This is a genomic window from Erwinia psidii, assembly GCF_003846135.1.
In the GTDB taxonomy this organism is placed as follows: Bacteria; Pseudomonadota; Gammaproteobacteria; order Enterobacterales; family Enterobacteriaceae; genus Erwinia; species Erwinia psidii.
Window position 1 is genome coordinate 1 of sequence record NZ_RHHM01000016.1, and the last position, 103,231, is coordinate 103,231.

113 protein-coding genes, 4 tRNA genes and 3 pseudogenes are annotated in these 103,231 nt (G+C 52.1%); 96 read left to right on the forward strand and 24 right to left on the reverse strand.

Going from position 1 to position 103,231, the window contains the following annotated elements; translation table 11 throughout:
* The first annotated feature begins 725 nt into the window (after positions 1–725).
* Together EB241_RS17345 and EB241_RS17350 are read left to right on the forward strand one after the other, a co-directional pair.
* Positions 726–1,619, forward strand: a complete 894-nt coding sequence (locus tag EB241_RS17345; protein ID WP_124234356.1) for a YPO3983 family protein — start codon at positions 726–728, stop codon at positions 1,617–1,619.
* On the forward strand, positions 1,609–2,073 hold the full coding sequence (locus tag EB241_RS17350) for a DUF943 family protein (protein WP_124234357.1): 465 nt from the start codon (positions 1,609–1,611) through the stop codon (positions 2,071–2,073). The genes EB241_RS17345 and EB241_RS17350 overlap by 11 nt, the downstream gene beginning before the upstream one ends.
* Before the next feature lie 824 nt (positions 2,074–2,897).
* On the opposite strand, the gene EB241_RS17355 is transcribed toward EB241_RS17350, so the two are convergent.
* From EB241_RS17355 to EB241_RS17370, 4 genes are read right to left on the reverse strand one after another with little or no spacing between them, the layout of a single operon-like run.
* Positions 2,898–3,650, reverse strand: coding sequence for a hypothetical protein (locus EB241_RS17355; RefSeq protein ID WP_124234358.1), 753 nt, complete (start codon positions 3,648–3,650; stop codon positions 2,898–2,900).
* A gap of 4 nt (positions 3,651–3,654) precedes the next feature.
* Positions 3,655–4,674 carry a phage integrase gene (locus EB241_RS17360; RefSeq protein WP_124234359.1) on the reverse strand — a complete coding sequence of 340 codons (1,020 nt, stop codon included), beginning with the start codon at positions 4,672–4,674 and terminating at the stop codon, positions 3,655–3,657.
* 2 nt (positions 4,675–4,676) lie between these two features.
* The gene (locus EB241_RS17365; protein ID WP_124234360.1) at positions 4,677–5,228 is read right to left on the reverse strand and encodes a PH domain-containing protein; all 552 of its coding nucleotides are present in this window, start codon (positions 5,226–5,228) and stop codon (positions 4,677–4,679) included.
* 14 nt (positions 5,229–5,242) lie between these two features.
* A complete protein-coding gene (locus EB241_RS17370) occupies positions 5,243–5,827 on the reverse strand; it encodes a phage repressor protein CI (protein WP_124234361.1) in 585 nt (194 codons plus the stop codon).
* A 120-nt stretch (positions 5,828–5,947) separates the two neighbouring features.
* On the opposite strand from EB241_RS17370, the gene EB241_RS17375 reads away from it, so the two are divergent.
* The 12 genes from EB241_RS17375 to EB241_RS17430 all read left to right on the forward strand — a co-directional run bounded on the left by EB241_RS17375 (position 5,948) and on the right by EB241_RS17430 (position 14,090).
* Entirely contained in the window at positions 5,948–6,169 is a 222-nt protein-coding gene (locus EB241_RS17375; RefSeq protein ID WP_124234362.1) for a regulator, read from the forward strand.
* 31 nt (positions 6,170–6,200) lie between these two features.
* Positions 6,201–6,710 (forward strand): phage regulatory CII family protein, encoded by a 510-nt coding sequence (locus EB241_RS17380; RefSeq protein WP_124234363.1) that lies wholly within the window; start codon positions 6,201–6,203, stop codon positions 6,708–6,710.
* Positions 6,711–6,712: 2 nt separating this feature from the next.
* Positions 6,713–6,907, forward strand: coding sequence for a phage filamentation protein Fil family protein (locus tag EB241_RS17385; RefSeq protein ID WP_124234364.1), 195 nt, complete (start codon positions 6,713–6,715; stop codon positions 6,905–6,907).
* A complete protein-coding gene (locus EB241_RS17390; RefSeq protein ID WP_124234365.1) occupies positions 6,871–7,212 on the forward strand; it encodes a DUF5347 domain-containing protein in 342 nt (113 codons plus the stop codon). The genes EB241_RS17385 and EB241_RS17390 overlap by 37 nt, the downstream gene beginning before the upstream one ends.
* Positions 7,213–7,280: 68 nt before the next feature.
* Entirely contained in the window at positions 7,281–7,505 is a 225-nt protein-coding gene (locus tag EB241_RS17395; RefSeq protein WP_124234366.1) for a DUF2732 family protein, read from the forward strand.
* Complete coding sequence (locus tag EB241_RS17400) at positions 7,505–7,714, forward strand: TraR/DksA C4-type zinc finger protein (protein WP_124234367.1); 210 nt, start codon at positions 7,505–7,507, stop codon at positions 7,712–7,714. Before EB241_RS17395 ends, EB241_RS17400 begins: the two co-directional genes overlap by 1 nt.
* Before the next feature lie 47 nt (positions 7,715–7,761).
* Positions 7,762–8,022 carry a DUF3850 domain-containing protein gene (locus EB241_RS17405; RefSeq protein ID WP_267900674.1) on the forward strand — a complete coding sequence of 87 codons (261 nt, stop codon included), beginning with the start codon at positions 7,762–7,764 and terminating at the stop codon, positions 8,020–8,022.
* On the forward strand, positions 8,019–8,876 hold the full coding sequence (locus tag EB241_RS17410) for a DNA adenine methylase (protein ID WP_124234368.1): 858 nt from the start codon (positions 8,019–8,021) through the stop codon (positions 8,874–8,876). Before EB241_RS17405 ends, EB241_RS17410 begins: the two co-directional genes overlap by 4 nt.
* On the forward strand, positions 8,873–11,125 hold the full coding sequence (locus tag EB241_RS17415) for a replication endonuclease (RefSeq protein ID WP_233592638.1): 2,253 nt from the start codon (positions 8,873–8,875) through the stop codon (positions 11,123–11,125). Before EB241_RS17410 ends, EB241_RS17415 begins: the two co-directional genes overlap by 4 nt.
* 75 nt (positions 11,126–11,200) lie before the next feature.
* Positions 11,201–11,392 carry a hypothetical protein gene (locus tag EB241_RS17420; RefSeq protein WP_124234369.1) on the forward strand — a complete coding sequence of 64 codons (192 nt, stop codon included), beginning with the start codon at positions 11,201–11,203 and terminating at the stop codon, positions 11,390–11,392.
* A gap of 566 nt (positions 11,393–11,958) precedes the next feature.
* Complete coding sequence (locus EB241_RS17425; RefSeq protein ID WP_124234370.1) at positions 11,959–13,131, forward strand: ParB N-terminal domain-containing protein; 1,173 nt, start codon at positions 11,959–11,961, stop codon at positions 13,129–13,131.
* A gap of 2 nt (positions 13,132–13,133) precedes the next feature.
* A complete protein-coding gene (locus EB241_RS17430) occupies positions 13,134–14,090 on the forward strand; it encodes a hypothetical protein (RefSeq protein ID WP_124234371.1) in 957 nt (318 codons plus the stop codon).
* Positions 14,091–14,093: 3 nt separating this feature from the next.
* Here EB241_RS17430 and EB241_RS17435 read toward each other — a convergent pair whose 3' ends face one another.
* The gene (locus tag EB241_RS17435; RefSeq protein ID WP_124234372.1) at positions 14,094–15,086 is read right to left on the reverse strand and encodes a DNA cytosine methyltransferase; all 993 of its coding nucleotides are present in this window, start codon (positions 15,084–15,086) and stop codon (positions 14,094–14,096) included.
* 195 nt (positions 15,087–15,281) lie between these two features.
* Between EB241_RS17435 and EB241_RS21815 the strand changes: the two genes are divergently transcribed.
* The 3 genes from EB241_RS21815 to EB241_RS17445 all read left to right on the forward strand — a co-directional run bounded on the left by EB241_RS21815 (position 15,282) and on the right by EB241_RS17445 (position 16,293).
* The gene (locus EB241_RS21815) at positions 15,282–15,404 is read left to right on the forward strand and encodes a hypothetical protein (protein WP_267900673.1); all 123 of its coding nucleotides are present in this window, start codon (positions 15,282–15,284) and stop codon (positions 15,402–15,404) included.
* 101 nt (positions 15,405–15,505) lie between these two features.
* Entirely contained in the window at positions 15,506–15,952 is a 447-nt protein-coding gene (locus tag EB241_RS17440; RefSeq protein ID WP_124234373.1) for an STM2901 family protein, read from the forward strand.
* Positions 15,943–16,293 (forward strand): DUF1493 family protein, encoded by a 351-nt coding sequence (locus EB241_RS17445; RefSeq protein WP_124234374.1) that lies wholly within the window; start codon positions 15,943–15,945, stop codon positions 16,291–16,293. The genes EB241_RS17440 and EB241_RS17445 overlap by 10 nt, the downstream gene beginning before the upstream one ends.
* A gap of 35 nt (positions 16,294–16,328) precedes the next feature.
* Here the strand turns inward: EB241_RS17445 and EB241_RS17450 are convergent, their stop codons facing one another.
* Together EB241_RS17450 and EB241_RS17455 are read right to left on the reverse strand one after the other, a co-directional pair.
* Positions 16,329–17,354, reverse strand: a complete 1,026-nt coding sequence (locus EB241_RS17450) for a phage portal protein (RefSeq protein WP_233592639.1) — start codon at positions 17,352–17,354, stop codon at positions 16,329–16,331.
* Positions 17,354–19,114: a terminase ATPase subunit family protein gene (locus tag EB241_RS17455; protein ID WP_124234375.1), complete on the reverse strand. Its 1,761-nt coding sequence runs from the start codon at positions 19,112–19,114 to the stop codon at positions 17,354–17,356. Before EB241_RS17455 ends, EB241_RS17450 begins: the two co-directional genes overlap by 1 nt.
* A 143-nt stretch (positions 19,115–19,257) precedes the next feature.
* On the opposite strand from EB241_RS17455, the gene EB241_RS17460 reads away from it, so the two are divergent.
* From EB241_RS17460 to EB241_RS17505, 11 genes and pseudogenes are all read left to right on the forward strand, one after another.
* Positions 19,258–20,103 carry a GPO family capsid scaffolding protein gene (locus EB241_RS17460; protein ID WP_124234376.1) on the forward strand — a complete coding sequence of 282 codons (846 nt, stop codon included), beginning with the start codon at positions 19,258–19,260 and terminating at the stop codon, positions 20,101–20,103.
* Positions 20,104–20,133: 30 nt separating this feature from the next.
* Positions 20,134–21,303, forward strand: a complete 1,170-nt coding sequence (locus EB241_RS17465; protein ID WP_124234377.1) for a phage major capsid protein, P2 family — start codon at positions 20,134–20,136, stop codon at positions 21,301–21,303.
* 3 nt (positions 21,304–21,306) lie between these two features.
* The gene (locus EB241_RS17470) at positions 21,307–21,975 is read left to right on the forward strand and encodes a phage terminase small subunit (protein WP_124234378.1); all 669 of its coding nucleotides are present in this window, start codon (positions 21,307–21,309) and stop codon (positions 21,973–21,975) included.
* A 90-nt stretch (positions 21,976–22,065) separates the two neighbouring features.
* The gene (locus EB241_RS17475) at positions 22,066–22,530 is read left to right on the forward strand and encodes a head completion/stabilization protein (RefSeq protein ID WP_124234379.1); all 465 of its coding nucleotides are present in this window, start codon (positions 22,066–22,068) and stop codon (positions 22,528–22,530) included.
* A complete protein-coding gene (locus tag EB241_RS17480) occupies positions 22,527–22,730 on the forward strand; it encodes a tail protein X (protein WP_124234380.1) in 204 nt (67 codons plus the stop codon). The genes EB241_RS17475 and EB241_RS17480 overlap by 4 nt, the downstream gene beginning before the upstream one ends.
* Before the next feature lie 5 nt (positions 22,731–22,735).
* Positions 22,736–22,948, forward strand: coding sequence for an HP1 family phage holin (locus tag EB241_RS17485; RefSeq protein WP_124234381.1), 213 nt, complete (start codon positions 22,736–22,738; stop codon positions 22,946–22,948).
* The gene (locus tag EB241_RS17490) at positions 22,935–23,438 is read left to right on the forward strand and encodes a lysozyme (RefSeq protein ID WP_124234382.1); all 504 of its coding nucleotides are present in this window, start codon (positions 22,935–22,937) and stop codon (positions 23,436–23,438) included. Before EB241_RS17485 ends, EB241_RS17490 begins: the two co-directional genes overlap by 14 nt.
* Positions 23,435–23,785: pseudogene (locus EB241_RS17495) on the forward strand (Rz-like lysis system protein LysB); the annotation flags it as partial. The gene EB241_RS17490 and the pseudogene EB241_RS17495, both read left to right, overlap by 4 nt.
* Positions 23,706–24,047 carry an Rz1-like lysis system protein LysC gene (gene lysC / locus EB241_RS21645; protein ID WP_233592640.1) on the forward strand — a complete coding sequence of 114 codons (342 nt, stop codon included), beginning with the start codon at positions 23,706–23,708 and terminating at the stop codon, positions 24,045–24,047. The pseudogene EB241_RS17495 and the gene lysC, both read left to right, overlap by 80 nt.
* Positions 23,959–24,426 carry a phage tail protein gene (locus EB241_RS17500; RefSeq protein ID WP_124234384.1) on the forward strand — a complete coding sequence of 156 codons (468 nt, stop codon included), beginning with the start codon at positions 23,959–23,961 and terminating at the stop codon, positions 24,424–24,426. The genes lysC and EB241_RS17500 overlap by 89 nt, the downstream gene beginning before the upstream one ends.
* Positions 24,423–24,866 (forward strand): phage virion morphogenesis protein, encoded by a 444-nt coding sequence (locus EB241_RS17505; RefSeq protein ID WP_124234459.1) that lies wholly within the window; start codon positions 24,423–24,425, stop codon positions 24,864–24,866. Before EB241_RS17500 ends, EB241_RS17505 begins: the two co-directional genes overlap by 4 nt.
* Before the next feature lie 25 nt (positions 24,867–24,891).
* Here the strand turns inward: EB241_RS17505 and EB241_RS17510 are convergent, their stop codons facing one another.
* Entirely contained in the window at positions 24,892–25,908 is a 1,017-nt protein-coding gene (locus EB241_RS17510; RefSeq protein WP_124234385.1) for a DUF4917 family protein, read from the reverse strand.
* A 63-nt stretch (positions 25,909–25,971) separates the two neighbouring features.
* On the reverse strand, positions 25,972–26,346 hold the full coding sequence (locus EB241_RS17515) for a DUF6232 family protein (protein WP_124234386.1): 375 nt from the start codon (positions 26,344–26,346) through the stop codon (positions 25,972–25,974).
* Between the two features lie 172 nt (positions 26,347–26,518).
* Between EB241_RS17515 and EB241_RS17520 the strand changes: the two are divergent.
* From EB241_RS17520 to EB241_RS17605, 18 genes and pseudogenes are all read left to right on the forward strand, one after another.
* Positions 26,519–27,102: pseudogene (locus EB241_RS17520) on the forward strand (phage baseplate assembly protein V).
* Positions 27,099–27,449: a GPW/gp25 family protein gene (locus tag EB241_RS17525; RefSeq protein WP_124234387.1), complete on the forward strand. Its 351-nt coding sequence runs from the start codon at positions 27,099–27,101 to the stop codon at positions 27,447–27,449. The pseudogene EB241_RS17520 and the gene EB241_RS17525 overlap by 4 nt, the downstream one beginning before the upstream one ends.
* A gap of 1 nt (position 27,450) precedes the next feature.
* Positions 27,451–28,599 carry a phage tail protein I gene (locus tag EB241_RS21820; protein WP_124234388.1) on the forward strand — a complete coding sequence of 383 codons (1,149 nt, stop codon included), beginning with the start codon at positions 27,451–27,453 and terminating at the stop codon, positions 28,597–28,599.
* The gene (locus EB241_RS17535; protein WP_124234389.1) at positions 28,596–29,621 is read left to right on the forward strand and encodes a phage tail protein; all 1,026 of its coding nucleotides are present in this window, start codon (positions 28,596–28,598) and stop codon (positions 29,619–29,621) included. Before EB241_RS21820 ends, EB241_RS17535 begins: the two co-directional genes overlap by 4 nt.
* Before the next feature lies 1 nt (position 29,622).
* Entirely contained in the window at positions 29,623–30,051 is a 429-nt protein-coding gene (locus EB241_RS17540) for a tail fiber assembly protein (RefSeq protein WP_124234390.1), read from the forward strand.
* 172 nt (positions 30,052–30,223) lie between these two features.
* Positions 30,224–30,940, forward strand: a complete 717-nt coding sequence (locus EB241_RS17545; RefSeq protein WP_124234391.1) for a hypothetical protein — start codon at positions 30,224–30,226, stop codon at positions 30,938–30,940.
* 277 nt (positions 30,941–31,217) lie between these two features.
* The gene (locus tag EB241_RS17550; protein WP_124234392.1) at positions 31,218–31,538 is read left to right on the forward strand and encodes a DUF1493 family protein; all 321 of its coding nucleotides are present in this window, start codon (positions 31,218–31,220) and stop codon (positions 31,536–31,538) included.
* Positions 31,539–31,658: 120 nt separating this feature from the next.
* Positions 31,659–32,828, forward strand: coding sequence for a phage tail sheath protein (locus EB241_RS17555; RefSeq protein ID WP_124234393.1), 1,170 nt, complete (start codon positions 31,659–31,661; stop codon positions 32,826–32,828).
* 11 nt (positions 32,829–32,839) lie between these two features.
* On the forward strand, positions 32,840–33,349 hold the full coding sequence (locus EB241_RS17560) for a phage major tail tube protein (protein ID WP_124234394.1): 510 nt from the start codon (positions 32,840–32,842) through the stop codon (positions 33,347–33,349).
* Between the two features lie 56 nt (positions 33,350–33,405).
* Positions 33,406–33,684 carry a phage tail assembly protein gene (locus EB241_RS17565; protein WP_124234395.1) on the forward strand — a complete coding sequence of 93 codons (279 nt, stop codon included), beginning with the start codon at positions 33,406–33,408 and terminating at the stop codon, positions 33,682–33,684.
* Positions 33,685–33,698: 14 nt separating this feature from the next.
* Positions 33,699–33,839 carry a GpE family phage tail protein gene (locus tag EB241_RS17570; protein WP_124234396.1) on the forward strand — a complete coding sequence of 47 codons (141 nt, stop codon included), beginning with the start codon at positions 33,699–33,701 and terminating at the stop codon, positions 33,837–33,839.
* On the forward strand, positions 33,832–36,288 hold the full coding sequence (locus EB241_RS17575) for a phage tail tape measure protein (RefSeq protein WP_124234397.1): 2,457 nt from the start codon (positions 33,832–33,834) through the stop codon (positions 36,286–36,288). Before EB241_RS17570 ends, EB241_RS17575 begins: the two co-directional genes overlap by 8 nt.
* A 1-nt stretch (position 36,289) precedes the next feature.
* The gene (locus EB241_RS17580; RefSeq protein ID WP_124234398.1) at positions 36,290–36,805 is read left to right on the forward strand and encodes a phage tail protein; all 516 of its coding nucleotides are present in this window, start codon (positions 36,290–36,292) and stop codon (positions 36,803–36,805) included.
* A complete protein-coding gene (locus EB241_RS17585) occupies positions 36,802–37,971 on the forward strand; it encodes a phage late control D family protein (RefSeq protein WP_124234399.1) in 1,170 nt (389 codons plus the stop codon). The genes EB241_RS17580 and EB241_RS17585 overlap by 4 nt, the downstream gene beginning before the upstream one ends.
* A gap of 66 nt (positions 37,972–38,037) precedes the next feature.
* Entirely contained in the window at positions 38,038–38,256 is a 219-nt protein-coding gene (locus tag EB241_RS17590) for an ogr/Delta-like zinc finger family protein (RefSeq protein ID WP_124234400.1), read from the forward strand.
* A gap of 367 nt (positions 38,257–38,623) precedes the next feature.
* Positions 38,624–40,048: a tyrosine-type recombinase/integrase gene (locus EB241_RS17595; RefSeq protein ID WP_124234401.1), complete on the forward strand. Its 1,425-nt coding sequence runs from the start codon at positions 38,624–38,626 to the stop codon at positions 40,046–40,048.
* Positions 40,045–40,683: a hypothetical protein gene (locus EB241_RS17600; RefSeq protein WP_124234402.1), complete on the forward strand. Its 639-nt coding sequence runs from the start codon at positions 40,045–40,047 to the stop codon at positions 40,681–40,683. The genes EB241_RS17595 and EB241_RS17600 overlap by 4 nt, the downstream gene beginning before the upstream one ends.
* Positions 40,684–40,855: 172 nt before the next feature.
* A complete protein-coding gene (locus EB241_RS17605; RefSeq protein ID WP_233592642.1) occupies positions 40,856–41,065 on the forward strand; it encodes a helix-turn-helix domain-containing protein in 210 nt (69 codons plus the stop codon).
* A 148-nt stretch (positions 41,066–41,213) separates the two neighbouring features.
* On the opposite strand, the gene EB241_RS17610 is transcribed toward EB241_RS17605, so the two are convergent.
* Positions 41,214–41,405 (reverse strand): toxin-antitoxin system HicB family antitoxin, encoded by a 192-nt coding sequence (locus tag EB241_RS17610; protein WP_124234404.1) that lies wholly within the window; start codon positions 41,403–41,405, stop codon positions 41,214–41,216.
* A 133-nt stretch (positions 41,406–41,538) separates the two neighbouring features.
* On the opposite strand from EB241_RS17610, the gene EB241_RS17615 reads away from it, so the two are divergent.
* The 4 genes from EB241_RS17615 to EB241_RS17630 are packed head-to-tail and all read left to right on the forward strand — an operon-like array spanning position 41,539 to position 44,309.
* Positions 41,539–41,991: a host cell division inhibitor Icd-like protein gene (locus EB241_RS17615; protein WP_124234405.1), complete on the forward strand. Its 453-nt coding sequence runs from the start codon at positions 41,539–41,541 to the stop codon at positions 41,989–41,991.
* Positions 41,984–42,202, forward strand: a complete 219-nt coding sequence (locus EB241_RS17620; protein WP_124234406.1) for a hypothetical protein — start codon at positions 41,984–41,986, stop codon at positions 42,200–42,202. The genes EB241_RS17615 and EB241_RS17620 overlap by 8 nt, the downstream gene beginning before the upstream one ends.
* The gene (locus EB241_RS17625; RefSeq protein ID WP_124234407.1) at positions 42,199–42,567 is read left to right on the forward strand and encodes a hypothetical protein; all 369 of its coding nucleotides are present in this window, start codon (positions 42,199–42,201) and stop codon (positions 42,565–42,567) included. Before EB241_RS17620 ends, EB241_RS17625 begins: the two co-directional genes overlap by 4 nt.
* Positions 42,564–44,309, forward strand: coding sequence for a DNA primase family protein (locus tag EB241_RS17630; RefSeq protein ID WP_407644284.1), 1,746 nt, complete (start codon positions 42,564–42,566; stop codon positions 44,307–44,309). The genes EB241_RS17625 and EB241_RS17630 overlap by 4 nt, the downstream gene beginning before the upstream one ends.
* A gap of 276 nt (positions 44,310–44,585) precedes the next feature.
* Here the strand turns inward: EB241_RS17630 and EB241_RS17635 are convergent, their stop codons facing one another.
* Together EB241_RS17635 and EB241_RS17640 are read right to left on the reverse strand one after the other, a co-directional pair.
* A complete protein-coding gene (locus EB241_RS17635; protein ID WP_124234408.1) occupies positions 44,586–45,005 on the reverse strand; it encodes a hypothetical protein in 420 nt (139 codons plus the stop codon).
* The gene (locus tag EB241_RS17640) at positions 45,002–45,694 is read right to left on the reverse strand and encodes a hypothetical protein (protein WP_124234409.1); all 693 of its coding nucleotides are present in this window, start codon (positions 45,692–45,694) and stop codon (positions 45,002–45,004) included. The genes EB241_RS17635 and EB241_RS17640 overlap by 4 nt, the downstream gene beginning before the upstream one ends.
* A gap of 315 nt (positions 45,695–46,009) precedes the next feature.
* On the opposite strand from EB241_RS17640, the gene EB241_RS17645 reads away from it, so the two are divergent.
* The 9 genes from EB241_RS17645 (at position 46,010) to EB241_RS17680 (ending at position 52,626) form a co-directional block, all read left to right on the forward strand.
* Positions 46,010–47,191, forward strand: a complete 1,182-nt coding sequence (locus EB241_RS17645) for a phage major capsid protein (RefSeq protein WP_124234410.1) — start codon at positions 46,010–46,012, stop codon at positions 47,189–47,191.
* A 42-nt stretch (positions 47,192–47,233) separates the two neighbouring features.
* Entirely contained in the window at positions 47,234–47,797 is a 564-nt protein-coding gene (locus EB241_RS17650; protein WP_124234411.1) for an HK97 family phage prohead protease, read from the forward strand.
* A gap of 1 nt (position 47,798) precedes the next feature.
* Positions 47,799–49,022, forward strand: coding sequence for a phage portal protein (locus tag EB241_RS17655; RefSeq protein ID WP_124234412.1), 1,224 nt, complete (start codon positions 47,799–47,801; stop codon positions 49,020–49,022).
* Positions 49,012–49,314: a head-tail connector protein gene (locus EB241_RS17660; protein WP_124234413.1), complete on the forward strand. Its 303-nt coding sequence runs from the start codon at positions 49,012–49,014 to the stop codon at positions 49,312–49,314. Before EB241_RS17655 ends, EB241_RS17660 begins: the two co-directional genes overlap by 11 nt.
* Positions 49,314–49,757: an HNH endonuclease gene (locus EB241_RS17665; RefSeq protein ID WP_124234414.1), complete on the forward strand. Its 444-nt coding sequence runs from the start codon at positions 49,314–49,316 to the stop codon at positions 49,755–49,757. Before EB241_RS17660 ends, EB241_RS17665 begins: the two co-directional genes overlap by 1 nt.
* Positions 49,744–49,902 carry a hypothetical protein gene (locus tag EB241_RS21175; RefSeq protein WP_199737388.1) on the forward strand — a complete coding sequence of 53 codons (159 nt, stop codon included), beginning with the start codon at positions 49,744–49,746 and terminating at the stop codon, positions 49,900–49,902. Before EB241_RS17665 ends, EB241_RS21175 begins: the two co-directional genes overlap by 14 nt.
* Before the next feature lie 129 nt (positions 49,903–50,031).
* Complete coding sequence (locus EB241_RS17670; protein WP_124234415.1) at positions 50,032–50,388, forward strand: phage terminase small subunit P27 family; 357 nt, start codon at positions 50,032–50,034, stop codon at positions 50,386–50,388.
* A complete protein-coding gene (locus EB241_RS17675; RefSeq protein ID WP_124234416.1) occupies positions 50,366–52,033 on the forward strand; it encodes a terminase large subunit in 1,668 nt (555 codons plus the stop codon). Before EB241_RS17670 ends, EB241_RS17675 begins: the two co-directional genes overlap by 23 nt.
* A 371-nt stretch (positions 52,034–52,404) precedes the next feature.
* Positions 52,405–52,626, forward strand: coding sequence for a hypothetical protein (locus EB241_RS17680; protein WP_124234417.1), 222 nt, complete (start codon positions 52,405–52,407; stop codon positions 52,624–52,626).
* 228 nt (positions 52,627–52,854) lie between these two features.
* Here the strand turns inward: EB241_RS17680 and EB241_RS17685 are convergent.
* The 4 genes from EB241_RS17685 to EB241_RS17700 form a co-directional block, all read right to left on the reverse strand.
* A tRNA-Ile gene (locus EB241_RS17685) sits at positions 52,855–52,931 on the reverse strand.
* Between the two features lie 233 nt (positions 52,932–53,164).
* Positions 53,165–53,722 carry a histidine phosphatase family protein gene (locus tag EB241_RS17690; RefSeq protein WP_124234418.1) on the reverse strand — a complete coding sequence of 186 codons (558 nt, stop codon included), beginning with the start codon at positions 53,720–53,722 and terminating at the stop codon, positions 53,165–53,167.
* Between the two features lie 434 nt (positions 53,723–54,156).
* Positions 54,157–55,629, reverse strand: coding sequence for a PepSY-associated TM helix domain-containing protein (locus tag EB241_RS17695; RefSeq protein WP_124234419.1), 1,473 nt, complete (start codon positions 55,627–55,629; stop codon positions 54,157–54,159).
* Positions 55,630–55,692: 63 nt separating this feature from the next.
* Complete coding sequence (locus EB241_RS17700; RefSeq protein ID WP_233592643.1) at positions 55,693–56,115, reverse strand: DUF2946 family protein; 423 nt, start codon at positions 56,113–56,115, stop codon at positions 55,693–55,695.
* Positions 56,116–56,328: 213 nt separating this feature from the next.
* Here EB241_RS17700 and EB241_RS17705 point away from each other — a divergent pair, with 213 nt between their 5' ends.
* Entirely contained in the window at positions 56,329–57,555 is a 1,227-nt protein-coding gene (locus EB241_RS17705; protein ID WP_124234420.1) for an MFS transporter, read from the forward strand.
* A gap of 42 nt (positions 57,556–57,597) precedes the next feature.
* On the opposite strand, the gene EB241_RS17710 is transcribed toward EB241_RS17705, so the two are convergent.
* From EB241_RS17710 to EB241_RS17720, 3 genes are all read right to left on the reverse strand, one after another.
* Entirely contained in the window at positions 57,598–58,065 is a 468-nt protein-coding gene (locus EB241_RS17710) for a YbaK/EbsC family protein (RefSeq protein WP_124234421.1), read from the reverse strand.
* Positions 58,066–58,135: 70 nt separating this feature from the next.
* Complete coding sequence (fhuF, locus tag EB241_RS17715) at positions 58,136–58,930, reverse strand: siderophore-iron reductase FhuF (RefSeq protein WP_124234422.1); 795 nt, start codon at positions 58,928–58,930, stop codon at positions 58,136–58,138.
* A 540-nt stretch (positions 58,931–59,470) separates the two neighbouring features.
* On the reverse strand, positions 59,471–60,562 hold the full coding sequence (locus EB241_RS17720) for a GGDEF domain-containing protein (protein ID WP_124234423.1): 1,092 nt from the start codon (positions 60,560–60,562) through the stop codon (positions 59,471–59,473).
* A gap of 263 nt (positions 60,563–60,825) precedes the next feature.
* Between EB241_RS17720 and EB241_RS17725 the strand changes: the two genes are divergently transcribed.
* On the forward strand, positions 60,826–61,101 hold the full coding sequence (locus EB241_RS17725) for a DUF1435 domain-containing protein (protein ID WP_124234424.1): 276 nt from the start codon (positions 60,826–60,828) through the stop codon (positions 61,099–61,101).
* Positions 61,102–61,209: 108 nt separating this feature from the next.
* On the opposite strand, the gene EB241_RS17730 is transcribed toward EB241_RS17725, so the two are convergent.
* The 4 genes from EB241_RS17730 to rsmC all read right to left on the reverse strand — a co-directional run bounded on the left by EB241_RS17730 (position 61,210) and on the right by rsmC (position 64,150).
* Positions 61,210–61,296, reverse strand: a tRNA-Leu gene (locus EB241_RS17730).
* A gap of 29 nt (positions 61,297–61,325) precedes the next feature.
* Positions 61,326–61,412, reverse strand: a tRNA-Leu gene (locus EB241_RS17735).
* Between the two features lie 32 nt (positions 61,413–61,444).
* Positions 61,445–61,531 (reverse strand) — tRNA-Leu (locus EB241_RS17740).
* Positions 61,532–63,121: 1,590 nt separating this feature from the next.
* Entirely contained in the window at positions 63,122–64,150 is a 1,029-nt protein-coding gene (gene rsmC, locus EB241_RS17745) for a 16S rRNA (guanine(1207)-N(2))-methyltransferase RsmC (protein ID WP_124234425.1), read from the reverse strand.
* A gap of 147 nt (positions 64,151–64,297) precedes the next feature.
* On the opposite strand from rsmC, the gene EB241_RS17750 reads away from it, so the two are divergent.
* The 16 genes from EB241_RS17750 (at position 64,298) to EB241_RS17825 (ending at position 81,186) form a co-directional block, all read left to right on the forward strand.
* Positions 64,298–64,711, forward strand: coding sequence for a DNA polymerase III subunit psi (locus EB241_RS17750; RefSeq protein WP_124234462.1), 414 nt, complete (start codon positions 64,298–64,300; stop codon positions 64,709–64,711).
* Positions 64,680–65,120: a ribosomal protein S18-alanine N-acetyltransferase gene (gene rimI / locus EB241_RS17755; protein ID WP_124234426.1), complete on the forward strand. Its 441-nt coding sequence runs from the start codon at positions 64,680–64,682 to the stop codon at positions 65,118–65,120. The genes EB241_RS17750 and rimI overlap by 32 nt, the downstream gene beginning before the upstream one ends.
* A 51-nt stretch (positions 65,121–65,171) precedes the next feature.
* Positions 65,172–65,852 (forward strand): pyrimidine 5'-nucleotidase, encoded by a 681-nt coding sequence (gene yjjG, locus EB241_RS17760; protein ID WP_124234427.1) that lies wholly within the window; start codon positions 65,172–65,174, stop codon positions 65,850–65,852.
* Between the two features lie 949 nt (positions 65,853–66,801).
* Positions 66,802–67,302 carry an SH3 domain-containing protein gene (locus EB241_RS17765; protein ID WP_124234428.1) on the forward strand — a complete coding sequence of 167 codons (501 nt, stop codon included), beginning with the start codon at positions 66,802–66,804 and terminating at the stop codon, positions 67,300–67,302.
* 24 nt (positions 67,303–67,326) lie between these two features.
* Entirely contained in the window at positions 67,327–67,833 is a 507-nt protein-coding gene (gene tssJ / locus EB241_RS17770; RefSeq protein ID WP_124234429.1) for a type VI secretion system lipoprotein TssJ, read from the forward strand.
* A 25-nt stretch (positions 67,834–67,858) separates the two neighbouring features.
* Complete coding sequence (tssK, locus tag EB241_RS17775) at positions 67,859–69,202, forward strand: type VI secretion system baseplate subunit TssK (protein WP_124234430.1); 1,344 nt, start codon at positions 67,859–67,861, stop codon at positions 69,200–69,202.
* A gap of 17 nt (positions 69,203–69,219) precedes the next feature.
* Positions 69,220–70,455, forward strand: a complete 1,236-nt coding sequence (locus EB241_RS17780) for a DotU family type VI secretion system protein (protein ID WP_199737384.1) — start codon at positions 69,220–69,222, stop codon at positions 70,453–70,455.
* 3 nt (positions 70,456–70,458) lie between these two features.
* Positions 70,459–74,082, forward strand: coding sequence for a type VI secretion system membrane subunit TssM (gene tssM / locus EB241_RS17785; RefSeq protein ID WP_124234432.1), 3,624 nt, complete (start codon positions 70,459–70,461; stop codon positions 74,080–74,082).
* A 16-nt stretch (positions 74,083–74,098) separates the two neighbouring features.
* Positions 74,099–74,803 carry a type VI secretion system-associated protein TagF gene (gene tagF / locus EB241_RS17790; RefSeq protein WP_199737385.1) on the forward strand — a complete coding sequence of 235 codons (705 nt, stop codon included), beginning with the start codon at positions 74,099–74,101 and terminating at the stop codon, positions 74,801–74,803.
* 15 nt (positions 74,804–74,818) lie between these two features.
* Positions 74,819–75,835 carry a type VI secretion system protein TssA gene (gene tssA / locus EB241_RS17795; RefSeq protein ID WP_124234434.1) on the forward strand — a complete coding sequence of 339 codons (1,017 nt, stop codon included), beginning with the start codon at positions 74,819–74,821 and terminating at the stop codon, positions 75,833–75,835.
* Between the two features lie 47 nt (positions 75,836–75,882).
* The gene (gene tssB, locus EB241_RS17800; protein WP_124234435.1) at positions 75,883–76,407 is read left to right on the forward strand and encodes a type VI secretion system contractile sheath small subunit; all 525 of its coding nucleotides are present in this window, start codon (positions 75,883–75,885) and stop codon (positions 76,405–76,407) included.
* 3 nt (positions 76,408–76,410) lie between these two features.
* The gene (gene tssC / locus EB241_RS17805; RefSeq protein ID WP_124234436.1) at positions 76,411–77,916 is read left to right on the forward strand and encodes a type VI secretion system contractile sheath large subunit; all 1,506 of its coding nucleotides are present in this window, start codon (positions 76,411–76,413) and stop codon (positions 77,914–77,916) included.
* Positions 77,917–78,609: 693 nt separating this feature from the next.
* Entirely contained in the window at positions 78,610–79,092 is a 483-nt protein-coding gene (locus EB241_RS17810; protein WP_124234437.1) for an Hcp family type VI secretion system effector, read from the forward strand.
* On the forward strand, positions 79,043–80,044 hold the full coding sequence (locus EB241_RS17815; RefSeq protein ID WP_233592644.1) for an N-acetylmuramidase domain-containing protein: 1,002 nt from the start codon (positions 79,043–79,045) through the stop codon (positions 80,042–80,044). The genes EB241_RS17810 and EB241_RS17815 overlap by 50 nt, the downstream gene beginning before the upstream one ends.
* A gap of 12 nt (positions 80,045–80,056) precedes the next feature.
* On the forward strand, positions 80,057–80,614 hold the full coding sequence (locus EB241_RS17820; protein ID WP_124234439.1) for a hypothetical protein: 558 nt from the start codon (positions 80,057–80,059) through the stop codon (positions 80,612–80,614).
* Positions 80,615–80,844: 230 nt separating this feature from the next.
* Complete coding sequence (locus EB241_RS17825; RefSeq protein WP_124234440.1) at positions 80,845–81,186, forward strand: hypothetical protein; 342 nt, start codon at positions 80,845–80,847, stop codon at positions 81,184–81,186.
* On the opposite strand, the pseudogene EB241_RS22015 reads toward EB241_RS17825, so the two are convergent.
* A pseudogene (locus EB241_RS22015) lies at positions 81,108–81,338 on the reverse strand (hypothetical protein); the annotation flags it as partial. The gene EB241_RS17825 and the pseudogene EB241_RS22015 overlap by 79 nt on opposite strands.
* 1,701 nt (positions 81,339–83,039) lie before the next feature.
* On the opposite strand from EB241_RS22015, the gene EB241_RS17835 reads away from it, so the two are divergent.
* From EB241_RS17835 to EB241_RS17925, 19 genes are all read left to right on the forward strand, one after another.
* Positions 83,040–83,522, forward strand: a complete 483-nt coding sequence (locus EB241_RS17835; RefSeq protein WP_124234441.1) for an Hcp family type VI secretion system effector — start codon at positions 83,040–83,042, stop codon at positions 83,520–83,522.
* A gap of 83 nt (positions 83,523–83,605) precedes the next feature.
* Entirely contained in the window at positions 83,606–84,451 is an 846-nt protein-coding gene (locus EB241_RS17840; RefSeq protein ID WP_124234442.1) for an N-acetylmuramidase domain-containing protein, read from the forward strand.
* Between the two features lie 8 nt (positions 84,452–84,459).
* On the forward strand, positions 84,460–85,014 hold the full coding sequence (locus EB241_RS17845; protein WP_124234443.1) for a hypothetical protein: 555 nt from the start codon (positions 84,460–84,462) through the stop codon (positions 85,012–85,014).
* A 217-nt stretch (positions 85,015–85,231) separates the two neighbouring features.
* Positions 85,232–85,633, forward strand: coding sequence for a lysozyme inhibitor LprI family protein (locus EB241_RS17850; protein ID WP_124234444.1), 402 nt, complete (start codon positions 85,232–85,234; stop codon positions 85,631–85,633).
* A 503-nt stretch (positions 85,634–86,136) separates the two neighbouring features.
* Entirely contained in the window at positions 86,137–88,008 is a 1,872-nt protein-coding gene (gene tagH / locus EB241_RS17855; RefSeq protein WP_124234445.1) for a type VI secretion system-associated FHA domain protein TagH, read from the forward strand.
* Complete coding sequence (locus EB241_RS17860) at positions 88,008–88,802, forward strand: PP2C family protein-serine/threonine phosphatase (RefSeq protein WP_124234464.1); 795 nt, start codon at positions 88,008–88,010, stop codon at positions 88,800–88,802. The genes tagH and EB241_RS17860 overlap by 1 nt, the downstream gene beginning before the upstream one ends.
* A gap of 18 nt (positions 88,803–88,820) precedes the next feature.
* Positions 88,821–89,873, forward strand: coding sequence for a hypothetical protein (locus EB241_RS17865; protein ID WP_124234446.1), 1,053 nt, complete (start codon positions 88,821–88,823; stop codon positions 89,871–89,873).
* Between the two features lie 26 nt (positions 89,874–89,899).
* Positions 89,900–90,724 (forward strand): type VI secretion system accessory protein TagJ, encoded by an 825-nt coding sequence (locus EB241_RS17870; RefSeq protein ID WP_124234447.1) that lies wholly within the window; start codon positions 89,900–89,902, stop codon positions 90,722–90,724.
* Complete coding sequence (gene tssE, locus EB241_RS17875; RefSeq protein WP_124234448.1) at positions 90,717–91,292, forward strand: type VI secretion system baseplate subunit TssE; 576 nt, start codon at positions 90,717–90,719, stop codon at positions 91,290–91,292. The genes EB241_RS17870 and tssE overlap by 8 nt, the downstream gene beginning before the upstream one ends.
* A gap of 2 nt (positions 91,293–91,294) precedes the next feature.
* A complete protein-coding gene (tssF, locus tag EB241_RS17880; RefSeq protein WP_124234449.1) occupies positions 91,295–93,172 on the forward strand; it encodes a type VI secretion system baseplate subunit TssF in 1,878 nt (625 codons plus the stop codon).
* Entirely contained in the window at positions 93,169–94,230 is a 1,062-nt protein-coding gene (gene tssG / locus EB241_RS17885) for a type VI secretion system baseplate subunit TssG (protein ID WP_124234450.1), read from the forward strand. Before tssF ends, tssG begins: the two co-directional genes overlap by 4 nt.
* A 197-nt stretch (positions 94,231–94,427) precedes the next feature.
* Positions 94,428–95,183, forward strand: coding sequence for a DUF4225 domain-containing protein (locus EB241_RS17890; protein WP_124234451.1), 756 nt, complete (start codon positions 94,428–94,430; stop codon positions 95,181–95,183).
* Between the two features lies 1 nt (position 95,184).
* A complete protein-coding gene (locus EB241_RS17895; RefSeq protein ID WP_124234452.1) occupies positions 95,185–95,541 on the forward strand; it encodes a hypothetical protein in 357 nt (118 codons plus the stop codon).
* A 139-nt stretch (positions 95,542–95,680) separates the two neighbouring features.
* A complete protein-coding gene (tssH, locus tag EB241_RS17900; protein ID WP_124234453.1) occupies positions 95,681–98,296 on the forward strand; it encodes a type VI secretion system ATPase TssH in 2,616 nt (871 codons plus the stop codon).
* 29 nt (positions 98,297–98,325) lie between these two features.
* Positions 98,326–99,816 (forward strand): serine/threonine protein kinase, encoded by a 1,491-nt coding sequence (locus EB241_RS17905; protein WP_124234454.1) that lies wholly within the window; start codon positions 98,326–98,328, stop codon positions 99,814–99,816.
* Between the two features lie 557 nt (positions 99,817–100,373).
* The gene (gene tri1 / locus EB241_RS17910) at positions 100,374–101,468 is read left to right on the forward strand and encodes an ADP-ribosylarginine hydrolase Tri1 (protein WP_124234455.1); all 1,095 of its coding nucleotides are present in this window, start codon (positions 100,374–100,376) and stop codon (positions 101,466–101,468) included.
* A gap of 84 nt (positions 101,469–101,552) precedes the next feature.
* Positions 101,553–101,954, forward strand: a complete 402-nt coding sequence (locus tag EB241_RS17915) for a hypothetical protein (RefSeq protein ID WP_233592645.1) — start codon at positions 101,553–101,555, stop codon at positions 101,952–101,954.
* A gap of 26 nt (positions 101,955–101,980) precedes the next feature.
* On the forward strand, positions 101,981–102,457 hold the full coding sequence (locus tag EB241_RS17920) for a hypothetical protein (protein ID WP_124234457.1): 477 nt from the start codon (positions 101,981–101,983) through the stop codon (positions 102,455–102,457).
* Positions 102,458–102,904: 447 nt separating this feature from the next.
* Positions 102,905–103,231, forward strand: a 327-nt coding sequence (locus EB241_RS17925; RefSeq protein ID WP_233592646.1) for a contractile injection system protein, VgrG/Pvc8 family, incomplete at its 3' end; no start/stop codon positions are given.

Genomic DNA, 103,231 nt, shown 5'->3' on the forward strand with positions numbered 1-103,231 from the left:
TGGTACGTTTGCCCCTCCTGCCAGACACGGCGCACGACCCTTTATTTAAATGACAATGCGCTGGTGTGCCGCCAGTGTGCCGGGATTCACTATGCCAGCCAGAGCACGGGGAAAATTCGTGTTGCTGACAGGTCATAATATGGGGGGCCAGTCTGACAAAAGCGCAGAAAATACTCCCCCTGACAGCAGGGCGGAACAGGGGAAAAATATGATAGCCCTGGAAATCTCATGCTGTGGTGTCTGCTGAACGCCTGCGGGCCGGGGTGGAGAAAAACTTCAGCAGCACACTACCTGTGGACCGCCCGTCCCGGTTTCCGTGCTGAATCGCGAAATGAAAAGTTTTTTCCTGAGGATGGGGAGATCTGATTTCTACAGTTCAATGTTCCCCGGCCTGCCCGCCCCGTCGAATTTTTATACCCGCCAAATTAGAAATTTAATTCCGATAATACTCATCATTTGAAGCTGTGGCAGGAACGGCGACCGGGTGTGGCCTAAAGCCTGGCGCACATACAGAACTGACTGAGTGGTACTAAAAACTGGAAATACCACAACATAGCCAGGGTTTCAGGTGTGAGCCTTTTGCTATCTGCCTCTTCTAAAATTGGGCGAAATTCTTAATTCCCTCGCCCAACATGATACCGGACATTTACAGACAGTTTAAGCAGGGTATGATTTGTCACTCTGTAAACAACTTCATGGACCAATACACACAAGGACGCGATTTCATGTCAGCTTTGCAATTTCCCTGCACTATTTTTAAAACTCAGAAATGGATGGATGACTACGGCGCTAAAGATATGCGTTATGGCGACTTAACGGAGACACAACTGAAAACGGATTATCATCTGGTGGACGTTTCCACCAGGGCAAATCCTTACACACTGACAAAAATCACCCCGTTCAGCCAGCCGCAGTCGATGTTTCATGGCTCCCGTGGTACAGGAGAGAAAATCACCCGCCAGAAGTGCGCCAGTATTCTGTTTGATGAATTCCGCCACCTGTCCCGAGCATTTGCTACTTACGGACCATACAGACACCTGATTGAAAGAATGATTACCCATATGCAAAATGGTAACGGCACACCTTTTCGGGATATGTCTTTGGACAGGGCATTGAGGGAACAGATCATAAATGACAGATCGAGTGAAAACAGTACTCGATTGTTATTACAAAAGGCTTTTAAAGGCAATATAGACTGGACTACCAAAAGCTACCCTGAAAACAAAAAAGAAAAATTAAGAGAGGCAGTACTTGATGGGAGACTTCCTAAATTTGATAGATTACAGGATAATTTTAATGGCATGGGTATTACCGTTCACGATACCTGGGCAACTCAAATCACTATAAAATCACTTCATATCGGGAATGACCACTACCAGGCAGTTGTGCATTACAAAATCCAGGATCATTTTGGGCTGGATGATGATGATGATGATGATGATGATGATGATGATGATGATGATGATGATGATGATGATGTTTTGAAGTTTAAGTTCAACCAGTTCCGTTTTTTTCGAATTTGGTTTGTGCTCCAACGTTATAATCAATTTGGCTTTAAACCTTTCATGACGAATATGGAAGCCACAATTGAAATTTTCGGAGAACGTAATGAAATTTAAAAATAAGAAAATGCTCTACAGCCTTCTTTTGATCGGTTTCGCTCTGCTATCTTACATTATCTGGATGTCAGTGCGTCCGGTGGAAATCGTTGCAGTTCATGTTGATGGCAGTCATAGTTCAGTTTTAGTAAAAAATTTTCCTTATAGTGACAAAGGGAAAATAAACTGGTGGATAAAAAACAAGGAGATAATAAAAGAAAAATACAACATTCCAAGCCCTGAAAAAGACGGTGATTTTACTATTATTTTCTGGTTATTTGGTGACGGTTATAAACAAGAAGAAAAATATGACCGTCGTTGTTTCGGGGATATGAAACCACCTGAAAACTGCATTGATAAAAATAGAATTTTTTCAGTAGATAAAAGTCGGAATATGGGAATTTCGTTTACCACTGACAGCGAAATCTATCAGCTAAAAGGAAATGGAGAAGTTGTAAAAGTGAAACTCGAATGAAACCGCTTATCTTATTTAGGCTAACCCGGTAGAAGTAGCCTCCCCGGCATCCAGAGTAGATACAAAGCCAGGATATACAGGTCGTCAGTACAACGAGATACCACTCTGTCTACCCTCCTTCAAGATTTTCCAGGCATCACTACGCGCGCGTTGAAGGTTTTCTTTACATCACTACGCGCACGTGAACCGCAGCAGGACCGTGAGGGTAGAGTGAGGTTTACCCGTATCGCTACGTGAGCGAAACATAACTGACTCATGCACAACATGAGGTTTTTATCGTGCCCGTATGCTGTATTTTGAAAACACCCCATGCAATATACATTCAGGCAAACAATCTGACCCAGGAGAACGGATCATGAGAGGCATCATGTGCAAGATTCTGAGAGAAGGGATCAGGATGAAGTATCCGCGTGTTTCTGAGGACATGTTGGATAAACTGGCTAGGCACTATCAGCGCCAATGCGGCAGGCTACCATCCAGAAGGGCGGCGTCTCACCGGTTGGCTTCGTCCAGAGGGGGATGGTAAGTCAAACCGGCAAGGCCAATAAACGACCATAATGCACCATGCTTACCGTTTCAAAATATCCCCGGCATATCCCCGAAAAAACAAAAGGGCCAGCATTTTCATGCAAGCCCTTGATAAATCTGGTGGCCCCTGCTGGACTTGAACCAGCGACCAAGCGATTATGAGAGCCATTATACGCCATATAAAAACAATGACTTACCTTAAAATCAATAAGTTATGAAGTTAATATAAGGCAATATAGGGCAATAAACCTAATCTTCAGCGACACTTTTGTGACACATTACACTTGGATTCGTAGCTAGCTACCAGGTTGAAAACCGTTAAATTTTTTAGTAAGGCAATCATCACCAAAGAGATTTAAAATTTTACTATGTAAATCTTTATCACAAAAAATCCCATGAAAAAAATACTCTTGGTAAATACACGCATGAATAATAACCAGGTCACCTTCATAAATTACACTATGTTGAAATATGTAATCGCCGCTCATCTCGCACTTATTGTTTTTTACTTTATCTTCAAATTCATCTATGCCTAAAATGGACTTTATATTATCAAAGTCTGCGTCAAAACCTATGAATGCCCTTGGTATTATATAAATTTCTTTTGAAAAAGGCATGTTAAATGTATGATAATATAGTCCCCTTAATATACTTTCTTGATAATTTTTATGATCATTGTAATCTACTAGAGCCTCAATATTTTCCATGCCAGGAGTTAATAAATCTAACCCACCTAGCTTTCTTTTCACAACCCTGGCATCACTTGTAATTTTATTGAAGAGAGTTATATCTCTCTTCATGGCTCTAATTGTTTTATCTCTGAGCGATCTCAACTCCTTTTTTTTGTTTACATTGTTACTAGTGCCTACAAGGAAAGTAAACATTCTATTATCAAGGCTAGACTTTTTCCCATTGTGTTCATCACACGAGGGAACCTTTTTTAGGGAATGACGGAATTTATCATCGTTAGGATACAAAGAACGCGGAGGTACATGCTCTTTACTAACGGCTGCTTTTCCGCAAAAATAACAAATGCCTTTTTCTTTCATATGATTATTTCGTATTAAGAGGGTTGTATTTAAGAATATCTTCAAAATGGTCAGGTGCAAAATGCGCATATCGCATTGTCATTTTGATATCGGTATGTCCGAGTATCCGCTGTAACACCAGAATGTTGCCGCCATTCATCATAAAATGACTGGCGAAGGTATGCCGCAATACGTGCGTCATTTGACCGTCAGGAAGCTCAATTCCAGCTCGTTCAAGAGCTGAACGGAATGCGTAGTAACAGGGCGTGAAAAGTGCGCCGTTCTTTTTCGGTAGTTCGTCAGACAGCGCCTGTGAAATTGGAATAGTGCGGTTCTTCTTACCTTTAGTTTTAACAAAAGTAATGCGCTGCCCTGAAACTTGCGAACGCTTTAAGCCTTCTGCCTCGCTCCAGCGTGCGCCGGTTGCCAGGCAAAGTTTAACGATCATCAACAGGTCTTTCGCCGAGCTGGCCGTACATGCTTCTAGGAGGATATTTATTTGCTCTGCTGTCAGGTAAGCCATTTCGCTTTCATCAACGCGGAAATGGCGAACGTTTTCAAGAGGATTTGCTAATGTCCATTCGCCTAATCTTTTCAGCTCGTTAAAGACGGCAAGAAAATAAGCCAGCTCAAGATTTAGAGTGCGCGGCGCAACCTTACTGATCCGCTTGGTTCGGGCAAAATGTCCTGCAAGACGTTTAGAACGATAGGCAGTAAAAAGCTGGGCATTGAATTCTGAGGCAAGCGGGAAGCCCATACATTCACACGCCCAGGTCATTGTGCTCCGGCGTTTTTCTCCGTCCTTAAGCGTGATGCCGTGGCGGCTGAACCATAATTCAACGAGATCGGTTAACCGACGTGTTTCCTTCGCTTCGCCCAGCAAGGGGGCAGCTTCAATTTTCTCAAGCGTATAGTTCTCAAACGCCAAAGCTTCGCCTTTGGTTGAGAACTTTTTACGGACGCGCTTACCATCTTTTCCGCTACTACGATCAACAGTATAAAAATCAGCGATCCATTGACCGTTAGGGAGTTTCCTGACTGGCATAATTAGCTGTTTAAAATCCTTTGTTTTTGTTGCTGGAACTCTTCATCGCTCAAAATACCTTTCTCTTTTAGCGCGGCAAGGCGTTCTAGCTGTGAGACAACATCAGTTGAGACGCTGATTTCTGCGGATCGCGGCTTTTCGTCAAGGGCATTACGGGTGGCATTGATGAGATTAGTGAAGGGGACAACAGTACCTTTTTGTACGTTCTTAATGGTGTAATTTTGTCCGCTTGTGCTGATAGAAATTTCGCCAAGTAGTACGCCGGTTTTACCTCCGACACTGACGACGTTTTTGAGATTTACATCAACCTGCTTAACGCCAAATATCATCCCTTTGTCCAGGAAGATAATGCGGTGATTAGTCAAAGTAATTAGCCAGGTATTTCCGTCCATCATGCCGCTGGCAATGGCTAAAGGTTGCTCCGACGCATTCAGGATTTTAGGCAGGTGAAAAAATTCTTTCTTTGTTCCAAAAGGAATATCGCCGACGACCTGCGCAAGCCTTTTAAATTCTTCTTTTAATTGTGTTTCAGTCGCTTTTGCATAGTCTAACATAATCAATCCTTTAGCTAATTTATTGTCAAAGCAACGCGGCCAATCATATTGATTTCATCAAGTGAGCAGTCGAAAGATGATCCTGCACCAACACCGGACACGCGTACTTTTTTAACAGGAATACGTGTAAGTACTCTTACGCTGGTTTTGCCTTCAATCTCAATCAACCAACTGTTATCGTAAATTTCGCCAAAATCTTTATCGATAATGTATTGAGTCGTACCTTCCACTACGCATACAGGGCTTTTCGGTATGTCTTTGCCAGGCAGAAACACATTCTTATCAAGTGTAAAAGTACCGTTATCAAGAAGCTGTCCATCAACGATTCTATAGCGCGGGATAGTCATTAAGTCTGACTCACCGTCATTGTGCCTTAGCCCATTACCTGTAGCCAGCCATTCCAGTGTCGCACCGGTTTCAGCCATACATCTCACTACAACATCAGCAGGGAAAAAATCACGCTTGTAACGATTGGCGAGACTACTACTTGCAATCCCCAGATGGTCGGCAAGAGCGAGTTTCGTGCTAAATCCATACGCTTCGATAACCCGGTCCAGAACTGCGGATCCGCCTTGAGTGAAGTTTATTTGTAGGTTCACGAAATTTTAACCTTGCATGTTTTCACGAAGTGAGTTTAAACTTCATTTTGTAGGTTTAAGGAAACATTGACACATATTGCCCGATATTGACCTATCGGATTAACTAACGGAGTTTGCCCCATGCGTCCCAACATTACAATTGTGATACCTGAGCCCTATTTGCCATTAGACGAGTATTGCCGCCGGACCGGGACCCAAAAGGAAACGGCTAAGAACATGATCGAATACGGAAAGTTGCCCATTAAGCCAAAAGGAAAACAGAAAAAGAGCCTGGTCGAAGTCAATATGGCAGCACTTACCATTCAGGCATTAAGTGAATGCAATATTTCACTTCAGGCTTGAAAAAATCGTATCAGCTAGGATGACGTGAATCATGTTTGATTATCAGGTTTCCAAACAACCGCACTTTGATACTGCCTGTAAGAACTTTGCCAGTCGCCATAACCTCCGTGAGCTGGCCGACAAGCTGGGAATGAACCATCAGACCCTGCGTAACAAGCTGAACCCGGATCAGGTCCATCAGCTTACCGCAATGGAAATAGCCGCAATCACCGATATTACTGAAGACGCCACTTTGATCGACGGCCTGCTGGCGCAAATGAAATGTATGCCGGCTGTGCCGTTAAACGAAGTCAAAGCCGAACGCATGACACATTACGTTTTGCAGGCAACATCAGAAATAGGGAAGGTTGCCGCTGCCGCTGTATCGGGCCAGAAGCTGACCGCATCCGGCAAAAGCGCCTTTATGGAAAATATTAACGCGGGTATCCGCTGCCTGTCGTTAGTCGGTTTGAGTGTTCAGACCCGCGTACATTCCAGCCCTGCATTGGCTAACACCGTGGATGTCATCAGCGGCCTGAGTGCCTCAATCGGGTTGAGCTGAACATGACGACAATCTCAATGGCTTCCCTGTTGAAGCGTCAAAGCCCGTCAGTATCCTACGGCCACGGCTGGATTATGGGTGAAGACGGTAAACGCTGGCATCCGGTTTTGAGTGAAAAGAAATCAGCTGTTAATAAGAAAACAAAGAAAAGAGGTCAGTTATGGCTATCGAAGCTGAATCCGCACTGGTTGCAATAACCACGGGTAAAAGGGCCGCTGGCCTGAATCACGTTGCTGAATTGCGTACAAGATTATTTGGCGATAATAGCGAAAAAGATATTTCCCGATTTATGGATGATATGCGTGATGTCAGGGACAGTAATTATCAGGAAAATAAACGGGCATTAAGCGCCATTTTTTATCTGGCAAATATTAAGACCGACCGCCATGAGCTTGATTTTAATGATCTGACCACTGATGAAAGAAATTCGCTTATCCGTGCGATGAATCATTTCCGTGCAGTCGTGAGTTTATTTCCCAAAAGATTAACGCTGCCTAATTAATCACCCTTATTTAAATAAATGACGTCAACCCGTCGGGCATTGCTTTGCCCAAAATCAGGAGTAACACGATGAATAAAGAACAGGTTTACCCATCAGCCAATGATATTTACCTCAGTCAGCTGCTTTTGGACGCCCGCAATCAGGAGCGCAAAGATAAAGCGCTGGCGGTTTCAATTCGTCTTGAGGCACTGGCAATTACCATTTGCCGGAAAGAGCTGAACCATAAAGAAGTTGCAGAGTTGCTGCGTCATGAGGCGTTACGTTTTGAGCATGAATCACAGGAGCTGCATTAATGGCTGACATGATGGATTTGGTACAGCAACGTACCGAAGAAATGCTGGCGCGCAATATTGCGCTGGTCACTCACCGCCCGGTGACGGTTAGCGCCTCTTTCTGTGAAGACTGCGATTCAGCAATCCCTGAAGCGCGACGCCGTGCAATGCAGGGTGTTACCCGCTGCGTTGCCTGTCAGGAATTTACTGAGATGAAAGTTAAACAATAACAATGAGGTGTGATATGAGCGTAATTCATAGTTAAAAAATAGATCCGATTTATTTTAATGCGGTTGTCAGCGGAGACAAAAAGGCAGAGTTGAGAGTAAATGATCGCGATTTCAAATGCGGTGACTTCCTGTTACTCCGTGAATGGGATGGGGTATATAAAGGTTCTAAATTATTAGTGAAAGTTACGCATATTTTACCGTTGGGGATTTTTTCTATTACCAGTGGCTGGGTAGTGTTGTCGATTAGCCCGATTAATGAAAATGATACTCAGTTGATAATTAACTCTCATATTGAGGGCGAGCAATGAGCACTATCCTTAAATGGGCGGGCAACAAAACCGCCATCATGCCCGAACTGAAAAAGCATCTGCCTGCTGGCCCGCGACTGGTTGAACCGTTCGCGGGTTCCTGTGCCGTGATGATGGCGACGGACTATCCGCAATATCTTATTGCCGATATTAATCCCGACTTGATTAATATGTACCGGGTTATTGCTAAAAACCTCTTTGGATTTCTTGCTCAAACCCGCGAGTATTTTCGAGATTTCAATAACGCCGAAGGCTATTACTTAATTAGAGAGCGTTTTAACTCCAGCACGGAACTGAGTGATATTCAGCGTGCAGCCTGTTTTTTTTATTTAAACCGCCATTGTTATCGCGGGCTTTGTCGGTATAACAAACAGGGAAAATTTAATACGCCGTATGGCAATTATAAACAGCCCTACAATCCCGTTGATGAAGTCTTTGCTTTTGCTGAGAAAGCGAAACGTGCCACCTTTATTTGTGCCAGCTATGACGAGACGCTGGCGATGTTGCAGACGGGCGACGTTGTTTACTGCGACCCACCCTACGATGGCACATTCAGCGGTTATCACACTGCCGGTTTTACAGAGAGCGATCAGTATCATCTGGCCTCTGTTCTTGTGCGCCGGTCATCAGAAGGCCATCCGGTTATCGTGTCCAACAGCGACACTCTGCTGGCCCGTTCCCTTTATCGTGATTTCACCTGCTACCGTATCACCGCAAAGCGTAGCATGGGCGTGGCTGCGGGTGACGGTAAGTCGGCAGTGGAAATTATCGCTGTTTCTCAACCCCCTTACTGGATTGGTCTTGATCCTGCCGGTGCTCCTGACCGCTGTGCTTTTCATGAGGTGCGGGTATGAATGCAATCGAGCAGGGACACGCTTACCCGTGGAACGCACCACGGGAAGCCATCGCCAGCCCTTATCTGACTTACGAAGAGATTCGCCGCCGTGATCGACTGATCGCGGCTGTTTCACATGCGCGTGAGTTACTGGAGGCACAGCCCGCGATTGTGCGTCTTGATATCAATCGCCGCCTCACTGAGCTGGAAAAAGAACATGGGGTTCAGCGGGCCAATGCCTACTTAACGAAAACGTTCGTTGAGCGGACATTGCCACGCCTTGAGCAGGTCAATGCACAGTATCGCCTGGATGAAATGGACGTCAGCACATTCAGACTGCTGTCGGATAATGCTGAAGATAGCGGGCGTGCGGTCGGGACGCTGTGGGAGCTGATGCGGCGCTTTAACCGGTTGCCGGAAATGGCGCGGGCAGATGTCGATCTGCTGGCCGGGGATATCGCGCATTTTATGCTGGCCGAAATGGTTCAGGCCCACGGGCAGGCGGGCGACCAGTCAGATTATCAGTACACGCACCGCCTTTATATGACCGCCGCCGCCATCACCCGCGAACTGAAACAAACCCCGCCGCTGTGGGAAAAAGTGACCTCCCGCCTGTTTGACCCGGAAGAAGTGACACCGGCGATCATGCGTATGCAGATTGAAAAATGGTGGAAAGGACGCCTGCGTCGCGTCGCGGCATCGTGGCGTGAACATCTTCAGATTGCGCTGGCGAACGTCAGCAAAAAAAAGACGCCTTACGCCAGCAGCATGACCGTTATCGAATGGCGGGAACAGAAGCGGCGCACCCGCGAATTTCTCAAAGGAATGGAGCTGGAAGACGAGGAAGGCAACCGCATCAGCCTGATTGAAAAATACGACGGCAGCGTGGCAAATCCGGCCATACGTCGCTGTGAGCTGATGACCCGCATCCGTGGCTTTGAAAATATCTGCAATCAGATGGGATATGTTGGCGAGTTTTACACCCTGACCGCTCCATCTCGTTATCATGCCACCATTAAAACCGGCCACCGCAACCGTAAATGGAATGGTGCCAGCCCGGCAGACACACAGCGCTATCTTTGCAGCGTCTGGCAGAAAGTCCGCGCAAAGCTGCACCGTGAAGATATCCGCATTTTCGGTATCCGCGTGGCCGAACCGCATCACGACGCAACGCCGCACTGGCATATGCTGATGTTCATGCTGCCTGAAAACGTTGAGCGGGTTCGCCAGATCCTGCGTGATTATGCGTATCAGGAGAACAGCGGCGAGCTGACCACGGATAAAGCCCGTAAGGCACGCTTTCACGCTGAAGCCATTGACCCGGAAAAAGGCAGCGCAACCGGCTACGTGGCGAAGTACATCTCCAAGAACATCGACGGTTATGCGCTCGACGGCGAGCTGGACGACGAAAGCGGGAAAGCACTGAAGGAAACCGCGCCCGCCGTTTCTGCATGGGCAGCGCGCTGGCGTATCCGTCAGTTTCAGTTTATCGGTGGTGCTCCGGTGACGGTTTATCGGGAACTGCGGCGCATGGATGACAGCAAAGCCGCGCAGGGCTTAAGCGTGGAGTTTGCTGCGGCGCATGATGCGGCTGACGCCGGTGACTGGGCGGAATATGTCAATGTACAGGGTGGCCCGTTTGTTCGCCGTGACGATCTGGCCGTGCGTACCTGGTATCAGGCGAGCGAAGATTACAACGAATACGGCGAGGAAACGCTGCGTATTAAAGGTGTCTACGCCACATCCGTTGGAGACGATACCCCGATTTTAACCCGCCTGACACAGTGGAAGATTGTCGCCAGGCGGGCCGTTGATTTGGCCGTTGACCTTCAGGGCGCGAACGCGCCCTCTCGGAGTTCTGTCAATAACTGTACGGGGAGATCGGGATCTGAGGATCTGACGAGGCCGGACAGATTGCCGGTTGTGGACTTTGAAGGTATGAGCAGGAAAGAACGGCGTAAATATCTGACGAGGATTCGTGCAGAGCAACCCACCGCCGCGCCTCAAGTGTTCAGGCGTTCAGATAAAGAGGAAGCGGCCTGTGCCCGTGTTACAGGGCAAATCCGCGATATCTGCGGTGAAACCATCAGCCGGGGGCTGGCATCCCGCCTTACAGGTGGCACCGATACAAAGATTGCCGGTCAGTGGTTCAGTGCGACCGCACTGGGGGAACTACTGCGACCACGGAGCAGAGGCAGGGCAGAAGCGGTAATGGCGAGATTTAACAATCTGGCGAATCGGGTAAAAACCAGGAGTAATCTGCTTTAACAGTAAAAAAGGATTTCACAATCTTACAAAATTCTTATACTGTATTTATGTACAGTATTGTGTATTGAGGGGAAAATGGACGAAGAGTTAAAAGAACAGGTCCGGCTGGAACGTGTTGAATTGATTGCAAGACTTGCATCAGAAGGTGTTTGTCGGGAGAGAGACAGGGAAATCGCATTGAATCTCATTGCGGAGATTGCAGCGGACAGCATATTAAAAAACAGACAGTTTTCAGTCATCTTTTCAGCAACTCCCTTTAGTAATTAAAGGTACTGCTTATGCATGCTGCTGAAAGTAATAACGAAGCATAAAGTGGGCAGAAGCGAGGCTGAGCAATTCGCATGGCCCCTAAGCGCAGTAGGGAAATAGCATTGTCTTTATTGCTGAATATATATTAAGAAATACAAAAACAGAATTTCTTCATCAATGTTATTTGTGGGAGTAATCTCTAACATCAATATTATGAACGGCTCATTTAAGATGACTATTGATTTTCCGATATTAAAATTTATAAGGATTTCATATCCTTTACAGAAAAACGATAAAATCATACCTTTTATAAATTCAAAAAAAATTCTGTAAACTTGATGTAATTTGCAATTTAAAGTTGCATGAGGGATTTCAAAAAAGATTAATAGGAAAAATATGCATTAACGTGCGTTTTTGATAGGTATATTCTATCATTATTGGTTTGTTTTAACTTTACTGTAGCGAATCAAGTAGTATTTGAAGGGATTTCATTGTAATGTAACAACTAAAATTATTAAGTAATATATTATTAATATTTGTTAGGAATAGCTAATTATTCTTAATGGTTAAATTAAGAGGTCCTGATGAAAAAAATTGAAGATGTGAAAGAGAGTTTGAGACATAAAGAAGTAGAATATCTTGAACTTGCCAAACTTGAGTTAGATGTTGAAAACCCGAGGTTTGGAGAGGATATATCTTCTTCTAATACACAAATAGATGTATTGAATAATATAGTAAAGAATTATGGCGTAACTGATGTTATTAGTTCCATAGCGGTAAATGGTTATTTTTCAGCAGAACCAATGGTGGTAAAAAAACTTGCCAATGGTAACTTTACTGTAATGGAAGGTAATAGACGACTTGCTGCTTGTCTAATACTAATGTCAGATGATCGCGCGAGAGACCAGATTAATCTACATCAGCAATATATAAATCAGTATATTAATCATGGATCTCCGGCTATTTCTCCTATCCCGTCAATTGTCTTTGAAGATGGAGACCTTGTCGATAAAAAGTCTTTAATTTCATATCTTGGTGTCCGACACATAGTATCGACTAAAGATTGGGATTCTTATGCTAAAGCAGCATGGATAGCTCGGACAATAAATGAAGGGGATATGTCTGTATCCGATATCTCAACAATGATAGGGGATCGTCATAGCACTATTAAAAGACTACTTACAGGATATCATTTTATCAAACAGATGGAAGATACAGGTAAATATGATAAAGCGGATAGTGTAAAAAAGGGAAGGGGAAGTAATACTAGTTATCCGTTTTCATGGGTATACACGCTTTTAGGATATAAAAGTATTCAAGATTTTGTAGGCTTATCAGATGATCCTACTTCTGCAAATCCTATACAAGACAGCAAGATTGAGAACGCTAAATTGCTAATGACAGCAATGTTTGGTAATAAAAGAAAAGGTTTAAATTCACAAGTAAAAGATTCAAGAAATTTAGGTGTTCTCGCTGAAGTAGTTACATCGCCTGAGAAAATAGCTCTCTTAAAACAAGGCAAGGATGTTGAAGAAATTGCAGATCTAACTCAGCCTATAGGTGAGCGGCTTACAAACCTGATGTTAGATGTTAGAACAAATCTTGACGAATGCGTTAGCAGGATTGGAAGAGAGGATTTACCCCGAGATGTTGCTATAGACATTTTAGGGTATATAGATCAAGTTGGTAAGCAATTCAGGACGTTTCGTACCTCAGTACAAGATACAATTAATGGCAAAGAGAATGAGGATTTTTAATTGTGAATTATGGACAACGCAATAGAATCCAGATGTATTCAACTGATGCTGATCAGGCAGAATTTAATGCATTATTAGATTATAATGCCTCTATTGATTCTGGAATAGAAGATGATAGGATTGCTGGTTCCATTCAAGACGAAATTGATGATTTAGATGGCCCGCAAGATGAAGAGTGGATGATCAAAGATCATGGTAAAGATATTATTGTAGGAAAAATTGCCGAACATATCGAATGGCGATCATTACTCTTAGAAGACTATTATCCTTTTGAATATAAAGATAATCACTTAACGCTCAAAGATGATCCTTCTATTGTTTATTTATTCTGTCTTTGTATATCGGTATTCGGTGATTTAACTAAAGGAGATAATGTAAAATTACCAAGAAAGTTCGAATTAATAGCAGGGGAACTATTCACAAAATTTTTTAGCCCTAATGCTAAGCATATGCATACAGGTTGGCCTCGTTCTGATGGAAATCCCACAAGCTACATTGAGTTAGCGCAGAAGCTTAATAAAAGCATTTCGGAGAGCACTTTCGAATGGAAATGGAGAACAGAGCATGGTTTAACTGATAATGATGCTGTAAAAATTAAGGATAGTGGCGTTGATTTTGTCTCATGGATAGATTTCCTTGATAGAAGAGATGGACGTCTATTTGCACTTGGGCAATGCGCATGTGGTAATGATTGGCCGACAAAGTTTAATGATATTAAATTAAAGGCTTTGCAACAATGGTTTCATCCTCTAACCTATATTGATTGTGTAAAAGTATTCTCAACTCCATACATCTTAGTCGATGAGATGGTTAAGCTGGCTAGTACTGAAGCAGGTATCGTTTTTGATAGAATAAGAATGACCATTGCATATGAAAAATACAAGAATGACTTTCTGACTCTGCAAGATGATATTATGGAGCTTATTGAATACTGTAAGGCAAAAAAAATGAACCCATAGGGCTCATTTTTCTGACCAGATATCCGGCATAGATTTTACTACAGCTTCAAACAACGGTGGTGGTACTGCATTACCCACAACTTTATACCTTTCTTTCATCAAGGTATTGGGACCATAGTAATCAACATCAGGAAAAATAAGATCTGCACCATGTTTAGTATATTCTTTGCTGAAGCCTTGTAATATTGCAGCTTCTCTGAAAGAAAAACGCCGCGCGGGTTTTTCATTTACAAAAGACCATTTGTCAGTCTCTATTTTTTTTAGTTCGGGACTGACAGGATGCAATGGTATATGTCTAAGGTTGCTAACTATCGTTTTACTAACTTCATTCCAATCACGACGGCGATTTCGGGACAGATAATACCAATGAAACACATCGTCGCAGTATTCGCCTACAGGCCATTCAGGTAAACCCTTTAACGCCTCTCCAATTGTTACGAACGGCTCTGGTGCACCGTCACCATGAGTTGGTTCGGGGAATTGATATTTTTCGCCCAGATCGTTTCTAATTCCGACTATAATTAATCTTTTTCTTTCTTGCGGTACGCCATAATGATGGGCATGTATTACTTTCCAATCGACATCATAGCCTACGTCTGTTGCACTTGAAAATCGTTCAAGTTGATCTTTTAATAGATGCTGGAATGTAATGTTACGCATTCCTGATACATTTTCTACAATAAAAGCCTTAGGCTTAATCAAGGACAGAGCACGAGCAAACTCTTTATAAAGAAAATTTATTGAACGATCGGCTTGTCTGACACCACCTTGGCTAAATCCTTGGCATGGGTAACATCCCACTAACAATTCTGCGTCAGGGAAACTTGTAACTTTTCTAATGTCGCCCAGCAAATAATCTGTTTCAGGCTGATTGGCTAAATAAACCTCTTTTGCATATGGCAGAATGTCATTAGCCATGACCACGTCGAAACCGGCTTTAACCAAGCCTGCATCAGAGCCACCACACCCCGAAAATAATGAAACAGCTTTAGGCATACTTCCTCCCCGATAGAGAAGACATTATAACTTTTTAGACGTCAAGCTTACAGTGATAGTTTGCTTCCAAACAAACCGCATAAAACTGCATCTTTATGCATGAAATTGCATGCTTTTTCGTCACTTCAGATGCTTGCTCAGGGTCAGTTACAGCACGGCATCAATGTCGTAATGCCATTGCATTAAAAACGCCCTATGAAGCGGGCAGGCGTGGCGGGGATAGCATTGCGCGCTGAGGGGGTAAACATGTATGCAGCAGGCGGCGTCAGCGGCACCCTGGCGGGCGCGATGATGAAGGGTGAAACCATTCGTTGTTGAAGCTGACAGACTGCATCAGGGCTGTCTGTATGCGTCTGGTATCATGAAGGGATGCTGTGATAGGGTATTGTTGAATACTGTTAATATTTCTGAGGGGTAGAATGGACACTACAGAGCAACTAAACGGAACTTATTTTTATAAAGGTATGCATAACCTCAAAGCAGGTGAGCTTTTTTTCTGGATTTTTCTGGAGGAAGCTCAAAAACAGCTTGGTGTTGAAGACATTGCCACACTGGCCCTTGTCATAATTGGTCAGCCTAATCTTGCCACCAGAAGAAAGCCGGGTGGCACAACTGGCGGTACATCCATATTAAGTAGTAATCTGAGGCACTGGCTTAATTTTCGTGTTCACCGCTGGCCTACGCTAACAAACGAAAGTATTAAAAACCTACGTTTCAGTTACGTTAATAATCTGGGGGCTTTCGTCGGTCGATGGGTGCCAATACTGGGCATTGCATACCTCATGAATGATGTTACACGGATAGCCTGGAGGGCAACTCACACTTATAACTCTATTGCCAGAGGTGGCGATAAGCTATGGAACTGAAAGAAGATATTGCTGCCAGCGTGATAAGCTGGTACGAAGAAAACTATAATTTGAAGCCATTATTTGCTAAAAAAAAACCGGTCCTTACGTCTGAAACCAGCCTTTCCACCGGAGATTACCCGTGGGCCAGAGAAACCGGCGACGATATAATGAAAGACTACTTCAAACGCTTCAATATAGACGAGTCTGGCTTCGACTTTTTCAAGTATTGGCCGCCAAGTAAAGGCCTGATCCCTAACTTTTTGCGGCCCAGAGAGTTTAAGGTTGAAAGCAGGAGAGCGGAGCCATTAACCATCGCTATGTTGATTGAATCTGCTAAAGCAGGCCGCTGGCTTTACTGAATGGCAAAACGCCTGCAAAAGCAGGCGCTGTGTATTCAGTTTATTAACGTCGTTTCCAGCGAATACCCCCGGAATGCGATCACCTCTTCCCCCATCCAGTCGTTAATCTCCTTGAACCTTTCCTGTAACGGCGTCAGTTCATTTCTGACAAACACCTGCGACGCCTTCACCGCATCCCCGAACCCGCCGGAGTTATCCGGGATAATCCCCATCATCTGCGGCGGCACGCGGTGCGCGCTTAACAGGTCGTCGCGGCTGGCCTTCTTGATGTTAAAAAAATCATCCTTTGTCGCCACTTCACTGAGCGGCAGAATTTTAATACCGTCCGGCTTGCCGTTGGGCGCGTACATAAACAGGTTGCGGAAGTTCCCCAACCCTTTGGTGTCGCGCATCGCCTGACGCATCCGATCGACATCGCTGGAGCTTTGCGCCGCGTCGGTCATATACAGGATGTAACCGGCGTGTGCGCCGTTCTGGTAATACTTGCGGCGAAACAGCGTGGCCGCTTCATTGAGCCAGGCAGAGTTAAGCGCGCTGAGGTATTCCGGCAGGCCGTACAGCTCCTGATTAATGTCCGGCTCTATCAGGTGAAACACGCTACTGGTGGCGAACTGGTACGGCTCCTTCCAGTCATTGATAAACCAGTAATCACCTTCCTTAACCCCCTTACGGGTGAATTTGGCCGGTGAGGTTTCCAGTCGCCACGGTTCGCCCAGCCCGTTGCGCCTGAGTTCGGTAAAGGCATTGCCGAACACCAGATAATCCAGCGCAAAGCGGCTGAAATCCTGCTGGCTCATCATCGGATGCGGGATAAAGGTTGAGGCCAGAATGTTACGCTTCACGTAAATCGGCGAGCTGTGATGCACCGCCGAACGCAGGCTTTTTGCCAGCCCGTGGAAGCTGACCGGCGGCTCATACCAGCGCCCGTTACCGATGCACTCCGCGTAATCCAGAATATCGCGCTTATCCATCACCGGCGTCGGCTCGCCAAAGGTGAACGCCTCAACCGGCTGCGGCGCGGCCTGTTTTGCCCTGAATGTCTTACGGCTGCGTTTGTTCATCAGTAAAATTCCAGAATTGAAGGGTTAGCGCCGCCGCTGGCGGCGGTCAGCGGTTCGTTTAACAGCGCGTGCATAATGGCCCAGGCGACGTCGGCATGGCTGGCGTCCTCGCTGCGGCTGGCTTCGTAGGTGGAGCGGTTGCCGCTGGCGGTCATGGTCTTACGGATAGCCATAAAAGACTGCGTGATATCTGTGCTGCCCGCGTCGTACTCCAGCCGTCCGCTGCTGATGGTGTCCTTTGCCTTAAGCACCATTGCGGTTTTCACCTCCGGCGAGTAGCGGATCTCCCTTGCCGCCGGGTAAAACTGGCGGACCAGCTGAAAAACCCCCTGGCCGATGCCGGTGGCGTCCACGCCGATATACTCCACGGTGTATTTTCGGGTTAAGTCCTCAATGGATTTCGCCTGGGCGGCAAAGTCCATGCCGCGCCACTGGTGACGCTCCAGCACGCGGAACTTGCCGCCCGCAACCAGCGGCGGCGCAATCACCGCACAGCCCGCGCTGTCGCCGGTGTGCGAGGGATCGTAACCAATCCACACCGGGCGATAATCGAACGGACGCAGGGCGTAAGGGTTAAAGTCGGTCCATTCCTCCAGGCTGTCGATCATGCAGGTCTGCAACTCGGCAAACGGGAATACGCTCGCCTCATCGTCCACAAACTCACACATTAAGAGGTTCTGATATTCAGACGGGCTGTACTCCAGCGACAGCTGGTCGAGGTCAAACAGGTTACAGCCGCCGGTCAGCGCGTCCTCAACGGTAACAATCTGCCGCCACTGGCCGTCACCGCACAGCGCGCCTTTCGCCAGATGCGAATGCGACAGGTCCAGCTCTATACGGTCGTCCTTACTGCGCCGCCCTTTGTTAAACAGCTCCCCCGACCAGAACGGATAGGCACTGTGCGACAGGCTCGACGGGGTGGAAAAGTAGGTGGTGCGCCATTTTTTATGCAGCGACATGCCGCTGGCGACCTTACGCAGTTCCTGAAATTTCGGTATCCAGAAATATTCATCCAGATAGAGGTTGCCGGTATAGCTCTGCGCGGTGCGCACGTTGGTCCCCAGGAAAATCAGCCGTGCGCCGTTTGGCAGCACAACCGGATCACCCTTCAGGTCAACGTCAACCTGTCGGGCAAAGTCAATGATGTAGTTTTTAAAAACGTGCGCCTGCGCCTTGCTGGCCGATAAAAATATCTGGTTGCGCCCGGTGGTCAGCGCATCAATCAGCGCCTCGCGGGCAAAGTAGAAGGTGGCCCCAATCTGGCGGGATTTGAGAATGTTACGGATACGGTGCGCCAGCCCGGCCCGGTGCCAGTTGAGCTGGTACTCAAAGCAGTTATCCATAAACAGGCCGGTGAGTCTGTCGGTCTGTTCCTCGCTGAAGACGTTTTTAATCACCGGCTGGCGCTCGCCCTTATTGCGGTTGCGCACGTTGGGATTAAGGTCGGCCTCGTTGCCCGAGCTGCGGTAGCGCTCCACGCGGGCCAGCCGCTCAATCTGACGGCCCAGCGCGTCGATCTCCTTGTAATCCCCGTTGCCTTTAACCTCCTTCATGACGAGCTGGATTAACCGCGCCTCCATGCTGGCTTCCACGCGGCTGATGGGGGCGATGTCTTCCCATGCGTCGCGCTGTTTCCAGCTCTGCACGGTCGGCGTTTTCTGTTGCAGCGTCTCCGCAATCTGGCGCACGGAATACCCCTGCCAGTAAAGCAGTGCCGCCTGACGGCGCGGATCGCTGAGGGTGGTTGCTGGTCTTTTCATGCTGATAAGGCTACCGGGGCGCAAAAAGACGCGCCTGCTGTCGCTGTTTGCTGGCGGCTGAACGGGCTGGCTTTCGTTGAGCGAATGGACCATGACGGGGAAACTGGCCCGACCCGAACCCATCCACAACCGGAGCCTGATAAATGGCAACAAAAGCAAAGCGTTTTCGGATTGCAGTCGAAGGCGCAACCACCGACGGTCGCCAGATTTCCCGCGACTGGATTTCGCAGATGGCGAAAAGCTACGACCCGGCGATGTACGGTGCGCGCGTCAACATGGAGCACATCCGGGGCTACGCCGCCGACAGCACCTTTCGTCGTTTCGGGGACGTCACCGCCGTTGAGGCAGAGGAAATTACCGACGGCCCGCTGAAAGGCAAGCTGGCGCTGTATGGCTGGATTGACCCGACGCCGGATCTGGTCGAACTGACCAGAGCGCGCCAGAAAATCTACACCTCCGTTGAGGTGAATCCGAAATTTGCCGACACCGGCGAGGCGTACCTGATCGGTCTGGCCGTCACCGACGACCCGGCGAGCCTCGGCACGGAGATCCTGAGCTTCAGCGCCACGGCGTCAGTGAACCCGCTGGCCTCGCGCAAGCAGCACAAAGGCAATCTGTTTACCGCTGCGGAAGAAACGCTGATTGAGTTCGAAGAGGTTGAGGATGCGGTCCCGTCGCTGCTGGCCCGCGTCAGCGCGATGTTCTCCGCGAAAAAGAAAACCGACGTCGAGCGCTTTGCCGACGTCAGCGCCGCCGTTACCACCGTGGCAGAGCAGGTGCAGCAGAACGGTGAAGCACAGACACAAAAACTCTCTTTGCTTGAGCTGGCGTTAGCCGGGCGCATTGACGCACTGGAACAGCAGGCCGGAGAGGACCGCACCGCCTTTGCCGCGCTACAGGCACGGCTGGGTAAAACGGATAGCGGCTTTTCCCGTCGTCCTGCCGCCACCGGCGGCGATAACAAAGCCAGCGTGCAGACCGACTGCTGACTGAACATTTAACCGAATACAGGATTGCCAATGCGCCAGAACACCCGCTTTAAATTTAACGCCTTTATGACCCGCCTCGCTGAACTGAACGGCGTGGAAACCGGCGACATGAACAAGAAGTTTACCGTGGAGCCGTCGGTCACGCAGACGCTGATGACCCGCGTACAGGAGTCATCAGACTTTTTAACCCGCATCAACATCGTGCCGGTGGCCGAAATGAAGGGGGAAAAAATCGGTATCGGCGTGTCAGGCTCCATTGCCAGCACCACCGACACGGCAAACGGTGACGAGCGTGAAACCGCTGACTTTGCCGCGCTGGACAGCGAAGGCTATGAGTGCGGTCAGGTGAACTATGACTTTCATATTCGCTACAACACCCTTGACCTGTGGGCGCGCTATGAAGATTTTCAGGCCCGCCTGCGCGACGCCATTATCAAACGCCAGAGCCTGGACCGCATCATGATCGGCTTTAACGGCGTGTCCCGTGCCAGAACCTCCAACCGCACTAAATACCCGATGTTGCAGGACGTGGCGGTGGGCTGGTTGCAGAAGTACCGCAACAACGCGCCAAAGCGCGTGATGAACAAAACCACGAACAAGGACGGCAGCGTATCCGACGGCGTGCTGGTCGGTGAAAACCGCACCTGGGTAAATCTCGACGCCGTGGTGATGGATGCCACCAACACGCTGATCGAGCCGTGGTATCAGGAAGACCCGGAGCTGGTCGTCATCTGCGGTCGTCAGCTGCTGGCCGACAAGTATTTCCCGCTGATTAACCAGACGCAGGCCAACAGCGAAATGCTGGCGGGCGACGTCATCGTCAGTCAGAAACGCATTGGCAACCTGCCCGCCGTGCGCGTGCCGTACTTCCCGGCGGACGCGCTGCTGATCACCCGTCTCGACAACCTGTCGATTTATTTTCAGGAAGGCACACACCGCCGCATGATCGTCGAAGAGGCGAAGCGCGACCGCATCGAAAACTACGAGTCCATCAACGAGGACTACGTGGTGGAAGATTATGCCGCCGGTTGTCTGGTTGAAGGGATCGTCCTGTCCGATTTGCCGGATGAAAAGAAAGCCGCCGCCGCTGATGCAACCGCCGCCGCTGATACAACCGGCGCTGCTGATACAACCGACGGTGCTGATACAACCGACGGTGCTGACGCAACCGGCAGCGCTGCCGACACGTCGAAGGCATAACGCATGTTAAGCCCTGCCCGGCGTCACCTGATGCGAATGGAGGCGATGGAAGCCTCACAGCTGGCCGGTAATTCGTTGCGCCACGCCAACGGCTACGAGCTGATGCTGCTGAAACTCAACGACGACAAACGCCGCCTGAAGAAAGTGCGCTCGCAGGAGCGCAAGGCCGAACTGAAGCGGCAGATGCTGCCGGAGTACGGCCCGTGGGTGGGTGGTGTGTTAGCCAGCGGCAAAGGCGCACAGGATGCGGTGCTGATGACCATCATGATCTGGCGGCTGGACACGGGCGACGTGTCGGGCGCGCTGGAGCTGGCCCGCTACGCGCTGGCACACGGACTGGTGCCGCCGCCCGGCTTTAAGCGTGACGCCACTGGCTACCTGCTGGCCGAAGAAGTGGCCGACGCGGCGACCCGCGCCCGCACGCTGAATCAGCCGGTCGATACCGGCCCGTTGCTGGCAACGCTTGAGATGACGAAATCCGCAGATATGCCCGATCAGGTGCGCGCAAAACTGCACAAAATCACCGGGTACGTGCTGCGTGATATGGGCAGGGCACCGGATGCGATGGAGCATTTAACGAGGGCGCTACAGCTGCATGAAGGCTGTGGCGTCAAAAAAGACATTGAGCGGCTGGCTTTGGTGCTGAAAAAACAGGCCCAGGCCCGCCGCTGACCGGACGCGCCCCGCGCCGGGCGGCAGAGCGGCAATGCGCTTTCAGCGTCTGCGCCGCTCTCCACCGCCCACCTTTTCAAGAGGCCAACTATGAGTACCGTTGTTATTCCCGCCCCGCGACCGGCAGACGCTGCCGAACCGCCGGTACGCAATACCTTTTTCTGGCCTGATATCGATCTTCAGCAGCTGCGCAACGCGCTGCGCTATGAAGGCACCGTGACCGCCCAGCGCCTGCGTCTGGCGGTAAAAACGGCGATTTCCGAAGTGAACGCCGAACTGTATGACTGGCGTGCCGCACAGATGGCAGCGGGCTTTGCCCGGCTGGCCGACGTTCCGGCGGAAACCTCTGACGGCGAGAGCGAAAAGGCCACGCACTATTTTGCCGCCGTCTGTGCCATTACCGCCGCCACCATTGCCGAACGCTATCGCGGCTATGACGCCAGCGGCAAAAAAGGCGCGGAGATGGAGTCCGGCGCGGATGAATACTGGCGCGATGCACGTTTCAGTATCAGCCGCATTGCCGGGCGTTCCGGCTGTATCGTGAGCCTGCTGTGATTATTTACGCACAGCAAGGCGACACCGTGGACCAGATTTGCTGGCGCTGTTACGGACGCACACAGCAGGCGGTTGAGCTGGTCTATGCCGCCAATCCGGGACTGGCCGACGCCGGTCCCGTGCTGGCGCATGGCCGGGCGGTAACGCTGCCGGACCTGCCCGCCGCGTCGTCGGATGAAACAATTAACCTGTGGGACTAACACAAATGGAGAAAATCAGCTCGCTGATTAACTACCTGATTGGGCTTGTGCTGATGTGGTTCGGGCGGCACACGCCGCAGGATATCGCCTTTATGGTCGGTTCCGGCGTGGCGGTGGTGACGCTGGTGATTAACGTGGCGACCTTCTTTATTAACTGGTACTACCGCCGCAAAACGTATGACCTGCAACGGCTGGGGGTGAACGGTGACGGTCGCTAAACGTTGTGGCGTCGCGACGGTGCTGGCACTGGCTGCACTCCTGCCGCAGTTTGACACGCTGAAGATTACCGACGGCGGGCTGAGGCTGATTGCGGATGCCGAAGGGTGCCGCACCTCGCCGTACCGGTGCAGTGCGGGCGTCTGGACTAACGGCATAGGACACACGGCGGGCGTCACGCCTCAGAGTCAAATCAGCGAACGGCAGGCGGCGGTTAATCTGGTGTATGACGTGATGCGCGTTGAGCGCGGCATTGATGCCTGTATGCCTGCCATGCCGCCGCCCGTTTATGACGCGGTGGTGTCGTTCGGTTTTAACGTTGGTGTTCACGCGGCCTGTACCTCAACCCTGGCCGCATTTGCCCGGCGTGGTGAATGGCGGCGCGCCTGCCTGCAACTTGACCGCTGGGTATACGTGAAAGGCGTGAAAAACGCCGGGCTGGAGAGTCGCCGCCAGCGTGAAAAGGCCTGGTGCCTGAAGGGGGCGGCATGACGCGCGTGTTAGTGACCCTGCTGGCGGTGGCGCTGGCCGCGCTGGGTGGCACCGGCTGGCGGCTGACCGTGGCAAAGGGTGACCTCACCGACGCACAGCGGGTTATCGGCACGCTGTCGGCGGGTATTGCCAGCCGGGACAGGGCAATCAGCCGCCTGAACGATGAGGCAAAAGCGGGCCAGAAACGCGAGGCCGCGCTGCGTCTGTTACAGGGGCGCGCCAGCACAGCCGCCCTTAACCGTGAACTGACCCTACAGAGGGAAAGCGATGCTAATCCGACCCTGCGCGCCTGGTCTGCTGCTGCTTTGCCTGCTGACGTTATCCGGCTGCACGCCCGGCCCGCATTCAGTAACCCCAGAGATTATCTGGACTGGCTGTCCTCGCGTGACAAGCTGCCCGCTGCCGGGAAACAGTCTGCAAACCCAGGGCGATTTGGCGGCGGATAACCGCCAGCTGGAGGCTGCGCTCGCGTCGTGCGGGTTGCAGGTGGAAATCATCAAAGAGTGCCAGGAACAACACGATGCTGAAACCGAAACAGCTACGCCACGTGCTGACCGACAGCGTGCCGCTGCTACAGCGCAACCCCGACGGGCTGCACCTGTTTATTGATGGCGGGCGCATCGTCTCGACGCTTGCCAGTTCGCTGTCGTTTGAATATCAGTACCGGCTGAATCTGGTGCTCACCGACTACGGCGGCGATATCGATCTGATTATGGTGCCGCTGCTGGCCTGGCTGCGTGAGAACCAGCCCGACATGATGGCAACCGAAGAAAAGCGCCGCACCGGCTTCACTTTTAAGGTGGATGTGCTGAATGATGCACTGTGCGATATCAGCATTGATTTACAGCTTACGGAACGGGTGATCGTGAAACAGGACGGCGACGCGCTGCACGTCACCCATGTGGGCGAAAACCCGTTACCGGAGAACGATGCGCGCCCGATGCAGTTGTATATTAAAGGCGAGCTGGTCAGTGAGTGGTCGTCATGAACGGGCTGGAGGCGTTCGACGCCAGACTCAACGCGCTTATCGGCAACCTGTCCCCGTCGGCACGCAAAGAGATGGCCCGCACCATTGCAAAGCGTCTGCGCGCCGGTCAGCAGCAGAATATCAAACGCCAGCAGGCACCCGACGGCACGCCGTTTAAGCCGCGCAAGGCACCCGCACGGAAAAAGACAGGCCGGGTTAAGCGGGAGATGTTCGCCAGGCTGCGCACGGCTAAATACCTGAAGGCGAAAGGCAGTACAGACGACGCGGTGGTGGAGTTTACCGGCAACGTGCAGCGCATGGCCCGCGTGCATCATTACGGGCTGCGTGACCGGCCAGCCCGTGGGGGGAAAGAGGTACAATACGAGGCCAGACCGTTGCTGGGATTATTAAAGGACGAAAGTCAGGTCATTGAAAATATTATTAATGATTTTTTATCATAAATGCGTAGATATTGGGTGTGAAATTTTATCCCCAGACTTTGGCTGTACTTGCATCATAAAAGAAGACTTCAAGGTTGCCCTTTTTTCTTATTGGCACCATTTTCATTGCCCTACGGACTATCTTTTTATTAACTTTACTCTCAGGATCTCCATAGATACCAACATACAATTGTCTAACTTTACCGTTTTCGATACTGGTAAGAAAATGCTCATCGTTATCAGCCAAAGAGTGTCCGTATATAAAAAGAGCGCCTGATATTTCAACAAAACTACGATATGATTTTGCCAGGTAGTCATTATGCCTTATCTTTTCAATTTTTTCTTTGCTCGTTCCTTCTGAGACAAATACAGGAAACAAATTTTCATCCATTGCTTTCCTGATTTGATCTATCAATCTTATATTTGTATTTACCCAAGTAAATTTCCTTAATTCATACCCAGCATCGAAAAGGTGCAGCGCACCATGTAAAAAGAACATGTTTTGTTTATGTGTATTTTTTGGCTCCCATGTTACATAAGGTGCATCATAATTTTCATAAGGCTTTCTAAAGCCATCGTCAGAAGAAGGTTTTTCACCCTCATCACAGTGCATGCATACCCAATAAAGTAATAAGTCATAGTTAAGAGTATATATTTTAGAAAAGTTCTCTAAAAATAATTTACAATGCCGATACTGTTCACTAGTTAATTCATTAGGATTTGAAGGGTGGCTTGCTGCCAAAGCTTGAACTAAGACTTCTTTTAATGCTGTTGCATCGCCTGTGATTAAGTTAATTGTTTTTTGGATGTCATTGTTATATACATTTAATACCCGACTTGAGTTATTTAATATGTTAATTACTTTCTCAAAGTCTTCTGTTTCTAAAGCGTTAAAAACGTTTCTCGCTGATACAGATAGTTTTGAAAAGTCGGCTTGTTCAAAAAGGCGACCATAAACAAAAATATCAGGTTTACATGCAATGCTAAATCCATTTCCTAACAACACATGCCTAGTGTATTTTGACGATTTCTCAATGGCTTCTTGAAAAGTGAATAGTTCCATTATTTTGACCGGCTATATTAAATTTATTTGAAATATTAAAGGGCACTAAATGCCCTTTAATATTTACCCACGATGTACTATCGACTGATTCAGAGCATCAATTACTTTGTCTATATGAGCACGATCTTTGCTTTGTAATGCCTGGCTTTCACCAGAGGCGCTATTGAGATAGACGCTGTACTCTGGTTTTAATGTTACAAACAAGGCAATACCGGCAATAAGCATTAGCCCACCAATGGCTTTAACTCCCAACTGATCGGCTACAAACATCATAACTAAGCCTACCAGCCCCATTATGACAGCAGGCAACTTATTAGCAGGTTGATGTCCACGCTTAACCGACGTCACCCCCTGCATGGCATAGGTGCTTGATCCAACGCGAAAACGAGCGCTGGTAACGCTCACACTACCATCGTTATAGAATTCAACTTCTTCCATTAGTAATTCCCGTTTTTTTGCTATTCATAGTTTGCTACATGTAAAGAGATACATTAACAAAATTTAATCTTTGGTAAATCCCTGAAACCACTTTTTTTTGCAGTCTGCACGTTGATGCACAGACGAGCTGTAGTAAATGGTATTACCGATCATGCCAGGACATTCTTGCTGCATGAACTCACAAATTCCCGAAATCCTGCGGCTGCTGCGCAACCTGATCCGCATCGGCACCGTGTCCGCTGTCAACCTTGACGACGGGCTGTGCCGCGTGGACACCGGCAATAACACCACCGCCTGGCTGCACTGGCTGACCGCCCGTGCCGGTCGCACCCGTTCATGGAACGCGCCATCGGTCGGCGAACAGATGCTTATTTTGTGCCTGGGCGGCGAGCTGGACACCGGCTTTGTGCTGCCGGCGTGTTCTCTGATGAAAACCCCGCCCCGTCGGCGTCGGCAGATGCGCTGCACTGGTCGTTTCCCGATGGCGCGGTGATTGAATATGAGCCTGCCAGCGGTGCGCTGACGGCAACCGGCATTAAGACCGCCACCATACAGGCGGCGGTGAAAATCATGCTGGACTCGCCGGAAGTTGAATGTTCCGCCCTGCTAAAGACCGCCACGCTGGAAGTGACCGGCGGCGGCACGATGAAGGGCGATATTCAGCACAGCGGCGGATCGTTAAGTTCAAACGGCAAGGTGCTGCATACGCACAGACATCCGGGCGACAGTGGCGGACAGACGGGAGAGCCATTATGACAGACGCAAAATATTCCGGCATGAGCCGCGACACCGGGCTGGCGGTGAATGATATCGACCATATCCGCCAGTCGGTACGCGACATTCTGTTAACGCCGGTTGGCTCCCGCGTCATGCGCCGCAGCTATGGCTCGCTACTGTCTGCCCTTATCGACCAGCCACAAAATGCGGCGCTGCGCCTGCAAATTATGTCAGCCTGCTATATGGCGATCCTGCAATGGGAACCACGCGTGAAGCTGACCGGCATTGCATACGAACCTGCCTTTGACGGCGGCATGGTGGTGGAACTCACCGGCACCCGCGCCGATACCACGCAGGATTTTTCCTTAACTGTACCTGTGAGCTGATATGGCAACCATTGATTTAAGCCAGCTTCCCGCGCCCGACGTGGTGGAAACGCTGGACTATGAAACCCTGCTGGCGGAGCGCAAGGCCACGCTGGTTTCGCTGTATCCGGCGGACCAGCAGGACGCCATCGCCCGCACGCTGGCGTTGGAATCCGAACCGGTGGTAAAGCTGCTGGAAGAGAATGCGTATCGTGAGGTGATCCTGCGTCAGCGCATTAACGAGGCGGCACAGGCGGTCATGGTGGCGTATGCGCTGGCGGACGATCTGGACCAGCTCGGCGCAAACAACGGGGTGCCGCGCCTGACGCTGACCGCCGCAGACAATACCGCGATCCCGCCTGTCGCCGCCGTGATGGAAAGCGACGATGATTATCGCGTGCGTATCGCCGCTGCCTTTGAAGGTCTGAGCGTGGCCGGGCCGACCGGGGCTTACGAGTATCACGCCAGAAGCGCCGACGGGCGCGTGGCCGATGCGTCTGCCATCAGCCCGTCGCCCGCCTGCGTCACCATCACCGTGCTGTCACGCGAGGGCAACGGCGTGGCCGCTGCTGACCTGCTGCCGGTCGGTTCGTCGGCGCTGGAGGTTGCCGCCGCTGAAGCCTGCGCGGTGATTGAAACCCTGCCGGTTCTGCTGCGTCGGCTGTGGAGCGCGGATAACTGCCCGGTGGCGCTGCTGCCGTATCTTGCCTGGGCGTGGTCTGTTGACCGCTGGGATGCAGGCTGGAGCGAGTCCACAAAGCGCGCCGTGGTGAAAGCCTCGCAGTATGTACACAGGCATAAAGGTACGTCCGGTTCCATCCGGCGCGTGGTGGAGCCGCTCGGCTATCTGATCCGCCTGGTGGAATGGTGGAAGACCGGCGACGCACCCGGCACCTTTCGCCTCGAAGTGGGCGTGCTGGATACCGGTATTACTGAGGAAATGCATCAGGAGCTGGAACGCCTGATAGCGGACGCGAAGCCGTGCAGCCGCCATCTTACCGGGCTGTCGATTAATCTCGACGCCAGCGGCGCGCTGCCGGTTGCCGCCGCCTGCTACAGCGGCGACGAACTGACCGTTTACCCTTATACCCCTGAAATCATCACCGTCAGCGGGCCGGGCTGGACCGGTGCGGCGGTGCATCTTATCGACCTGACGGAAGTGAAACCATGACCACAAAATATTTTGCCCTGCTGACCAGCCAGGGCGCGGCCAGGCTGGCGAACGCCGCCGCGCTGGGCACAAAGCTCCAGATTACCGACATGGCCGTGGGTGACGGCGGCGGGACATTGCCCACGCCGGACGCGGCACAGACAAAGCTTGCCGGGGAAAAGCGCCGCGCCCCGCTGAACGCGCTGACGGTGGACGCGGCCAACAGCAGTCAGATAATTGCAGAGCAGATTATCCCCGAAAGCGAGGGCGGCTTCTGGATACGTGAAATTGGCCTGTTTGACGCCGACGGCGTGCTGATTGCCGTGGCGAACTGTGCGGAAACCTACAAGCCGCAGTTGCAGGAGGGCAGCGGCCGCACGCAGACGGTGCGCATGATTATCATCGTCAACAGCACCAGCGCGGTAACGTTGAAAATTGACCCGTCGGTGGTGCTGGCAACGCGGCAGTACGTCGATAACGCGGTGATTGAAGTAAAGTCGTACACCGACAGGGCGCTGGCCGCGCACCTCGCCGCCGCCAGTCCGCATGGGCAGTATCTGCAAATCATCAATGCGCTGGCGGAAATCAAAGACGCCGGGCTGGCCGGGACGGCGCTGGATAACCTCGGTCTGAAAGACGCGGCGAAACTGGGCGTGGCAACCCCCGCGCAAATGGTGGCGGGAACGGCAACCAACCTGCTGCCCAGCGTGGCGGCGGTAATGGGGCTGTTCAAAAAAGGGACATTTTCAGAAAGCGACTACGTGCGTATCCCTGACGTGCCGGGCGGGTTAATCGTGCAGTGGGCCAGAATAAAATCGGGTTCAGCCGGGAATTACGCCTGGACCTATCCGACGCCGTTCCCCGGCGGGCGGGTTGCTGCATGGGGCATGTGTCACCGGACCAACGTCAGCGGCACCGATACCCCAACCATCTCCTTTGATGATGTCACCGACCCGACACCCAAAACGCTGACTAATTTTAATCTGCGCGTAAACGGCGTGGCCGGGGCGTATTCCGGTTTTGTAATCGCATTAGGATACTGATATGACCCGTGCTTATTTCTCACCCTCGCTGAAATCCTTTATTCCGTCGGAATGGAAAGACGACGGCACCTATAACGATGACACCTGGCCTTCGGATGCCGTACCGGTCACGGAGGCCGAAGCGGCCAGCTACTGGAAGCAAATGCCGCCCGACGGCCAGAGGTTGGGCGTGGTGGACGGTCGCCCGGCATGGGAAGACGAACCGGCGTTAACCCCGGCGCAACGAACGGCGCTGGCCGAACAGCAGAAGGCGATGTTGCGGACGCAAGCCCAGTCCACTATCAGCCTGTGGCAGACGGAACTACAGCTTGACATCATCAGCGATGAAGACAAAACCCGCCTGATTGCGTGGATGAAATACATTCAGGCGCTGAACACGGTGGATACCACTGTTGCGGAGATTGTCTGGCCGGAAAAACCGTTCAGATAAACGCTTGTGCATTCGCCTCGCACCTCTCCGTCTGATGTGCTTAGGGTTCTGGTGGAAACAGTGAACCTTAAGCTAAACTTGAGGTTTTTTTTAGGGTGAGCACCAACTATTAGGTTTTCCTTTCGATTACAGTTCTGTATGATAAGTCGCCATTAATTAAGGATGATAATGAATGTTACTGTCTCAATATTTGAAGTTAAAAATAGCAGCAGATAAAAACATTGCCGATGCTTTTACTAAGGGTTTACAAGGTGTTGGTAATGCAGCGAGAGAAAATCTGAGTGATATATATTTTGGAACAGAGCGGCTTTCATGGCGTAGTTCATGCCTTACAGATAAATATAGCGATGTTTGCAAAGAGCTAAATCAGGAAGATAAAAGGATGTTTCTTTCTGTTTATGAAGCATATAAACGAAGAGATGTCTTTTTGGATATGTTTCAGCTTTACGCAGCCTATCTCTTACGCGATCAGGATACGGGAAAAATCGAAAGTTCTGACTCACCGATACAAAAAAAGGTAATGACCATTGCTGGCCTGGCGGCTAACGGTAAGTCATCTAAAGTCACGAAGCTGGCGATATCGTATGCAATAGCTAAAGGGATGGCAGAAGCAGCACCAATATCTATGGCGGTCAGGACGGCGATAAATAGCAGCAGCTATATAGCCCTGTCCGGGTTAGGGTTTTATGGGAAAGTACAAAAATCCGCTATGGCTGCCCGGCGGTTACGTGCAACCAATCCTTTATTTTATCAGGCTCTGTACAGAAATAATCTTGAAATGCTTTATATCTATATTGAAAAAGTTATCATATCTTTCAATATGAAGTTAAGCGGGAGAACATCCCCAACTGAACAAGATATTATCAATCTGCTGGATGGTATAAAGTGAAATTCATAATTAAATTTATATTAAATATCGCTATTGATTACATTCCAGTGTTATTAGTGATAGTAGCGGGAACGTTTTATGTGGTTTTTTTTCCAGAGTATTGGGGAAGGCTGCTGTTGATCACTATTGCTGTGGTTTTTGTATTAAGCGTTAAGGTATTTAATAAAATACAATTCAAATCTAAAATAAAATAATTTGAGTGAGTGCTCTTGCGAATTTTTAAATTAAAAATTAATGCTAAATAACGCTATACATTAATCACAGGCAACAAAGGGTAATGCCAGTTATGAATAAAGCTGAAAGCGTTCGCCGCCTGATTACTAAACATTTTTGGGAAATGTCGGATGACACTTCCCTGAGTACGGGTAACAATTGCGTACTGCCTGAAGACGCCAGCGATTTTTTGGAAGAGTATGCTGAATCACTTCAGGTTAATATGGCTGTTTTCGACTTCAGGAAATATTTCCCAAATGAAGGCGTGCGGTTTTTACCCAATGCGATTTTGCCAAAGTTCATGCGGACCGACCATCATCAACCTGAGCCGTTAACTGTCAGGATGCTTATCGAATGCGCTGAATCAGGCCGCTGGCTTTACTGATGATGCCACGCTGCTGGTCTGATTTGTCTTTGTCCGGCCAGCCATCAGCAAACCCCAATCACATGCACTGCCCCGCCTGACCTGACACTCTGAGCACACCCATTTAACGGAGTGCTTCAGATGTCTGATTATCATCACGGTGTCCGCGTCGTCGAAATCAACGACGGCACGCGCACCATTTCCACCGTTTCGACCGCTATCGTCGGGCTGGTCTGTACCGCCGACGATGCCGACGCGACTTCGTTTCCCCTTAATACCCCGGTGCTGCTGACCAACGTGTTATCCGCCATCGGCAATGCCGGAACCAAAGGCACGCTGGCCGCATCCCTTCAGGCGATTGCTGACCAGTCAAAGCCTGTCACCGTGGTGGTGCGCGTTGCCGAAGGCGCAACCGACGCCGAAACCATTTCCAATCTCATCGGCACCACCGACGAGAACGGCCAGTACACCGGCATGAAGGCGCTGTTAAGCGCACAGAGCCAGCTTGACGTTAAGCCGCGCATTCTCGGCGTGCCGGGCCTCGACTCGCTGGAGGTGGCGACCGCGCTTGTCAGCATCGCGCAACAGCTCCGCGCCTTCTGCTATGTCTCGGCGTGGAACTGCAAAACCGTATCGGAGGCGAGGAAATACCGCGACAACTTCAGCCAGCGCGAAATCATGGTTATCTGGCCGGACTTTATCGCCTGGAACACCACCGCCAACGCCTCAGAAACCGCTTACGCCACGGCGCGGGCGCTGGGCCTGCGTGCAAAAATCGACAATGACACCGGCTGGCATAAAACCCTGTCCAATGTCGGCGTGAACGGCGTGACCGGGATTTCTGCCGGGGTATTCTGGGACTTACAGCAGACCGGCACCGATGCCGATCTGCTGAATGAAGCCTGTGTGACCACCCTTATCCGCAAGGACGGCTTTCGCTTCTGGGGAAACCGCACCTGTAGCGACGATCCGCTGTTCGCCTTTGAGAACTACACCCGCACCGCGCAGGTGCTGGCCGACACGATGGCCGACGCGCATATGTGGGCCGTTGATAAGCCGCTGACGCCGGTCCTGGTGCGCGAGATTATCGCCGGTATCAATGCCAAATTCCGCGAACTGATTAATGCCGGTTATCTGCTGGGCGCATCGTGCTGGTATGACGAAACGGCCAATGACACCGCGACCCTGAAGGCGGGCAAGCTGGTGATTGATTATGACTATACCCCCGTGCCGCCGCTGGAAGATTTAACCCTGCGTCAGCGCATCACCGATACGTATCTGGCGAACTTCGCCGCGTCCGTTAACAGCTGAGGATTTTTTGAATGGCACTGCCACGAAAACTAAAGGGGATGAATCTGTTTAACGATGCCAACAGCTATCAGGGCGTGGTCACCAGCGTCACGCTGCCGAAGCTGTCGCGCAAGCTGGACCCGTTCCGGGGCGGCGGCATGAGCGGCGCGGCGCATATTGATATGGGCCTTGACGACGACGCGCTGGATATGGAATGGAGCATCGGCGGGCTGGATGATCTGGTGCTGTCGCAGTGGGGGGCAACGTCCGTACCGTTGCGCTTTACCGGCTCGTACCAGCGCGACGACACCGGCGCGGAAATCGCGGTGGAGATTGAGGTACGCGGCAGACACCAGGCGTTTGATTTTGGCGAGGCCAAACAGGGCGAGGATACCGAAACCAAAATCACCACCAAATGCACCTATTACAAAATGACCTTCAACGGTAAAGAACTGATTGAAATCGACACCCTGAACATGGTGGAGAAGGTCAGCGGTACCGATCTGCTTGAGCAGCGCCGTAAAAATATCGGCCTCGTTTAACTCCCTGGCCAGCGCCCGGCGCTGGCCTTCACTCCCTTTTTACGCAGAGAAGAATCATGGAAAACCACGAAAACATTATCACCCTGCAAACCCCGGTGATGCGGGGCGAGCAGGCTGTCACCACCGTTGAAATCATCAAACCCAACGCGGGCGCGCTGCGTGGCACCCGGCTGGCCGACCTTGCTGGCTCGGACGTGGACGCGCTGATTACCGTGCTGCCGCGCATCACCTTACCCACGCTGACAAAGGCGGAGTGTATGAACCTTGACCCGGCGGACCTGATTGCGCTGGCCGGGCAGGTGATCGGTTTTTTGTCACCGAAGTCGGACGCATAAGCTGGCCGGGCGGGATGACGGTGAATGACCTGATGGCGGACATTGCCACCGTCTTTCACTGGCCCCCGTCTGAACTGTACGCCATGCCGCTCGGTGAGCTAATCGACTGGCGGCACAAGGCGCTTATTCGCAGCGGAGCACAACCCGATGAGTAATAACCTCAGACTTCAGGTGCTGCTGAAGGCGGTAGACCAGGCGACGCGCCCGTTTAAGGCGATACAGAACCAGACGAAAAAGCTGGCGGGCGGCATTCGTGAAACGCAAAACAGCATCAAAGAGCTGGATGCGCAGGCGGCAAAGATTGACGGCTTTCGTAAGGTCAGCGGCCAGCTGGCGGTCACACAGCAGAAGCTGAAAGAGGCGAAGGCCGACGCGGCGGCGCTGGCCGTGGCGTTTAAAAACAGTGAGAAACCCACCACCGCCCAGGCCCGTGCGTTGGAAAAGGCCCGGCAGGCGGCGGCTGAGCTGCAAACCAAAACCAACGGCCTGCGTCTGTCGGTACAGCAGCAGCGCGAGGTGCTGAACGCCGCAGGCATTTCCACCAAAAGCCTTGCCAGCGAACAGCAGCGGCTGAGAACGGCTTCCGCCCAGGCCACCGTCAGCCTGAGCCGCCAGAAAAGCGAGTTACAGCGCCTCGGCCAGCAGCAGGAGCGCCTTAACCAGACCGGCGAGCGCTACCGTAAAGGTCAGGAGCTGTCCGGGCGCGTGCGTAACGCCGGAGCGGCGGGCGTCGGCGCGGCCACCGTCGGCACCCTTGCGGCCACGACGGTACTGCGTCCCGGCTATGACTTTGCGCTGGCAAACTCCACGCTTCAGGCGACGCTCGGCCTCGATAAAAACTCCGCTGACTTTCAGTCGCTCAGAACCCAGGCGCGCAGTATCGGCGACAACACCGCCGCCTCGGCCAACGACGCCGCACAGGCACAGATTATCATCGCCAAATCGGGCGGCACGGTGGACGACATAAAGGCGGCGACGCCGGTGACGCTGGAGATGTCGCTTGCCAACAACCGCACGATGGAGGAAAGCGCAAAGCTCCTGATGAGCACGAAGAACGCCTTTGGTCTGGCTAACTCACAGGTGGCGCACCTCGGCGACGTGATTTCGGCGACGCTGAACAAAACCGCTGCCGATTTTGACGGGCTGAACGACGCGCTGACCTATATTGCGCCGGTGGCGAAAAACGCGGGCGTCAGCGTGGAACAGACCACCGCCATGATTGGCGCGCTGGCAAAAGAAGGGACAACCGGCAGCATGGCCGGGACCGGCGTGCGCGCCATGCTGCTGCGTGTTCAGGCACCGACTGGCGAGGCAGGAAAGGCGATTAAAGAACTGGGTGTAAGGACCGCCGACAGCAAAGGCAATATGCGACCGTTCTTCACCATCCTGAAGGAGATGCAGAAATCCTTTGAAAAAAACAAACTCGGCACCGCGCAGCAGGCGGAGTACCTGAAAACCATCTTTGGCGAGGAAGCTGCATCGTCAGCGGTGACGCTGATGAAGGGGGCGACCAGTGGCCTGCTGGATGACCTGACCCGGACCTTTCAGGGGGCGGACGGCAGCACGGCGAAGCTGGTCAGCGTACAGCAGGACAACCTCGGCGGCGACTTTAAAGAGCTTCAGTCCGCGCAGGAGGCCATCGGCACCGATTTGTATGACCAGCTTGACGGCACATTACGCCAGTTAACCCAGGACACCACTGCCTTTTTGCTGACAGTGGACGGCTGGATCCAGCGCAATCCGGCGCTGGCCGCAGGCGTTGCCAAAGCCGCCACGGCCGGGCTGATTCTGGTGGGGGCGCTGGGTGCAATCGGGTTGGTTGCATGGCCGGTAATGGCGGGGGTAAATGCGCTGGTCGCCGGTGCAGGGCTGCTTGGTAGCGCGTTCAGCGTGGCGGGCGGCGCCATTGTCACCGCGCTGGGGGCGATCAGCTGGCCGGTGGTGGCGGTGGTTGCCGCCGTCGCTGCCGGTGCGCTGCTTATCCGCCAATACTGGGAGCCGGTCAGGGCGTTCATTTCCGGCGTGGCCGACGGGTTTACCGCTGCCGCAGGGCCGATAGGAGATGCATTTTCCGGCCTGAAGCCGGATTTTGAGTGGGTGACGCAAAAGCTTACCGGGCTGTGGGATGGGTTTACCCGGCTGCTGGAGCCGGTGAAATCGACCCAGGCCGAACTGAAGAACGCCGGGGACATGGGTAAACAGTTCGGCACCCTGCTGGCGGAAGGGCTGAAAATCCCCGGACAGGCGCTGGACCAGCTCAGAAGCGGCATTGACTGGGTGCTGGAAAAGCTCGGCGTGATCGACAGCAAATCCGACGGGCTTAAAGACAAGGTGGCGGGAGATAACACGCAGGATAAGCACGATCCGGTTGCGCCGAACGGCCTGCCGTGGAGCCTGGCCGACACCGGTCCGGCGTATCAGCCGGTATCATCCCCGGCGGCGGGCGGCGGTTATCAGGACCAGAGCCAGAACAGTTACCAGTACGATATCCATATGCACCCCGGCATGAGCAAGGACGACGCGCTGGCGCTGATTGCAGAGCAGCAGGCGCGCAACGACCGCAACCGCCAGGCGCAGCAGCGCAGCAAAATGGGATGGGAATAATATGATGATGATTTACGGTCTGCTGCCGTTTATGCGCCAGACCCTGCCTTACTCTGAACTCCAGCAGAGCGTCGATTACCGCTGGCCGACCAACAGCCGCATTGGTCAGCGGGCCTCGGCGCAGTTCCTCGGCGTCGGCGATGAGAAAATCACCCTCACCGGCGAGCTGCGACCGGAAGTCACCGGCGGCGCGGTGTCGTTACTGAGCTTTAAGCTGCTGGCCGACGAGGGCCGGGCGTGGCCGCTGATTGGCGGTAACGGCACCGTGTACGGTATGTTTGTCACGGAGAACTTTGCGGCGACGCACAGCGAGTTTTTAAGTAACGGCAGCGCGCAGAAAATGACCTTCACCCTCAGTCTGAAGCGCGTGGACGACTCGTTAACGTCGATGTTCGGCGACCTGAAAAAGCAGGCAGACGGGCTGATTAGCGGGGCCGGAAGTCTGTCGGGCCAGCTTACCTCGGCCATTAATCAGGCGAAAACCGCCGTTACCACCGTCGGCGGGCTGCTGTCATGAGTACCGGCAGCATGGCAATCCCGGCGGGGGCGCGGATTGCGCCTGACTTTATGCTGACGGTCAACGCGAAAGACGTGACCGCCAGTCTTCGCGACCGGCTGATGTCGCTGACGCTGACCGATAACCGGGGCTTTGAGGCTGACCAGCTCGATCTTGAGCTGGATGACGCCGACGGGCAGCTGGCCATGCCGGTTCGCGGCGCGGTGATCACGCTGTTTCTCGGCTGGCAGGGGCAGGCGCTGACCGGCAAGGGAAACTTCACCGTTGACGAGGTGGAGCACCACGGCGCGCCGGACACCATGACCATCCGGGCGCGCAGCGTGGACTTTCGCGGCTCGCTCAACTCGCGGCGTGAAGCCTCATATCATGACACCACCCTGGGCGAGGTGGTCGCGCAGATTGCCGGGCGTAACAGCCTGACGGCGGTGCTTGCCACAGGCTTTGCCGCGTTGCCGGTCAGTCATATCGACCAGACGCAGGAAAGCGACGCGGCCTTTGTGACGCGGCTTGCCACGCTGTACGGCGCGGTGGCGGCAGTGAAGGCCGGGAAACTGCTGTTTCTGCGTCCGGGCAGCGGGGTAACGGCCAGCGGTAAAGCCATTCCGCAAATGACCCTTACCCGGCAGGACGGTGACCGGCACAGCTTCAGCATTGCCGACCGGGGCGCGTATACCGGCGTGACGGCCAGCTGGCTGCACACCAAAGACCCGACGCCGAAACAGGTGAAGGTGAAACGCAAGCCGAAAGAGCAGCACCTGCGTGCTCTTGAGCATCCGGCGGCAAAAAAGGGAAAGGCCACAGCCACCAAAACACCGGAGGCAAAAGAGGGGGATTATCTGGCCGGTACGGAGGATAACGTCTTTGCGCTGACCACGGTTTACGCCACCAAATCCGCCGCGATGCGCGCCGCAAAAGCAAAGTGGGAAAAACTTCAGCGCGGCGTCGCGGAGTTTTCGCTGACGCTGGCAACGGGCCGGGCGGATCTGTTCCCGGAAACGCCGGTGCAGGTCAGCGGGTTCAAGGCGGTGATCGACGCGCAGCCGTGGCTTATCAGTAAGGTGACGCACAGCCTGAGCGGCAGCGGTTATACGACAACGCTGGAATTTGAGGTGCTGCTGTCGGATGTTGAGTATGAAGCGGAATCAGATAATGATGATTCACTTTGAGTGAATTGTGTTGTTATTTTTGTAGGTTTTAGTTATTAAGGCAGGGTACACAAGGAGAACGCCCCCATGATGCATTGCCCGCTTTGCCAGACCGCCGCCCATGCCAAAAGCAGCCGCTATATCTCACGCGAAACCAAAGAACGTTATCACCAGTGTCAGAACATCAATTGCAGTTGTACTTTCAAAACCCACGAAAGTATCGCAGGGATGATCGTTTCGCCCGGCCAAACTAACAAGGTGCCGATCTTCACGCATAATGACAGACAGCCATCTTTGCTTCACTGACAGGCCCGCGAAAGCGGGTTTTTTTGTACCTGAATTCAGGAGGGCAAAAAAGTGCGGCGACACTTTTGCGACACTAACCCCCATAAACAAAAAAGCCACTCCTTACGAAGTGGCTTAACTGCATGATTTACATCATTAAATCTGGTGGCCCCTGCTGGACTTGAACCAGCGACCAAGCGATTATGAGTTAGAGACCAAGCGATTAATTTAAAATACTTTGATATACTTTTCAAGTATATAAGCAAGTGCTTGCTACTGTGTAAATAACCAGAAATACTTCATTTTACCCCCCTGTGGTATCCTATAGGTATCCTGGAGCGTCCAAGCGATTCTCAGGATACCTTAATCGTATGGTAACGGGGAAAGCGTGGAAACGTTCAAATTTACGAAGACTAAACTGGAAAGTCTGCCTGCTGCTGAACGTGGTCAGGTTGAGTATGGAGATTCTATTGTTAATGGGCTGAGGCTGCGGATCGGCGTTTCGGGAGTAAAAAGTTTCTGCATTTCCCGCAAGCGAAACGGTAAATTTATTCGGGCAACGCTGGGCCGGTTTCCAGACCTGTCTGTAGAGAATGCGCGCGCCAAGGCACTTGAATTGCTGGGGGAGGTTGCCACTTCCGGTTTAAATCCCAATATTCAGAAGCGAAATGACAGCAAAGCCACGATTACCCTGGCTGAAGCGCTCAATACCTATATTGCCAATCGTGAACATAGGATCAAAGCCAGCACGGTTTCTCAATATAGAGCGACACTTGAGAATTTTTCCGGTGACTGGCTTAAACAACCGCTTGCCTCTGCAAGCCGTGAGCGCGTTGAGGCACGGCATAAAGCAATTACTGATGGCACAGTTTGGTTTGGCGAAGACAAGACAACATTAAGGGCCGGAGTCGGTTCTGGAAGCAAAGCCCAGGCTGACCTTTGGGCCAGAGTTCTCCGGGCTGTTTGTCGTTTCGCATATGATCACTATCGTGATGATAGCGGGAAAACACTTCTGCCAGACCCACCAACTACGGTTTTAAGTACCAAACGCAAATGGCATGGAACCACCCGAAAAATTGAGCGTATCCGTACCCATGATTTTCCCCGCTGGTTTGCTGCAATTAGTGCCGTTCGCCAGATTGCGGAAGACGGTCGTGATGATTTTGCAGCGGCGGTTTGTGATGCTGTAGAAATGGTGATCTTTACCGGACTAAGGAAAGAGGAAATCCTGGGGCTTGAATGGGAGCGGGTTAATATGACGGGTCGCTATTTCTGGATAGACACAACCAAAAATGGCGATCCGCTCGAACTCCCTATGACGGAAAGTCTTCTAAAAATATTTCGTCGCCGGTTAAGGTTTCAGGCTGGTAATGGGCGTTTTGTTTTTCCGGGAACGAAAAGTACGATCAAAGAAACTCGCCATATTATTGATCGCATCTCCGCGGCTACCGTTCCTGAGCCTAATCCTGAAGGACTTCAGCCGATACCGTTTAAATGGCATGACGGGCGGCGAACTTTCGGAACAGTAGCGGAACTGGTGAACGTTGGTAACTATATACTCAAACGCCTGCTGAATCATCGCACCATGCGAAGCGCGGATGTCACTCAGGGGTATTTATACTTCAGTGCTGATGAACTTCAGGAGCCAGCGGTAAGGATTGAGCACAAAATACTTGAATTCGCTGGGTTAGTTGAAAGCAAGAAAACTATTGATTCAAGGTTACTTTCCGCGCTGCAAAATTTAAGCGATGAAGAAAAAAGGAAGTTAATTTTTCAGCTTTCAGAATATGAAAATAAAAGAGGTGGGCTGTGAAGAAAAAAACCATTAAGCAATTGGAAGATGATTTGAAATATTACGAGGAATTCATTAAAAAATGTGGTGATGTAATTGATATTGAGCAATACACAATATCTTCTTTTTCCAGTACAAGTAAAAAGAGTCTATCTTATGAAGATATTCAAGGTATGGCGCTGGAAAAACGTTATGAAATATGTATGAAATTAATTTCTGATTCAGATTTTTCTAGTGGTTCAGACAAGGAAAGTGAAAATATACATAAGGCTATAATGATTTTATATGGCATGGGGTTTAGAGAGTTATCTGCAACCGTCAATAAAATTGCGGTAGACTATTTTGTTTCGAAGTCTTACAGTGAAAAAATTGCAGGCATTAAACACCAAATAAAGCAAAGAAAAATTAACAGTAAAGGTGGGAAAGCGCGAACCAGTATCCATAAGGATGGTGCGTTAAAAATTGCAGCTGATACGTGGGCGGAGTTTCCCGGTGCCAGCATGGAAAGTCTTTCAAGGAAAATATATGAATACTTGAATGGAAAATATAGAGGCATTCCAGAACCAGGAACAATTAAAACATGGCTAAAAAATTCGGGGCTAAATCCTGAACACTCACCCAAAATAAAAAATTATGATTTGGTCGTTAAGCAGTAATGCAGGTAGTTAAGTACTTAACCACCCAGTAAAGTACTTAACTATAACCCTAAGTACTTGCCCGATTGTGAAACTACTTAGCTGTTCTGTTTAGTGGTTATCACACCTTAACTTATTTGAATATCAAACATAAATTATCACCAACATTAATTCTGTATACATGGTGATAATTATGCGAGTCCATCCTTCAGCAGCAATCCTTGAAAAATTCACACGCGCAGAGGCGGCCATATATCTTGGTGTCAATTCTCAGACGCTGGCTAACTGGGCGCATACCGGAAAGGTGAAAATTCCCCATCACAAGATTGGCCGCAAAGTTATCTATTTCAGGTCCGATCTGGATACCTATCTTGAATCGGTTCGCCGTGTTCAGACGGCATGAGGTGGGATATGTTGAATAAAACAAAGGCGGTCATGCCGGGCCGCCAGTGTCACAACAGCAGTTATTACGCCAGCCCGGATAGCACATTGATCGAGTGGGGCAATAATGCTGGTGGTACCCCCTCATTGAGTTGGTGGAAAGATTTAATTCAGCCCTTCGGTTCAATACCTTGCCGCCGCAACTCTGCCCGCGCCAATTCTTTCAACCAATTACCCAGGCTGACACCGGACCTGTCTGAGGCTTCATCAAGTTGCTCTTTAAATTCTGGCGTTAAACGCACACTAAAAATAGGTGACTTACCAGCACCTTTTGGACTTCTGTCACGCTTGATAGTTGACATGTATGGACCCGTTACAATAGTATCAATGTTGTTAGGTCCATACACTAACACGCAGAAGTTAAAAATGACAACGCCCCGCAGTGCTCGCAACACATACAGGGCGTCTAACCACAACGTAATTGAGGCTTACATTATGGCTATACAACAGCATACCCAAACTCACCCTGAATTTACATGGCTGTTCCTTGCCATACCTCGTGGCACAACCGGTAAGCCGGTTGTACTGCGTACTCAGGCCACAAGTGAAACGAAAGCGCGGGAAACTTTTCCCGGTTGGGATCTGACCTTTGCCGCCAAAATCCGAACGGACAGTCCGCTGTCGGTCGCATGGAGTGATCCGTATTCATCAACGCTGTGGTTGCTGACAGGCAGTAATATTTTTGAGTCTGTTAAGGCCGCCCCGGTGCGATCACCAATGCCTGGCGATCGCTACATTGAACGCGCAAGCGGCATGTTGCTGGTTATCCGTGAGCTGACCGAAGACCGGGTGATTTTCTCTTATGAGCAATATCCGCTGGCGAGCCACAGCCGCCCGCTGGAGGGGTTTATTCGTGGTTGTGAGCTGGTTGAGGTATTTCATGCGTAACGAACAAGTTAAACCTAAATATACATACCGGACCAATGTTTGCCTGGCTTACAACGCCATGCTTACCAGCGCACTACTTGACGCTATTTGTTACCTGCAAATGAAAGGCGATGAAGCCGCACAAAAGCACATTATCGATCTCTGTGTTCTTGCGTCTGAACGTGCTGAAGAACTGGCAGAAGAACTTGAAACAGCAGGAGGTGATCTGTGATCAGTAACGTCAAATTTAACGAACTGGCCGGAAAGGTTGATCATCTGGTGGATAAGGTTGAGTTGCTGGAAGGTCAGATCAGGTCTTTAACGGCCAGCCAGGGCGGGTTAATCCCGCCAGGCATGTCACCGGTAAGCACACTGGCGGCTGAATTTGGTCTCAGCACCAAAAAGGCCGAAGAGCTTGCGCAGAATACGGGCGTAATGATTATTTGTCAGAAGGGCGGCGGGTTTATTGTTCATGATGAAAAGTTCAGGGAAGCGGCACGGCTGGTGCTTAGGGCGGCAAAGCGCAAGTATGGTTCAGCGTACTGGTATCACCCGTTGATCGGTAAGTTTCAGATGTGCGGGGGTATTCCGAAATGAGCATGGTCATCCCAATCAGACCTGAAGAGATGTCTGATAGCCTGTTTTCCTGCGTCTACAGTTGGGTAAACGGACATCCGGTAGATAAAAAAGCAACCAACGCCGCAGCGGCACGGCATAAGGATAAATCCACGTCATACGGCGCACTGGCGCAACGCCTTAAGAGTTTTGTTGCGGGTTCCGGTCCCTCCTATGAGGAACTGTGTGAAAGTGGACTTATTCATACTGACATCAGTAAGCAGAAGGAGAACCGGATCGCGCTGGTGGCTGAATATATTGGCGATGAAGGGATTAAAACGGTACTGACCGACACCGGGCGGATCAACCGTCTTTTCCCGCCAGCGAAGCCGGATAAAAAGAAACATCCCACGGAAGCGGCCACCTCGTCACTGGCACATATGGGGCCAAGCCAGCGCGGCGAAGTATTGCTGGCGCACTATGATGGCCTGTTAGCCCTGCATGGCGACTCTGACACTGTTCACCACTATAACGGGGTAATCTGGCAACCAGTCAGTGATAACGCGCTGGCGCGGGAAATGGCGGTAATCTTCCGTGAATCAGATGTTCCCTACTCAATGGCGGCGATGAAGAACGCCGTGGATACCATGAAACTGAGCCTGCCGGTAATGGGTGCCACGGCAAGAAACCTTATCGGCTTCAGTAACGGCGTTTTTGATACCCGTGAAGGCATATTCCGGGAACACAGACTTGAATACTGGTTACTTATCGCCAGCGAGGTGGAATTTGGACAGGCAAAAGATGGTGAAAGTCTGGAGACGCACTCCCCCAACTTCTGGCGCTGGTTACAGCATTCCACCGCAGGGAATGACAGAAAGGCGGCACGACTACTTGCCGCGCTGTATATGGTGATGGCTAACCGCTACGACTGGCAGTTGTTCCTTGAGGTAACCGGGGCTGGTGGCAGTGGTAAGAGCGTAATGGCTGAAATTTGCACCATGCTGGCGGGTAAGGGCAATACGCAGTCGGCCAGCATGTCAGCGCTGGAGAATCCGAAAGAGCGTGAATTGCTGGTAGGTTATTCGCTTATCGTCATGCCAGATATGACGCGCTACGTTGGTGATGGTGCCGGGCTGAAAGCGATCACGGGTGGCGATAAGGTTTCAGTCAACCCAAAGTACAGACAGCCCTATTCAATGCGGATACCGGCTGTTGTGCTGGCAGTCAACAATAACGCCATGTCATTCAGTGACCGCAGCGGTGGCATATCACGGCGGCGCGTCATTTTTAACTTTTCTCAGGTGGTGCCGGAGAATGAGCGTGATCCAATGTTGTCGGAAAAAATTGAGGCAGAGCTTCCGGTCATCATCCGGCACCTGCTGACGCGCTTTGCTGACCAGGACGAAGCCAGAACGCTGTTGTTTGAGCAGCAGAAATCAGAGGAGGCATTAGCCATTAAGCGTGAGGGTGATTCGCTGGTGGATTTCTGTGGGTATCTGCTGGCCTCAGTACAGTGTGACGGCATGTTTATTGGCAATGCTTCTGTAGTGCCATTCAGCCCCCGTAAATACCTTTACCATGCTTATCTGTCGTACATGCAGAGTAATGGCCTGAGCAAGCCGGTATCATTAACCCGCTTTGGATCGGATATGCCGGGGGCTATGGCCGAGTACGGGAAAGAGTATATCAGGAAGAAAAGCACAAAAGGGAACATGCGCTCCAACATTAGCCTGAACAGTGATGCTGACGAGTGGCTCCCTCTGGCAACAGGGCTTAAAAATTAAAGTAATTAAATAAGTCTCCACTACTATCCACCTTAAGGAATAAATAATAAAAAACATTAAGTTAATGGGTGGAGACTTTAATAATAACTCTCCACTAACTGTCCACCTCTCCACTTTTTAACAAAAGCAGAGGGTGGAGGGTTAGAGAGGAGACTTACGGAGAGTTAAAAAAGAACTGACCACCATTTAATTATCTGATAAACAATGATAAAAACTCAAAAGTGGAGAGGTGGACACTTAAACGCATAAACTTTATTTTTCCTGATTTACTGTTGCTCAGTATGTTGCTTTCGAAAGACCAACTTCATTCGTTTCTCTGTTGACCCATAGATAGTAGCTGGAGGACACTGAGCTATTTTTTTCCCAATGTTCGCTATCACCTTCTTTTTCTGCAAAGTGATAACCTAGCGTTGCAAGGTACGGTTTCAGAGATGATGAATCAGTGGTTTTACGAAAAATAATTGTACTCTGTTCTGCTGCTGAGCCATCGCGGGCCTGGTATTTGAAATAATAATCATGGCTGATACGAGGGGCTTTTTTAATATCACTGTCCGTGATTATATGATATAAAATTGAGTCGCTTTGATTGTATCCTTCCCCCCTTTCGGCTTTAGATTGAATGCTACAAGTGGTTAGCTCAATCGCTACAAGCAGGATTAACAGAATGCCCAATACTCTTAAGATTACTTTTCTCATGGTATGCGAAACCCCCGGTATTCGTTCAGGATAGAGGCTTTATCAATGATGCGAACAATACCTGATCTGAAGTCAGTGAAGGGTGTTATTGCGGTCATAAAGCCTGGAAGGTTCGCTTTGTAGGGGGTCAGTGGAACATTTTCTATTGCAGGATCTGGAAACAATAAAGGCTTAAAACCTTTGTTCTTGAAATTACCTATAGGGCCATAGTGATCCCAGCGCCTTAGAGCTGCTTCTTTGCTGACTGGTTGGATCATATTGATATAATTCATCGGGCGTACCACACTGTAAAAGCCCAGTAGATCGGACACGAGGTCTTCACCACTGAACCCACTATCGGTGTACCAGCTAAACCAGGGCTGAGCCTGCCAGTTTTCGAAAAGGACGGCGGTGCGCATAACCATGGCAAGAAGAATACTGTGTATCTCATGCTGAGAGCGGCCTCGCTTAATATTCCAGCCAATATAACGCCCCGTGGCAAACTTTCCGGCCCGCATGATCTGTTCGTACTGAACCAGATAATAAGGTTTACGGCTCATCTCTCCCTGGCGGAATTTTGATAGCGTTCTGGTAATGTCACCACCTAGAGCATGTCCAAGGTCTATCCAACCAAGTAGCTCTGTATACATCAATCCGGTCACACCTTTTCTGTACTCGCTTGGATCGATAATCTCACTTCGTTTGCTCATTTCATTTCCTTATGATTATTCCATCGGACAATTTAATAAAATATTGCTTAACTTGTTAAGTCACGTATTTTTCCTGCTCACTGTATCAAATTTTGTAAATTATCCGTACCCATGTTTACCCGCGCTTACCCCTGTCTCTGACGGGGGTTTTCTTTCTGTTTTTCATCTATATCCTGGTGTGTGGCACTCAGACGTGAGCCGCCACTGGCCGTCAGGTTTGCCTCGCTGCTGACATAGCGTTCCTCACAACTGACGGCCTCCCCCCTCCCGGACTGGTTTCACGTCTCAACACTTATCGTTACGAGAAACCACAACATGAAAAAATTGCTTGAACTCCGCCAGCAAAAAGCCGCCCTCAAAACCCGGATGCATTCCATCATGGATAAAGCCACTGAGGAAAAACGCAACCTGAACGCCGACGAAGGCAAACAGTTTGACGAACTCCGCGCCCAGGCCGAATCCCTTGATACTGATATTTCCCGTCTGGAAGTGCTGGCCGATGAAGAACGCCACCAGCCGGGCAGGCCCGTTGACGGAAAGAATATATCCAACGATGCACTCCGCCATTATATTCTGACCGGCGAAACCCGCGCCTTATCCACGGCTGAAGGCTCTGACGGCGGTTATACCGTTATCCCTGAGCTGGACCGCGAAATCATGCGCCAGCTGAATGACGAGTCCGTTATGCGTAAAATCGCCACGGTCAAAACCACCAAAAGTAACGAATATAAAAAGCTGGTATCCGTTGGCGGCGCGGTGGTTAATCACGGTGAAGAAGGTAAGGCCCGTGCCGAAACCGGTACGCCGAAGCTGGAAGAAGTGAGCATTAAACTGTTCCCGGTTTATGCTTATCCAAAAACCACTCAGGAAATACTGGATTTCAGTGATGTGGATATTCTGGGCTGGCTCTCTTCTGAAATCAGCGACACCTTTACCGAAACGGAAGAAACCGATCTGGTGAACGGTGACGGAAGTAAAAAGGCGACAGGTTTTCTGTCTTATCCCCGTGCAGAGCAGAATGATAAAACCCGTCCTTTCGGCACGCTGGAAAAAATGGTTGTCAATGCCGTCCAGGCGGATGACCTGATTGATTTAATTTATAAGCTGAAGGCGAAATACCGCAAAAATGCGGTATGGGTAATGAGTTCGTCATGGGCTGCCGCGCTGCAAAAAGTTAAAAATAATAACGGTGACTATATCTGGCGTGACCGTCTGACTGAGGGTTCACCGGATACGCTGCTGGGCAGACCTGTTTATTATCTTGAAAACATGTCAGAGATAAATGGTGGCGTCAGTGAACCGGGCGCGGCTGTTATTGCCGTGGGTGACTTTAAGCGTGGTTATTACATTGTCGATCACACCACCGGCGTGCGAACCCGCCCGGACAATATTACTGAACCGGGTTTCTATAAGGTCCACACCGATAAATATCTGGGTGGCGGGCTGGTGGATTCCAGAGCAATCAAGGTGCTTGAGCTTGGCGCCGCGTCGGAATAATTGCCGGGGCGGTGGCCCCGTTATTGTTTATGGGATCTGACAATGAAAAATAATGATTATGAAATCCGCACCGCTGAACTGAGCACCGCCGATAAAAAGTTGGTGGGCTATGCCATCCGCTGGAACAGCCTGTCAGAGGTTATCTGCGATGAATTCCGGGAACAGTTCGCACCGGGAGCATTTAAGGAGAGCCTCGCCAGCGGGGCAGACTGCCGCGCACTGTATGAACATGATTATACCCGGCTGCTGGGCCGTACCACATCCGGCACACTGACCCTCAACGAAGATAATACGGGCCTTCGTTTTGAGCTGACGCCACCCGATACCCAGGCGGGCCGCGATGTGCTTACGCTGGTGGCGCGTGGCGATATTTCCGGCATGAGTTTTGCCTTCCGGGCGCTCAGTGAGGAATGGAACATTGCGACCCCGCCTTATATCCGCACCGTGACCGCCGCCGACCTGCGGGAAATTACCGTTACCAGCCTGCCCGCCTATACACAAAGCAACGTTGAGATTGCCCGCCGTTCCCTGCTGGCCCGTCATCCTGAACTGAACGGCCTGAACCCCGATATGCGCCGCCGTCAGGCCGAACTGGCGGGGCTGTGATATGTGGTGGCCTTTCAGCCGTAAAGCCGAACGACGCAGCATGACCATTGATGATTTTCTGGCAATGGCCGGAATACCCAATACCGGCTCAGGGGAGTACGTCTCAGCCGGTACGGCGGAGTCCCTGCCAGCGGTGATGAATGCCGTTGCGGTCATCAGTGAGGCGGTGGCCTCCATGCCCTGTTATCTGTACCGGGTGACAAATAAAAATGGCCGCGAGTCGCGGGAATGGCTGGGCGATCATCCGGTGGATCTCCTGCTGAATGAGCAGCCCAACGACTGCCAGACCGCCTGGCAGTTCAAACGTACCATGATGCGCCACTGTCTGCTGAACGGTAACGCTTATGCGGTTATCCGCTGGGGCCGTGACGGCCAGCCCTGTTCCCTTCATCCGTATCCGCCCGGTTCCGTGGTGCCTGAACGCACTGGCGAACATCGTTATAAATACAGCGTTACGGAACCTTTCACCGGTGCGGTGAGAACGTATCTTCAGGAAGAAATGTTGCATCTTCGCTATGCAACTGATGATGGCTTTCTGGGGCGTTCTCCGGTCACCATCTGCCGCGAAACGTTAGGGCTTGGTCTTGCCCAGCAACGGCACGGGGCCAGCGTGATGAGGAACGGCATGATGGCTTCCGGTGTGCTGAAATCGGCCGACTGGCTTGATGGGGCGAACGGCAAAAAAGCCCTTGATGCGCTGGAACGCTACAAAGGGGCCAGGAATGCGGGTAAAACGCCGGTTATTGAGGGGGGGATGGATTATCAGGCACTGGGTATGAGCAATCAGGATGCCGAGTGGCTGGCCTCCCGCCGCTTCACCATTGAAGATATCGCCCGTATGTTCAACGTTTCCCCCATCTTTCTCCAGGAATACAGCAACAGCACGTACAGCAATTTCAGCGAGGCCAGCCGCGCCTTTCTCACCATGACCATGCGCCCCTGGCTGGCCAACTTTGAACAGCAGGTTAAATCAGCGCTGTTGCTGGCGTCTCCGGTTCCCGGTGTTCGCTATCAGGTTGAATTTGATTCTGCCGATTTACTCAGGGCTAACCCGGCTGAACGTTTCAGAAGTTACGAAACGGCGATTAAGTCCGGGGTGATGTGTCCGAATGAAGCCCGTGAACGTGAGGGAATGCCACCGCGTGAGGGCGGGGACGAGTTCAGCCAGGCATGGAAACAGCATATTGAAGTGAAAAGTGCTGAAGGAGGCAACGATGGCGAGTGAGCTGATAACGCTGAGCGAGGCAAAGAGGCATTGTCGCATTGATGATGATTACGATTATGAAGACGCGCTGATACAGGCGTATATCGAGGCCGCGCTGGAGGTCTGCCAGAAGCATATCGGCAAGCGCATTCCTGAAGAGCAGGAATTTACTGCGGCGCTGAAGGTGGGTTGCATGATGTACGCCTCACAGCTGTATGAACACCGCACCACTATCAGCGAGGTGGAAAAGAGTGAAGTGCCGATGGCGATTTCCGCGTTGTGGTCAGTTTATCGTGATGTGGGTGTGTACTGATGCCGTGGCAACCCTTACGCCGCTGTACCGAACCGGGCTGTAATGTCCGGGTTAAAGCCGGTAAATGTGACGAGCATAAGCGCGAAGAGCGCCGCCAGTCCGACAGCCGGAGAGGAACGCGCACTCAGCGGGGTTACTCCAACCGCTGGGGCGAATACCGCCGACTTTTTCTTAAAGCGAATCCGCTCTGTGTTCACTGCCTTAAAGCCGGTGACTACACGCCCGCTACCATCGTGGATCACATCATTCCGATTAATGGAGAAGGTGACGTGCTGTTCTGGCCTGCCAGCAACCACCAGGCACTTTGCCAGACCCACCACAATCGCAAGACGGTACAGGTTGACCCGATGACCAAACAGAAGCGAATGGCTGGCGCATTCCATAAGCAGGAGGAAGCCGCCCGCCTGCGCAATCACTGGATATATGACTATGGCGACGAATGAGAAAGAGCAGGTTCAACTACTGGCCGGACTGCTGCGCCAACGTGACCAGTTCACTTCACAGCGTACCAGAGCGAACAGCCGCCACGCAGCGCGGCGCATGACTGAGCGTGACCGGGACATCAGGTCCGCATTCCGCAACCGCTGACAGCCCGGTCTGATGGGGTGGGGGAGGTTTTCAGGACAAAAGCCTCCCTTTCTGGAACCGCCCGCCCCCTCAAATTTTTACGCGCGGCATTTTTTTTAACAGCAGAAAGTCACAGGGAAACAACAAATTATGGCAAGACCGCCAAAAGCCCCCGCCTATCTTGATGAAATTGCGGTGGAGCAATGGGAAACAAAAGCGAAACACCTGGCGAAAAGAAAAGACCTGATGCCCGCCGACTGGAACAGCCTGGAGTTGTATTGCGTCAATTATTCAATTTACCGGAAAGCCGTTGCGGACCTTGCCGTGCGCGGGTTTACCGTGGAGGGGGAACGGGGTGCGGCAACCAGTAACCCGGCACTGAAAGCCAAATCTGACGCAGAGCGGATCATGATTAAAATGTCGTCGCTGCTGGGTTTTGACACGGTGAGCAGAAACCGTCACCCTGTCAGTACGGAAAAAAAAGATGGACTGTCAGCCCTGGAATAACTACGCCCACGGGGTTAAAACCGGTGTCATTCCGGCCTGTAAGCGTGTCATACAGGCAGTAAACAGGTATTTTTCTGACCTGAATGACCCCCGTTTTACCTTTGATACTGAGACGGTGGAGCGGTTTATGGCCTTTTCGGCGTTCTGTCCGCATGTCAAAGGCCCACTGCGTGGCCAGCCGGTGAAGCTGGAACCCTGGCAACAGTTTTCCTTTGCCTGCCTGCTGGGCTTCCGGGTAAAGGCGACCGGTCGCAGGAAGTACAGGAGCGCCTATATTCAGGTGCCGCGCAAAAATGCCAAGTCCACCGTGGCCGCGATACTGGCTTTATGGTTTCTGGTGATGGAGAAGGGCCAGCAGGATATCTACACCGCCGCCGTGAGCCGGGACCAGGCCCGTATCGTGTTTGATGATGCCCGTCAGATGTGCCTGTTATCGGCACCGCTGAAAAGTCGTCTGACCATTCAACAGCATAAAATGATTTACACGAAATCCAACAGCCTGCTGAAGCCGCTGGCCGCCAAAGCGGCGACCATTGAAGGGACCAACCCCGGCCTGGCGATTGTGGACGAATACCACCTGCACCCGGATAACGGCGTGTACTCCGCGCTTGAACTGGGCATGGGCGCACGGCCGGAAGGGCTGCTTTTTGCCATCACCACCGCAGGCAGCAATACCGTTTCAGCCTGTAAGCAGCACTATGATTACTGTTGCCGGATACTGGCCGGTGAAGAAATCAATGATTCTCTTTTTGCCCTTATTTACGAGCTGGACGACGAAAGCGAGATTGACTCCCCGTCGTTGTGGGTGAAAGCCAATCCCAACCTGAATATTTCCGTTGACGGTGACGCGCTGGCCGACACCATCCAGAAGGCCAGGGGCATACCCTCGCAGTGGGTGGAGATGCTGACCAAACGCTTTAACATCTGGTGCCAGGGGGCGACGCCGTGGATGGGAGCCGGTGCCTGGGCAGCCTGCAAAAGTGATTACGGTGAAGAAGATTTGCAGGGCATGGCGTGTTACGCCGGGCTGGATTTGTCCTCAACCAGCGATATTTCCAGCGTCTGCTATGCCTTTCCGTTTGAGCGTGAAATCCGCTTTCTGACCCGTCACTATCTGCCGGAAGTACAGTTAAGCAATGTCGCCAATAAGAACCGCGCCATCTACCGCCAGTGGGCCGCGGCTGGCTGGTTACGTATCACGCCGGGCGACTGTATTGATTATGACCGTATCCGGGACGACATACTCCGCGATGCTGAAATCTTCAGCATAAAGCTGGTGGGCTTTGACACCTGGAACGCAACGCATTTACGTACCCAGTTACAGGGCGCAGGGCTTGACGTGGAGCCGTTCCCGCAGACTTATCTTAAATTCAGCCCGGTGGCGAAGTCGCTGGAGGTGTTCGTTAACCGAAAAGTTATCCGGCACAACGGCGATCCGGTGCTGGCCTGGGCAGTGGATAACGTGGTGATGGAGAGTGACGCGAACGCCAATATCAAGCCAAACAAAAAGAAATCGGCCAACAAAATTGACCCGGCCATCGCCGCGCTGATGGCATTTGGCACCTGGCAGGCAGAGCATGAAGATTTCAGCTTTGATGTGTCCGAGGCACACAGGCAGCGCCTGGCGGCCTTCACCGGGATTTAACCATAGGACATGCTCAGGCGTTAATAAATAATGCAGGGAGTTCTTATTATTGCCTGTAACAATTTAATTGTTACCTGATGAATTTGCAGCCAAAAATGGTTGCCTGTTGTCACTGACTGGCATTATGATCATTACGTTACCCCATATCGGGTAGCCGGGTTTAGCAGCCTGAATTCACAACAGCGCACAGCCGCGCCAGCGGTTTTTGTGTGTAATGCACTGGCACATCTGAATTATGGTGGCCTGGGCAGGGGAGCCGCAAGGCTCGCCGGGTTCTGTTGTGACCGGTCTGCTAACCCTGTTCAGGTCACCACCCGTCGTTTAGCAGCGGCCTGTGGTGAATATTCAGCATTCACAACAGGGACTGTAGCATGATCACAACCACACTCCCGGAGCTTCCTTCAGCGCAATGCCTTGATGGGATGTTTACGGCAACCGATATATCCCAGCCAGAGCTACTTGATCAATGCCGTGCGCTGGTGTTCGCTATAACCGAACTTACCAACACCGTGGCGAGAGACTGTCTGATATGGATATTGATGGAGCGGGTTGAACTTCTCAGAGACAAAATGGATGAGGAGGTGATAGTCTGATAACTCAATGTGTTAAGAAGAAAAGGGCCGCTTGCGGCCTTTTTCTTTACCCACAGATGAGCAGCACAGATAAAGACGATTTGTTCCCGTGTTTTCGGCCCATCAAAATGCATCTGCAAGGAGTGGAGGATATCCTGATGATACTTGCTAATACCTGCACGAAGTATCCTATAGGTATCCTGGAAAAGAAAAAGGACTCACGCTGTTAACGCAAGCCCTTGATAAATCTGGTGGCCCCTGCTGGACTTGAACCAGCGACCAAGCGATTATGAGTCGCGTGCTCTAACCAACTGAGCTAAGGGGCCTGTGGCGCAGGATTATAATGTAACTTGTCCGGGCAATCCAGCGCTTCACGACTGGTTGATTGTTTTTCAGGCATTAGCATCGTTTCAGGAACTGATTGATTAACAAAACGTTCCAGTCATTTATAACTTTACTGATATCGCTTAACGATCGACCTGCAATGGAAACGCCGTGTCATGGACCTGTCACGCGAACTGGCTCGACAGCATCGCGCATTGGTGGTGCCTGGCCCTCGTCAAGGGATAAAAGGGGGATGGTAAATGGCCGTACTCCAGTAGCGGCTGCTGGCATGTTTCTCTGCCAGCCAACCCTCTTTACGAAGCTGGCGGGCTATCATCTTATTCATAATGCCATGCCCGACCAACAGCACATTACCGTGGCTGGACAACGCTATCAGCCGTGCGGCTGCCTGTATCGCCCGACATTTCGCCTGTTGATAAGACTCCACCGATCCTGCGTAGCCAAAAAACCACAGTATCCGCAGCAGAGAGAGCCAGAATGATGGCGGCAGCGGCGGATAGCTCAGTTGCATCAGTGGCAGGGACACTTCGCGGAACACTGCATCTGTACAGGTCGCTTTCACCCCCAGTTTCTCAAGCGAGGAGCAGGCGCGGGGCAATGGACTGGCAACGATATAATCTGCGGTGGCCGCAATATAGCGGCTTCTCTCCGGTGGCGTGCCTCCAACCTGTGATAAATCATAGGCTTCACTCCACTGTTTCATTGCCTGCACAGGCAACCAGCAATCCGAAAGGTTTTCGGGTTTACCGTGTCGCATCAAAATGATAGCCATCGCTTTTCTCCGCTGGATTAAATGGAAGGTAAATGCCGCGATCATCCACGACAGAATGCAGAACTGATGCTGAGCCTTGCTCCTCAGACTGCTGACAGAGTAAGCGGTTGCGATGATTGTCACCAGAGTTAGTGAACATCGAGTGGAAATCTGATGTAAATAAGAACGTCAACCCGCCGTGCTGCTTTTCTCGTTGGTGGCAGAAACGGAGCTATATATGAAATTAAGCTGCCGTTGACCGGGTTTATGGCGCAATGGACCAGTTACTGACACGCCAGCCAACGCCGTGTTCACAGGTTAATGCGTTGATGTGGCATGCGGTACGCGCTCCTGAAGATGAAAATTCGTGGTGGTTGGCGCTGCCAGCGCCGGCACGGAAATATCAGCTGTGCCGCATTCCGTCATGTGGGGTGGGGAAACCACCCCGTGATCGGTCAGACAGGGGAGCGCTGCTTTGCTCGCTGCCAGCGAAGTGCGTCAATGACCAATAACACCAGCAAACTGATGCCCATCACCGGCAGGCTTATCGCTAACAGGATGGTTATTGCCAGCAGCAACAGCCGGGCGCTGACGGAAAGCTGTTGCCAACAATATCGCAGCGTCTCTGCCGGATGAATTCCCTGTCCGATGCGGGGGCGGCGCAGCCACCATAAACGGTAGCCCAACACGATCATCACGCACAGCCCCACGCCAAAAACAGCCAGCAGCAGCTGATTGGGCAACCCAAACAACACGCCCATATGCGCATCAACACCCCAGCGCGTTAGCTTTGCCAGCAGACCGAAGTGGGCAAACTCTACCTTATCCACCACCTGAAAACGCAGTGGATCCACCGCCACGCTGTCCACCTGGGTAGGCCAGCGACGATCGATCTCGCTGACGGTCCAGGCTTTATTTGCTCTCCAGGCGGGGCGGATCTCAATTTTAGCAGCATCGATCCCGGCGTTACGCGCCGCCCTCAGCACCGGATCAAACTGGGCTGGGGCGACACTGATGGCCTGGTCATGGGGCATCGTCTGCGACATTCTGTGCCCGGCATGTTCCTCCATCGTGGCGGGAGTTTTTTCCGTCATCTCCCCGGCGGACATCATCATATCGGGCATTGCATTGCTGGCAGGGAGCTGCCGGGGATTGAGTTCGGTGTTAACCACCGGCGTCAGCCAGCCAAAACAGGCGCGCATGGCAGCGATATTATCCCCGGCCCAACGTGACCAGGTTAGCCCGGTGGCCGAGAAAAAAATCAGCCCAAGCAGTAGCAGCAGGCCCAGCGTACTGTGCCAGTGGCGGTGACGGAGAATTTGCTGTCCGCGTGACTTTTTACCGGTCTTTAACTGGCGCGGAGTGCGGCTTCCCGCCCACAGCAGCATGCCTCCAACCGCGGCGATCCACAACCAGCTGGCCGCCAGCTCGCTGTAATTCCTGCCCATATCACCCAGCAACAGGTTACGGTGCAGGTAGTCCAGCCAGGTGCGGAACGGCAGTATACCGCTGGTGCCATAAACCGTCAGCTGACCACGGACTTGCAGAGTATCCGGCGCAATAAACACCGCGGTGGTTTCTGACGGGCCTGACGTCGGGGTGGTAAACATTACTCGAGTGGTATCACCCGGGCCGGGAGCGGGACGTACCGCCGCAATTTTCACCCCGTCACCGATAAACTTTTGCGCCACGGCAATCTGTTCGGCCAGAGATCGGGCAGGGCCGCTGACGGGCGTATGAAGCTGTTGCGCATACAGGACATTCTCCAGCTGTGGGGTCAGCACATAGAGCGTACCGGTGAGCGCGGCGACAAAAATAAAGGGAGCGATAAACAGACCAATATAGAAGTGCAGGCGACGCAGCAGTGGCATTAATGCACTGCGTGTCTGAACGGCGCGGGCAGGCTGCGCCAGAATTTTTTCCGACATAATAGTTCCATCTGCCTGTATTCAGGCATTAAGCAGGTGACGACAGCAATATTTTTTTTACAACTAAGGTGCTGTACGCGGTGGCGCTCTGGGATGGAAAAAGCGTGGAGTAAAACGGCTGACAACAGGTTGAAACAGCGGCAGGGCATGAAAACTGGCGGCCTGAAGTGCTGAACACAGCGGCGGCAACGTGGTGAGATCCAGCGGCAGATGTGTCAGCAGTACACAGTAGCCACAGGCGCTGTCATCCATCATCGACGCAGGATGATCCTGCATCGTTCGTTCCGGGGAGATATCGTTCGTTGTCATGCCCGGCATGTGATGCATCGTCATGCCGGGCATCATCGCCATCATCATGGCATGACGTGCAGGCGTCTGATCCAGTGATTTGGAAATAACCGGAGCAAGTAACAGCAATAGCATGGCCAGCAGACCAGACCATGCGGCAAAAGGGCTGGGCAACCGGTGTATTGTTAACCGCGACAAACTCTGAACATCCTGGTCAGCGTCAAAGGAGCGAGATTGTAGCAAAAAATGGGGTCAGAGGTAGCGAAGATATTGAAACAGCTACTTACATCCTGAAGTGAAGGCTCACAAATCCACCAGGTCGGTGCTCTTTATACATGCTATAAACAACTGGTTAACATTTTATTAGCCTGCCATTGTGCTTTCGGCACGCAGCCATACAGGATAAACCCTATGTTCAACTGGACTTCGACTCAGCGCAATGTGGCCTTCGCCAGTTTTGCCAGCTGGATGCTGGATGCGTTCGACTTTTTTATACTGGTTTTCGTATTAAGTGATATTGCGGCAAATTTTCATACTGAAGTCTCTGATGTATCGATAGCCATCATGCTGACACTGGCTGTACGTCCCATTGGCGCACTGCTGTTTGGCCACCTGGCGGAAAAATATGGCCGCAGGCCAATACTGATGGTCAATATCGTCACCTTTTCCCTGTTTGAACTGCTCTCTGCCTGGTCACCGACCCTGGGTACTTTTCTGGCCTTCCGGGTCATTTATGGTATTGCGATGGGCGGCGTGTGGGGCGTGGCGTCGTCACTGGCGATGGAAACCATACCGGATCGTTCGCGTGGGATGATGTCTGGTTTCTTTCAGGCTGGTTATCCGGCCGGGTATTTGCTGGCGTCTGTTATCTTCGGACTGTTTTACAGCACGGTGGGTTGGCGCGGCATGTTCCTGATTGGGGCACTGCCAGTCCTGCTGTTGCCCTTTATCTGGTTCAAAGTGCCGGAATCGCCGGTGTGGCTTGCCGCAAGGGAGCGCAAAGAGAGCGTGGCGCTGATGCCGGTGTTACGTAGTCACTGGAAGCTGTGCGTTTATCTGGTCCTGCTGATGGCCTGTTTCAACTTTTTCAGCCACGGTACGCAGGATCTCTATCCAACCTTCCTGAAGGTACAGCACGGCTTCACGCCACATATGGTCAGTATTATCGCTATCTGTTACAACATTGCTGCCATGTTAGGGGGCGTCTGCTTTGGGACGCTTTCAGAGAAAACGGGACGCAGGAAGGCGATCATGATCGCCGCGTTGCTGGCCCTGCCGGTGCTGCCGCTGTGGGCTTTTTCCAGCGGTTCGTTCGCCATCGGCCTGGGCGCATTTCTGATGCAGTTCATGGTTCAGGGGGCGTGGGGTGTGGTGCCAACCTATCTTACCGAGCTGGTTCCGGCCAATACGCGTGCGGTGTTGCCCGGTTTTGTCTACCAACTGGGGAATCTGCTCGCGTCAGTGAATGCCACCTTACAATCGCACATTGCCGAAGCACACGGTAATAATTATGGCCTGGCGATGGCGATAGTGGCCGGCACGGTAGCAGTGTTAATCAGCGTGTTAGTCATGTTTGGCCGTGAAACCAGAGGCATTGAAATTTCCGCCAGTCATCGTGTGGATAAAACGAGCCACTGAGTGCGGATAACCCCAGAGCGGATCGTCGTCCGTTCTGGCGGCTTAATCGGGTAACTGGCAGACATCAACCCAGCGGGCGTTGGTCAGTTGCGCCAGCTGTTCTGGCGAGATACGCACCGCGCTGCGAATGGAACCGGCGGCAGGCAGGACTTCCTCATAATGCCGCAGCGAAATATCGCACAATACCTGTAACGGGTGCTCCAGCCCAAACGGGCAAACGCCGCCAACAGGATGTCCTGTCCAGTTAAGCACCTCATCACTGCTTAACATGCGGGCCTTGCTGCCTAACACTTCTTTTAGCTTATGGTTGTCGAGACGCGCATCACCGCGGGTAACTATCAGTATCACGCGGTCTTTTACCTTCAGCGACAGCGTTTTGGCGATTTGTCCCGGTTCAACGTGGTGGGCACGGGCGGCCAGGGTGACGGTCGCGGTGCTTTCTGTCAGTTCAATAATGTTAATTTCAGGCGCGTGTTCGGCAAAGAACTGCCGTACTGACTCCAGGCTCATGCTTATCCCCTTTTTTCACAGCGAATAAAGCTGCCACAGACCGGGCTGGCTGTAAACGGGAAGAAGAGGATCAGCGTGGATTCAGGGTGCAGTTGCCGCAACGTTGAACATCAGGTAGTCGATAGCGCTGGCAGCAGGTACGACGTTGCATCTCGCCATCCCGTGGCAGCATGGTGCGAAAGAACGGATTATCACCGCCATCCGCTAACGCAGGTGAGAAGAAGAAAGCCTGTTCCAGCTCATCACGCAATGGCTCAGCAATCAACGGTGCGATTTCGCCAAGAAACCAGTGAACGATAAAACCGGTGTTACTCCAGATAAGTTTGCTATTGATGCCGCCGTGTTGCGCAATACCGTTCACCACCGGGATCAGATGATGCCGGATCAGCCGATCCATACGCTGGGGTGGGGACAGAAATCGTGCGTCTTCATCTTCACGCACGTCCAACCAGAAAACGGCGGGGCGACCACTCGCTGTAAATTCAACGTGGCAATGTTCCGGGGAGATATCCAGCGCCCGCTTTTCCAGCAGCAATGCCATGATCATCGGCGGCAGCAGCAGACCAAAATACCACTGCGCCCAAAGTGATTGCAGCGGCTTGTTTTCCCGCTCCATCTGGCTGTTTTCACGATAGATATAATCACCGTACAGCGTATTCAGCCGGGAAAAATTTGCCGGTGTGGACCACCTGTTCAGCGGCATACAGTCAGCAGGTGCCTGTTCACCCAGCCTGATAGTGTCGAGAAAATAAGCACGGTGTTCGCTAAACAAGGTGCGCAACGATGTGGCCAGCGGACGGTCGCTTTGCAAAAAAATCAGCGGGTGTGAACCATACTCAGATGCCTGGCGAACAATCGTGGTCATGGGATATCCGGCGTTAATGAAATTGCAAAAACAAATGATAATCGTTCCTGATTCTATCTGAGGGCCTGCGCACAGACAAGACACAATCAGGCAGAGGCCAGAAGTGGCGACAATGGGCTAAACCGGCATTGCCCGTTGCCAATGACATCATTGTGCATAACGGCGGTGTTCACACCAAAACTGAAGGTGGCCTGCTTTGCAGTGGAAAAAACGAGTACACCGTCAGACCAACGCAGTGGCGGCTATTTTTTTGGTTTGCAGGAGATATTTAAATCCCCCTCTGAATGCACATTCAGTTTTATAATATTCTGCTTGTGTTTATTAGCAAAAATAATAACAAGCTGCGCTTCTTTCCGGCATTTAAACTCAATATCCTGGCCGCCATAACAACCTTAGAGACTATTCCATTAGGCTATTATTACTTGCCATTTTGGCCCTGGGCAGTGCTCGAAATCCTCACGTACTCCGTGTACGCTCCGGTTTCTCCGCGCTGTCCGTGTCCAAACTGCCTGCGACAATTACGCCTGGTGGGATAGGCTCTTAAACCGCATCCGCTGGCTGAACGGCGGCATTTTTAGCTATGTCCCTGTAAGATAAGATAGCGTTACGTCCCTGATCCTTTGCCAGATAAAGTGCGCGGTCGGCATTGGCCAGTGCGCTTTCAAAATCTGTCGTATTCATTGGAGCGTAACCGGCGCTGATGGTGACATGTGTGGCGACCTGATCGTTGAAGCGGTGAGGGATCTCCAGATCCAGCACACACTGACGTATCCGCTCTGCCAGCTTATGGGCAATTGACTCATTGATATTGGTCATCAGAACCAGGAATTCCTCGCCGCCATAGCGGGTTACCACATCGCGGGAACGGACCGCATCACGTATGGCAGTGGATACCCTTGCCAGTGCCTGGTCACCCATCGCATGACCGTAGTTATCGTTGTAAGCTTTAAAATGATCGATATCCAACAACAGTACAAAGTTGTTGCCCGTATCAGAGAGGTTTTCCAGCCGGTTTTTCAGTCCGCGTCGGTTGTACAGACCGGTCAGCGGGTCCAGCATACTCAGGCCGCTGTACTTTTCTTTCTCTTCGTACAGCTCGTGCACCAGTCTGCGGGTAAATATATCGCCACGGCGCTGCATCAGCTGATGCAGCGTAACGCCAATCAGCGGCAGGGCAACGCTAAACAGGATAATCAGTGTGTTCTGGCCCTGATCCAGTAGCAGCACCGCCACCGCGGAGGGCACTGTATGCAGACAAGAAGCCAGCACATGGTTACCAAGCGCAATGACGCTGATAAAAATGACACCGATCAGACTGAGCAGCAGGAAGCTACTGTCAAAATAAAACACCAACTGATACCTGGCCACAATTTGCCACGCCCAAAGTAACCCGGTAAATAGCGATACAATATTTAATATCGGAAATTCACCTTTTAGCCTTAAAAAAAACCAAAGCAATAAGGTCGAGCTGAACATGGCAAGTATTACGGCTGGTGCGATATAGCTAAAAGCGATTTTCTTCGCACTGCTGCTTATAAAAAATAAAGAGGTTGCTGCATTTAAAAAAAGAAATAGCATAAGCGACAGCCGATGTCGGCTGTTAAGCAATTCATCATAGCTTTGTAGTTTCATTAATCTCTACTCGTGATTACCCTGAATCATGCAGGGCGATAAGCAGAACTGCCATTCTGTTTTATTTATGTAATAGTTTTATAATGTTATTATTTAATTTATCACTTATTTCAGGACGGCTTAACTTATCACTTAATAACTATACTGTCATCAGGAGGTGCCATTTTTTCAGCGAATGCGAGCGCAATACCTGATGAAAGATGATAAGCATTACTATATGCTATTGGTAATCATTATCATTTGTAAAAGTGGGGAATAGCCTGATGCTGACAGCAAAAGCGACACTCTGGCAACGATGCGAGAAGTTGGGAAAACGGCTGGACAGCGCATGGGGAGTATTGTTGCCCTGTGCGCTAATGCCGCTGATTATCCTGCTGGATCTTTCCTTTAGCCAATGGCGAACTATGATGGTCATGGCTTTACTGGCCACGCTGGCCATGCTCTGCAACCCACGTTCCCGTCACTATCTGCTGCTGCCTTCCTGTCTTGCGCTGGTGGGCGGTATGGCGGCAATTTCTGCTAATTTTGGCATGTTTTAAGCGAGTCGTGATGGGAGAATGTCACAGGTAACAGTACTGGCAGAGAAAAAGTGCGGAGGAAACAGAATGATAAAGCAGGAAAAAAGCGGAAAGGAATAAAGACCAACATGGTGCGAAGAGAGGGACTTGAACCCTCACGTCCGTTAAGACACTAACACCTGAAGCTAGCGCGTCTACCAATTCCGCCACCTTCGCGTCCTGTCGATCTGCTCATATCACCACATTGGTGCGAAGAGAGGGACTTGAACCCTCACGTCCGTTAAGACACTAACACCTGAAGCTAGCGCGTCTACCAATTCCGCCACCTTCGCGCAGTGCTCTGCGATATGAACTGTATGGTTGTTGGTGCGAAGAGAGGGACTTGAACCCTCACGTCCGTTAGGACACTAACACCTGAAGCTAGCGCGTCTACCAATTCCGCCACCTTCGCATACCGTTAATACAACCATGTTGTATTGCAACCACGGAGGCGCATTCTAGAGGTTTTCCCCAACACGTCAACTGTTATTTAATGCGCTGGCGGAGATCGCGGTAAAAAGCGGCATCGGTAAAAAGGTGCCAGCAAATAAAGTGCGATGGCTCAGAGTTTGCCAGCGTACGCAGTGGCATCACCGACGGTGTTTACGCTGATAACACCTCACAGGCCAGCTAAATTTTGCCGCCGGTGCACAATGCGTTATTTGACATTATTATCCGACAAATAACGGTCACAAACAGTGGTTCCTTATAACAGCCTGTCCCATCAGGCTATTTTATTTGCCAGTTTGTTCCCGGGCAGTGCTCAACATCCTCACGTACCTGGTGTAGGCTCCGGTTTTTGCGCGCTGGCCTTGTCCAGACTGCCGGCGACAATGACGCCCGGTGGGACAGGCTCTAAGCCCGGAGCGTAACATCACTCACCTTTCATCATCATAATGTATACGCCATTCGTCGGTTGTTGCCCTGTTTGAAAAACGGATCTGCCTGAAAATAATAACCAGGGAGTCAATAAAACCGATAGTAAACATCTTCTCACTGCGGTAAAGCGCGACGGAGCAATGACGCTGTAACGATCGTCGGGTTATTCAGGGGGAAATTAAAAAACGTAGGGAATGGTAAAACCAAAAGAAACCTCAGGACTCAACGATAATCTGTACAAAATGCTGTTCGCTGAGGTAAATGAACGACGCAGCTTCGAGGTAATGCCTGTTAAAAATCAACGTTTTTTGAGTGAGCACGCAATTAAAGAGACAACGATATATAACCGGACGATCGCACACCCCATAAATATGCCGCAAACACAGAAGTAGAAAGTTATTAATGATATGAATCTGATTGGCGCGGAGGAAATAATGATGTGCTAACCACAAAACGATCTGTTGTGCAAGAAGGCATCAGCATCGTGAAAGACAAACCAACCTTGCATTAAAACGACAGAATGCTGATAAAATAAAGACATGCGTTGCGCCGGGGCCGCCATGGAAAGCACGCTTATAACCGCTAAGGGATGCAATCAAGAGATCATTAATAATGATGAAACGCGAGAGGCTGTCAATCCGAGGGGCCAAAAGCCATGTCGATAAAAAATACGTGGAGGCGAATATCCTCAGGCGTTAAAAAATGCCTCCCACGCTGATTTATAACAGGCGGCGGGAACAGTTAAATAAAAATCCGCCTTCACAGAAGACGGCATTGATTGCGACCCGTAGAGGTGTAGCAAAATCCTTAAAAAGACGTCTTTGCCTACCCTGTAAGATTTAAATCCAAAACAATAAGGCCGCGCCAAAACCTGTTAATGACCTCGCCCACAGGAGATGGTTTTCAGTTAGAAATAAAAAATTTGCTTTTTTATAAGGTTTATCAGTCGATTGTGATGGTCTGATTGCCCGGCAGGGAAAATGTATCTCTGCCGGACATTAAAAGGCGTTCAGTGCAATTTTTTTTGCAGGTTACTTTCCATCCGGCTGTTTACTGACATAACAGCGGCAATGCTGCACCCGGAAAAATCACGCGTGTAAACGCTGTGTTCAGCCTGAAGCACTTAACGTTTTGCCGAACGGGACCATACCGCACGATAAACTTTAAAGCGTCCGTTTTGCACCAGCACCTCATGGCTGCCAAAGGTTTCATCCAGCACCTGTGGATAAGGCAGAAAAGCATTGGCGACAATGCGCAGTTCACCACCGATATTCAGGTGTTTCACCGCACCCCGGATCAGCTGCTGTGCCGCATCCAGACTGGTCTGCATTCCGTCGTGAAACGGCGGATTGGAGATAATCATGTCAAAGCGACCGTTGACGTTGGAGTAGACATTGCTGGCAAACACTTCACCTTCCAGCCCGTTGGCTGCCAGGGTGGCTTTACTGGCTTGCACCGCCGGGGCGCTGACATCGGTCATGGTCAGACGAACTTTCGGTGAAAATCGCGCCAGCATGGCCGACAACACGCCTGCACCACAGCCGATATCCAGCACTTTACCTTTGCTGTGCGGTGGCAGGGTGGAAAGTAGCAGCTGACTGCCGACATCCAGTCCGTCGCGGCTGAACACGCCCGGCAGCGTTTTGATCGTCAGATCCCCAACGGCATAGTCTGCCCACCATGCCTCTGCATCGAATTGCGGGTTTTTATCCAGCTGGCCATGATAAAGGCCACAACGGCGCGCGCTGTCGATTTTGCTCAACGTGCTCCATTCAGCCAGCATTGGCTCCGCGCTGCGCACGCCACTCCGGTTTTCTCCGACCACGAAAAGATCGCTACCAACGGGCAGTAAAGCGAGCACATTTTGCAGCTGGAACTGTGCTTCCGGTTTATTTTTTGGCCAGAAATAGATAAGCGTGTCGCACTCTGCCGCCGTTTCTGGCGTTGCCAGCAAACCGTAATGCGCATTTTCCCCCAGAGCACGGTTCAGCCTTTGCCAGTGATGGTATTGCTGGGTATGTGCCCGGCTCAGCGCGGTGTCCAATTGGGCTGGCAGGTCATCCTGTAAATCGCCAGCAAACAGGACGCGGCGTTGGGAAAATTCATCACTGTGGCGCAATATCACTTCACTGGCCGGGGTAAATGCAGACATGGAGGGCTCCTCAGAAATCAGAGCCGAGATTATACCTGAATTCACCTTCGTTGCAGCCTGAAGTCACCGCGACAATGGGGTTTGTTGGCGCCGGGTGATGAGGTTTGTTAGCATAGCCCCGCAATCGGGCGACCAGACGGGTATATGATGTCTTGCAGACGTGACTGGTTATTACAACAAATGGGCATAACGCAATATACGCTACGGCGTCCGCGCGCCCTGAAGGGGGAGGTTTCTGTCTCGCTCAGCGAACAGACTCGCCTGCTGATCGTGGCGGAAACGCCGCCGTCTCTGAATGATCCCTTCATCTGTGATGTACTGCGAGCCATGCTGCTCGATGAACATCAGGCCGTCGCGCTTACTCCTGAAGAACAGTCGATGCTGCCTGATGATATCCACTGCATAAGCTGGAGCCTGGGGCTGACCGTCCCGGTTTTTGCTGGCGGTCCACAAATTACTTCGCCAGTGCTGGCGGAGCTTTACCACAATGCCGGTGCGAAGCGCGCACTGTGGCAGCAAATTTCCGACTATGAATCAGATTTCTTTACTGACCACCAATGACCTTGACCGCGCGCTGGTGATTGAACAGCGTAGCCATGCTTTTCCCTGGAGTGAAAAAACGCTGGCCAGTAATCAGGGGGAGCGCTATCTCAATTACCGGCTGGAAGTGGGTGACAGAATGGTGGCATTTGCCATCACTCAGGTAGTACTTGATGAGGCCACCCTGTTTAATCTGGCGGTTGACCCGGATTTTCAGCGGCGGGGTCTTGGACGGGAACTGTTGCAGTTTTTAATTAATGCACTCGCCGCGCGCGGTATCCAGACGCTGTGGCTGGAAGTGCGCGCGTCTAACCGTCCGGCGATTGCACTGTATGAGCAGCTGGACTTCAATGAAGTGTCGGTTCGTCGCAACTATTATCCTGCGACTACCGGTAAGGAAGATGCCATTATCATGGCGCTGACGCTTTGAGATAACCCCGACCGCATCCTGCGGCGTTCACTGACAAAGGCCGTGCTGTAGATGTTAAAAGACTTTGACTGGATTTTATTCGACGCTGACGACACGCTGTTTCATTTTGATGCGCTGGCTGGTTTACAGCGTCTTTTCCGACAGTATGGTGTGGTATTTACCGCCGTGGATTTTGAGGAATATCAGTCGGTTAACAAACCACTGTGGGTGGAGTATCAGAACGGTACCATCACCGCTCAACAGTTACAGTCTCAACGTTTTGTCGCCTGGGCTGGAAAACTGGGGGTCACGCCCGGTGAGCTGAATGCGGGCTATCTGGCGGCAATGGCTGACGTCTGCGTGCCGCTGGCGGGAGCGGTGAACTTACTTAACGCGCTACAGGGCAGGGTGAAGATGGGGATTATCACCAATGGTTTTACCGCGCTACAGCAGGCCCGGCTGCAACGCACCGGTCTGTTGACGTATTTTGATCTGCTGGTGATTTCTGAACAGGTCGGGTATGCCAAACCGCACCCGGCTATCTTTGACCACGCCCTGGAAAAAATGGGCAAGCCGGCGCGAACACGCGTGCTGATGGTCGGTGATAATCCTGACTCAGATATTCTTGGCGGTGTCAGAGCCGGATTAGCCACCTGCTGGTTGAACAGTGAACAACGTCCCGCACCTGTGGATATCCATCCCACCTGGCAGATTAAGAACCTTCTGGAGCTGCAAGAGATTCTCATCTCTTAAGTTTGCCTTTTTCAGATTTTTATCTGTCAATATCGCAGTGGTTACATTTTGTGTGAGCCACTGCGCTATAAAATATCTCTGTAACGATATTTTCTTCTTAAAACTCATAAAACAAAAAAAACACCGACGTTTTTCGGCCTGAACAGGGCCATTCCACGCTTCATTCATATAACATTTTGTTATTTAAATTTTAATAAAATTACATTCTCAAGAATAATAATCACAAAATTTAACCATATGACTAAGATTAATCCTGGATGAGCTGGGCCATTCAGAGTGAATTTACCTTATTTCTATCACATAAGAAATTTTGAACAATTAAGGCAATACCACGAATCGTTGAATAATTGGAAGGGTGCTGTAAACTTGCCGAAAATTTCATATTAAACTGTAACCTGAGTTACGGGCTTAGTGCTTCAGCGCTGGCTCGTGCGGTAGCTATGGTAAATCATCTCTATATAAATTATTGTTTTTATTAATAATTTTATTTGGTTTTGCCTCTGATTAAGATCCTGATATTGTTTGGCGACAGGCTGAAGTCCGACGGTTTTTTGGGATTTTTTTCAGATTCTTTAACGCGCTGCGAGCGGGTAAAGGCGGCGGTTGAGGTGGTTTTGGTGAAGTTTTGGTCGATGGTGGGAATTTTTTCCGATCGCAGTGCTTTACTAACCCCCGACTACCTATCGCCGGCAGGACCTCTTTCTGTGGTAATGGGTGGTTTTTTTTCGTGACTGAGCAGTGAAGCGCGCCTTCGGCCGCGATGTGCTGATGAATGGTGTCACCGGTTACTTGTAACTGGTGCGACCATTCTTTCCCATTGCCCCTGCATACCTTCCTGTTGCGTGCCGACGACCGGCTGACTTCGCTGCCGGTCAGGACATCTCTTTGCTTGGTCACACGTCTCCAGACCATTTTGTGTCTTTATTTTTGATAAAACTTCATGAGGATCATGGTGAAAACTCGAATCGCATTAAGCCTGCTTTTTGTTTTAACAGTTGCCGGATGTAAGGCGCCCCCCGTTCCGGTAACGGATGACACCATCGTGTCCAGCACCGTTGACGGCGTGAAACTGACTTACCGCCGCGCGATACAGCCGCCTGCGTCTTTCACTCCGGTGAATGAAGAGTACCGTGCGCTGTACAACGCCTCCGTGATGACCCGTCCTGACTTTGGTGGCAAGGTCGTCATTCATCTGGAAAACGGCAAGCCTTACACGGTACTCGGCACGGTTGAGAACAACTGGTTTGCACTGGCGGAGCAGGGACAGGAGCAGCTGGTGGGTTACGTGCCGCTGCGTGCGTTGGTGAAAAGCGATCTTTACGACCAGACGGTGAAAGCAGACTCACGTCGTAAACGTGTTCGCGCCAGCGCGAAAAAAACCTGCGTTGCAGTCGATGGCGACAACAAAGCCTGCCAGAACAGCAATAACGGAACCTGGATCATCAACTGATAACGCGCTAATGGCCGCATCAATATGAACAGATATCGCCTACTGCGCCTGAGTGTTCAGGCGCTTTTCCTGATGGTATTTACCCTGCTTTCAGGTTGCAGTTCTTCTTCTCACAGCGTCCCCACACACTACAGCCTGGTTTTTCGGGCTCATCCGCAGGTCAATGATGCCGCGCCGCTCAAGGTACGTGTATTGTTGCTCAAATCGGACGCCGACTTCATGTCGGCTGATTTCTATTCATTGCAGAATAATGCTGCCGGATTACTGGGTGGCAACCTGCTGAACAGCGATCAGTTCTTCCTGATGCCGGGACAGCTCAACAAAGCCCTGAAGGGACAAACCACACCCGACGCGCGCTATATCGGGATCCTTGCTGAATATCAGTCTCTCGATGGTAAAAAGTGGCGACTTTCCCTGCCGCTGCCCGTCCCTGATGAAGGCCATTTTTATCAAATCTGGCACAGCTCATCAGAAGAACTGAAAGCCGACATTATTGCGGATATCAGCGGACTACGCGCCGTCAGCGAATGATTCCAGCCTGAAAACGGAAGCCATTATGAATAAAGCAGAAAAAGTGGTCTGGACCGAGGGCATGTTTCTGCGCCCGCACCATTTCCAGCAGTCAGAAAGCTACCAGCAGAGCCAGCTACGCAACTGGGGAATGGCCATGCGCCCCTGGCTCTGGGGCTTTCTGGACTATGAACTTGACGAAGCCATGCTACGTCAGGGAAAAATTGCCCTCAGCTCGGCCAGTGGTCTGCTGCCTGATGGCACCTTTTTCTCGTTCCGCGATGCGCGTAACGCGCCGGCACCGCTGGCGGTACCGGACAGCCAGGCCAATGGAAAAGTGGTGCTGGCGCTCCCTGCAAGGCGTAACGGACGTGAAGAAGTTATCTTCAGTGACGCCGCCGATTCGCTGGCCCGCTATATTACTTACGAGCAGGAAGTGGATGATTTTAATGCACTTTCCGTTGGTCCCGCACCGCTACAGTTTGGCAGGTTGCGCCTGCGTCTGATGCTGGAAAGCGAGCTATCCGCCGAATGGACAGCGATGGCGGTGGTGAAAGTGATGGAAAAACGTAGCGACAACCAGCTACGTCTGGACACTGGCTACATCCCACCGATGCTGAATGCAATTGCCCATCCTCAGCTGTATGACTACCTGAATGACATGCTTGGTTTGCTGGAGCAGCGTAGCCAGCAGATCGGCCAGCGCCTGCAACAGCCAGGCCGCTTTAACACCGCCGATATGACGGATTTTATGTTGCTGGCACTGATTAACCACCACGTTGGGCACGTCAGCCATCTGAAGAATGTGCCGTTGCTGCACCCTGAACAACTGTTTTCCACCTGGCTGGCGTTTGCCAGTGAACTGACCACCTACACGCCGCAGCGCTTCCCGGATGGGAACCTGCCGGTGTATGACCATGACGAGCTGGCCTGGTGCTTCGGCAAACTGATGCTGTTGCTACGCCAGGGACTGTCTCAGGTGCTGGAAGAGAACGCCATTCAACTGCCGCTGACCGAACGCTCGCACGGCCTCAATGTGGCCACCGTGCCAGAGACATCAATGGTGCGCGAGTTTGGCTTTGTGCTGGCCGTGCGTGCCAACGTGCCTGGCGACGCATTGCAGACCCACTTCCCGGCACAGATGAAAGTCGCACCGGTAACCAAAATCCGCGACCTGGTACAGTTACAGCTACCGGGCATGGTGCTGCGTGCCATGCCGGTTGCACCGCCGCAAATTCCCTGGCATGCCGGTTACAGCTATTTCGAATTAGAGAAGGGCAGTGAACTGTGGCATGAGATGGAAAAGTCCGGCACCTTCGCACTTCATCTGGCCGGTGATTTCCCCGGACTGGCGATGGAGTTCTGGGCCATTCGTAGTCACTCAGCCTGACGCAGGGAGCAGGGATCATGCAGGAACGACAGGCCACCCCCCAGGGTGACATCTTTTCAGGTGCCAGCAATAATAACCCGCTGGTTGCGGCGGCAAACGCCTTACTCAACGCGATTCCCCAGATCCGCCATTCGGTCACCCATGCCGATCCGGGCGGGCTGCGTCAGCGGCTGATCGATGAAATTCGCCAGTTCGAAATGAACTGCCAGCGTGCCGGTCTGCCCTATGAAGTGATTATTGGTGCGCGCTACTGTCTGTGCACCGCGCTGGACGAAGCGGCGGCGCTCACCCCCTGGGGCAGCCGTGGCGTCTGGCCAGGACAAGGGCTGCTGGTCACCTTCCATAACGAAACCTGGGGGGGCGAAAAATTCTTCCAGCTGCTGGCCAAGCTGTCACAAAACCCGCGTGAGCAGATTGTTCTGCTGGAACTGATTAACTACTGCTTACAGCTTGGTTTTGAAGGGCGCTACCGCGTGCTGGACAACGGGCGCTCGCAGCTGGAAACCATCAAGCAGCGTCTGTTACAGATGATCCGCTCCGTGCGTGGCGGCTATCCACCGCCGCTTTCTCCCCATCCCGAAGACCATCCTGTTACGCGAAAACTGTGGCGTCCGGTGGTGCCACTGTGGGCCTGCACTGCGCTGGTCGGTTTCCTCGCCTGTCTGTTTTATATCCTGCTCAACTGGCGGCTGGGCGATGCCACCAGTCCGGTGCTGGCGTCAGTCTGGCAGATGCCTCTGCCGGAAGTGACCATCCATAACCCAGCGCCCCCCCCGCCCGCCGCGCTCAACCTGAAAGGGTTCCTGCGTCCTGAGATCGAACAGGGGCTGGTCTCGGTGAAAGACGAAGCGGATCAAAGCGTGGTGACGCTGAAAGGCGATGGTCTGTTTACCTCCGGCTCCACCGCCGTGCGGGGGCGCTATGAAGAGGTACTCGACCGCGTGGCACAGGCGATGAACAACGTCAGTGGCCGCATTCTGGTGATTGGCTACAGCGATAACGTGCCGATCCGCAGTGCGCGCTTCGCGTCTAACTACGAGCTTTCTCTGGCGCGCGCCCAGTCGGTGCAGGAGCGTCTGCAACAGCATCTCAGCCAGCCGCAGCGGGTAAAAGCCGAAGGCCGTGGGGAAAGCAACCCGCTGGTACCAAACACCAGTGCAGAAAATCGCGCACGCAACCGCCGTGTTGACATCACGCTGTTGGTTTCCCCGCAGAACACCCGCGCGGAACTGAATGTGCAGCAAGGAAATTAACGGATGATGAATATTCTCTTTGCCATCATGACCAACCGGCTGCTATGGGGCTTTGTCGGGATCACCGCGCTTTCTTTCATCATCTGGGTGATTGGGCCAGTATTCTCGATTGTTGACTCCCGTCCGCTGGAGCCGGAAGTAAACCGCCAGATCAGTATCGCGCTGCTTTATATCGCCTGGGGACTGAGCAATCTGGTGCCTCGTCTGTATAACGCCTGGCTGAACCGCAAACTGATGGGCAGTCTGAAGAATGCCCCGGAAGAGAGCGGCGACAACGATCGTAAGCGGCTGACCAGCGAAGATCGCGTGCTGTCCGAGCGCTTCACCGAGGCGGCAGAGATGCTGAAAAAAGCGCATTTCAGCCGCTCCGGTAATCACCGCTGGACGCAGCGCTTCAGCCGTCAGTACCTGTATCAGCTTCCCTGGTATGTGATTATTGGTGCGCCTGGCGCCGGTAAAACCACCGCGCTGGTCAATTCCGGGTTGCAGTTTCCGCTGGCTGAACGCTTTGGTAAAGCCGCCCTGAGAGGGATCGGCGGTACGCGTAACTGCGACTGGTGGTTCACCAATGAAGCGGTGCTGCTGGACACGGCCGGCCGCTATACCACTCAGGAAAGTGAACAGCAGCAGGACGCGGGCGAGTGGAACAACTTTGTCGGACTGCTGCGTAAATACCGTGGCCGCCAGCCGATCAATGGGGTCATTATCACCGTCAGCGTTTCTGATTTGTTGACCCAATCAGCGGAGGCGTCCCGTCAGCAGGCGCTTTCCCTGCGTCAGCGACTGACCGAGCTACACGAACAGCTTGGTATTCGCTTCCCGGTTTACGTGCTGGTGACGAAAACCGATTTGCTGAAGGGATTCCGCGCGTACTTCGCCAAATTCGATAAAGCACAGCGCGATCAGGTATGGGGCTTCACCTTTCCTTGGGAGCGTTCGAAACAGGCGGATTTCGATCTGCAAAGCGCTTTCACTCAGGAATATGCCCTGCTGCAACAGCGTCTGGATGCAGGGCTGCCGGATACGCTGCTTCAGGAAAGCGATGCCAAAGCCCGTGCGGAAAGCTTCCTGTTTCCACAGGAGTTTGCCGCCTTGCGTCCCTTGCTGACTGACTATCTGGACACGGTGTTTGCCCGCTCCAACTTTGAAACCCAGTTCTCGCCGCGCGGTATTTACTTTGCCAGTGGCACCCAGGAAGGGCTGCCGTTCGACCGCGTAATGGGCGAGCTGAGCCGGGCGCTGCAACTGCCGCAGGATCAAGGCAGCCAGAGCGGTGCTTGGGACAATGTGAGTAAAGAAGCGCCTGTTCCGGGTAATAAAGGCCAGAGCTTCTTCCTGAAGGATCTGCTGCTCAATGTCATCTTCCAGGAGGCCGGGCTGGCGGGCAGCAACCGCTGGTGGGAGTTCCGTAACCGTGCGGTGCTCTGGTCGGGTTATGTGGCGCTGGCCGTGGCGCTGGTCATCGCTGGTTTGCTGTGGATAACCAGCTTCAGCAACAACAAAAGCTACCTGGCCTATGTGCAGGGCAAAGTGCCAAAAGTGACCGCGCTGAGCCGGTCGTTACAGGCCAGTAACCTGACCGATCTTTATGCCTTGCTGCCCTTTCTGAACGGCGTGCTTTCCCTGCCGGAGAGCGACGATTTTGATATTAACGATCCGCCGGTGACCCGCCGGATGGGGCTGTATCGTGGGGGAGAAGTAAGCGACGCCAGCATGACGCTGTACCAGAAATCCCTCAAACAGCTACTGATGCCGCAGGTGGCGATGCTTATCACCACCTGGTTGCGTAACGATAACGGTAGCGATGCGGACTACAGCTATGAGGCGCTGAAAGCCTATCAGATGCTCTACCAGCCGAAGCATTACGACGGTAAGTTCCTGCACGCGTGGGTGATGTTGAATATTCAGCGCAACCAGCCGCAGAATGTCACCTCGGCGCAGATCAAGCAGCTGGACTGGCACCTGATGCAGTTGCTGGAAACACAGATCCAGGCCTCGCCGTATGCCGTGGATGACACGCTGGTAAAGCGCGAGCAGGCGCTGATTAATCAGATGCCGCTGTCACAGCGCGTTTACGGACGCCTGAAGCGCCTGCTGGAACGTGATGACAGCCTGAAGCCGGTCTCTCTGGCATCGCTGGGCGGGCCACAGAGCGAGCTGGTGTTCTCGCGCAAAAGCGGTAAATCCATTGGTGACGGTATTTCGGGGCTGTTCACCCCGGAAGGCTACTGGGGCAGCTTTGACCGGAATATCGAGGCGGTAACGGCATCACTGCATGATGATGACCAGTGGGTGCTGGGTGGGCAGGCGCAGAGTGAAAACAAACAGCAGACTGACCTTGCGGTGCGCCAGCGCTATATGGCGGACTACATGCGCGAGTGGGATGCACTGTTGCAGGATATTACGCTGAACAGCAGTGCCGATCTCTCCCAACGTATCAACGCGGCGCGGCTGCTCTCCAGCAGCAACTCGCCGTTGCGTAAGCTGGTTATTAACCTCAGCCATTACCTGGTGCTGGATAAAGCGGTTGCGGGGGATGAAAAAGCGCAGGACAAAAAAGAGAATGCGTCTGACAGCAGCGCCAGCAGTACGCTGCAGGTACTGTTCCACTCCAGCCAGGCCGCCACGGCGGCAAGCCAGCAGCAGCAAACGCCTGAGCAGTCAGTAACCGCTCACTTCGCTCCGGTGATCGAACTGGCCCAGCCGCTGGACAAAGGTGGAAAAACCATCGCCTTTGATGATTTTCTTAAGCAAATCGACGATCTCTATCGCTATCTGACGGCGGTACAGGATGCGGCGAACAGTGGGATGCCACCACCGGCGGGGGATTCCATCAGCCGCCTGCAGGCCAGCGCCGGACGTCTGCCCGGCTCGCTGCAAAACATGTTCACCAGCATGGCGGTGGGTGCCAGCAGCGATACGCGCCAGCGCGATCTCGACAACGTGCGCAAGCGTATTAACGTTGAAGTAGGTAGCTTCTGCCGCCAGGCGATTGCCGGTCGCTATCCGCTTTCCCGCGCGGGTCGTTCAGAAGTCACACCGGACGACCTCGCCCGCATGTTTGCCCCCGGCACCGGTCTGATGGACAGTTTCTTTCGCGACAATCTGGCTAACAAGGTGGATACCACCCAGGCCAACTGGCGTTTCACGCCGGGCATTGATGGCAAAACCTTACCCGGTGGCGAGAGCGTGCTGCGTCCTTTCCAGCAGGCACAAAACATTCGGGATGCGTTCTTTGCCAACGGTGCGACCACGCCTTCATTTCGCGTCACCGTGCGCACCCAGCAGATGGACAACGACATCCTGACCATGACGCTGGACGTCGACGGTCAGCAGTTGCACTACAGCCACGGTCCGCAGGCGGTGCAGTTGGTCAGCTGGCCCGGACCGGGTGGAACCAGCCAGGTAAGGATGCAACTGGGGCTGGCCAGTGGGACCAGCGCGACGCTGGTCACTAACGGTGCCTGGGCGCTGAACCGTTTCTTCGATCGGGCACAGCTTTCGCAGGGCAGCAGTGGCCTCAGCCGCCTGGCCACCTTTAATGTCAACGGCCACCGTGTGACGCTGGAGTTCACGCCCAACAGTATCCGTAATCCATTCCAGCTTCCCGGGTTCTCATGCCCGTAACCGCAAGGAAATGATGATGAGCCAGACACCTGCGATTGGCTGGTACGGCAAATTGCCCAGTGCCGGTGATTTTCTCAAGCGACGCTTTCCTGAAACGCTGTGGCAGCAGTGGACCCAGTGGTTTCAGGTGGGACTGATGAACTGGCAAAAAAATCCTGAGCAGCGCCCGGAAGGCGAAAGGCAGTTCGGCAACGCCCCGGTGTGGAATTTTGTGGTGCCGCCCATGTTGGGCAGCCAGCTGGTGCAGATGGGCTGCCTGCTGCCGGCGCGTGACAGCGTGGGGCGGCAATATCCGGTATGCGCCCTGGTGACCTTTTCACCGCAGAACTGGAGTCAGTCGCGGCTGGCGATGGCGGGTGAATGGTATCAGCAGCTGGGCAGGTGCCTGCTGCATGGGGTGCGTAACGGTCACTCCGTCGAACAGCTCGATCGCATGCTACTGAGTATTGCGCCGCTGCCGCAGCAGGAAGACGCTTGTGGCATTCTGGATGTGATTGGCCACGCTGACCGTCCCTCCACCCTGAGCTGGCAACAGGTGTCGGACTGCTTCGATCCACAGCAGTACACCAGTTTTTGGTGGACCAATCAGACCGATGGCTACCCGCTGTATACCCACGTACACAGCGGCAACTTCACCGGCCAGCTGTTTTCGATGCTGTTTGATCCGGCTGCGGGATCAAAGCCCGGACGTCACGGCCTTTACCCTCCCATGTTTGAGTAACTGAGCATAAACACCATGAATATTGATGCGTTACTTGCGCCGATCGCCCCCGACAGCCCCTGTGGTGAAAACCTGGAATACGATGCTGACTACATGGCAATGGAGCAGGCCAGTGCGGGTAAAGCGGAACAGCAGTTTGGCGACACAATTATTCCGGCTGAGCCGGCGGACTGGAACAAAGTAGAACGGCTGGCCAGTGAGTTGCTGACCCGCAGCAAGGATCTACGGGTGATGCTGGCGCTGACCCGCGCCTGGACTCAGCTGCGTGGATTGTCTGGCTACGCCGACGGGCTGCAGCTGATCCAACAGTCATTGCTGCTGTACTGGGAACCGCTGTGGCCGCTGCTTGAAGAAGACGGCGAGCGCGATCCTTTCTACCGTGTCAATGCGCTGGCGGCGTTAAGCGATAAGTCAGCACTCACTTCTGCCATGCGTCAGGCCCCGTTGCTACGTAATGCGTCAGATCAGATTTCCCTGCGTGATGCCTGTGCGCTGCTGGACGGTAGCAAAACCGAATGCCCTGAGTTCCCCGGCGGCCTTGCCAGGCTGACCGATGAACTGTCGCGTGGTGAACAACCCGGCATAGCAGCTATTCTCAGTATAAGTGAGCGGTTACAAACCATTCGTGACACCCTGACGGAACATCTGGGGGAAAGCGGGTTGCCGGAGATGGAACAGCTGATGAAAACGGTGAAGATTGTCGCTACCGCCTGTGAAGTGACCGATCTTAGCGCGATGATCCCGACCGGTTTCACTGAGGCCCTCCATAATGTGGTGGAAACGCCACAGGCAAAACCTGTGCAGAAGGAAACCGACTGGCGCAGCGCAAAAATTGCGTCGCGAACCGATGCTCAGCTGATGCTGGAAAAAGTAAAGCAGTACTTTGTACAGCACGAGCCAAGCCATCCGGCTCCGCTGATGATTGACCGCGTAAAGCGGATGATCGACATGGACTTTATGGACATTATTCGTGACCTGACGCCGGACGGCGTTCACCAGTTGGAAAATATCTTCGGACGCCGCGACAACTGAGTCGTCGCATTTACTGACACACACCTCACCTGACTTCGGAGAACAGCATGGCAGGCAAATCCAGTGGGCAAAAATTTATCGCCCGTAACCGCGCACCGCGCGTGCAGATCGAATATGACGTGGAGATCTATGGTGCGGAACGCAAAATCCAGCTGCCTTTTGTGATGGGCGTACTGGCCGATCTGGTTGGCAAACCGGTTGAAGGGCTGCCATCCGTTGACGAACGTAAATTCCTTGAAATCGACATCGATAATTTCGACGAGCGGATGAAATCGCTCAAGCCTCGCGTGGCTTTCCAGGCGGATAACACGCTGACCGGTGAAGGCCGACTGAATGTCGATCTGACCTTTAACAGCATGGAAGACTTCTCGCCGGATGCGGTGGCCCGTAACGTTGAGCCGTTGAGCAAACTGCTCGATGCACGCACCCAGCTTTCCAACCTGTTGACCTATATGGACGGCAAAAACGGTGCGGAAGAGTTGATCTCTAAAATCCTTCAGGACCCGACGCTGCTTAAATCATTGAGCCACCTGCCAAAGCAGGAAGATGCGTCCAAAGGTGAGGAGGAGTAACCGATGAGCAATCCATCACAACAGCAACAGCAACAGCCACAGGAACAACAGGGCTGGGCGCAGGATGAATTCAGCGCCCTGCTGAACAAAGAGTTCCGGCCAAAAACCGACTCTGCCCGTTCGGCGGTGGAAAGCGCGGTGAAAACCCTGGCGCAGCAGGCGCTGGAAAACACCGTTACCGTTGGAAACGATGCCTATCGCACCATTCAGGCGCTGATTGCGGAGATTGACGAAAAGCTCTCCAGGCAGGTCAACGAAATTATTCACCACGATGATTTCCAGAAGCTGGAAGGCGCGTGGCGCGGCCTGAGCTACCTGGTGAACAACACCGAAACTGACGAGATGCTAAAAATCCGCTTTATGAGCATCTCCAAGCAGGAACTGGGCCGTACCCTGAAGCGCTACAAAGGCGTGGGCTGGGACCAAAGCCCCATCTTCAAAAAAATCTATGAAGAAGAGTACGGTCAGTTTGGCGGCGAGCCGTTTGGCTGCCTGGTAGGTGATTACTATTTCGACCACAGCCCGCAGGATGTGGAGCTGCTGGGTGAGATGGCGCGTATTGGTGCCGCCTCACACTGTCCGTTCATCACCGGCACCGGGCCAGGCGTGATGCAGATGGAGTCATGGCAGGAGCTGGCAAACCCGCGCGATCTGACCAAAATCTTCCAGAACAGTGAATATGCCGCCTGGCGCAGCCTGCGTGAGTCAGAGGATGCCCGCTATCTGGGGCTGGTGATGCCACGTTTCCTTGCCCGTCTGCCTTATGGTATCCGTACCAACCCGGTTGACAGCTTCGATTTTGAAGAAGAAACCGACGGTGCAAACCACGGAAACTATACCTGGACCAACGCGGCCTATGCGATGGCGGCTAACATCAACCGCTCATTTAAAGAGTACGGCTGGTGTACCTCAATCCGTGGCGTGGAGTCGGGCGGCGCGGTAGAAAATCTGCCCTGCCATACCTTCCCAAGCGACGACGGTGGCGTGGATATGAAATGCCCGACCGAAATCGCTATCAGCGACCGCCGCGAAGCGGAACTGGCGAAAAACGGTTTTATGCCGCTGGTACATCGCAAAAACTCTGACTTTGCCGCCTTTATTGGTGCGCAGTCATTGCAAAAGCCGGCGGAATACCATGACCCGGATGCCACCGCCAACGCACGTCTGGCCGCGCGTCTGCCGTATCTGTTCGCCTGCTGCCGCTTTGCGCACTACCTGAAGTGCATCGTGCGCGACAAAATCGGCTCCTTCCGCGAACGTGACGAAATGGAACGCTGGCTGAACGACTGGGTGATGAACTACGTTGACGGCGATCCGGCGAACTCCTCACAGGAAACCAAATCCCGTAAGCCGCTGGCCTCTGCGGAAGTGCAGGTAGAAGAGATCGAGGATAACCCTGGCTACTACGCCGCCAAATTCTTCCTGCGTCCGCATTACCAGCTGGAAGGCCTGACCGTGTCGCTGCGTCTGGTGTCCAAATTGCCGTCGCTGAAAGCGGATAACGTCTGAGTGAATAACGCACCCTGTGCGCCGGTAAACAGAAGAGGATCTGCTGATGATCAACCGAAAAGTCTACACCGTTATAGGCGATCTGCATGGTGATACCAATGATGAGGAATTTCCATTGAAGACATTGTGCGATAAATGCGTGAAATATTATCGAATTGACTCTGAACAGGATTTAGAGGCGGAGTCCTGTTGCGACCACTGTGGTTTGTAATATTGCGGTGATGATGCCTCGCGTTTAAATTCCCTGTGCGGAAAGGGTAATACGTTTTATTGTCCGATAATCAATGTTCTTTTATTTACCGGCGGCAGGGGGGGATTTCCTCTGTTTATTCCTGCATATGAAATGAAGCGAATTGATTCAGAACCGAACTCACTAGACTATATTTGTTTGCCCGCCTGTAACTGAGAAAAACTCCGCGTTCTAACGTACCACACCTGCGTCAGGCTCCGTACGAGGAGTGTGAGCAACAATTATACCGAATGGGACAGGCTTTTATTTCTTCGCCATCAATCCGCAGAGGTGTTCATCAATGAACACCTCTGCGTACTCCCTGAAATATCCTTGTCGTGAGCGATATTAAGGAGCGAGGCACAGGTTAAATATGGACGGTTTTATTCAGCGTCATACTTTCCTGTTTGCCATTTCAGTGCTTTCTGTTAAGCAAATCGTTAACTAATAAAGAGTGGATAACCATGGCTATTGATATGTTTATGAAGGTCGACGGTGTGACCGGCGAGTCTAAAGACTCAAACCACACTGGCTGGACAGATATTACTTCTTTCTCCTGGGGGGCATCTCAGCCAGGCAATATGGCGGTTGGCGGCGGCGGCGGTGCGGGTAAAGTAAATTTCAATGACCTGCATGTTAATGCACTGATCGACAAATCAGTGACCGCGCTGCTGAAAAACTGTGCCAGCGGTAAGCACCTTGCTAAAGTTGAGCTGTCGGTATGTAAAGCGGGTGGTACTCAGGTTGAGTATGCGCGCATCACGCTGGAAGACGTTCTGGTGACAACAGTTAACTACAATGGGTCTGACAACGGCGATACGCTGGGCATGACTTACTCATTCCAGGCGTCCAAAGTGAAACAGCAGTACTGGGAGCAGAGTTCTTCCGGCGGTAAAGGTGCAGAAAGCACCGCTGGCTGGAATATTAAAGAGAATAAAGAAGTTTAAGTTGCTTATTAAACCTCCCCTGTGGGGGAGGTTGATGAACAACAATGACAGCTGGAAAGTTAAATTGCCACTGAGGGATTTATTCGTGAGTATTATCAGAATAAGCTTGGGCGTAGGCAGTGGCCAGCCTAATAAATTCCGGGATGTACAGATGGTTCAGTCATTGCTGAACAGCAACAAAGTGATTACCAGCCCAGGTAATGAGCTGAACGTGGATGGTCTAATTGGCCCCAAAACGATTGAGCGGATAAAAGAATTTCAGCAAAAGGTTGTCAAATTATCCAGCCCCGATGGTATTGTTTCTCCTGACGGCCCAACGATGCGTCATTTACATTTCCATTCAGATAAAGTTGCGCCAGTCAGCAATACTTTCACCAGCAATACCAATATGCGCGAGCTAACAGAGGAAATGTATGTCAGTGCAGCAAAATCGCTGAACTGTGAGGTTGCTGCGGTAAAAGCGGTGGTGATCACCGAATCCAAAATGACCGGGCCTTTTGATGCCAAAGGCCGACCCACCATTCTTTTCGAACGCCATCATTTTATGGCCTATACAGATAAGAAATATAACAGCACCCACCCTGATATATCCGGGCCTCGCGGTATTCCCTATGGGAAATTCAGTGTGCAGTATGACCGGTTGAATGAGGCGATTAAACTTGATCGCGAGGCTGCACTGAAGTCTGCTTCGTGGGGCGCATTTCAGATAATGGGTTCCAATTATGCAACGTCAGGTTATGCCAGTGTGGAAAAATTTGTCGAGGGAATGAATACTCTTGCAGGTCAGGTTTATGCCTTTGTGAATCATATATCCAGAACGCCGGTGTTATTAAATGCGATAAGAACTAAAAATTGGTCAAATTTCGCCTACCACTATAACGGTCCGGGATATAAAGATAAAAATTATGATACGCAAATGGCGACCAACTATGATTATGCACTGCATCATTAATCAAGGATTAGCATGAAAGTTAAAAACATAGTTCTGGCACTGATATGTTCAATTAGCAGTGCCTTTGCTATTGCCGACGTCAGGCTTAACGCTTCTGAACCTGCTACAGTTTATACTGCTCTGACGGAAAAAGCGGTCCAGGCAGGTCTGGCGAATGTGAACATTGATTCTGCACAAACGTTTGATGTTATTCAGCAGGGTAAAAAGCTGGGTACATTGGTGAATGGCAAAGGTTGGTTGAGAGATGTTCACCCGGTGTGTTTTATAGGATGGTCAACCGCTGCCGATCCCCGTGCGTTCTTTATGCAGACGATGGGAGCAGATGCCTGGGAAACCGTGGATTGTGATAAAGTCGAATCTGTCGGTGTTATATCTGAGTCTGGCGATAAAAATCTGAAGATTGCCGTTATTTATCAGGTCGATGTGCGGGGAGAATACTCGCGAGATTATATTGTTCTGGGTCTGAAAGAGAATGACAAACTCGACTACGACGCAGAAAAAACCGTTTTTTTTCAGAAAACCGATATCAAAGATATCCCTGAATTCAGACGGCTTTATCAAAAAAAATAAAAAGCGTGTGAATTGACAGGATATATGGCTGGCTTAGCACGCTGTTCCATCAGGCTCTTTTATTTACCATATTGAACACAGGCAGTGCCCGACATCCTCAGGTACTTCCTGTAGGCGTTGTTTTCTCTGTGCTGTCTGCGTTCACACCGCTTGCAACCATGACGCCTGTTGGTCGGGGCACAGCAAGCTGGCGTGATAAAGGCAAACAAGCAGATAAGGGTAAATGCAAAATGAAAGGCAACCTGATGGTTTCACTCCTGCTGGTCGCCGGTTTCACCGGTGCCACGCCTTCAGCGTCCATTAACCCGGTGGTTAAGCAGGTCAGGATGACCGTTGAGAAAGAGAAACTGGTCAGTAACCCAGACTGCACCGACTATCTTTTCACTCAGAACGCCGGGAAGGACATGGATCTGGTGGATGTGATGGAGAAGCATGGTGGCCAGTGTCCGGGGGATGTTCAGGTGCAGCATCGTCTGTTCAGCGTGTATGTCGATCAAAAAACAAAACAGATGGTCAGTGACAAAGATGATCCGCAGAACGGCAATCTGTCTTTGCTGCCACCAGCAGAGTAATTCATCAGTTTAAGCACTCCGGTTATTCTTATCGCATTACAGGAGACTGTCCGGCGGGAGCGTTTTTTTAATATGTGGTTGACGGGATTGATAGCGACCCTCAGTGCTCTGGCGATATCCCGCACTCCTGCGCCAGTGTGCGACAGTTCAACAACCTGCTCGTTACGGTGTGTTTTCTCGCCTCACAGATATAAGTTTGTGGGGAAATGCAGAGCGATGACCGACAACGAAAGCGCTGCTGTTGGCAACGGCTACGGCCATGCCGTAACCGCGTTCGAATGGTAAACAGGGCTAACACCTTAACGACCAACAGACTATCAGATATTTCAGTGGATTGACGACATTGCTGAAGGCTTAATTTAAAAATGCCAGTTGAAATCAGATGTATTTTATAAAGATATCTGTATTGGATTATGAGAATATTACTTGCGTGTTTTTCTCTGTTAATGGTGTCCTCAGTCGCATATGCTGAACACAGCGTTGAAGTATTTGATGGTAAAAAATATCAGGTAAAAATAACCAGCAATTGTAATGAGGTGAAATGACTTGTGACAATATGGTCTTTGAGTCTGAAAGTAAAAGAAGTGGTAAAAGCATTATATTAAAAGGTGAAACTGTTAACACTGATTGTCCTAATATGTGTAATTTGCGTGGTTGCCAGTACAGAAATGATGAATATAGCTATACGATATTGAGTAACCAGCAGTATAAAAATCTATAGTCTCTTTCGATTATGAAAGATAATAGAGTTATTGACGCCGTTAAAGGTAGTATCAATTAACATCTTGCTCTGGTTAGCTGTTTTCTTAACGATTACCTTCTTAAATACCGTTTCTCATGCCGCAAGTACTGGTATATTCAATGGTAAAAGATTTACCATCACCATAACCGAACATTGTTCTGAAGGGAATGTCTCCTGTGAGAACGTTACCTTCGTTTCTGAAAAAAAACGGCTAATGGCATTCTGTTAAAAGGGAAGGCGGTCAATGTAAATTGTCCCGATACCTGCGATTTTCGTGGTTATGAATTTAAAAATGGTTTATATAAATATTCACTGCTTACGGATGATTTTGTTAGCTGAGATTTGAATGTATTTAAAAACGACAAGCCAGTCTCTACAAATAACGGAACATTAAAATAATTATAAAAGCTAATAATTGACTGAGGAAATATTGCTTGCACGTCTTAATCTGTTGGCGTAAAGCTACGGCCTGTCTTGTTTAGCATTTTTTTCGAGCAGATGACCACTTAAATACTGGCCAGTTGCTTGATTTTAAGGAGAGGATGGGCTGCCTTTTTTAGCACATTGATGATGTTATTTTCATTACAAAGATTATCGGTTCTGTCAGGCTTTGAGCTTTCTTCTGGGTTAGTGTAAGGTTTCTGTATTAAAGAGATAGCGTAACGTTAAGCATTTTTAAACTAAACATACTGACTGATGCCTGTATTTATTATTGTTTTTTTTACTTGATCTCATGAAAACCTTTGCAATTGTCCGAATTTAAATAACTTATATATGGTCATCATTTAGTCTCCCTGTCCGCTTTCCTCACGGCAGGACCGGGAGGATTTAATATGTGATTATGATTATTGCTTAATTTAATGTAACAAGATACTGAAAGAATATAATCTGGCTAACCAGAAGCTTCGAAATTCAACACTGCACTGCCAGTGGTTATAAAAAAATCATGCAAAGGTGTTGATTAACAATCCTGACCATCCTTATGGTGGCGAATATTCATACGCAAGTCTGAGGTGAAATATGACCAATTTTATTCAGCCTGATACTTATATGTTTGCTATGTCAGTACTTTCTTTTAAGTAAATTATTAACAAGTGAAGAGTAGATAACTATGGCTATTGATATGTTTATGAAGGTTGACGGTGTAACCGGCGAGTCGAAAGATTCAAATCACACCGGTTGGACAGATATTACCTCTTTTTCCTGGGGCGCAACGCAGCCGGGCAATATGGCCGTTGGCGGCGGTGGCGGTGCAGGTAAGGTTAATTTCAGTGAATTACACGTTGAAGCACTGATTGATAAGTCAGTGGCAGCATTGCTAAAAAACTGCGCCAGTGGTAAGCACCTGACTAAAGTTGAGCTGTCGGTGTGTAAAGCAGGTGGTTCTCAGGTTGAGTATGCACGCATCACCCTCGAAGATGTGCTGGTGACGCAAGTAAAATACAACGGTGCTAATAATGGCGATTTAGTGGGCATGTCTTATTCCTTCCAGTCTTCTAAAGTGAAACAGCAGTACTGGGAGCAAAGCTCTTCCGGTAATAAAGGAGCAGAAAGCAGTGCTGGTTGGAACATTAAAGAAAACAAAGAAGCATAAATAACAGCAGCTCCTCCTTTGTGGGAACTTTATTTCTTAAGTTCAATGTGTTACCGAGATGTGTTGATAGTAGAGATGATGGTATGGCAAAAATTAGTGATGCTGTTGGGATCGGACAGAAAAATAATTATGCGGATGTTCTCACTGTTCAGATCTTACTCAATAAAAATAAGAAAGTTACTACGCCGTCTGACAAATTAAGCGAAGATGGAATTATAAGGCCTGCGACAATAGAAAGAATAAAAAAATTTCAGCAGGACGTTGTTGGCTTAAAAAATCCCGACGGAATTATTTCCCCAAACGGTATAACGATGCATAATTTAGTTGTGCATTCATCCTTTCATACTTCGACCGATCGTGCCACGAGGTCAGTAATATTCAGTGAGGCTCAACTGGTAGAGGCTGCGAAAAATCTTGGATGTGAAATTGCAGCAATTAAGGCTGTTGTCCTGACCGAAACACCGCGTGGAGCCTTTGACGAGAAAGGGCGACCAAGTATTCTTTATGAGCGTCATTATTTCCACCGCCTGACAAATGGGAAATACGACAGCGATGCTGTGCTTTCTAACAAAGATGCTGGTGGGTATGGCAAATACAGCGTTCAGTATGATAAATTAAATAAAGCTATTGCGCTTGATAAAAATGCTGCACTGCAATCTGCTTCCTGGGGCGCTTTTCAGATTATGGGAGCAAACTTCAAGGCTGCTGGTTATGCAAATGTTGAGGACTTTGTAAAAGCAATGCAGACCTTGCAAGGGCAGTTAGATGCCTTTGTTAGCTTCATAAAAAATACGCCGCCGCTGCAAAATGCGTTGCAAAATAAAAACTGGGCCACTTTTGCAAAAACATATAATGGGCCAAAATATCTAAAAAACGAATACGATACAAAACTTGCTAATAACTATCAGGCTGCATTGAAAAGCTCATGAGAGGAAATATGCGTTTATCTTTTTTGATCCCAATGGTATTTCTGCCGGTTACGGTATTTGCCCAGACATCTCTGAATGCTATAAGTGATTCTGCCTTCCAGAAAGATTTGTTTAAAAAGTCTTCTGTAAAATCTATCCAGGGCGGTTCACCCGTCGATGGACAGAGTTTTACCCTGACTGGAAAGGGAAAAGTTCTGGGGACTTTTATCGCAGGTAAAGGATTCAACGCACATGATGACAATGTCTGTTTTGTGGGTTGGTCAGAGAAAAAGCCGCTGATCAAGACCGTGATCCCGACCATTGGTTTCGACGACTGGGAAGCTGAAGTCTGTAATGCGACTAAATCTGTTGGTATCATCTCAAATGACAGTGACACCACGATTAAAATTGCCGTTATCTATGAAGCTGCATCTCCCAATGCAACCGCTGATGAGGCCGTCATTTTCTCTGTAGATAGTTCGAAAAATGATATTGAAATAGATAAAGCGTTAACCGGCAGAATTGGATCTTCCGGGGCGAAGACGATCGGGGAATTAAAAAAACATCTCACGGAAGCACATTGATTTTTTCTCATTAAATTCAGGTTTTCGGCGTTATTGATAACCTGAATTAATCACAAATTTCAATGCTGATATCAGAGCAGATAAATATTTTCCGTCAGAATTGTATCGTCAAAAATAAAGTCGATGAAGGGGTATCCCAACAGACAGGCTTGTCCGTAATCACTAATACCGTTCAGGAATAACATCTTTCAATCTGTTTTCAGGGCCAGCTCATAAAATGAAAAAACTGACACCACGGCTTCTGGCAGGATCGCTGCTGGCGATCTGTCTGGCTGCACAGGCTCAGGAAGATTGTAGTAAGAAAACCATCAGTTGGGCCGTTGATGAGTGCAGGGAAAACAATAAAGTTGCAACGGAAAAAGTGTTAAATGCAGAATATCAGGCAGCGAAAAACCGCATTGTTGAACAGTACAGTTACGATAACAACGTGGTGAAAAAACAGCTGCAAATGCTGCTGGATACCCAGCGTAACTGGCTGAAATATCGCAAAGGCCAGTGTGAAATGGAAGCCAGCCTCGCCGAGGAGGGGAGCAGCGCGCACTCTGGTTTTATCAATGAGTGTATCAATAAACTTGATAAACAGCGCATCGTGCAATTCAAAGAAATACCCTACGGTTAAGCATCGTGTGTCAATGTGGTTCCGGGACATAGTAAGCAGCAATAAAATTGACCCGTGCTGCGATTTTTCTTTACGCTCTGTATTAACTGCCTGATAGCCCAACCGGGACCGGTTATACATTTTTATTTATCACCGCGGTGAAATAAATATTTTTTATTTTTCTGACAGCAACAAGATGGAAGTATAATTAATGGGATGCCTCTGACGCTCCGTATTTTCTCAGCGCAGACCTGTCTCGTGGAAAATAAATGACCTCTGATAGCTTATCACCAGTGAGTTAAATCAGGATCCCCTTTCTGCAGGCGAAAGATTTCCCTGCCGCCATTAAAAGTAATGCGTTATCAGGGGTTGTTACCGCAGGCTATTTTATTTGCCCAGCATCGTTCGACATTCTCATCCGGGCTGCATTCCTGTGTACGGTTCGTGCCCCGGTTACCAGCAATAATCACGCGTGGCGGGACAGAAACGACTCCCGCACTCTCCTTCGTTATCAGGAAAACGTTATGCGATTTACGATAATAGCGAACAAGCCCGGCCATCAGCCGCCGCAGAGCAGCTGTGATTTCCAGCCGCCAGGCGGCACCATCGGACGTGGCGTTGATAATAACCTGGTGCTGCCAGACGATGACCGCACCATTTCCCGCCTGCAGGCCATTGTGCATATCACGGCGGAGGGCGAATGCCGCATTACCAATCGTGGCAACGTGACGCTGGTACACCTGAATGATATTCCGCTGGAGCGTGGGCGGCAGGTTGATCTGCAGGAAGGTGATATTCTCAGCATTGATGAATACCGCCTGCAGGTCAGTGAGCGTTCTTCTGCGGCACCCACTCCGGTTCGTCCTGCACCGGTTGCCCGTCCTGCGGCACCTCAGCCAAAGCCGGTTCAGGCCGCGGCACCTGCCGCCATTCCCAGTGAGATCTGGGACAGCCTGGCAGAAGAATTTTCCATCAGCGACAACCTCTCCAGCCGTAATAAAACCGCTCCCGCCAGTGCTAATCCGCTGACGGAGGCACCCGCTGCAGATCGTAACCCGGTCGATCCGCTGGCACAGTTTGCTGCGAAACCGGACACGCTTAATTTTGACCGTCGTCAGCAGCAGCCGGATACGCTGTTTAATAATGACGCGCTGTTTAACAGTGAAAGCATCTTTGATGACAGCACGCCAAGCACGCTGATTGCACAGCCTGCGGCCAAACCGCAGCGGCCTGAACCGGCTAAAGACGAACTGGACCCGCTTGCCCTGTTTGGCGGGGGCAGTGCGCCTGCCCAGGTAAACAGCGACGATCCGTTAGGCCTGCTGGGTAACGCCATGCCACTGACGCCGGTAGATGAATCCGGGGCCGCTCCACAGCCGGTGAAACCGGCTGGCAACCAGCAACATCCTGTCCCGCCAGCGGTTGCAGCACGGGACAGCGATTTCGATCTTTTTGCAGAGCATAAAACGGCTACGCCGCCAGATTCAGCGCTGGCGCACTCGCCGTTGTTCGATGAGCAACCGCTAGCGTCACCGTTATTCGACGAGCCATCAGCGGCATCGGATCATGCTATACCGGCACCAACGCCAGCGAGCGCACCTGCGCTCCCTCAGGCTGAGGAACTGCCTACCCAGCCGCAGGATTACGGCGGTATTACGCTGCCGACACCGCAGGCGGTGGCCCGCAGCACCACGCCGCCGCCAAAAGGTCGTCTGCGTATTGATCCGGTCTCCAACCCGATGACGCAACAGGGCGCGACATCGGCTTTTGCGGGTGAAGCCCTTGATGGTGAACTGCTGCAGGCGCTATTGAGTGGGATGGGCCTGAATGACCTGCAACCCACGCCGCGCTTCGACAGCGACACCATGCAGGAGCTGGGACAGATGCTCAGTATGTTCTCACAGGGCACCGTGGCGCTGCTCTCCTCGCGTTCGATCCTCAAGCGCGGCGTGAAGGCAGAGATGACGGTGATCCTCGACGAGGCCAACAACCCGTTCAAGCTGTTGCCTTCCGGTAAATCGGTGCTAATGCAGATGTTTGGCAGCCGGATGCCGGGATTTATGCCGCCCAGGCAATCGGTTCGTGATGCGCTGGTGGATTTGCAGGCGCACCAGCTGGGGATGATCGCCGGGATCCGCGCGATCATTGCCTCAATGCTGCAATCCTTCAATCCGCAGCAGCTGGAGGAAGAAGCCAGACAGGAAGGCGTTACCTCGCGGCTTTCACTGCCCGGCAGCCGTAAAGCCGCGCTGTGGGAACACTTCACCAAACGCTACGGCGAAACGGCTGGTGAAATCGAAGATGACTTCCATACCCTGTTCGGCGAGGCGTTCCTGCATGCCTACGATATGGAAGTGAACCAGTACAAAGACTCTCAAATCAGATCGGAAGAATGATGAATATCACCATTGCCTCTATGTCTAATCAGGGAGCCCGCGAAAGTAACCAGGACCAGACCGGAGAAAGCATCGGGGAGCGATCGGCCTGCTTCGTGGTCTGCGACGGTGTGGCGGGATTACCGGGAGGGGATGTTGCGGCAGAGCTGGCGCGCAACACCATCCTCGATCGCTTTAACGGCGACCAGCATCTGGATGCGCAGCGCATTCGGCAGTATGTCAATGACGCCAACAGCGCCATTCGCCGCCAGCAAAAAGCGGTCAGCGACTATAAACGTATGGGCACCACCATGGTCAGCCTGTTTATCGACCGGGATTATGAGCTGGCCTACTGGGCACATGCGGGTGACAGTCGGCTTTATCTGTTCCGTCGCGGCTACCTCTACCATGTCACCACCGATCACAGCCTGGTGCAGCAGATGAAAGACGCCGGACACCAGACCGAAGGGATTAACGGCAATCTGCTTTATTTTGCCCTTGGCATGGGTGATGCGGAGCGCGACGCCAGCTACAGCGATGTGGTGCCGATTGAGGATGGCGATGCTTTCCTGCTGTGCACCGATGGTTTCTGGCATGGCCTGTCGCAGGAGCATATGCAGCAATCCTTGCATATGGTCAATACCCCGGACGAATGGCTGACGCTGATGCAGCAGGTTATCCGTAAAAACGATCTGCAATCAAAGGTCAGTCAGGACAACTACAGTGCCGTCGCCGTCTGGGTGGGCGATCCGCAGGACACCACGCTGCTTCATTCGCTGTCGGAAGCGGCCCAGTTTTTCCCTCTTCGTGATTAACAGCCTTCAAGGACTTCTATGAAATATTGGCTATCAGGTGCGCTCTCACTGCTTGTCGCGTCCAGTGCCTGGGCGCAGGATTACCGTGTGGTTTCATCTCCCTCGCTGAAACTGGACATCTGGATCGATAACATCAAAAACAATTCACCGGCCAGCTGGTGTGGGCCAGAACTGCCACTGCGTATTGTGGCAACCGGCAATAAAAACCCAGCTGTGCTGAAAAATTTCCTGCCGCGTGTCGGGAGCGTACTGGAAAAACAGTGTAAAACGCTGAACGTCATCCGCTGGCAAATGAACGACAGTAGCGGCAACTCGCTGGCTCAGGGTAGCGCAGGTAAAGCACAGGCATGGGCAGTGAAGGTGGAACCGGTCGCTGCCCCGGTAAGCCAGGCGACCCAGATGCCGACCGGGGGGGCCACCACGGGCAACGGCGTCGGCCAACCCCCGGCGGCTTCAGCGTCCGGCGTACCGACTCAGGCGGCCCCGGTGGTGAAACCGGAAGATCTCTCGCCGCCAGCCGACACCACGCCCTGGACCCAGTTCAGTCTGATGGACGGTTGCCATTTCCGTACCTGGTGGTACAACAGCGATCAGACCCGCGCCCTGTTTGTACCGGCGAAAGGCGGTGTCACCTGTGGCAGTGATGGCTGGCTGACGGGTGAAAGTCAGATAACCCGCATGGGGAAAGACACCAGCAAAAACCTGTCGGTCGTTTTCATGGAGGGCTTCCCGGTTTCAGGACTGAGCAGCAAGGCAACGGGTGCCGAGGTACAGATCACCACGGTGAACAATCAACGGATGGTACTTGCCGACGAGAAATCCCCCCAGAGCTGGATGGTTGTACCTTATGCCCCCCAGCTGAACGGCTGGCAGGCCAACGGCACGGTGGTGGTGCAGATAAGCCAGCAGGAAGCCAGTGACGAAAGCGTCTTAAAAGCCCGTCTCGACGAGGTACGCAAGGTCTGGTCGCCATATCTGCTTGATAAAGACAGCCTGTCGATCCGTCTGGTGGAGGCGCTGCATCCACAACTGAAAGATCCGGCTGCCGGTTCATTCCGCACCCTTAACTAGTTCACCGACCGTAATAAGGAAAGCCTGTGTACTCTCTTAACCAACTGATGTCCGGGACCTCCCTGGTGGAAACGCTGAGCCGGGTGGAAAATGAGATCAAAAGCCGTCCGGCCGATGCCGACCTGCGTGCGACCTTTGTCCAGCTGTTGTGTCTGGCGGGCAACTGGACGCGGGCGCTGACGCAACTGAAGTCATGGTTGGCACTGAAGCCGCAGGCAAAGCCGACCGTGACCCTGCTGGAGCAGGCGGTCCAGGGCGAAATACAGCGAGCTGATGTCTTTGCCGGTCAGGGGCAGCCGCGTATGCCGGGCGAGGCGTTCAGCTGGGCGGAAAATCTGCTTAACGCCCTTCGGGCGGATGTGGCCGGTGAACATGACAGCGCCGCCGTCCTGCGGGCAGGAGCCTTTGAGGCAGCGGTGGTGAATCCGGGCCAGGTGAAACAGGAAAAGACAGAGCAGGAACAGACGGTGGCGTGGCTGATGGATGGCGATGGTCGCCTCGGTCCGGTCTGTGAACTTATCGTCAACGGTCATTACACCTGGCTGCCTTTTGCGGCCATCAGCGAGCTGCGTTTTCAGCCACCGGCCAGCGTCACCGATCTGGTCTGGCGTCACACGCTGGTCAGACTGATCGACGGCAGTGAACAGGTTTGCCAGCTGCCGGTGCGTTATCCGTTCGCCAGCGATGCGGCAGACCGATTCAGGCTGGGCAGCGTCACCGAATGGACAGCGCTGGATGACGAAGGTGAGCAGTTCACCGGTCACGGCCAGAAAACCTGGCTGGGTGATGAAGCAGAGTTCCCACTGTTGAGCCTGGACGTGCTGACTTTCGCGGAAGCCGCCCATGAGTAACGATGTTGACCCGTCGCATCAGGGGAGCGATCTGCTACGCGGTGGCTTTCGTTACCGCAACAGGCAGGACGCGCTGAACGTCCGCGACAAAATGCAGCCCTCACTGCTGGATCGGCTGACCGATAACGCCCCGGACAAACAGCAGGAGGCGGTCAGCAACACGGTGATCTCCCACAGTGCGTTGCGTCGTAACGTACTGCGTGATTTGCAGTGGTTGTTCAACTGTATTAACAACGAAGCGCAACAGGATTTACAGCCCTTCAGCCACGTACAGCGCTCTGTTTACAACTTTGGCGTTGCACCGCTGGCCGGTCAGCGCATGTCGGATATTGAATGGCAGGATATTCAGCGCAAGTTGACCAACTCGATCCTGCATTTTGAACCGCGCATCCTGCCAGCCGGACTTCAGGTGCGCTGTGTGTCGGATACCGGTTCGCTGAATCTGCACAACGTGTTATCGATTGAAATAAAGGGGCGTCTGTGGTGCGTGCCTTATCCGCTGGAGTTCATGTTCCGCACCGAGCTGGACCTGGAAAACGGCCACTTTGAGCTGAAAGATGTAGGGTAATTATGGACAGCAAACTGCTCGATTATTACAACCGCGAACTGGCTTACCTGCGAGAAATGGGGGCGGAGTTTGCCGGGCGCTACCCGAAAGTCGCCGGACGCCTGGGGATGCGTGGCATTGACGTGGCCGACCCGTATATCGAGCGGCTGATGGAAGGCTTCGCGTTTCTGACCTCCCGCGTACAGCTGAAAATGGATGCGGAATTTCCGCGTTTCTCCCAGCGTCTGCTGGAGATGATCGCACCTAATTACCTCGCTCCGACGCCCTCAATGGCCATTGCTGAACTGCACCCGGACAGCAAAAAAGGGGATATCAGCGGCGGCTTTCTGGTGCCGCGTGGCACCATGATGGACAGCCAGACGCTGAAGAAAAGCGGCGTCACCTGTAGCTACACCACCGCGCACGACGTGATGTTGCAGCCGCTGCGCATTACCCATGTCGAGCTGGGCGGCGTCCCGGCGGATATTCCGCTTGGCCCGTTGGGCCTTGGCCAGCGGGGCGCGGTCAGCGCGCTGCGCATTCGTCTTGAATGCTTTCATGATGTGGTGCTGAATCACCTCAATCTTGAACAGCTGATGTTCTTTCTCAGCGGCCCGGATATTCAGGCTCAGAAATTGCTGGAGCTGATGATGCAGCACACGGTGGGCAGTTTCTGCCAGACCGTCGAAGCCCGTCCTCAGCGGATGGTGCTGGACGACGATGCCCTGAAGCAGGAAGGATTCGCGGCAGATCAGGCGATGTTGCCGGACGACCTGCGCAACTTTGATGGTTACCGCCTGTTGCAGGAATACTTTGCCTTCCCGGCCCGCTTCCAGTTTGTCAGTGTCAGCCAGCTGAGCGGACTGGCGGCCAGATGTGCGCCGGGCGTAAAAGCCTTCGAAATCGTGCTGCTGCTGGATAAAGCCGATGCGGCGCTGGAGCGGGTGATTGATAAAAGCCATCTGGCGCTGCACTGCACGCCGGTCATTAATCTGTTTCCGAAAACCGCCGAGCGGCAAAAAATCAGTAACAGCGTCCATGAATACCATCTGGTGGTGGATAACATCCGTCCGCTGGATTATGAAATCTACTCGGTACAGAAACTCTTTGCCAGCGGCGACAAGGGGCAGGGCGAGCAGATTTTTCGTCCGTTCTGGAGCACCTTCAGCCGCGACGAGGGAGATTACGGCGCGTATTTCTCACTGCGCCGTGAACAGCGCACCCTGTCAGAACATGCACAGCGCTTTGGCACACGCACCGGCTATATCGGCTCAGAGGTTTTCCTCTCGCTGGTGGATGAACGTCATTCACCGTGGAATAACGATCTGCGTCACCTGACGGCCGAGGTGATGTGTACCAGCCGCGATCTGCCACTGATGCTGTTGCAACAGGACCAGGGTAATTTCCTGATGTCTGATTCCATTCCGGTTGGCCAGCTCACCCTGCGCAAAGGGCCTACGCCACCGCGTCCGGCCCTGGCGGAAGGACTGACCACCTGGCGACTGGTCAGCCACCTGCAAATGAACTATCTCAGTCTGATGGACAGCGATGATGGTCAGGGCGCATCGGCGTTGCGTCAGCTACTGGGACTGTATGCCAATCTGGCCGATGCGCCGGTGGCAAGGCAGATTGACGGTATCCGTCACTGTCAGCTGAAGCCGGTTTACCGTCGCGTACCTGAACCGGGGCCGATTGTGTTTGCCCGCGGTATCGGCATTGAGCTGAACGTCGATGAGCAGGCGTTCTCCGGCTCCAGCCCGTGGCTGTTGGGCAGCGTGCTGGAGCGGGTATTTTCACGACTGGTGGCGATGAACGCCTTTACAGAAATGACGCTGACCAGCCAGCAGCGCGGCGAGGTGGGTTACTGGCAGCCACGGATGGGGAAAAGGGCGCTGATATGAGCGAAGAGACGGCACAAAGTCTGACCATCCGTGCGCTGACGCGCCTGCCCGATCGCTTCTGGCAGGGCGTAACGCAGACACCGTGGCGTTACGATCTGTTCCAGCTGCTGCGGCGGCTGGATGCACAGGGTGGCGAGCGCTACCCGCTGGGCCGTGCGCCGTTACCGCGCCATGAGCCGCTGCGTATTGGCCAGGAACCGTCGCTGGCCTTCGCGCCCGCCACGCTGGCTCACGCGGCACCCCGTGAAAACAGTCCGCTGCATGAAATAACCATCACCAGTTTTGGCCTGTTTGGTCCCAATGGCCCGTTGCCCACGCACCTGACCGAATATGCCCGCGAACGGGTTTATCACCATCAGGACCACAGCTTTACCGCCTTTGCCGATCTGTTTCATCACCGGCTGACGCTGCTGTTTTACCGCGCCTGGGCCGATGCCCAGCCGACCGTCTCGCTCGACAGGGAAGATAATCGTCACGTTGAACGCTATCTCGCCAGCCTGATCGGTATGGGCCAGCCCGGTCAGCTGGAAAAAGGCAGCCTGAGCGATCATGCCCGTTATGCGGTGGCGGGGCATCTGAGCCGTCACGGACGCGACGCGGAAGGATTGCAGAAGATCCTCTGTCATTACTTTAAGGTGCCGGTCACGCTGACGGAAAACATGCCGCACTGGCAGCCGGTTGATACGCGGGAGCGCGCACGGCTGGGGGCAGGAAGACGTATGCCAAGGCTCGGTGAATCGACGTTTCTTGGCGTGGCGGTGCGGGATGTACAGCATAAGTTTCGTATTGAGCTGGGACCGCTGTCGCTGACTACCTACAGTCGTTTTCTGCCGGGCCAGGCCTGGGCCGTACAGTTGCGCGACTGGGTACGGCAGTATCTTGGCATTGAGTTTGTCTGGGATGTTCGTCTGACGCTGGCGGCAGAAGAAGTCAAAGGCGTGACGCTGGGCGGTCCTGCCCGGCTGGGCTACAGCAGCTGGTTGGGAAATCAGACCAGCGTCCAGCCCAGGAGTGATTTGATCTTCAGCCCGGAACCGGCAGAACGTATTGGGATATAATGCGTTGTTTTATATGCATATAACCGGGCGATGTGATGTTGACAGTAACGAGCAGAAAGGAAGAACTGAACAACGCGGTGAGACAGCTGAACGGGGTCAGTTGCGCAACTGCGTAAAGAGTTGATCTCCAGCCCGGAACCGGCAGAACGCATTGGGATATAATGCGTTGTTTTATATAAACATAACAGGGAGGTGTCATGTTTTCAGTAACGAGCAGAAAGGCAGAACTGCAGAACGCGGTGAGGCAGCTGAACGGGGTCAGTAACGAAACCGGGCTGGTTTATCTTTCTTCAGGCGAGGCGCGTAGCGCATTCTTCAGGGAGATAAACGCATTAATCAATCACGTCACCCGCGAGGTGGATATCCACTGTATGTCGCTAAGCGGCGCGATCAAAACGCTGAATGAAGAGACGGCTTACCTGCGCCAGCAACAGTTTCAGCTGATGACCGGCAGAATGGTGTCCTATGCGGCGGTGGAGAAGCAGCGTCTCGATCGGCAGGTAAAGCTGACGCTTAAACAGGTTGGATTTGTCGGTGGTGGCGCACAGGTTTTTGGCGGTTTTGGCATTTGTGCCGCTTCTCTGGGAAGCTTTTGTGCTGGATATGGTCTGCCGCTGGCGGTACACGGTATCAATAATGTTTATGAAAATGGTTACTATCTGCTTTACCGTAAGGATAAGTTTGGCTATACGCGACAGGCTTATCGCGCAATAGCCCATCGACTGGGATACAGCGAGAACCAGGCGGATATGGCTTTCAACGTTGTTGATATTGCTTTGTCCGGCTATGGCTTAACAAGGCCGGTATTAAGAGCGGATACCTTTCGTCTGTTTAGGCATATTAATACTGACTATATTCGGGGTTGGCAGGAAATGGGGCCGGTTCCTCTTATCGTCGAGATGTCAGCAGACATAAGCACATCGACAGATATCTGGTTTTCAGGGAGAAAATAGCATGTACAGCGAAGTAACCATAACCGACAGCAGCTGGCTGGTGACGCTGGGCTATTTTATTATCTCAATACTGGTGCTTATTCCTTTATATTTGCTGAGTTCAGAAAAGTTTCTGCATTTCCGCCACAGGTACAGGCTAAAAACCATAATAATTTTGATGGCTGGCACACTTCAGTATTGTCTTGCAGCAAATGGGGTGGATGCTTTTTATCGCTTTTTTAATTATCCCGTATGGCATGATGAAGCAACCATTCGTTTCTCTGCCATCGCATTTTTTCTTGTCTACGCGCTGTTTATGGCTGACTGGAAAAGCATCACCACAAAGAAAAAAAAGACGGAAGAAAACAGTAAACGCTAATACCACCCTGCAAAGCCTGAACCGTTTCACCTTTAATTAAACACGAGTCCCTCCGGCTCTGAACCTGCCAGCCAGAAATACACCCGGCTGATGGGTTCATCCCCTTTTATCAACAGCATCACTACCACTGAGAAAAACCATGTCAGAGATCAGCCGTGCCGTGTTATTCGGCAAACTGGATACGCTGTTATTTACCTCGCTGGAAAGTGCTACCGCGTTTTGTAAACTGCGTGGCAACCCTTATGTTGAGCTGGTGCACTGGCTGCATCAGCTTATGCAGCATCAGGATGGTGATTTGCAACAGCTGATCCGCTATTTTTCACTGGATGAAGATGCGCTGACGAAAGATATTACCGCCGCGCTGGATCGTCTGCCGCGGGGTGCCAGTGCGGTATCCGATTTGTCAGAACACATTGACAGCGCCGTGGAACGCGCCTGGGTTTATGGCTCGCTGAAGTTTGGCGTGCAGCAAATCCGTGGCGGCCATCTGTTGATCGGCATGTTGAAAACCTTCAACCTCGCCAACCTGCTGAAAGGCATCTCTGCCCAGTTCAGCCGCATCAACACCGATACGCTGCTTGAACAGTTTGACAGCGTGCTGGCCAACAGCAAAGAAGCCCAGCAGGTGACGTCTGCACCGGCTGACGCGAATATGGCCGTACCGCAACAGAAAGGCACGCTGGCGCAATATGCCCAGGATCTCACCGCGCGGGCGCGTGAAGGGAAAATTGACCCGGTGGCAGGGCGCGACGAAGAAATCCGTCAGATGGTGGATATTCTGATGCGTCGTCGGCAGAACAACCCGTTGCTGACCGGTGAGGCGGGCGTGGGCAAAACGGCGGTGGTCGAAGGGCTGGCCCTGCGTCTGGCGGCAGGCGATGTGCCGCAGCCGCTACAGGATGTACAGCTGTGGCTGCTGGATATCGGCATGTTGCAGGCCGGCGCGGGCATGAAAGGTGAATTTGAGGCGCGTCTTCAGGCGTTGATCAATGAAGTACAGTCCAGCCCGACGCCGATCATTCTGTTTATTGATGAAATCCACACGCTGGTGGGCGCCGGGGGGCAACAGGGCACCGGGGACGCGGCCAACCTGCTCAAGCCCGCGCTGGCGCGCGGTCAGCTCCGCACCATCGGGGCTACCACCTGGGCGGAGTACAAAAAATACATTGAGAAAGATCCTGCCCTGACGCGCCGTTTCCAGACCGTACAGGTCGCAGAGCCGGACGAGGAAAAAGCACTGCTGATGCTGCGGAGCACCGTCAGCCCGCTGGAAAAACACCATCGGGTGCTGCTGCTGGATGAGGCGGTGGCCGCCGCCGTGAAGCTGTCGCACCGCTATATTCCGGCCCGTCAGCTGCCGGATAAAGCCGTTGCGTTGCTGGATACCGCCTGCGCCCGCGTGGCGGTCAGCCAGAGCGCACAGCCGCCGCAGCTGGAAGACTGTCAGCACCGCATCCACGCGCTGGAAATCGAAAAAGAGATCGCCGGGCGTGAAGCGAAAGTGGCGATTGGCGATCCTGCCCGCGTGGAGAAACTCGACCAGCAGCTTGCTGAACTGGCTGTCCTGCGCGCTCAACTGAGCGATCGCTGGCAGGCAGAGCGTGGGCTGGTGGATGAGATTATCGCCCTGCGCGCCGGACTGCACGACGACGACGCACAGGACATGGCCGCTCTCCACCAACAGCTTACTGAGCGGCAGCAGCAGCTGAAAGTATTGCAGGGCGACGCGCCGCTACTCTTTGCCGCGGTGGATGCCAACGTGGTGGCGGCGGTGGTGTCTGACTGGACCGGTATCCCGCTGGGACGCATGGTGAAGAATGAGATCGACGCGGTGCTGAAACTGGCCGACACGCTCAATGAACGTGTCATTGGTCAGCGCCATGGGCTGGATCTGATCGCCAAACGTGTCCGTACCTCCCGTGCGCGTCTTGACGATCCCAACAAACCGGTGGGCGTCTTTATGCTCTGCGGCCCTTCCGGCGTGGGTAAAACCGAAACGGCGCTGGCGCTGGCGGAAACGCTGTACGGCGGTGAACAGAATATTATCACCATTAATATGAGCGAGTTCCAGGAGGCGCATACCGTTTCCACGCTGAAGGGGGCGCCGCCGGGCTATGTCGGCTACGGCGAGGGTGGCGTGCTGACCGAAGCGGTGCGTCGCCGTCCCTACAGCGTGGTACTGCTCGACGAAATTGAAAAGGCGCACCCGGATGTGCATGAAATCTTTTTCCAGGTGTTCGACAAAGGCTGGATGGAAGACGGCGAAGGACGGCACATTGATTTTCGCAACACGCTGATTATCCTGACCTCTAACGTCGGTACACAGCTAATCAGCGCCATGTGTGCCGATCCTGAACTGATACCGGAACCGGAGGCATTAGCCACCGCGTTGCGTCCACCGTTGCTGGAAGTATTCCCGCCCGCCCTGCTGGGCCGTCTGCTGGTGGTGCCATACTATCCGCTGAGTGACGAGATGCTGGCCAGCATTGTCCGCCTACAGTTGAAACGTATTCAGCTCCGCCTGGAGCAAAATCACGGTATTGTTTCCGAGGTGGACGACAGCGTGATTACGCAGATCGTCCAGCGTTGCACCGAAGTGGAATCCGGTGGCCGTATGGTCGACGCGATTCTTACCAATACCCTGCTACCGCAAATGAGCCAGATGTTGCTCAGTGCCAGCGCGCGCGATGAGCAGTATCGTCGCCTGCGTGTCACCCTACAACAGGGTGAATTCCAGTGTCAGTTTGAGGCGTGAAGCCCTTAACCATCAGAGAGTTATCAACTATGTCAGAACAAGATACTCCGCGGACGATCCCTAACGCTTTGCCGGTGGGCTACCGCTTTAACGAGTTTGAAATCAAGGAAGTGATTGGCGGAGGCGGCTTTGGTATCGTTTACCGCGCCTGGGATCACCAGCTTGAGCGTACCATCGCCATTAAAGAATTTATGCCGACCTCACTGGCGGTACGCAGTGACGATCTTACCCTGGTGCTGCGAAGTGAACGCTTCAGCAAAACGTTTCACGCCGGACTGAACAGTTTTATTCAGGAAGCGCGGCTGCTGGCCCGTTTCAATCATCCTAACCTGCTGCACGTTTTGCGCTTCTGGGTGCAGAACGATACCGCCTACATGGGCACCGCGTTCTATACCGGTACTACGCTGTCACAGCTGCATCTCACCCGCCCGGAGATGATCAGCGAAGCGTGGATCCGTTGCCTGCTGCCGCCGCTGTTCGGTGCCATCAACACCATCCACCAGGAAGGTTATCTGCACCGCGATATCTCGCTGGATAATATCCAGATCCAGGAAAATGGCGTGCCGGTGCTGCTGGACTTTGGCTCTGCCCGTAAGGCGATTGGCAACCTCTCTGACGAAACGGAAACCATGCTCAAGCCGGGTTTTGCACCGATAGAGCAGTACAGCGATGATAACGAGAGTGAGCAGGGAACCTGGACCGATATTTATGCTCTGGGAGCGGTGCTGCATACGCTGATTGTCGGATCGCCTCCGCCGGTAAGTGTGGTGCGCAGCATCGAGGATAACTATCAGCCGCTGGCTAAACTGCGTCCGGCGGGCTACTCGCTGCCGCTGCTTCATGCCATCGACCGGGCGTTGCAACTGCAACCGGAAGACCGACCTCAGACCGTTGATCAACTGGCGGCATTGATGGAACTGCCACCGACCGATATCAATGCGAGCCACGAAGTGAATGTCAGCGGGCCGGGTACCATGCTGGTGCCGGTGGAGCCTGAACCTGCCGCCGCCACCGCCAGCACGCCGCCGGCCACCCCCGCGAAGCGTTTTCTGATGCCGGGACTGATTGCCGCCGGGGTGCTGGTGGGCATTGGCGTTGGCGCGATGATTGCCGGGGGCAGCAGCGATACCCAGGCGCAAAGTGCATCGACAGCCCCGGCGGAAACAACATCTTCAGCGTCCGGGCAGCCGACGGCCACAAGGTCGCCACCGCCAGCAGAAACCGCCAGTACCAACGTGGCTGCTTCTGACGCGGCAACGGCACAAAGTAATGAACCTGCAAAACCGTCCGCGCCACCGCCCCCGGCACCGATTGCCCAGGTGTATATTCGCCTGCAACCCGGCGATCGGGTAGCGATGAACGGCAGCCCACAGGCGTTGGTACCTGCACCAAATGGCTTTGCCATGTTGCAGCTGGCACCGGGTGATTACCGCTTCAGCATCAGCAATGATGGCCACACCCGTGACCAGAATATTACCGTCGATCGTGAAGGTGTGTGGTTGCTCAACCCACAGGGTTAATCTTTTTTAACCAACCGGCAGGCATATTCTGCCGTTGCAGTCAGTTCGGGACATCATCGTCCCGCTGCCGACAGATAAAGTACGGTTCTGGAAACTGAACGGCAGTGTGGCTGTCCCGACGCAGGGGCTGTTATGCGGCACACACCGGCTGAATGGCAACAACGTGAAAAAGACATATTTCTGGGGGGGAGTAAAAAATATTTATACGGCCCCGGATTGTGTCAATGATGCCACATCTGTCGTTGCATCAAGGCTGAAAGCCTTCGGTTTTAATATTTACATTTTGGTCTTTAACTCACTGCACGTTGTAACGGATATAATGTTCGGCACTGAGATAAAAGCAGATGGCATGCGATAAATCTGCGGTTATATTACTTTCCCCAGTTTATCGATATATATGGCATCTGCTGGCGTTACAAAGTATTTGGCTGTTTGGTCGTTAAGTTATGAAAAAGGTGAGTGACCGTTTGCATCATTTCTTATTAACGCAATGATTTCAGCCACTGCCTGCTAATTTCATCCAGACAGGTTTACCACGACAATAACCAGAAAAGACTATGATCGATCTCCGAACGCAAACCGCCACGCTCGAACACTACGTTCGTGATAATTACTCCCGGCATTTTCCGACTGAATTTACGGCGCAGGCTATCAGTCTGGAAAATTTCCGGCTGGATTACCAGCCCTGGCTTACAGGTGAAATACCCCTACCGGCCTGGCTGCAATCAACGCCACCGTTTGCCGATCGGGAAACTTTGCGCGACCGGGCCAAAGGGGCTTTGGTGGGGCTTGCAGTTGGCGATGCGGTAGGCACCACGCTGGAGTTTCTCCCGCGCGACCAGCACGTCGTCACCGATATGGTTGGGGGCGGGCCTTTCGCCCTGCGTCCGGGCGACTGGACCGACGATACCACCATGGCGCTTTGCCTGGCGGAAACTTATCTCTACAAAGACTGCCTGGATCTGACGGATTTCCGTAATCGCATGGTGAACTGGTATCGACACGGCGTGAACAGCGTCACAGGGGTCTGTTTCGATATCGGGGGAGCGACACGCTTTGCACTGGAACAGTTTCTCTCACAGGGTGCGGAGTGGTTTGGTAATACCGATCCCGGCACTGCCGGTAACGCCGCCATCATTCGTCTGGCACCGGCGGTTATCTTCCGGCGTCACTCGCTGTTACACACGTTGCACGATGCACAACAGCAGGGGCGGGCGACGCATGGTGCGGTTGAATCGCTTGATGCCAGCCGCTTACTGGGGCTGATACTACACCAATTGCTGAACGGTGCGGATAAACAGCGTGCGTTATCGCCGCATCTTTGCCCGTTCAACGCCCGCACGGCGCTGATTAACGCAGGGGAGTATCAGCATAAAAGCCGGGAGCAGATCCGCTCAAGCGGCTACGTCATTGACATGCTGGAAGCTGCCATGTGGGCGGTGTGGCACACCGATAACTTCCGTGATGCAGTCCTGCTTGCCGCTAACCTTGCTGACGATGCCGACAGTGTGGCGGCCACTGCCGGACAAATTGCCGGGGCGTTGTATGGCTATTCAGGCATCCCGTTGGCATGGCGCAACAGGCTGGCTGAAGGATCCCGAATCGTCACTCTGGCCGAAGAGCTGTTTAAGCGCGCGCCATTGCATGAATGAAATATTGCGCGGCAGGACAAATTATATCGGTGATGGATTGTCATTGACCTCATCGGCCACCGCTATTCTCCGTTGGATTTTTTTATGGTACGCCGCCACTATCGCCCGATAAGTGATTCGACATTGGGCGGGAAAATTATTAAAGACCGGCCACATCAGAAGGGAATAATTATTCTGCTGACGTGGAATACACTTAATATTATAACTGAGAGGGTGATACCCAATGGTCGATTACATTTACATATTACTAAAAAGCGCGTGGCATTTGATAATATCAAAACGCAAGGTCTGATGCCGGCTGCAAAATTATCGGGGGCATCGGTTGCCCAGCGCGAGGGAACCTTTGCCGCTGAACGTGAAAAAAGTATTGAGAAAAAAGCGCAATCCAAACTGACCTCATCTGTTTCCTATGGCATAGGACGCGGTTATAGCCCTGAACAGATAAAAATAAGCACTATGCGCCTGATGCTGTCTCGTTTGATGTAAATACAGAACGGGATCGTGCCTATGAAATGTTAAGAGATATCGAACAGGACTTTTATAAAAAATCCTTCCCGGCGATTGCAGGAGCAAAACCTCCCGCAAGCGATCTGAAAAACAGAAATCTTAAACGAACACTGGCAGAGGAAATGTATCGTGGCGATTCAGGGCATCCGTTATGCAGATTTGCCAGGAAAATAACCGAGTTCGAGTACGCCATCGAGGAACAGGTGACCTCTAATCATATTTATTTTTTTCAGGAAAATGGCGCGGAAGCGTTTTATGACAAATACACCAGGCATCATGGTGGGGGAATACAATGCAGAGTGCTCCGGGTGAAAAGTGATGCCGTTAACCATCTTGAAAAGGACCAGGCCGAGGAAAAAGGATATATGACCAGAGAATCGGTATTACCTGGATCTATTGAAATCTATAATGCTGAGGGAAACCCGTTTCATTCCGGGGAAGAAGAAAAATGGCTGAGTATCGCCACGGCGGCCGAAAGTTAATTCCGTTATTAACCGTCAGGAATAATGCCGCTGAGCGCGCGGTCTGCGTATGGACTTTTGCTGCATTCAGCCACCTGAATCACTTATCTCAGTAAGATCACCGGATTATTTTCTATTGCCGCCTGATTTGGTCTTTCGGGGCCAGCGAAGCTAAAAAACGCTGTGTCAAAGCAACCTGGCACCTGCTGCTGGCGGGCATCATTTTCGCTGGCAGGTCTGGACACGGACAGTGCAGAGACGAAGGCTGGCATTTGAACGCCCTTCAGGGCGGCCCCGAAAGGGGAGCCGAACGAATAAACCGTAGCATACACGAAGTCCGTATTTTTATACGGTCATATGGCGGATCACCGCCGGGCTAAGTCCCTGTAGTAACCTGATTCGTAAAATTATTTTTACTCTTTCCGGCAGGCACATTCCTGCCGGTGCAGCCAGTTCGGGAAAAACATCATGTTCTCACGTATCACCGTACATCTGCCCGTGGATGGCCTGCTGTTCTGGAAACTGAACGGCAGCGAAAAGCTCTCCGACGCCTTTGAACTCACCGTACAGCTGCTGGGCAGCGACGCGCGTATCGACCGCAAAGCCCTGCTGGGCCAGCCCATCAGCGTGGCCATTCCGACACAGGGGCTGTTGGGCGGCACGCGCTGGCTTAACGGTAAAATCACCCGGGTGGGGGTGCACAGCCAGGAGCTGAACGGCACGCGCTACGCGGTATACAGCCTGGTGATGGAGCCGGACGTGTGGCCGATGAAACGCGACCGCAACCTGCGAATC

Excerpts from the sequence above, each read along its gene's own strand:
- EB241_RS17540 (WP_124234390.1), top strand. The coding sequence starts at position 29,623 with ATGACCCGTGCTTATTTCTCACCCTCGCTGAAATCCTTTATTCCGTCG.
- EB241_RS17640 (WP_124234409.1), bottom strand. The coding sequence starts at position 45,694 with ATGAGCAAACGAAGTGAGATTATCGATCCAAGCGAGTACAGAAAAGGT.
- EB241_RS17415 (WP_233592638.1), top strand. The coding sequence starts at position 8,873 with ATGAATGCAATCGAGCAGGGACACGCTTACCCGTGGAACGCACCACGG.
- rimI (WP_124234426.1), top strand. The coding sequence starts at position 64,680 with ATGAATCAGATTTCTTTACTGACCACCAATGACCTTGACCGCGCGCTG.
- EB241_RS17575 (WP_124234397.1), top strand. The coding sequence starts at position 33,832 with ATGAGTAATAACCTCAGACTTCAGGTGCTGCTGAAGGCGGTAGACCAG.
- EB241_RS17475 (WP_124234379.1), top strand. The coding sequence starts at position 22,066 with ATGAGTACCGTTGTTATTCCCGCCCCGCGACCGGCAGACGCTGCCGAA.
- EB241_RS17585 (WP_124234399.1), top strand. The coding sequence starts at position 36,802 with ATGAGTACCGGCAGCATGGCAATCCCGGCGGGGGCGCGGATTGCGCCT.
- EB241_RS17550 (WP_124234392.1), top strand. The coding sequence starts at position 31,218 with ATGCCAGTTATGAATAAAGCTGAAAGCGTTCGCCGCCTGATTACTAAA.
- EB241_RS17390 (WP_124234365.1), top strand. The coding sequence starts at position 6,871 with ATGGCTATCGAAGCTGAATCCGCACTGGTTGCAATAACCACGGGTAAA.
- tssH (WP_124234453.1), top strand. The coding sequence starts at position 95,681 with ATGTCAGAGATCAGCCGTGCCGTGTTATTCGGCAAACTGGATACGCTG.
- EB241_RS17450 (WP_233592639.1), bottom strand. The coding sequence starts at position 17,354 with ATGAACAAACGCAGCCGTAAGACATTCAGGGCAAAACAGGCCGCGCCG.
- EB241_RS17360 (WP_124234359.1), bottom strand. The coding sequence starts at position 4,674 with ATGCCAGTCAGGAAACTCCCTAACGGTCAATGGATCGCTGATTTTTAT.
- EB241_RS17440 (WP_124234373.1), top strand. The coding sequence starts at position 15,506 with ATGGACACTACAGAGCAACTAAACGGAACTTATTTTTATAAAGGTATG.
- EB241_RS17845 (WP_124234443.1), top strand. The coding sequence starts at position 84,460 with ATGCGTTTATCTTTTTTGATCCCAATGGTATTTCTGCCGGTTACGGTA.
- EB241_RS17825 (WP_124234440.1), top strand. The coding sequence starts at position 80,845 with ATGAAAGGCAACCTGATGGTTTCACTCCTGCTGGTCGCCGGTTTCACC.
- EB241_RS17570 (WP_124234396.1), top strand. The coding sequence starts at position 33,699 with ATGACGGTGAATGACCTGATGGCGGACATTGCCACCGTCTTTCACTGG.
- EB241_RS17665 (WP_124234414.1), top strand. The coding sequence starts at position 49,314 with ATGCCGTGGCAACCCTTACGCCGCTGTACCGAACCGGGCTGTAATGTC.
- EB241_RS17500 (WP_124234384.1), top strand. The coding sequence starts at position 23,959 with ATGCTGAAACCGAAACAGCTACGCCACGTGCTGACCGACAGCGTGCCG.
- EB241_RS17890 (WP_124234451.1), top strand. The coding sequence starts at position 94,428 with ATGTTTTCAGTAACGAGCAGAAAGGCAGAACTGCAGAACGCGGTGAGG.
- EB241_RS17565 (WP_124234395.1), top strand. The coding sequence starts at position 33,406 with ATGGAAAACCACGAAAACATTATCACCCTGCAAACCCCGGTGATGCGG.
- tssM (WP_124234432.1), top strand. The coding sequence starts at position 70,459 with ATGATGAATATTCTCTTTGCCATCATGACCAACCGGCTGCTATGGGGC.
- EB241_RS17660 (WP_124234413.1), top strand. The coding sequence starts at position 49,012 with ATGGCGAGTGAGCTGATAACGCTGAGCGAGGCAAAGAGGCATTGTCGC.
- lysC (WP_233592640.1), top strand. The coding sequence starts at position 23,706 with ATGCTAATCCGACCCTGCGCGCCTGGTCTGCTGCTGCTTTGCCTGCTG.
- EB241_RS17905 (WP_124234454.1), top strand. The coding sequence starts at position 98,326 with ATGTCAGAACAAGATACTCCGCGGACGATCCCTAACGCTTTGCCGGTG.
- EB241_RS17375 (WP_124234362.1), top strand. The coding sequence starts at position 5,948 with ATGCGTCCCAACATTACAATTGTGATACCTGAGCCCTATTTGCCATTA.
- EB241_RS17630 (WP_407644284.1), top strand. The coding sequence starts at position 42,564 with ATGAGCATGGTCATCCCAATCAGACCTGAAGAGATGTCTGATAGCCTG.
- EB241_RS17840 (WP_124234442.1), top strand. The coding sequence starts at position 83,606 with ATGGCAAAAATTAGTGATGCTGTTGGGATCGGACAGAAAAATAATTAT.
- EB241_RS17455 (WP_124234375.1), bottom strand. The coding sequence starts at position 19,114 with ATGAAAAGACCAGCAACCACCCTCAGCGATCCGCGCCGTCAGGCGGCA.
- tssA (WP_124234434.1), top strand. The coding sequence starts at position 74,819 with ATGAATATTGATGCGTTACTTGCGCCGATCGCCCCCGACAGCCCCTGT.
- EB241_RS21820 (WP_124234388.1), top strand. The coding sequence starts at position 27,451 with ATGGCAACCATTGATTTAAGCCAGCTTCCCGCGCCCGACGTGGTGGAA.
- EB241_RS17820 (WP_124234439.1), top strand. The coding sequence starts at position 80,057 with ATGAAAGTTAAAAACATAGTTCTGGCACTGATATGTTCAATTAGCAGT.
- EB241_RS17850 (WP_124234444.1), top strand. The coding sequence starts at position 85,232 with ATGAAAAAACTGACACCACGGCTTCTGGCAGGATCGCTGCTGGCGATC.
- EB241_RS17645 (WP_124234410.1), top strand. The coding sequence starts at position 46,010 with ATGAAAAAATTGCTTGAACTCCGCCAGCAAAAAGCCGCCCTCAAAACC.
- EB241_RS17510 (WP_124234385.1), bottom strand. The coding sequence starts at position 25,908 with ATGGAACTATTCACTTTTCAAGAAGCCATTGAGAAATCGTCAAAATAC.
- EB241_RS17780 (WP_199737384.1), top strand. The coding sequence starts at position 69,220 with ATGCAGGAACGACAGGCCACCCCCCAGGGTGACATCTTTTCAGGTGCC.
- EB241_RS17465 (WP_124234377.1), top strand. The coding sequence starts at position 20,134 with ATGCGCCAGAACACCCGCTTTAAATTTAACGCCTTTATGACCCGCCTC.
- EB241_RS17605 (WP_233592642.1), top strand. The coding sequence starts at position 40,856 with ATGCGAGTCCATCCTTCAGCAGCAATCCTTGAAAAATTCACACGCGCA.
- EB241_RS17385 (WP_124234364.1), top strand. The coding sequence starts at position 6,713 with ATGACGACAATCTCAATGGCTTCCCTGTTGAAGCGTCAAAGCCCGTCA.
- EB241_RS17555 (WP_124234393.1), top strand. The coding sequence starts at position 31,659 with ATGTCTGATTATCATCACGGTGTCCGCGTCGTCGAAATCAACGACGGC.
- tssJ (WP_124234429.1), top strand. The coding sequence starts at position 67,327 with ATGAACAGATATCGCCTACTGCGCCTGAGTGTTCAGGCGCTTTTCCTG.
- EB241_RS17865 (WP_124234446.1), top strand. The coding sequence starts at position 88,821 with ATGAAATATTGGCTATCAGGTGCGCTCTCACTGCTTGTCGCGTCCAGT.
- EB241_RS17525 (WP_124234387.1), top strand. The coding sequence starts at position 27,099 with ATGACAGACGCAAAATATTCCGGCATGAGCCGCGACACCGGGCTGGCG.
- yjjG (WP_124234427.1), top strand. The coding sequence starts at position 65,172 with ATGTTAAAAGACTTTGACTGGATTTTATTCGACGCTGACGACACGCTG.
- EB241_RS17680 (WP_124234417.1), top strand. The coding sequence starts at position 52,405 with ATGATCACAACCACACTCCCGGAGCTTCCTTCAGCGCAATGCCTTGAT.
- EB241_RS17710 (WP_124234421.1), bottom strand. The coding sequence starts at position 58,065 with ATGAGCCTGGAGTCAGTACGGCAGTTCTTTGCCGAACACGCGCCTGAA.
- EB241_RS17560 (WP_124234394.1), top strand. The coding sequence starts at position 32,840 with ATGGCACTGCCACGAAAACTAAAGGGGATGAATCTGTTTAACGATGCC.
- EB241_RS17670 (WP_124234415.1), top strand. The coding sequence starts at position 50,032 with ATGGCAAGACCGCCAAAAGCCCCCGCCTATCTTGATGAAATTGCGGTG.
- tssK (WP_124234430.1), top strand. The coding sequence starts at position 67,859 with ATGAATAAAGCAGAAAAAGTGGTCTGGACCGAGGGCATGTTTCTGCGC.
- EB241_RS17470 (WP_124234378.1), top strand. The coding sequence starts at position 21,307 with ATGTTAAGCCCTGCCCGGCGTCACCTGATGCGAATGGAGGCGATGGAA.
- EB241_RS17920 (WP_124234457.1), top strand. The coding sequence starts at position 101,981 with ATGTTAAGAGATATCGAACAGGACTTTTATAAAAAATCCTTCCCGGCG.
- EB241_RS17835 (WP_124234441.1), top strand. The coding sequence starts at position 83,040 with ATGGCTATTGATATGTTTATGAAGGTTGACGGTGTAACCGGCGAGTCG.
- EB241_RS17810 (WP_124234437.1), top strand. The coding sequence starts at position 78,610 with ATGGCTATTGATATGTTTATGAAGGTCGACGGTGTGACCGGCGAGTCT.
- EB241_RS17485 (WP_124234381.1), top strand. The coding sequence starts at position 22,736 with ATGGAGAAAATCAGCTCGCTGATTAACTACCTGATTGGGCTTGTGCTG.
- EB241_RS17400 (WP_124234367.1), top strand. The coding sequence starts at position 7,505 with ATGGCTGACATGATGGATTTGGTACAGCAACGTACCGAAGAAATGCTG.
- EB241_RS17505 (WP_124234459.1), top strand. The coding sequence starts at position 24,423 with ATGAACGGGCTGGAGGCGTTCGACGCCAGACTCAACGCGCTTATCGGC.
- fhuF (WP_124234422.1), bottom strand. The coding sequence starts at position 58,930 with ATGACCACGATTGTTCGCCAGGCATCTGAGTATGGTTCACACCCGCTG.
- EB241_RS17860 (WP_124234464.1), top strand. The coding sequence starts at position 88,008 with ATGAATATCACCATTGCCTCTATGTCTAATCAGGGAGCCCGCGAAAGT.
- EB241_RS17445 (WP_124234374.1), top strand. The coding sequence starts at position 15,943 with ATGGAACTGAAAGAAGATATTGCTGCCAGCGTGATAAGCTGGTACGAA.
- tssF (WP_124234449.1), top strand. The coding sequence starts at position 91,295 with ATGGACAGCAAACTGCTCGATTATTACAACCGCGAACTGGCTTACCTG.
- EB241_RS17750 (WP_124234462.1), top strand. The coding sequence starts at position 64,298 with ATGTCTTGCAGACGTGACTGGTTATTACAACAAATGGGCATAACGCAA.
- tagH (WP_124234445.1), top strand. The coding sequence starts at position 86,137 with ATGCGATTTACGATAATAGCGAACAAGCCCGGCCATCAGCCGCCGCAG.
- EB241_RS17725 (WP_124234424.1), top strand. The coding sequence starts at position 60,826 with ATGCTGACAGCAAAAGCGACACTCTGGCAACGATGCGAGAAGTTGGGA.
- EB241_RS17695 (WP_124234419.1), bottom strand. The coding sequence starts at position 55,629 with ATGTCGGAAAAAATTCTGGCGCAGCCTGCCCGCGCCGTTCAGACACGC.
- EB241_RS17580 (WP_124234398.1), top strand. The coding sequence starts at position 36,290 with ATGATGATGATTTACGGTCTGCTGCCGTTTATGCGCCAGACCCTGCCT.
- EB241_RS17635 (WP_124234408.1), bottom strand. The coding sequence starts at position 45,005 with ATGAGAAAAGTAATCTTAAGAGTATTGGGCATTCTGTTAATCCTGCTT.
- tssB (WP_124234435.1), top strand. The coding sequence starts at position 75,883 with ATGGCAGGCAAATCCAGTGGGCAAAAATTTATCGCCCGTAACCGCGCA.
- EB241_RS21815 (WP_267900673.1), top strand. The coding sequence starts at position 15,282 with ATGAAGCGGGCAGGCGTGGCGGGGATAGCATTGCGCGCTGAGGGGGTA.
- EB241_RS17720 (WP_124234423.1), bottom strand. The coding sequence starts at position 60,562 with ATGAAACTACAAAGCTATGATGAATTGCTTAACAGCCGACATCGGCTG.
- EB241_RS17380 (WP_124234363.1), top strand. The coding sequence starts at position 6,201 with ATGTTTGATTATCAGGTTTCCAAACAACCGCACTTTGATACTGCCTGT.
- EB241_RS17895 (WP_124234452.1), top strand. The coding sequence starts at position 95,185 with ATGTACAGCGAAGTAACCATAACCGACAGCAGCTGGCTGGTGACGCTG.
- EB241_RS17620 (WP_124234406.1), top strand. The coding sequence starts at position 41,984 with ATGCGTAACGAACAAGTTAAACCTAAATATACATACCGGACCAATGTT.
- tssC (WP_124234436.1), top strand. The coding sequence starts at position 76,411 with ATGAGCAATCCATCACAACAGCAACAGCAACAGCCACAGGAACAACAG.
- EB241_RS17535 (WP_124234389.1), top strand. The coding sequence starts at position 28,596 with ATGACCACAAAATATTTTGCCCTGCTGACCAGCCAGGGCGCGGCCAGG.
- tssG (WP_124234450.1), top strand. The coding sequence starts at position 93,169 with ATGAGCGAAGAGACGGCACAAAGTCTGACCATCCGTGCGCTGACGCGC.
- EB241_RS17355 (WP_124234358.1), bottom strand. The coding sequence starts at position 3,650 with ATGAAAGAAAAAGGCATTTGTTATTTTTGCGGAAAAGCAGCCGTTAGT.
- EB241_RS17655 (WP_124234412.1), top strand. The coding sequence starts at position 47,799 with ATGTGGTGGCCTTTCAGCCGTAAAGCCGAACGACGCAGCATGACCATT.
- EB241_RS17410 (WP_124234368.1), top strand. The coding sequence starts at position 8,019 with ATGAGCACTATCCTTAAATGGGCGGGCAACAAAACCGCCATCATGCCC.
- rsmC (WP_124234425.1), bottom strand. The coding sequence starts at position 64,150 with ATGTCTGCATTTACCCCGGCCAGTGAAGTGATATTGCGCCACAGTGAT.
- tri1 (WP_124234455.1), top strand. The coding sequence starts at position 100,374 with ATGATCGATCTCCGAACGCAAACCGCCACGCTCGAACACTACGTTCGT.
- EB241_RS17435 (WP_124234372.1), bottom strand. The coding sequence starts at position 15,086 with ATGCCTAAAGCTGTTTCATTATTTTCGGGGTGTGGTGGCTCTGATGCA.
- EB241_RS17650 (WP_124234411.1), top strand. The coding sequence starts at position 47,234 with ATGAAAAATAATGATTATGAAATCCGCACCGCTGAACTGAGCACCGCC.
- EB241_RS17345 (WP_124234356.1), top strand. The coding sequence starts at position 726 with ATGTCAGCTTTGCAATTTCCCTGCACTATTTTTAAAACTCAGAAATGG.
- EB241_RS21175 (WP_199737388.1), top strand. The coding sequence starts at position 49,744 with ATGGCGACGAATGAGAAAGAGCAGGTTCAACTACTGGCCGGACTGCTG.
- tagF (WP_199737385.1), top strand. The coding sequence starts at position 74,099 with ATGAGCCAGACACCTGCGATTGGCTGGTACGGCAAATTGCCCAGTGCC.
- EB241_RS17765 (WP_124234428.1), top strand. The coding sequence starts at position 66,802 with ATGGTGAAAACTCGAATCGCATTAAGCCTGCTTTTTGTTTTAACAGTT.
- EB241_RS17420 (WP_124234369.1), top strand. The coding sequence starts at position 11,201 with ATGGACGAAGAGTTAAAAGAACAGGTCCGGCTGGAACGTGTTGAATTG.
- EB241_RS17425 (WP_124234370.1), top strand. The coding sequence starts at position 11,959 with ATGAAAAAAATTGAAGATGTGAAAGAGAGTTTGAGACATAAAGAAGTA.
- EB241_RS17365 (WP_124234360.1), bottom strand. The coding sequence starts at position 5,228 with ATGTTAGACTATGCAAAAGCGACTGAAACACAATTAAAAGAAGAATTT.
- EB241_RS17675 (WP_124234416.1), top strand. The coding sequence starts at position 50,366 with ATGGACTGTCAGCCCTGGAATAACTACGCCCACGGGGTTAAAACCGGT.
- EB241_RS17690 (WP_124234418.1), bottom strand. The coding sequence starts at position 53,722 with ATGGCTATCATTTTGATGCGACACGGTAAACCCGAAAACCTTTCGGAT.
- EB241_RS17395 (WP_124234366.1), top strand. The coding sequence starts at position 7,281 with ATGAATAAAGAACAGGTTTACCCATCAGCCAATGATATTTACCTCAGT.
- EB241_RS17590 (WP_124234400.1), top strand. The coding sequence starts at position 38,038 with ATGATGCATTGCCCGCTTTGCCAGACCGCCGCCCATGCCAAAAGCAGC.
- EB241_RS17610 (WP_124234404.1), bottom strand. The coding sequence starts at position 41,405 with ATGTCAACTATCAAGCGTGACAGAAGTCCAAAAGGTGCTGGTAAGTCA.
- EB241_RS17915 (WP_233592645.1), top strand. The coding sequence starts at position 101,553 with ATGGTACGCCGCCACTATCGCCCGATAAGTGATTCGACATTGGGCGGG.
- EB241_RS17515 (WP_124234386.1), bottom strand. The coding sequence starts at position 26,346 with ATGGAAGAAGTTGAATTCTATAACGATGGTAGTGTGAGCGTTACCAGC.
- EB241_RS17615 (WP_124234405.1), top strand. The coding sequence starts at position 41,539 with ATGGCTATACAACAGCATACCCAAACTCACCCTGAATTTACATGGCTG.
- EB241_RS17350 (WP_124234357.1), top strand. The coding sequence starts at position 1,609 with ATGAAATTTAAAAATAAGAAAATGCTCTACAGCCTTCTTTTGATCGGT.
- EB241_RS17705 (WP_124234420.1), top strand. The coding sequence starts at position 56,329 with ATGTTCAACTGGACTTCGACTCAGCGCAATGTGGCCTTCGCCAGTTTT.
- tssE (WP_124234448.1), top strand. The coding sequence starts at position 90,717 with ATGAGTAACGATGTTGACCCGTCGCATCAGGGGAGCGATCTGCTACGC.
- EB241_RS17545 (WP_124234391.1), top strand. The coding sequence starts at position 30,224 with ATGTTACTGTCTCAATATTTGAAGTTAAAAATAGCAGCAGATAAAAAC.
- EB241_RS17460 (WP_124234376.1), top strand. The coding sequence starts at position 19,258 with ATGGCAACAAAAGCAAAGCGTTTTCGGATTGCAGTCGAAGGCGCAACC.